Origin of the sequence: Streptomyces sp. NPDC001904, from assembly GCF_040297005.1 — a bacterium.
Lineage (GTDB): Bacteria > Actinomycetota > Actinomycetes > Streptomycetales > Streptomycetaceae > Streptomyces.
On the sequence record NZ_JBEOYI010000012.1, the window covers coordinates 57672 to 169315 of the forward strand.

Here is a 111644-nt window from a genome sequence, read left to right on the forward strand (position 1 = left end):
CCAAGCAGGTGACGTCCGGGGGCCGCACGATCCAGCTCCGGTACAGCCCGTCGTGCCGCGCCGCCTGGGGCAAGATCACCAACGCGAGCGTGGGCGACTACATCTCCGTGTCCAACTCCAGCGGTACGTACAAGGAGCGTCAGGTCGCCAGCGGCAACGACCAGCACACGGTGATGGTCAACGACGCAGGCATCACCTCGTGGGCCTGCGGCTTCCGGAGCGACAGCTCCCTGCTGAACTGCACCGGCGCCTACTGAGCACGCGCATCGGGCCGTACGGCGGCGTGCGGTTCCGGTGAGGGAAGGCGTGAGGGCTCATTCACAGGGCATGCGGGTTCTGCGCGGCTCTCACGCCCCCCGTCGAGCCGCGCTGGTGGTGGGCGGGCGGCGGCCAGGCAGGGCCGCCGCCCGCCGCGACACCTCGACGGTGGGGAAGCGGCGTCCGACCGACCGCGATCAGAAGTCGGCCACGATCTGGTGTGCGTAACGATCGTCCGGGCCGAGGTCCTGGACCGCTCGATGGGCCTCTTGGGTCCGATTCGTCTCGCACAGCAACCGGACGAGGGCATATAGGGCGCCACGATCACCGCCTTCGGCGCGGTTGCGCAACGGCCCCTCCATCCCCCGCTCGCGAAGCGATCGGTTGAGTGCCCGACCTGCATGGACGTCCGTGAGAGCGAGCTCCGTGAGTTCCGGGAACCGTTCCGCACGGGCGAGCAGTTTCATGTGCCACAGATGGCTGTCGTGCCTGGAGGGTTCGGTGGAGAAGCACTCGGCGTGGGCGCTCGCCAACGCGATGGCCGCGTCCCAGTCCTGGCGCCGCTCCGCTGCCTCGGCCTGCTCGAACCATCCCATGGGTTCAGTATCGCGGAGCACCGCCGAGTCGGAGTGCGATGCCCGAGTCAGGTCAGGCGCCACACCTGGTTGGGCTGGGTGCCACCGCCGCCGTAGCAGCTCCAGATCTGGATCCGGGTACCGGCGGCCGTGCCGCGTTCCACCGCGTCGAGGCAGGCGCCGGAGTTGGTGTTGACGATCGTGCCGTTGGCGTTCACCTGCCATTTCTGGGCGCCGAGACCGTTGCAGGACCAGAGTTGGACGACAGTGCCGTTGGCGGTACGGCCGCCGGACACGTCGAGGCACTTGCCCGTAGCGGGGTTGACGAGCGCCTCGCCCTGCCGGACCCAGCGCTGCGCCCCGGCCCCGTTGCAGTCCCAGAGCTGCACGATCGTGCCGTCGGCGGAGGCCCCGTTCTTCACGTCGAGGCAGCGGTTGCTGGCCTGGCCGACGAGGGTGCCGCCGGTGGGCGGCGGTGTGCCGCCGCCGTCGGTGGTGAAGGAGAAGTCGTCGACCGCGAGTCCCTGGCCGCCCACCCACGGCTCGAAGCCGAACTGGACACTGGTCAGGTACCAGGACCGGTCGACGTAACCGCGGCCGGCCGCGTCGTCGGTGAAGTCCTTGATGTGGACGTCGAGGGAGGTGACGTTCTGCTGGCGCACGTAGGACACGACGCTCCAGGAGATCCCTCCGTTGGACAGACGGCCCTGCCACACGTCGTAGGCCGCGCCGCCGATCTGGGCGGTACCGACCTTGGACCCGGCCGGCTGCGGTGGCCCGGCGTGCGCGCCCCAGATCATGATCTCGGCGCCGTTGTTCTGCCCCGCGGGGTTCGGCGACGAGTCGAGCCAGATGTCGTACGCCGCGTCCCAGGAGCCGCCCGCCGTGCGGTAGGCGGCGGTACTGCGCGGGTCACGGAACGCGCTGACCTGGAGCGGAAGACCGCTGTTGGTGGAGCAGTTGCCGTAGTGGCAGCCCGCGTAGACGGACGGGTAGGCGGCGGGGGCGCCGTTCGTGGGGACGTTGTGGCTCGCGGTGCTGACGCTGAAGCCGGTGCCCGTCACGGTGAGGCACTGCACAGTGTCGTCGCCCCATTCGTTGTTCTGGACGATGTATTTGCCACCGGCTATGGACGTGCTGCCGAACTTGTCGCACAGCTGCGTGTCGGCCTGCGCCCGGGGTGCGGAAGCCAGCGACACGACGGCCGTGAGCAGCAGGGCCATGAGCGCGAAGAACACCATGGGCCGGCGCAGGAGGGCGGGCGACGAGGTGGGAAAAGAGCAAGTGGTCATACGGGACGCCTCTTTTCGGGGACGGAGGCAAGGCCGGGGAGAGGCGGCGCGCTTCCGGCCCGGAAGCGCGCCGCGCGGGGTTCAGCTCGTACGGCAGACCAGGGCCGGCGTGCCCGCGCCGCCCGGTGCCGCTCCGAACCCGAACGACGTCGACGCACCGGCCGCGAGCGAGCCGTTGTGATCGGCGTTGCGGGCCGTGACGGCCTTGCCCACCTGTGTGAAGGAGGCGTTCCACATGCCGCTGATGGTCTGGTTGCCGGGCCAGGACCAGGTCACCTCCCACGACGTGGCCGCCGTGGTCCCGGTGTTGGTGACGGTGACATCGGCGTTGAAGCCGCTGCCCCAGTCGCTGCTCACCTTGTACGAGGCTGTGCACCCGGAGGACCCGCCGCCCGAACCCGGCGTCGTCGCGGCGACCGAGGCGGAGGCCGGAGAGGTGTTGCCTGCCGCGTCGCGCGCCCGGACCGTGTAGTCGTAGCGCGTGCCGGCGGTGAGGCCGGTGTCGGTGAAGGACGTGCCGGACACCGAGCCGACCTTGCCGGTGCCCCGGTAGACGTCGTAGCCGGCGACGGCGGTGTTGTCGGTGGACTCCGTCCACGACAGGGAGACGCTGGACGAGGTCGTGCCGGTGACCTTGAGACCGCCCGGTGTGGAGGGCGCGGTGGTGTCCCCACCGCCCCCGCCGCCCCCGCCGAAGGCCGGCGCCTTGATGGAGGCCAGGTAGCCGTCCTTCACGGTGTCCACGGTCTGCCAGTCGTCCTTGAGGATGCCGCCGGTGTCACCCGAGTCGGGGTTCCACGACCAGAAGGTCCACTGGAAGCCGTCCGCGCCGTAGGTCCTGGTGGGCCGCACGTAGTCGACGAGGGCCGCGAGCCATTTCTGGTCGACGGTCGACTGGAGGGTGGTGCCGAACTCTCCGAGCCACACGGGCGCGATGTTCTGCTTGAAGATGTATCCCCAGTTCTTGTCCCAGATGGCGGGCATGTTCGCGGGGAACGACGGGTCGCTGAACCACGGTTGCTGCGCGACGCTCGTGGCGTAGTCGTGGGCCGAGTACACGAGACGGTTCGCCACGCTGAGCCGGACCGGCGCCTTGGCCACCCCGGACAGATTGCCGCCCCACCAGTTCGACTGGCCGTCGACCGTCTGCACGCCCTCGACGAGGATGAGCAGCTGCGGGTTGACCGAGAGCACGGCGTTGCCGGCCCGCTCGGCGGCGAGCCGCCAGTCGACGCTCGCGTCGCCGCATCCCCAGCAGGCCGGATCGTGCGGCTCGTTGTGCAGGTCGATGCCGACCACCGCCGTGTTGCCGAGGTAACGGGCGGCCAGGGCCTTCAGGTTCGTGATCCAGGTGGTCTCGGGGACCGACGCGGTGTACCAGAGAGCCGACTGCGACGAGGAGTCGGGCCGGTGCCGGTCCAGGACGATCTTGAGACCGATCGATCCGGCGTAGTCGACGATCTTGTCCATGACCTGCAAGGACGTGAGGTCCTTGAGGTCGGTGTTGAGACCGTTGGAGTACGTGATGCCATTGGGGACGGTGTTCTTGAAGATGTCGTCGCTGTAGGGCATGCGGATCGTGTTGTACCCGAGCGACTTCATCTGGTCCATCATCGACTTGTAGTCGCGGGACCAGAGTCCGTGGGGAACGTAGTTGGCGGTCTCGAACCCGAACCAGTTGACGCCGGCCATGCGGACCGGCTGATTCTGCGCGTCCAGGATCTGGCGGCCGCTGGTGTGCCAGTAGCCGGCGCCCGCGGCGGGTGCTGCCGCGGCCTTGGCGGGCGCCGCCTGGGCCGGCAGGGCCGCGAAGGGGACGAGGGCGATCACGGCCGTGGTGACCAGCGTGATCAGCGCTTTTCTGAGCCGGTGCAGAGGTGGGGGGCTCATGGTGGGGGGTCCTCTCGGTGAGGGAAACGAGCGGTGGGAGCGCTCCCAAATGACGCGCGACGGCACGTACGCATGCAGAGAAGACAGCGGGGCGGTGAAGGCGTCCGGCGGTGACCGACTCCTCGAACCGCGCGGAGTGTCCCGCCCCGTACGGCCCGCTCATCGAAGCCCGGACCGGACTCATGGAAGCCACTGGACATGCATGCGTCAATACTTTGCGCACCGATCGAGTCGCCCGCAGTGAACTTTCGCTCGCGTGCGCCCGGCCTCGCAGCGCACACCGGCCACCGCCGGACGGGCCGTCCGGAAAGCGAGGGGCACCGCATGAGGGCCGCCGGACCTGCACGGACCGTGCCCCACAATCCGCCCGCGGCACGGGTGTTGACAGCGGCGACCCGGCGCAGCAATCTTTGGGAGCGCTCCCAACAACGATGCCCTGTCCTCCGCCTCCCCAAGTGCGGCCGGCATCGCCAAGGTGTCACGTCGGCGAAACGCCGGTCACGACCGGACCCGCCGTGACGCCCTCGCACCACACCACCGCCCCACTGGCACACCCCTGCGCAGCGCGGCACCACCAAGCGCCCTGCGCCGGTCAGGCTGCTCCGACGTCCGGCTCTCCTCCCGGCGACCGGGTCGCCGATTGGGCCCGGGAACCCCTCCGGCGCCCCCCGCTCGCCGTCAGTTCCTCGTACGTGCTCCGCCAGCCGTTCTCCGTCACCCACGGGAGAGAACCATGCGCTTACGCAGACCTGTTTCCTCCGCGCGTCCCCGCTCCGCGAGAAGGCGCACCGCCGTTCTCGCCTCGGGCGCGCTCGTCGGCGCCCTGTCGCTGGCCGCGCTGCCGCACAGCGCCTCCGCCGCGGCCAAACTCGACAACCCCTACGTCGGGGCCAAGGCCTACGTGAACCCCGACTGGTCCGCCAAGGCCGCGGCCGAGCCCGGCGGCGCGACCGTCGCGAAGCAGCCGACCTTCGTGTGGCTCGACCGGATCGCCGCGATCCAGGGCAACGCGGAGGCCCGCGGCCTCAAGGCGCACCTCGACGCCGCCAAGGCGCAGGGTGCCAACCTCGTCCAGCTGGTCATCTACGACCTGCCGGGACGCGACTGCGCCGCGCTGGCCTCGAACGGCGAGCTGGGCGCCGACGACCTGGCCAGGTACCAGTCCGACTACATCGACCCGATCGCCGCGATCCTCGCCGACCCCGCGTACGCGAGCCTGCGCATCGTCAACCTCATCGAGCCGGACTCGCTGCCGAACCTCGTCACCAACGCCGGCGGCACCGCGGGCTCCACGCCCCAGTGCGCCACGATGAAGGCGAACGGCAACTACGAGAAGGGCGTCGGGTACGCCCTGCACAAGCTGGGCACGCTGCCCAACGCCTACAACTACATCGACGCGGGCCACCACGCGTGGCTCGGCTGGGACAGCAACCTCGTCCCGACCGCGCAGGAGTTCAAGAAGGCCGCCACCACCAACGGCGCGACCCTGAGCGACGTGACGGGCTTCATCGTCAACACCGCCAACTACTCCGCGACCAAGGAGCCGTACGTCAAGGTCACGGACACCGTGAACGGCCAGACGGTGCGCCAGTCCAAGTGGATCGACTGGAACCAGTACGACGACGAGACCTCGTACGCGCAGGGGATGCGCTCCGCGCTGGTCGCGCAGGGCTTCGACAGCGGGATCGGCATGCTCATCGACACCGCGCGCAACGGCTGGGGCGGCGCCGCGCGGCCGACCGGTCCGGGCCCGACGACCAGCGTCGACGCGTATGTGGACGGCGGACGTGTCGACCGGCGCATCCACGCCGGCAACTGGTGCAACCAGAGCGGCGCCGGCATCGGCGAACGCCCGGCCACCGCTCCCGACACCGGGATCGACGCCTACGTGTGGGCCAAGCCGCCGGGCGAGTCGGACGGCGCCAGCAAGCCTGTCGACAACGACGAGGGCAAGGGCTTCGACCGGATGTGCGATCCCACGTACACCGGCAATGCCCGGAACGGCAACAGCCTGACCGGCGCGCTGCCCGACTCGCCGCTGGCGGGCCACTGGTTCTCCGCCGGGTTCCGTCAGCTGGTCGCCAACGCCTATCCGCCGTTGTCCGGAGGCGGTGGCGGCGGTGACACGCAGGCCCCGACCGTGCCGGGCGGTCTGACGGTCGGCACGACGACCAGTGACAGCGTCGCCCTGTCGTGGACCGCGTCGACGGACAACACGGCCGTCACCGGATACGACGTCTACCGGGACGGCGCCAAGGTGGGCACTGCCACCGGCACGTCGTACACCGACAAGGGGCTCTCCGCGTCGACGAGTTACGCGTACACGGTCAGGGCGAAGGACGCGGCCGGGAACGTGTCGGCGGCGTCCGCAGGGGTGACCGCGGTGACCAAGGCGTCCGGGGGAGGCGGTGGCTCCTCGGGCCTCAAGGCGCAGTACAAGAACAACGACTCCTCGGCCACGGACAACCAGGTCAAGCCCGGGCTGCGCCTGGTCAACGGCGGTACGGCGGCCGTCGACCTGTCCAAGGTCACCGTCCGCTACTGGTTCACCGGTGAGTCCTCGTCGGCCGGGTACCAGACCTTCTGCGACTGGGCGCAGCTGGGCTGCTCCACGGTGAAGCTGTCCACGGGGGCGGTCTCGCCGCCCAGGACGGGAGCCGACCACTTCATCGAGGTCGGCTTCGGCAGCGGCTCACTGGCGGCGGGCGCGGACACCGGTGACCTTCAGCTGCGGCTCGCCAAGTCCGACTGGTCGAACTTCAACGAGGCCGACGACTTCAGCCGCGGCACCGCCACCTCGTACGCCGACGCGCCCAAGGTGACGGTCTATGTCGGAGGCTCCCTCGTGTGGGGCACAGAGCCGTAGACCGCCTGAACCTCACGTGAAGTCACCCTCACCGGGCCGCTGTTCGCGGAACTGCGCCCGGTGAGGGTGCCCGGGTCAGGCGGACTCGCGGACCACCAGCTCCGTGGGGAGGATCAGCGGCGTCGGAGTGTCCTCGTTGATGGCACGCAGGAGCATGCGGGTCATCTCACGGCCCAGCGCCTCGATCGGCTGGCGGACCGTCGTCAGGGTCGGGGTCGTGTGCTGGGCGGTGACGATGTCGTTGAAGCCGACGACGGCCACGTCGTCGGGGACCGTGCGACCCGCCGCGCGCAGTGCTTCCAGGGCGCCCGCCGCCATCGCGTCCGAGGCCACGAACACCGCGTCGAGGTCCCCGTGCCGGTCAAGCAGTTCGTTCATCGCACGGGCGCCGCTCTCCTGGGAGAAGTCGCCGTGGGCCACCCGCCGCCCGTCGAGTCCGGCCAGGGCCAGCGCCTCGCGGTGGCCCAAGTAGCGTGCGACGCCGACCTGTTGGTCCTGGGGGCCGGTGATGGTGGCGATGCGCTCGCGGCCCGTCGAGATCAGGTACTCGACCGCACTGCGAGCGCCGCCCCGGTTGTCCGCGTCCACGTAGAACCGCGGCGCCCGCTCCAGCGGCTGCCCGCCGTACACCACCGGCACCTTCCCGGCCTCGGCCACCTTCACCAGCGGGTCGTTCTCGCGCAGCGCCAGCAGCATCACGCCGTCGGCGCCCCGCGACTGCAGCACCCGCTCCAGGCGCTCCCGCCCACGCTCGGTCGCCGCGAGGATCAGCATGAGGTGCAGATCGGTGTCCTCCATGACCGTGTTCACCCCGGCGATGACCTCGGCGAAGAACTGGTTGGCGAACAGTGCCGGGTCGTCGCTGGAGATCGCGAGGACGACCGCGCCGCGCCGGGCGCTGGCCAGGGAGCGGGCGGCGACGCTCGGTACATAGCCGAGGTCGTCGATGGCCTGTTCCACGGCCCGCCGGGCCTTGGCGCTGACGTGCTGGCGGTTGTTGAGGACACGGGAGACGGTGCCGCGGGAGACGCCTGCCCGTTCGGCGACCTCGTCGAGAGTGGGCTGGCGTCCGGTCATGCGTGCGGCTCCTGGTTGCGGCGGCTGTGGCTGTCACTGTAGAGCGCGGGTGTCAGACCGCGGGGGCGGGGAGTGCCGAGGCGCGGGCGGCGTGCAGCAGGTCCGCGTACCAGCGCGCGCTGTCCTTGAGGGTGCGGGCCTGTGTCGCGTAGTCGACGTGGACCAGGCCGAAGCGGTGCCGGTAGCCGAACGACCACTCGAAGTTGTCCAGCAGGGACCAGGCGAAGTAGCCGCGCAGGTCGACGCCGTCGGCGACGGCGTCCGCGCACGCCCCGATGTGGTCGCGCAGGTAGGCGAGCCGGGTCGGATCGTGCACGTCCTCGTCGATCGCGGCGCCGTTCTCGGTCACGTACAGCGCGAGCCCGGGATGATCGGTGTGCAGCCGGCGCAGCAGGGCGCGCAGTCCGGACGCGTCGATCTCCCATCCCATCGCCGTCCGCGCGCGCCCGCCGTCCACGGCGACCGTGTGCGGTGCGCCGACGTACGCGGACGCGCGGGGCTCTGCGCTGTGCGCGACGTGCAGGGGGGAGTAGTAGTTGATGCCGAGGAAGGCCGGTGGCCGGCCCCCGATGACGTCCGGGTCCGTGTCGTGCACGTGGGTGAGGTCGAAGGAGTCCGCGAGGTCGGCGACGACGTCCGCCGGGTACGTGCCGCGCAGCAGCGGGTCCAGGAAGAGGCGGTTCTGCAGACCGTCGATACGCCGTGCGGCGTCGACGTCGGCGGGAGCGGCGGACGCGGCGCGCACGTCGGTGAGGTTGAGGGTGATGCCGACCGAGGCGTCGTCGGGGAGCGCCCGGGAGGCGAGGCCGTGGGCGAGGAGCAGGTGGTGGGCGGCGCGCAGCGCGGCCTGTGGCTCCCGGCGGCCGGGGGCGTGCCGCCCGGTGGCGTAGCCGAGGAACGCCGAGCACCACGGCTCGTTCAGGGTGGTCCAGTGCGGGACGCGGTCCCCCAGCACCTCGTGCACGGCGGCCGCGAAATCGGCGAACCGTTCGGCGGTGTCGCGCCGGGGCCAGCCTCCGGCGTCCTCCAGGGGCTGCGGAAGGTCCCAGTGGTACAGCGTCGGCCACGGGGTGATGCCGCGCTCCAGGAGGTCGTCGACCAGCCGCTCGTAGAAGTCGAGGCCCTTGGTGTTGACCGGGCCCTTGCCGGTGGGCTGGACGCGGGGCCAGGCGATCGAGAAGCGGTAGGCGCCCAGGTTCAGCCGCGCCATCAGGTCGACGTCGGTGCGGTGGCGGCGGTAGTGGTCGGCGGCGACCGCCCCCGTGTCGCCGTTGTCGATCGCTCCCTGTCTGGCGCAGAAGGTGTCCCAGATGGAGGGGCCGCGGCCGTCCGCGTCCACCGACCCCTCGATCTGATAGCTGGAGGTCGCCGCGCCCCAGACGAACGAGGCGGGAAAACGGTCGGCGAGTTCCTCCGTGGAGTCCACGGACGCCGGGACTTCGGAAACCAGCGGGGTGCTCATGCCTTGACGGCTCCTTCCATGATGCCGCCGATGATCTGGCGCCCCGAGATGACGAAGACGACGAGCAGCGGGACGATGGCGACCAGGGCCCCGGTGAACATCAGGGAGTAGTCGGTGTAGTAACTGGTGGAGAGCTGGTTGAGGGCGAACTGCACGGTGGGGTTGTCCTGTTCGAGGACCGCGAGCGGCCACAGGAACTCGTTCCAGGCGCCCATGAACGTGAACAGCGCGAGCACGCCGGCTCCCGGGCGCAGCGCGGGCAGGACCACGGTCCAGTAGATGCGGAAGGTGTGCGCGCCGTCGACGCGGGCCGCCTCGATCAGCTCGTCGGGCACGGTCTGCTCGGTGTACTGGCGCATCAGGAAGACGCCGAACGCCGAGACGAGGAACGGCACGATGACGGCCTGCAGCTGGTTCACCCAGCCGAACTTCACCATGATCATGTACAGCGGGATGATGCCCATCTGGACCGGCACCATCATCGTGCCCAGGATGCAGACCAGCAGGACGTCGCGGCCCTTGAAGCGCAGCTTGGCGAAGGCGAAGCCGGCCAGGGTGCTGAAGAAGACCACGGAGACGGTCACCGTCAGGGACGCGATCGCCGAATTGAGCAGCGCCTTCGCGAAGTGGGCGCCGTCGGCGGCGAACAACCGGCTGATGTTGTCGGCGAGTTGACCGCCGGGCAGCAGCGGGGGAGGCCAGTCGCCGACCACGTCGCTGCCCCGGGTGGCGACGACGAGCAGCCAGTAGAGCGGGAACGCGGAGAGGAGGATCGCGGCGATCAGCGTGACGTAGGCGAGCGGGGAGTTCTTGCGCACGGTTACTTCGTCCTCCGCACGATGAGGAAGTTGACCACGGTCAGCACGATGATGATCAGGAAGATCATCCAGGCCACGGCGGAGCCGTATCCGTAGTCGAAGTTCCTGAAGGCCTTCTCGAACATGAACATGGACATGGTCTGGAACTGGCGCAGACTGCCGCCGGAGATCGCGTTCGACCCCTGGGCGAAGATCAGCGGCTCGGTGAAGAGCTGGAGACCCGCGATGGTCGACGAGATCACGGTGAAGATCACGGCGGGCCGGATCATCGGCACGGTGATGGCGAAGAGCTGCCGTACGCGGCCGGCGCCGTCGATCGACGCGGCCTCGTACAGCTCCTTCGGCACGGCCTGCATCGCGGCGAGATAGATCAGCGAGTTGTAGCCGGTCCAGCGCCAGTCGACCATCGTGGAGATCGCCGCCCACGACGACCAGCGTTCCGCGCGCCAGTCGACCGGGCCGATCCCGACGAGGTGCAGCAGGCCGTTGGCCATGCCCGCGTCGCGGTCGAAGAGCTGGCTGAAGACGATGCCGACGGCGGCGACGGACGTGACGATCGGCAGCAGGATGCCCAGGCGCAGGAACGTCATGCCGCGCAGCTGCTGGTTGAGCATGCTCGCCACCACCAGCGCGAGCAGGAGTTGCGGCACGGTCGCCATCACGAGCATGCCGACCGTGTTGACCAGGGCGTTCCAGAAGTCCGGGTCGCCGAACAGCTTGCTGTAGTTGTCCAGCCCTACGAAGTCGCCCTTCATCCCCATCTTCCACTCGTGCAGGGAGACCCACGCGGTGTAGAGGAGCGGATAGAGGCCGAAGACGGCGAAGAGGACGAAGAACGGGGCGATGAAGAGGTACGGGGTGCCGCGCGCGGCCAGCCGGGCGAGCGGGCGGGGCCGGGGACTGGGCATGGTCGGTGGTGCGGGTGCTCGGAGCGAGGTGCGGCCGGCGTGCGGAAGCCGGGTGGTTGTGGTCACGGCGGATCCTTGGGTGGCGGGGGAGTGGGCGGGCCTGCGGGGCCGGGAAGTCCGGGCGCCCCGGCGGCGATCGGGCGGCGGGGCCGGGAGGACCGGGCCCCGGGCCGCGACGCCGCCGAGGGGTGCCCGGCCCGTGGCGGCGGTCGGGCGACAGGCCCCGTGGGCGCGGCGGCGACGCTGTGCCGCGGCGGCGGGGCTCAGTCCTCCAGGCGCTTCGCCTCCGACACGGCCTTCTTCCACGCCGCGGCGTCGGACAGCTTGTGCTGCTCGATCGCGGTCAGCGAGTTGCTGACGGCGTCGTTGATGGGGTTGTTCTGCGGGCCGAGGTAGACCGGCCGCAGCGCCTTGACGCTGTCGCCGAAGATCCGGCCGACCGGTGCGTCGGAGAAGTACGGGTCCCGGTACGAGCGCACGTCGTCGCTGTCGATGGCCGCGAGCGCGGACGGGAAGTTGCCCTTCGCCTTGAACGCGGCCGTCTGCCCCTTCGCGCTGGTCAGGAACTTCGCCAGCTCCGCCGCCTGCTCAGGGTGCTTGCTCTGCCGGGGCACCGCGAGGAAGGACCCGCCGCGCACCGCGCCGTTGCCCGGCACCCGGGCCACGTCCCACTTGCCCGCGCCCGCGTCGCCGGCCTGCTTCTTGATGGTGCCGAGCATCCACGACGGGCAGGGGATCGTCGCGAACGTGCCCTTCTTGAAGCCTGCGTTCCACTGCGGGCTCCACGCGGCGATGTTCCCCGACAGGCCCGCGTCGATCATCTCGACCGTCTTGTCCCAGGCCGTCCGCACGGCCGGGTTGGAGTCGATGACGAGCTTGTTGTCCTTGGTGTAGTACGTGTGGTCGCTCTGCTGCATCAGCATGTTCTGGTAGATCGAGCCGGCCGAGTCGAAGAAGTGCGCTCCCGTCCTGGCCGCCGTGAACTTCTTCCCCACGGAGAGATAGCCGTCCCAGTCCTGCCACAGCGCGCCGACCTTCTCGCGGTCGGTGGGCAGACCGGCCTTCTTGAACAGGTCCTTGCGGTAGCACATGCCCTGCGCGCCGACGTCGGTGCCGAGGCCCACGAGGGTCTTGCCGTCCGGGGTGAGGGCCTGGTGCCACTTCCAGTCGAGGTAGTTCTTCCGCAGCGGTGCGGCGCCGTGGTCGAGCAGGTTCACGAAGGCGTCCGGCTGCTGCATGAACTGCGTGAGGATGCCCTCCTCCAGGGCCACGACGTCGCCCGCGCCCTGGCCACTGGCCATCCACTGCTGCAACTTCGGCGCGTAGTCGCCCAGTTGGGAGATGTTCTCCTCGCGGATCTCGATGTCCGGGTGCGCGGCCTCGTACTGCTTGTACAGGTCCTCGTAGCCGAACTGGCTGAACGTCTTGACCACCAGGACGGTCTTGCCCGAACCGCTGGTCCCGTCGTCGCTGCCGCAGGCGCTCAACAGCGCCATCGACGCACCGATCGCGACGGCCGCCGCGAGCCGCCGACGTCCCGTCAGGGGGCGTGCCCGACCCTCGGTCCGGCGCTGTATCTGTCCCATAATGTTCCTCTGTTTTGGGAGCGGTAAAGGGGCGGAGATGGACGCTCCGACCCCAAGAAGTCTCTCTGATCTGCTATTTGACGCCATAGCAACGACCGATCCTGTACCGCCTGTGCCAAAAATTGGGAGCGGTAACAGTCCGGGACTGTAGAGCCAGACTCCTGTGACGGGGAAGTGTCCTGGGCAAAAAAATCTGACGGCGCCCGATCCGTTGACATCGCCGCGGGCCGCCCTCACGATCGGCGCTGACGCCACAGCGGACCGGCCCTCCGACGACTGGACGAGCGACGGAAGAGACCGGAATGCGCCCCCGAACGCTTCTGCATGCCCTGGTGCTGCCCACCGTGCTGCTGGTCACCGCACCCGCGGTGCACGCGGCCCCCGACCCGCAACAGCCCTACGAGCGCGTCCTGAACGGCACGTTCGACCAGGCGAAGACCCCGTGGTGGAGCAGCGGCTCCACGCCCTCCCGGATCGACGGCGGCAAGCTGTGTGCCGACGTGCCGGCCGGAACGGCCAACCCGTGGGACTCGATGATCGCGCAGGACAGCATCCCGCTGGAGGCCGACCAGCCGTACACCCTGCGCTTCACGGCCTCGGCGACCACCACGACCACCATCCGCGCCGTACTCCAGCTCGGGGTACCGCCGCGCACCACCACCTTCAACAAGACGCTCACCCTCACCCCCGAGCCGCAGACCTTCACCGTCTCCGGCACGTCGAAGTCGGCCGACCTGCACGGCCAGCTCTCCTTCCAACAGGGCGGCGCCGCGAAGGCGTTCACGCTGTGCATGGACGACGTGTCGCTGACCGGCGGATCCGTCGCCCCCGGCGCGGGCCGCGACTTCGGCAGCCCCGTCCACGTCAACCAGGTCGGGTACGAAAGACGCGGGCCCAAGAAGGCGTCCGTCGTCGAGCCCGGCGACCGGCCGGTCGACTGGAGCCTGCGCGCGGCCGACGGCACGGTCGTGCGCACCGGCCGCACCCGCGTCCAGGGCGACGACGACGCCTCCGGCCAGCACGTCCACATCGCCGACTTCTCCGGCTACACCACGAACGGCACCGGCTACACCCTCGCCGTCGGCGACCACGTCAGCGAGCCGTTCGACATCGCCGACAACCCGTACACCGGCCTGCGCCGCGACGCGCTCGGCTACTTCTACCTCGCCCGCAGCGGCACCCCGATCGAGGCGACGTACGTGGGCGACGCCTACGCGCGCCCGGCCGGCCACCTCGGCGTCGCCCCGAACAAGGGCGACACGGACGTGCCCTGCCTGCCCGGCGCCTGCTCCTACCGCCAGGACGTGCGCGGCGGCTGGTACGACGCCGGTGACCAGGGCAAGTACGTCGTCAACGGCGGGCTCGCGGCCTGGCAGCTGATGGACTCCTACGAGCGCTCACGGCGGCAGGGCGACACCGTCGGCGCCTCCGACGGACTGCTCTCCGTACCGGAGAACGCCAACAAGGTGCCGGACGTCCTCGACGAGTCCCGGTGGGAGGTCGAGTTCCTGCTGCGCATGCAGATCCCGCAGGGGCAGCCGCTCGCCGGCATGGCCCTGCACAAGGTGCACGACCTGGCCTGGACGGCGCTGCCGACCCAGCCCGACAAGGACTCCCAGCCCCGCTACCTGCACCCGCCGACGACCGCGGCCACCCTGAACCTGGCGGCGGCCGCGGCCCAGGCCGCCCGCGTCTGGGCCCCGTACGACAAGGAGTTCGCCGCCCGCTGCCTGCAAGCGGCCCGGACCGCCTTCGACGCCGCGCTCGCCCACCCCGACCTGTACGCGCCGGACGCCAACGGCTCGGGCGGCGGCGACTACGACGACACCCAGGTCTCCGACGAGTTCTCCTGGGCCGCGACCGAGCTCTACGCCACCACCCATGACCACCGGTACCTCGCCCGCATCACCGCGAAGGCCACCACCGACGGCTTCTCCTGGCAGGACACCAGCGCGCTCAGCGACCTCACCGTCGCCCGCATGCCCGAGAGCTTCCCGCTGAAGCTGTCGCTGGCCGCGAGCGCCCGCATCGTCAAGATCGCCGAGACGTTCGTCCGGGACCAGCGGTCCCAGGGCTACCCGAACCCGAACAAGCCCGCCGACGGCACCTACGTCTGGGGCTCCAACAGCGTCACCGCCAACAACGCCGTGATCATGGCCACCGCCTACGACCTCACCCGGCTGCCGCGCTACCGGGACGGCGTTCTGGAGGCGATGGACTACCTCCTCGGCCGCAACGCCCTCGACCAGTCCTACGTCACCGGCTACGGCGAGCGGGCCAGCCACAACCAGCACACCCGCATCTGGGCCCACCAGATCGACCCGGCCCTGCCGGACCCGCCGAAGGGCTCCCTGGCCGGCGGGCCCAACTCGACGCTCACGGACCCGGTCGCCCAGCAGAACCTCGTCGGCTGCGCGCCCGCGACCTGCTACATCGACGACGTCTACTCGTACGGCACCGACGAGATCGCCATCAACTGGAACTCGGCCCTCGCCTGGGTCGCGACCTTCGCCGCCGCCCGCTGACGGCGGCTCCCCCCACCGGGCCCTCCTCCCACAAGGGGGCCCTCCCGCAGCACACAGGAAGGTGACGCAATGACGCGTACCCGCAGGACCTTCAGCAGGATCGCCACGGCCGCCGTGGCGGTGACCGCCTGCGCCCTCGCCACGGCCCAGCCCGCCGCGGCCGACCCGCTGTCCGACACGAACGGCTTCTACGTCAACACCGCCTCGAACCCCGCCACATGGGTCGCGGCACACCCCACCGACGCCCGCGCGGCCGCCATCCGCACCCAGATCGCGGAACAGCCGATCGCCGCCTGGTTCACCACCGGATCCACCGGTTCGCAGGTCGCGAGTTACGTCGGGAAGGCGGCAAGTCACGGTCAACTGCCCGTGCTCGTCGCCTACAACATCCCCGGCCGTGACGCCTGCGGCGGCCAATCCGGGGGCGGCGCCGGGAGCGTCGCCGCGTACAAGACGTGGATCTCCACGTTCGCGGCGGCCATCGCGGACCGTCCGGCCGTCGTCGTCATCGAGCCGGACGCGCTCGGCGACTTCGACTGCATGAGCGACGCCCAGATCCAGGACCGCCTGGGCATGCTCACGTACGCGACCCAGATGCTGAAGGCGAAGGCGCCCGACACCTGGGCCTACCTCGACGCGGGCAACGCGGGCTGGACCGACGCCGCGACCATGGCCGGACGGCTCAAGGGCGCGGGGATCGCCAACGTACGCGGCTTCGCCGTCAACGTCTCCAACTACTACTCGACCAGCGCCTCGACGACCTACGCGAACGGGGTGAACGCGGCACTCGGCGGCGGCTCGCACTTCGTGGTCGACACCAGCCGCAACGGAAACGGGAAGCTGGCCGGCGAGTGGTGCAACCCGGCCGGACGCAAGCTCGGCACCCGCCCGCAGGAAGGAGGCGGCGGCGACATGCTGCTCTGGGTCAAGACGCCGGGCAACTCGGACGGCCAGTGCGGCATCGCTCCCGACGTCCCGGCCGGAACCTTCAGCCCGGACCTGGCCACGCGCCTGATCAACGGCACCTGACAGGACGGATCGACGGGTGGGCCCGCCCGCACCGGGCCCACCCCGTCGGGCTCAGCCGTGCGGTCGTGTCAGGGGGTGACGACGGGGAAGGCCGTGTCGGGCCTGGTGACGTAGGAGAGGAGTCGAGCGAGGAGCGACGCGTCGCCGTCCGTGGTGATGCCGTCGAGGCCCTTTCCGGCGAGGACGCCGAGGAGTTGGGGCTTGGTGAGGGTGAGGGTGAGCCCCGCCTCGGTCCTGGGAGCGGTCACCGTGCGGTGGGTGAGGGCGCCGTTGTGGAGGGTGAGGCGGTGGCGGCGGTCCTCGTCGGTGAGGACGAGGTCGACGGTGAGGTCGTCGGCCCAGGCGCGGGGGCCGTCGATGCGGATGGCGATCGAGTCCAGGACCATGTCGGTCGTCAGGGCCATCGCCATCTCGGGGTTGGTGGTGTCCAGGGTGATGGCGTTGACGCCGTGGCGCAGCTCCATCGCCGAGGTGAGGTAGAAGTTGCGCCAGGTGCCGTTCTCCGAGCCCTGGCCGAGCCGGTCGTAGACGCCGGCCAGGGTCTGCTTCGCGTCCGTGTTGTCGGGGGCCGCGAAGACGACGTGGTTGAGGAGGGTGGCGGCGAAGCGCAGGTCGCCCGCGTCGACGTACTCGCGGGCCTTGGCCAGGGCCTGGTCGGGGCCGCCGAGGGCGTCGACGTAGCGCTTGGCGAGTTCGACGGGCGGGTGTTCCCACAGGTGGGCGACGTTGCCGTCGAACCAGCCCAGGTAGCGCTGGTAGATCGCCTTGATGTTGTGGTTGACCGAGCCGTAGTAGCCGCGGGCGTGCCAGGAGTTCTCCAGGGCCGGGGGCAGCTGCATCTGTTCGGCGATCTCCGGGCCGGTCAGACCGTCGTTGAGCAGGCGCAGGGTCTGGTCGTGGAGGTAGGCGTACAGGTCGCGCTGGGTGGAGAGGAACGTGACGACGTTGTCGCGGCCCCAGGTGGGCCAGTGGTGGGAGGCGAACGCGACGTCGTAGCCGTCGCCGAAGTACTCGATGGCCTCGTCCAGGTAGCGGGCCCAGATGCGGGAGTCGCGGACGACGGCGCCGCGCAGGGTCAGGATGTTGTGCAGGTTGTGCGTGGCGTTCTCCGCCAGGCACAGGGCGCGCTTGTCCGGGAAGAGGAAGTTCATCTCGGCCGGGGCCTCGGTGCCGGGGGTGAGCTGGAAGACGATGCGGACGCCGTCGACCGTCTCCTCCTGCCCGGTGCGGGTGATGTCGAGGGTGGGCGGGATGAGGCTGATCGTGCCGTTCGAGGTGGTCATGCCCAGGCCGGCGCTGATCTGGCCGTCGGCCGATTTGGGCAGCCGGTCGCCGTACATGAAGATCGCGCGGCGGGTCATGGCGTTGCCGGCGTAGACGTTCTCGCTGACCGCGTGCTCCAGGAAGCCTTCGGGGGCCAGGATCGGCACGCCGTCCTCGGCGCCGCGGGGCAGGACGCCGCGCGAGCCGCCGAAGTGATCGCCGTGGGAGTGGGTGTAGATGAGGCCGGTGACGGGGCGCTCGCCGCGGTGCTGCCGGTACAGGGCGAGCCCTGCGGCGGCGGTCTCGACGCTGAGGAGCGGGTCGATGACGACGACGCCGCGCTCGCCCTCGACGAGGGTCATGTTCGACAGGTCCAGGCCGCGGATCTGGTAGATGCCCTCGCACACCTCGTACAGGCCCTGGCGGGAGCAGAGCTGGGCCTGGCGCCACAGACTCGGGTTGGCCGTGTCGGGGCACTCGCCCTTGAGGAAGTCGTAGGCGTCGTTGTCGTAGACGACGCGCCCGTCCTCCGCCTTCACGACTGCCGGAGTCAGGGCGTCGATGAAGCCGCGGTCGGCGTTCTCGAAGTCGGTGGTGTCCTCGAAGGGCAGGGCGCTCATTGCTGACTCCGTTCAAAGGCCCGTTCGACGAAAGGAAACGGGATCCTTCATCTCAACATCGCCCCGGTCGAGCCGCATGTCGGCGGCTGTCACGGCTGCCGGGCGATCCATGACTCGCCCTCGGACACGGCCCGCTCCAGCGGGGCGAAGATCGCGCCGTCAGCGGGGACGACACCGCCGGGGCCGAGGTCGCGGTCGAGGCCGGTCGCCGTCAGGAGGCGCACGAGGCCGGGTTCTGCACCTGCCAGGATCAGGCGGCCGCCGTGGGCGTCGAGGTCGTGGACGTAGCGGCGGAGCACCTTGACGACGGTCGAGGACGGGACGTCGGGGACGCCGCGCATGACGAGGACCAGCACGGCGCCGCGGGCGTCGTCGGAGCTCGGGAGCATCGCCTCGATGCGGTTCATCTCGGCGAAGAAGCTCACGCCGTCGTAGTAGAGGACGGTGACCTGCCCGGGCGGGAGTTTCTCAGGGGGCTCGCCGGTGTCCCAGTCGCCGCTTTCCGGGTCGCGGGTGAGGGCGACGAGGCGGGCGCGGCGGGCGGCCTGGGCGCAGTACAGCAGCAGGGAGAGGACCGCGCCGAGGATGATCGCCTGCTGGAGCGGGAGCTGGGTGGTGGCGAGGAAGGTGAGGATCATCGCGCCCGACGACATCCAGGAGGTGCGCAGGACCAGCAGGATGTCGTGACGCTTGCCCCAGATCAGTTCGCCGCCGACGACCAGGATCAGGCCGCCGATCACCGGCATCGGAATGTGCTCGGCGAGCGAACCGCAGACCAGGACGATGAGCGCGAGCAGGATGCCGGAGAAGATGCCGGCCCAGCGGGTGCGGGCGCCGGCCGAGACCGCGACGCCGGTGCGGGACAGAGAGCCGCCCGAGGGCAGGGACTGGAAGAGCCCGCCCGTGATGTTCGCCAGGCCCTGGGCGGCGAAGTCGCCGTTGACCGAGGAACGGGAGCCGTCGGGGTTGGGGACGGACGGGCCGATGCTCGCCGCCTGGGCCAGGCCGACCAGGGCGACGGCCACGGCCCCGCCGAGCAGATGCGGCACGGCGGAGAGGTCGGGGGCGGAGAAACCGGGCAGGGCGGCAGGGATGTGCGCGATGTCGTGGACCAGTTCGACGTCCGTGCCGAGCAGGGCCACCGCGACACTGGCCACGATCATCGCGATGAGCAGGGCCACGGCTTCGAGCCGGCGGACGAGACGGGCGAGCGCCCAGACGGCGATCGTGGCGATGGCCACGAGGGCGGCGGACAGCTTCCACTGGCCGATGTGGGCGAGCCAGTCGCCCAGCTGGTAGAGGCGGTTGTGGCCCTGGGGCTTGTAGGCGGTGGCGTCCTTGAGGACGCCTGTGATGATCTGCAGGGCGATGCCGGTGGAGAAACCGGTCATCACCGCGTTCGACACGAACGACATCACCGCCCCGAGCCGCAGAGCGCCCATGAGCAGCATGACGACTCCGGCCATGACGGTCAGGGCGGCGATGTTGCCCGTGCTCTTCGGGTCAAGGCCCGCATCCGACAGCACGCTCTGCGAGGTCAGCGCGATGGCGCTGGTCAGCGTGGTGACCATCAGGACCGTGCGGGAGGTCAGTGAGCCGACGATCGCCGGGACGACGCCCGCGTACAGGCCGGCCACCGGGTTGAAGCCTGCGATGGCCGCGTAGGCCATGCCCTCGGGGATGGAGAACAGCCCGGTGACGAGGCCGGAACTGGCGTCGGACGGAGTCGGCCTGCCCAGCCGGGACCGCCCCTTGCGCGCGGCCCGGGCGAGCCGGTCTCGCCAGGTCAACACAGCAGGTCTACGCACAGGGACACGTGAGGACCAGCCTCCCCTTCATCGGCGACGGGTTCGTCGTTGCTGGACGCGGCACGTTGCTACGGCGTGCTGATGCCGAAGTGCGCGTCGAACGGTTCGAGGACGGTTCCGTAGGAGGCCAGAGCGCTCTCGTCGCCGTCTAGGGTCACGGCATCGATCTGCTGTGCGCGCTCCGGTTGCAGCAGGACCGCGGCCAGGGCCTGTTTCGGGCCGGAGACGGTCAGGGCCGCGTCCGGGTCGTGGCCCGCACGGGCGTTGAGGACGCCGTTGCGCACCCACATCGTCCATCGGTCACCGCTGTCCATGAAGGTGAAGTTGATACGGACGTCGACATCGGCGGCGCGCTCGCCGACGACGTGGACGCCGGCGAAGTCGAAGAGGAGACCGATGGGCATGGCGAGAATGGTGTCCTGGCTGCCGGTGGCGACCTCGCCCTCCGTGCGTACGCCCTCGCGCAGCTCCATGGCAGCCGTCAGGAAGATGGCCCGGTACTGGGTGTTCTCCTGCTGGTAGCCGAGCTGCTCGTAGGCGTCGGCCTGCAGATTCTTCGCCTCCGTGTCGTCGGGGTCGGCGAACACGGCGTGATGCAGGACCTGAACCGCCCACCTGTAGTCACCGGCGTCCAGGGCCGTCCGCCCCTCCTCGAGGATCCGGTCCCGCCCGATCAGTGCGACATGACGCCGGGCGTGGTCGGAGGGCAGGAGCGGAAGAATGGTGGCGGGGTCGCCGTCCCAGAAGCCGAGTTCCTTGTGGAAGACGGCGCGCACATTGTGATGCAGCCCGCCGTGGTAGTAGCGGCTGTACCACTTGCGGCCGATCGCGTCCGGAAGCTCGACCTGCTCGGCGGCCTCCAGCGGAGTCAGGCCCTGGTTGGCCAGGCGCAGCGCCTGGTCGTGGATGTACTTGTACAGGTCGCGCTGGTTCTCCAGGAACGTGACCACGTGGTCGTTGCCCCACACGGGCCAGGTGTGGGGCCCGTAGTGGACTTCCACGTCCTGGCCCCACCGCACCAAGGTCTCGTCCAGGTAGCGGGCGAAGTTGCGCGCGTCACGGGTCCGGGCGCCGCGGATGGTCTGGATGTTGTGCATCGTGTGATTGGCGTTCTCCGCGCAGGTGAGAGCCTTGATCGCCGGAATCCAGATGTGCATCTCCTCCGGCGCCTCGGTGTCGGGCGCGTACAGGAACTCGAACTCCCAGCCGCCCAGCGTCCGTGTCTCCCCGGTTCTGGTGATCGGATCGGTGGGGGAGATGTAGGAGAAGCGGGCGTTCATTCCGTCGTTGTTCGCGCCGATCCCACCCGTGATCAGTCCGCAGTCGCAGCGCGGCAGGAGCAGACCGAAGGTGTAGGCCATGCGGCGGGACATGGCGTTGCCCGTGATCACGTTCTCGCCGATGGCGTGCTTGTCGAACGACTCGATCGTGCCCGGGGCGACGATCGGCACCTTGCCGCTCTTCACGTCCGCCTCGTCGATGAGCCCCTTGACGCCGCCGTAGTGGTCGAAGTGCGTGTGGGTGTAGATGACGGCCACCACGGGCTTGTCGTTGCCGGTCTCGCGCCGGAACAGCTCCAGGCCGAGCCGTGCGTGGTCGACGCTGAGGCCGCAGTCGACGACGACCAGGCCGTCGGGGGCGTCGACGATGGTGATGTTGGCACTGAGCCGGATCTGGTAGAGCCCGTCGACGACTTTGTACAGGCCGGCCCGCTTGATGACCTGGGACTGTCGCCACAGGCTCGGGTTCACCGCATCCGGTGCGGGAGCGTCGTCGGTGACGTAGTCCAGAGCGGGGCCGTCGAAGACGACCTCGCCGTCGTCGTTGCGCAGCACGCCCTCGAAGGCGGCCATGAAGCCGCGGTCGACGTCCGCGAAATCCTGCCGGTCGTCCAGCGCGTACCGGCCCGCGGCCGCACGGTTGACCGAGGTGGTGTGCTCGGACGCGGGCTTCGGTTCGTACGCCATGTCAACCAGTCCGTTTCGTGCGAGCAGCCTCGCTGCCCGCCACTGCCGGGCAGCCCTGTCGCCCAGTCCCTCATGCAACCCGAACCTCCGCCACCCGACGGAGCCGGGCCGCGGCCGGTGCGGGTTCGGACCGGCTCGTAACATGGAGGCGTTCACGGCAAGAGCTTCAGGCGGAGGAAGCCGCGGGTGTTTTCGGTGGAGGCCCGGCAGGTCGGGCACAGCGTGGTCCTGGCGTTGCGCGGTGACTTGGACTACGACAGCGCCGCGCAGCTGCACGAAGCCCGTGAGAAGGTTCTGATGCCGGGACGGGGCGGGGGGCCGGTAGTGATCGACTGCGCTGGTCTGCTGTTCTGCGACTCCTCCGGTGTCAGCGCCTTCATCCGGCTGCACCGGCAGCTGGCCTCCCAGGAGCGGGCGCTGCGCCTGGCGTCCGTGCCGTCGAAAGTGTCCCGTCTGTTCGAGCTGACGGGTTTGGACCAGGTGTTTTCTGTGCACACGGACGTGCGCGGGGCTCTGGCCGGTGACCTGCGTGTCGTTGATGGCGCTGTTCCGGACGACCCGGACCAGCCGGATGAGGAGCGGCACGGATGACGCGGGTACCGAAGCAGCAGCCCGGCGATCCCGCTGTGGCGTCGGGTGGTGAGGTCGGGGCCGCCGACGTGGGGATGGACGAGGACCTGCGGGCGCTGTTCGGGCAGTCCACGGCCGTGTTCGCTTCGCTGTCCGGCCCTGCGCACATGGTGGAGGCCGCGAACGACGCGTTCTTCACGGCGATCGGCGGCGGGCGCACGCGGACCGGCCTGCCGCTGGGACAGCTGATGCCGGAGCTGGTCGCGCAGGGCTTTGTCACGGTGCTGGACCGCGTGTACCGCACCGGCAAGCCGTTCACCGGAAGTGATGCCCGGGTGCTGCTGGGGCACGGCGCGGCGGCTCGGGAGGCGTTCTTCGACTTCACCTACGAGCCTCGCTTCGATGTGGGCGGCAATGTCACCGGTGTGCGCCTGATCGGCGTGGAGACCACCCAGGTCAGGCAGGCCCATCGGCTGACCGCTGAACACCGGGCGCTGCTGGAGCAGATCGCCCGCCAGGCCCCACTGCCCGACGTGCTCGACGGCATGGCACGCGTCATCGAGGAGCTCGCGCCGGAAGAGGTACTGGTGTCGGTGCTGCTGGCGGACGCCGACGGACGGCACCTGCGCCACGGCGCGGCCCCGAGCCTGCCCGACTTCTACAACCGGGCCATCGACGGCATCGCCACCGGCGAGGGCGTGGGCTCGTGCGGTACCGCCGCTCACCGGCACCAGCCAGTGATCGTCACCGACATCGCCACGGACCCGTTCTGGGACGACTTCCGGGCCCTGGCCGTTCAGGCGGGCGTGGCTGCCTGCTGGTCCACTCCGATCCTGGCGCGCGACGGCGCACTGCTGGGCACCTTCGCGATGTACCACCGCGTCCCGCGCAGCCCGCAGGACGCCGACCTGGCACTCGCCCGCGTCTTCGCCGACACCGCGGCCCTGGCGATCGAGCGCCACTACGCCGAACAGGCCCGTACCACCGCCCAGGCACGCGAGCAGGCGGCCCGGGACGACCTCGCCTTCCTGCTGACGGCCAGCACCGAGCTGACCTCCGACCTGAACGACACGCAGGTCCTGTCCCGGCTGGCCGCCTCGGGCGCACCCCGCCTCGCGCCGCTGTGCGCCGTCGACGTCATCCGCAACGGGCGGGTCCACCGCATCGCCACCGCGGCTCCCACCGAAACGCAACAGAGGCTGTTGGCCTCCCACATCCCCGTCTACGACGCCGACGACGACGCCGTCGCCCGCGTCCTGGCCTCCGGGACCAGCGAGGTCGCCCGCCGCACCCCCACCGGCCCCGGCCCCTGGCACGAACTGGGCGTCACCGGCTACCTGTGCGTCCCGCTGATGGACCGCGGCACCGCCTTCGGCACCCTCACCCTGCTGTCCACCGGCGAGCACACCTTCGACGGTCACACCGTCTCCCTGGCCGAGGAACTCGCCCGGCGAGCCGCCTCCGCCGCCCGCAACGCCCGCCAGTACACCCACCGCCACGCCCTCGCCCGCGATCTGCAGGCCGGCCTTCTCCTGCCCGACCTCCCCACGGTGCCCGGCGCCGACATCGCCACCTACTACCACCCCGCCGGCGAAGGGCTGGACATCGGCGGCGACTTCTACGACCTCTTCCCCCTCGACGACGGCCGCTGGGCCTTCATGCTCGGCGACGTCTGCGGCCGCGGCGCCAAAGCCGCCACCACCACCGCCCTGGTGCGCCACACCGCCCGCGCCGTCGCCCCCCTCGTGCCCGGCCCGCACGCGGTCGTCACCGCCGTCAACCGGGCACTGATCACCCGGCCCGACAGCCACGGCACCGGCTTCGTCACCCTCATCTACGGCACCCTCACCCCCACCGGCCACGGCCTCGACCTCGACATGGTCCGGGCCGGCCACACCCTGCCCCTCCACCTCGGCAACGACGGCACGCCCCGCCCCGTCGACATGCCCGGCTCCCTGCTGGGCATCGCCGCCGACATCCACCTCACCCCCGTCCACCTGCACCTCGACCCCGGCGAGAGCCTGCTGCTCTACACCGACGGCATCTCCGAAGCCCGCGACGCCGCCGCGGAGCAGTTCGGCGAACACCGCCTCGCCCAGGCGCTGACCGGCACCCTCCACCAGCCCGGCGCCCGCCACGTCATCGACACCCTGACCAAGGCCGTCCACGCCTTCACCGGCGGACACGACATCGACGACGACCAGGCCGTCCTCGTCCTGACCGCATCGACCTGACACCTTCTCCGTACCGGCCACGCCCCGTGAGGGGGAGCAGGAGCCGCCCTGATCGCGAACCACGGTCTGAAGCGGCTCTTGCGATCAACCAGTTCTCCGGGACCAACGGCGCCTACGGGCCCGACTCCGCCATGGCCTGCATCGAGCCGCCACACCGAGCCTTGACCTGCGAGCGTCGAAGGGCTGAGAGACCCCGCAGTTCTCCGAACCGGACTGCCGTCGTGCGTATCACTCAGGTCGGCCGGGCGGTGGGCCTGAGGCCGTCCATCAGGAGATTCAGCAGACGGCCTGCCTGAGCTTCGCGCTCGGGGCGGGGAGCCACGGTGAAGATGCCGATGAGAGAGGCGGCGATGTCCTCGGCGGTGACGTCGGAGCGGAGGTCATCCGCCGCACGGCCGGCGTCGAGCATCGTGGTGATGGCGGTCAGCAGCTCGGTGCGTGTCTGCGCATGGGCGATCTCGCCCGTTTCGATCATCGCGAGCAGCGTGTCGAGCATGCCGTTCTTGGCCGCGATCCAGTCTCCGAACAAGTCCATCCAGCGTCGCAACGCCGCGGCGGGGGGCATCCGGCCGAGCAACTCGTGCGCGCCGGCCGTCAGCCGCACGACCTGGTCCCGGTACACCGCGTCGACCAGTGACTCGCGGGTCGGGAAGTGCCGGTAGAGCGTCGCGATGCCGACCCCGGCCTCGCGGGCGATCGCACGCATCGACGGCTCGGGGCCGGCCGACGCGAAGACGCGGGTCGCCACATCGAGCAGTTGGTCGCGGTTGCGGGCAGCGTCCGCCCGCGGCGCGCGTATCTGCGGCGCACTGGAAACGGAACGCGTTCCGTTTGTGTTACGGTCGTCCATGTAAACGGAGCATAGTCCGTTTCGGTGCGTTCGCAGGACGAGGAGGGCAGACGTACATGCAGGAACAGAGCAATCAGCCGTCGCCGGACCATGGCAAGGCAGTCCGGCTCGACGCATTCGGTGGGCCCGACGTCCTGGACGTCCGCGAGGTTCTCGCGCCGCAGGCCGGCCCGGGACAGATCCGTGTGCGGGTCACCGCGGCCGGTCTGAACCCGATGGACTGGTTCATGACCTCCGACGCGGACACTGCCGCCCGGTTCGGTCTGACCTTGCCGGCCGGGTTCGGAACCGACTACGCGGGAGTGGTCGACCAGGTCGGCGACGGGGTGAGCGACTTCGCGGCCGGCGACCGAGTGTTCGGAGGCGCGCTCTCCCGTGCCGTCGCTGACTTCGTGGTGGTCGATGCGGGCGGCGAGACGGCGGCGAACGAGGCCCACCACACGCCCGACGGAATCGACGACCGTATCGCCGCCACTCTCACGATCGCGGGCCGCACGGCATCCGCCGCCCTCGCCGCAATCGCCCCCGGCCCGGACGACACCGTACTGATCGGTGGCGCGGGAGGCGGGGTCGGGGTGTTCGCCGTCCAACTGGCACGGATCGCCGGAGCGCGCGTGATCGGGACCGGATCACCGTCGTCGGCCGATTACCTGCGGGAGCTCGGAGCCGAGCCGGTTGCCTACGGCGACGGCCTGGCCGACCGGGTCCGAGCCCTCGCTCCCGATGGCGTCACCGCCGCCATGGACCTCCACGGGGTGGAGACAGTGCACGTCGCACGGGAGATCGGCGTCCAGGACGACCGCATCTGTACGATCGCCGCGCAGGTCGACGGTGTGACGGCGGCCAACGGTGCCAACGCGGTTCCCGGCGCGCTGGAAGAGATCGCCCGCCTGGTGGCGGCAGGCCAACTCCACGTGCCGATCGCGGAGAGCTTCCCGGTCGAGCAGATCCGCCGCGCGGTCGAACTCCAGGCCGGTCGACATGTGCGCGGCAAGATCGTCATCGACCTCTGATGACGCTGCCGACGGATCATGGTCGATGCCACGGGCGGATCGCCCCCCCCCGCGGTGTCAGCGCCCGGGAGCGGTAGCCCCGCTCGGCCGTGGACTCGCGCCGGGGCTCGTGGTGTTGGGCTCTACGCGACTCTCGGGCATGTCCCGAGTCCCGCACGGGACACGGGACATGGAGGCGATCAGCGGGTGCCGAGTGTTCCGCCGTACTTCAGGGCGCTCGACGGTGCGGGCAGGCCGAGCTTGCGGGGGGTGACATCGTAGGAGCCGTCGGCGGAGGCCGCGGGGAGTACCCAGACGCCACCCGATCCGGCGTTCTCACCGGGTGATCCGACGGCGATGTCCGTGGCGCCGTCGTGGTCGTAGTCCCCTGTCGCGAGCGCGGCGCCGAACGCGTCGCCCGGCTCGGCGGCGCCTGGAACGCCCGGGGTGTTCTGGTGGAACGCCACCGAGTGACCCGCGCCGTTCGCGTCGACGAGCCCCTTCGGGCCGCCCAGAAGCAGCGTCGCGGCGCCCGCCCCGGCGCGCTCCCCGATGGCCTCGCCCGGCGCACCCGCGATCAGGTCGTCGCGGCCGTCACCGTTGACGTCCGCCGCGGCGAGGGCCGCTCCGAAGTGGTCGTCGATCTCGGCGACACCACGGACCCCGGGGGTGTCCTGACTGAGGGTCTGCTGGCGGTAGCCGAAGTTCCAGGGGATGCCGGCGCCGTAGTGGATGTGGATGCCGCCGCCCAGGGCGAGTTCTTCCGGGCCGCACGGGTCGTCGATGTTCTCGTCGGCGATCTCCCGGCATTCACCGAGGGCCAGGTCGTCGTGGCCGTCCCCGTCGAAGTCGCCGGTGGCCAGCGCGGAGACGCCGGCGTTGTCGGTGTTCCAGAAGTTGGCGAGCGACTTCTCCTCGGCGGACCAGCTCCACAGGCGTACGTGCGACTGGGTGAAGGGGGTCGTGGACCAGTACCCCGTGGCCAGGTCGGCGACGCCGTCGTCGCTGCCGTCCAGGTCTCCGACCGCCAGGACGGGCGCGCGTCCGCCCATGGCCCCGGTGAACACGGTGGTGGCGGGACCGCCGGCACGCTTCAGCACGACCTTGTCCGTCGCACCGATCGCGACGTCCGTTCTGCCGTCGCCGGTGAGGTCGGCCGCCGCCAGGGACTTTCCGTACGCGGCCGAGGACGAGGGGCCGTTCAGGACGGTGGCGCCGGTGCCCAGGCCGCCCCTGGCGCCGTGCAGGACGGCGACCGTGCCGGCGTCGGCGCCCGCGCCGCCGACGTCCTCACCGGGGACCCCGATGACCAGGTCCGCCCTGCCGTCGCCGTTCATGTCGGTCACGCTCACCGCGGCGCCGAACCGGTCGCCCTTCTCAGGGGTACCGGGAACACCGGGTGTCGCCTGGGTGACCCGGGTGTCGCCGCCCGTACCCAGACCCTTCGGTCCGCCCCAGACCACGTCGACGTATCCGGCCTTGGCCTTGCCGCCGACGGCGCCGTCCGGCACGCCGACGGCGAGGTCGGCGAAACCGTCGCCGTTGATGTCGCTGGTGAACGCTGTCGGGGTGGCCGCGGTCGCGGGCGCTGCGAGGGGCAGGCCGGCGGTGGCCGCGGCGGCGACCGTCACTGCTATGGCGTACGTCCGTATGCGCACGGGGGCTCCAACTCGGTTGCAGGCACAGGGCACTCCTGTGACAGCTGAGCGGGCGTCGAGGTTGTGCTGGGATTGTTCCGGGGTTCACCTCGGATTCACGGGTCGGGAGCGTTTGCCCCGTCGAGCAGTTCCCTCACGATGTCCGCGTGCCCCGCGTGCCGTCCGGTCTCTTCGACGAGATGGATGAGCATCCAGCGGAGGTTGGCCTGGCCGGAGCGGTAATCGGGGCGGCGGCCGACGTCGTCCAGGGAAGCCGTGGCCACGATCTCGTTGCTTCGGGCGCACTGGTCCTCGTACTCCGCGAGCAGCTGCTTGAGCAAGATGCCGTCGGTACGCCAGTTGGCGTCCTCGTCCGTCTCGTCGAAGGACGGGTTCTGCGTCGTGTCGCCGCCCAGGAACAGCACCTCCAGCCAGGTGTGCTCGACCCAGCGCATATGGCTGATGAGGCCGGCCATCGTCATCGCCGGTGAGGTCGGGATGACGGGGCGGTGCGCGTCTGCCTCGCTCAGACCCTCGCATTTCCATCTCAGGATCTGCCGTTGCAGATCCAGCCAGCCGGTGAGCGCGGTGCGCTCGTCGGACTGCAAGGGGGGACGTTCGAGTGAAGGTGCCATCCCTGCGGACGTTAGGGCGCCCGATCTCTGACTGTCGCCCGATTTTCGACTCAAGATCCGTCGGACAGCCCCTGGGCGACTGCGTCCGTGGCCGGCCATGCCCCGCGCCCCAATAGATCGAGGACGAGCGCGGCGATGTTCCACGCGTCGTCTTCTCCACGGTGATGGCGTCCCTCGAGCGGCAGTCCGGCGATCTGCAGGGCGCTGTCCATGCCGGGTTTCTTGCTCAGCCCATGGGCCGCGGCGAATACGGCCTTCGCGTTGGTGTGGGTGCGCTCCGTTGGATGGCCGAACGGGTAGGCCGTCCCGTCGGCCTGACACTGCCGGGCGAACTGCCGACGGTCGTACTCGCCCCAGCTTGCCCAGGGACGCTCCCCAGCCTCGAACTCCTCGGTAAGAATCCGGCAGGCCTCGGCGAACGTGACGCCCCGTTCCACCTCGGCTTGAGTCAGTCCCGTCAGCTCGGTGCAGAAGTCGCTCACCGACGACCGCGCAGGGCGGACGAGGACACGGTGCCGGGATACACGGCGTCGTGCCGGCACGTCCACGACGGTGAGACCGATCTCGATGATCTCGTTCACAGAGCCAGGCGGAGGCTGGCCGTCCCAGCAGGTGGCTTCCACATCGATGACGTTCAGCAGGACGGATTCGTGGAGCATGGGCCGAGAGTAGGGATGGGCGCCCGGTTCCGGCACTCGAATTTCTCCTGACCAGGTGCCTCTCGCGACATCCCTCGTTTCGTGATGATGATGGCGGATGCTGCGAACACACTGGCTGTGATCAGGGCTCTTCGGGCGCAGGGCGTGAAGACCGGGACTCTTCAGGGCGAGCCGGTGCAGTGCCTGACGGCGCAGGGCCAGGTGGCCTGTCGCACGGGGTACGAGCTCGAAGACGAGGACCGCCGGGACATGACGGCCTTGCAGGACTGGTTCGGTGTGGACCTCCTGGTCCGGGCGGGCGGAGGAGATCCTGGGCATTTTTGCGGGTGCCGGCTGCGTGCTGGTGGGCCCGATCGACGGTGAAGTCGGCCTAGACAGTCCATTCCATCCGGCCCACCGCGTCATCGCGGACCTGGACGTGCTCCAGTGGCTTCGCCCACGTCCCGTCCGCCTCCCGGCGGTCGAACCGCTCGTAGACCGGTCCGCCACGGCCCGTGCCGCTCGGATAGATCGCGCCAGGGCGCTCCGGTCCCACGCCGTATCCGTCAACGCGCTGCGATCGCTCACACGATCAATGATCGGAGCGCTCGTGATCGGACTCGCACGCGGGGCCCGCTACGAACCGGCTCAGCCGATAGGTGGTCGGCAGCGCCAGGCGACCGCACAGGGTGTCGATCCGGATCATCGAGCTGTCGATGCGTGCCGCCCGAAGACGGCGCAGGTGCGCGCGCAACTCTGCCTGGGTCCGAGTCTCGAAGAAGACTTCCCACCGCCCCACGTGCGGTGCAGTGCGAGCAGCAAGCCGCTGCCTCTCGGCCGCTTGTCGCCGCCTTCGTTTCCCTTGTCCTGGCATCGGCACAGAATCGCTGGCCGGCGTCAGAACGGCAAGGCAATTGGGCCGTGTACTACATCCTTCTGGCGCGGCTCAGGCCTGCCTGTGCGCCTCCACTGTCCTGCGCGGGTCCCAGCCCGGGCCCGGGATCGAGGCCAGCAGCAATTGTGTGTACGGGGTACTGGGCCGAGAGAGCACGGTGTCCGTCGCTCCGGATTCGACGATGCGCCCGTGCTGCATCACGATCAGGTCGTCGGTGACGCTGCGTACGACACCGAGGTCGTGGGTGATGAACAGGTAGGTGATGGCACTCTGTTCGCGGATGTCGGCGAGGAGGTTCAGGATCTGCGCCTGGATCGAGACGTCGAGGGCGGCGACCGCTTCGTCCAGGACGAGGATCTTGGGCCGGACTGCAAGCGCCCGGGCGATGGCGACGCGCTGGCGCTGGCCTCCTGACAGGTTGCGGGGCTTGGCGTCGGCGGCGCGTGAGCTGAGCTGTACCTGGTCGAGGAGCTCGCTGATGCGCGCGGGCCGGTCGACGCCGGGGTAGTGCAGGCGCAGTGTCTCGCCGAGCGCCTCGCGGGCGCTCAGCCGCGGGTCCAGGCTCTGCAGCGGGTCCTGGAAGACGATCTGGACCTGGCGGGCGCGGGCCAGGCGTCGGGCTCTGCCGCGAGGTGCCGTACGCGGTTGCCCGTCGACGGTGAGCGTGCCGCTGGTCGGGGCGTCCAGTCCGGTGATGACACGGGCGGTGGTGGTCTTGCCGGAGCCGGATTCGCCGACCACGCCGAGGGAGCCGCCGACGGGCACGGAGAAGGTGAGGTCGTCGACGGCGGTGAAGTCGCCGAAGCGTTTGGTGAGACCGCGTACGTCCAGTCGCGGTGGGTCCGTCTTGATCTCAGGCATGGAGGTCCAATACGGCGCTGTGGTGGCAGGCGACAGGGGAGTCGGGCGGTGTCCGGTGCCGGCAGAGCTCGGTGCGGTGGGCGCAGCGCGGTGCGAAGGCGCAGCCCGTGAGCAGGGTGTCCAGGTCGGGTGGGCCGCCGGCGATGGGTGTGAGCTGTCCGGCTTTGCGGTGCAGGCGGGGAGTGGCTTGCAGGAGGGCTGCTGTGTAGGGGTGTTGGGGGTGGGCGAGAAGACGGTCGGGGGTGGCGGTCTCGACGATGCGTCCGGCGTACATGACGCAGATGCGGTCGCTGATGGCGGCGGCGAGGTCGAGGTCGTGGGTGATGAAGAGCAGGCCCATGCGGAAGCGGTCGCGCATGTCGGCGAGGAGGGCGATGATCCCGGCCTGGGTGGTGGCGTCCAGGGCGGTGGTGGGTTCGTCGGCCAGCAGGAGTGGGGGGCCGGGCATGAGGGCTGCGGCGATGGCGACGCGCTGCAGCATGCCGCCGGACAGTTCGTGCGGGTACTGGCGCAGCACCCGTTCGGGCAGCCGGACGGCTTCGCACAGTTCGCGGGCGCGGATGGGCGGGTCGTCGGTGTAGGCGGGCCGCGCGTGTCGGGCGGACTCGATGAGGAAGTCCTCAATGCGGTGCAGGGGGTTGATGGCGGCCTGTGGGTTCTGGAAGACCATGGAGGCGCCGCGGGAGCGCAGTGCCCGCAGTTGGCCGGGGGACGCGGTGAGGACAGGGTGCCCGGCCGCGATGATGCTGCCGCTGGTCCGGGCGCCGGCGGGGATGAGTCCCAGGGCGCTGCGGGCGGTGAGTGACTTGCCCGAGCCTGATTCGCCGACGAGGGAGACGGTCTCTCCGGCTGCGACGGTGAGGGTGACGCCGGCCAGGACGGGGCGTGCCTGGCCCGGCAGTTGAAGGGTGAGCCGGTCGTACTGGAGGGCCGGGGCGCTGTCGGGGGTGGGCATGTCAGGACCTCCGGGCGACGGTGTCGGCGACGCGCTCGCTGACGACGTTGAAGGTCACCACGGTCAGGACGATGGCCAGACAGGGGATCGCGGCCGATAGGGGACTGGATTGCAGGATGGCGCTCTGGCCTTCGTTGACCATGGTTCCCCAGTCGGGTTCGAGGGGCGAGGTGCCGAGTCCGAGGTAGGACAGGGAGGCGAGATCGAGGAGGGCGTAGCCGAAGTTGACGGCGGACTGGGCCAGGACGACGGCGACGATGTTGGGCAGCAGATGGCGCAGGCACACCCACCAGCCGGAGAAGCCCTGAATCCGGTACGAGGCCAGGTACGGCTTGTTGATCTCGCTCAGGGCGAGGGAGCGGGCGAGGCGGCTGACGTACGGAATGTAGGCGACGGACAGCGCCAGAACGGGGGCCAGCAGCCCGCGACCGTAAAGAGCGACCAGCAGCATCGCCAGCAGCAGCCCGGGGAAGGCCAGCAGCAGTTCGCTGCTGCGGGACAGCAGAGTGTCGACGATGCCGCCGTGCCAGGCCGCGGTCACGCCGATCAACAGCCCCGCGGCGGTGGACAGGAGCACGACGAACAGGGGTCCTAGCAGCGAGGTGCGTGCGCCGATCAGAAGGCGGGAGAGGGTGTCGCGCCCGCTGATGTCTCCCCCCAGGAGACGGTGGACCGAAGGGTCGGTGAGGGCGGTGGAGAAGTCGATGCTGTTGGGATCGTGAGGGGCGATCCACGGGGCGAGCGCTGCGGCGAGGGTGACGACGCCGAGGAAGGCCGTACAGAGCGAGACCAATACGTTGCGGCGGGTCGTCAGGCGGCGCAGCAGCCGGTGATGCGGCAAGGAGAGGGGCGCGGGGGCGGTGCGGGTGCTCATGCGGTGCTCCTCGTGCCGAGCGTCGTGCGGGGGTCGACCAGCGGGTGGATCAGGTCGATCACGGCATTGACGCCGATGAACAGGGCGATGATGAGCAGGGAGACGGCCTGCACCACGGGGAAGTCCTTGATGGTGACGGACTTGGCGAGGAGATCGCCCAGGCCGCCGAGACCGAAGGCGTACTCGACGAGCACGGTGGAGATCACGAGGTTGGCGACGGCCAGTCCGCTCTGGGTGATGATGACGCCGAGGGCTCCGCGCAGCAGGTGGCGTCGGACGATGACGCGTTCGGGGACGCCCCGGGCGCGGGCGACGGTGGTGTGGTCCAGGGCGGCCTGTTCGATGATGCTGGCCCGCGTGACGCTGGAGATGACGCCGATGAACGGCAGCGCGAGCGCGATGGCGGGCAGTACCAAGTGCCACAGGGTGTCGAGCGCGCCGTCGCCTGCTCCCAGTGTCGGAAACCAGCCGAGCCGTACGGAGAAGACGGACAGCAGTGCGATGGCGGCGACGAACGAGGGGGTGGCGACCGCGGCGGAGGTCGCGACGCCGACCGCCGTGTCGACGGGGCCCCGGCGCACCGCGCCGAGCGTGCCCAGGGTGACGCCCACGACGACGACCAGCACCGTGGAGAGGGCCAGGAGTTCGAGGGTGACGGGGAGGCGGGAGGCGATGAGGGACGTCACGTCGGATCGGTACTGGATGGAGATGCCCAGGTCGCCGTGGAGGGTGCCGCTCAACCAGTGCGCGTACTGGGCGAAGAAGGGGTCGCCCAGGTGGTAGCGCTCACGGATCGCGGCGAGCGCTTCGGGGCTCGCGGCGCGACCGCCGAGCAGGAAGGTCTCGGGGCGGCCCGGGGCGATCTGTACCGAGGCGAAGATGAGGAAGGAGGCGATGAGGAGGGTCGCGAGGAGTTCGGCCACGCGCCGGGTCAAGAAGCGGATCATGGCCGCGTCCTTCGTGGTGCCGCACCGATGTCCGCGGCCCAGGGGTAGTAGAGATAGGAGATGGTGGTGGGGGCGCCGGTGATCCTCTTGTTCAGGAAGAGGCTGTTGGGCAGGGCGGCGACGGGGATGACCGGCAGGTCGCGGTCGGCCAACTGTTCCAGTCGTGCGGCGAGTTGGCGGCGCGTGGTCAGGGAGTACTGTGCGCTCGCCGCGTCGGAGAGTCGGTCGTAGGCGGGCGAGGAGAACCCGCCGTAGTTCTCGAACTCGCCGCTGCGCATGTTGGTGTAGAAGCCGAGCGGGTCGTTGAGGGACAGGTAGTAGGTGTAGGGGAACAGGTCGATGCCCTTGCGGGCCTGCGCGTCGCTGAACAAGGCGGTGAACGCGTCGGGAGCGATGGTCTTCAGGTCGACCTTCAGGCCGATGCGGGTCCCGGCGTCCTGCACTGCGGTGGCGAGCTGGGAGACGTCGGGGCCGATGGGGCTGGTCGCGATGGTGATCTTCTTGCCCGACGCGCCGGCCTCTCGGATCAGGTGCCGTGCGGCGTCGAGGTCGCGGCGGGTGGAGGGCCGGTCGTGATTGCGTGCGGCGCGGTCGGCCGCGGGCATCCCGTTCCATGTCTCGTCGGTGACCAGGGAAGAACTCGGAGTGGCGGAGTTGTGCATGGCGACGCGGGCGAAACCGGCGCGGTCCAGGGCCAGGGAAAGCGCCTTTCGTACGCGTACGTCGCGAAGGGTGCCCGTGAGGTGGGTGAGAGCGAGATTGATGGTGGTGAGACCCTCGCCGAAATAGACCGTTCCTTCGTCGCTGGCCCCCAGGCGCTCCAGGGACTCCGGCGGAGGGGCGTACGTGCCGTCGACCTCTCCGGTGAGCAGGGCGTTGGTGCGGGCGCTGGCGTCGGGAAGGAAGAAGAAGGTGACGGACGTGTTCCTGGCCGGCCGGCCCCAGTAGCCGTCGAAGCGAGTGAGTTTGATGGAGCTGCCGCGAGACCAGCGGGAGAGCGTATAGGGGCCGGTGCAGTCGAGGGTGCCGTCGGCCGTGCCGAAGCGGTTCTTCTCGGCGCGCATGGTGGCCGCGCTGGCGACCGTTCCCGCGCTGTTGGCCATGGCCTGGGGGAAGAGGGCGTCGGGTGCCTTGAGCCGGACGGTGATCTGCAGCGGTCCGCTCTTGCGGATCGAGCGGACGTTCTTGAAGTCCTCGGCCCAGTAGGACCCGGTCTTCGGGTCCATGTGGCGGCGCAGGGAGTACACGGCGTCCTCGGCGGTCAGGGTGCCGCCGTGCTGGAAGCGTACGTGGCTGCGCAGGTCGTAGACCCAGGTGAGTGGATCGGGGTGGCTGGCCTTGCGGGCCAGTCCCGGTTCCGTGCGCAACGAGGGCGTGAGGCGCATCAGGCTCTCGCAGACATTGGCCAGGACGGTGTTCTGCGGGTAGTCGAAGGCGTAGACGTAGTCCAGGACTGGTGGTTCGGCATACAGCGCCCAGCGGATGCCGTCGGTGTCCGCGCGGGCGGGCGGGGTGGAGGCGGACAAGGCGGGAGGAGAGCCGAAGGGCTGCGGACGGCCGCAGCCGGCGAGCAGCAGGATGGCCGTGAGCAGCGCGCCACTGCGCAGCAAGCGCGCTTGCCGCAGGTGGCGCAGGAGTTGATGCATGGGAGCTCCAGCGTGCAGGGTGGGACCGGCCGGGCCGGGCCTGCCGGGGGAGGGGCGGGGGCACCCACTTCCTATGTGGAAACCCCCGCCCCGCGCGGGGGCGTCAGGCGTCGACGGGGCGGGAGAGATCGCCGTACAGCTCGGGGCGGCGGGTGGAGATCAGGCCGAACTCGAGCCAGTCGCGCCGCTGGTCCAGGTCGAGGTCGGCCACGAGGACGGCGGGGCGATCGCGCGGGCCGCGCAGGATGACGCGGCCGTACGGGTCGGAGATGAAGGACGCTCCGTAGAAGGTGGAAGGGCCTTCCCGGCCGGTGCGGTTGGGCACGACCATGAACAGAGCGTTGGACAGCCCGTTGGCGCTGATGGCGTGCTCCCACATCGGGCGGGTGTCGAACTCGGGCATCTGCGGTTCGGAGCCGATCGCGGTGGGATGCAGCAGAATGTCCGCGCCGCGCAGGGCGTAGGTGCGGGCCAGTTCGGGGAACCATTCGTCCCAGCAGGTCGGGAACCCGAACCGGGCGCCTTCGATCCGGGCGATGGGGAAGTCGCTGTCGCCGGGACGGAAGCACAGGTCTTCGCGGTAGCCGGGGAACGCCGGGATGTGGTTCTTGCGGGTACGGGTGACCACCTGTCCGTCCGGCCCCGTGCACACCGCGGTGTTGTAGCCCAGGCCGCCGTCGGCCGCCCGCTCGTAGAGCGAGGCGGAGACATGGATGCCCAGCTCGGCCGACAGCTGTGAGATCAGCCGCACGGTGGGGCCGGACTCGACGTCCTCCTCCCACTGCTTGGCGCCCTGGGCCATGGGATCGTCGGTGTTGCAGAAGTACGGCGAGCGAGTCAGCTCCGGCAGGGCGACCAGGCGCGCGCCCTGTGCGGCGGCGCTGCGCACGCCGCTGCGCAGGGCCTCGTCGTGCGCGGCGGCATCAGGGTCCCACTTCATCTGGACCAGGCCGACGCGCAGCAGACCGCGGTCGGCGTCCAGAGTGCGGCCGGGGGATCCGAGAGGCGTTCCCAACGAGGTGAGCAGGTCATGGTGCACGGTGGTCAGCGCCTCTCGGTGGGGATCTGCTGGGTGATGCAGTGCACGCCGCCGCCGCCGAACGCGAGGGTGGGCGTCGGCACGGGGACGATCTTGCGCTCGGGCATGGCCTTGGCCAGCAGTTCCGCGGCTTCGGCGTCCTGCGGCTGTCCGGCGACCGGCAGCACACATCCGCCGTTGGGCAGATAGAAGTTGAGGTAGCCCACCTCGACGCGCTCGCCGTCCGCGTCGCCGTACGCGGTCTGGGACAGCGTCACGATGTCGAGCGCGCGGCCCCGCGCGTCGCGGGTGGCTTCCAGCACGGCGAGGTTGGCGCGCATTCGGGCGTAGTCGGGGTGACGCGCGTCGTCGGGCAGGCTCACCACGACGCGGCCGGGCGCGATGAAGGCGGCGACGCCGTCGACGTGTCCGTCGGTCTCGGTGTCCTCCAGGCCTCCGTAGGGAAGCCAGATCACCTTCTCGATGCCCAGCGTGCGGGCCAGTTCGGCCTCGATGGCTGCGCGATCGGCGCGCGGGTTGCGGTTGGGGTGGAGCAGGCACTGCTCGGTGGTGATGAGGGTGCCTTCGCCGTCGACGGTGATGGCCCCGCCTTCGAGAACCAGGCCCGAGTGCACCCGCTCGATGCCCAGCCGGTCCAGGACGAGGGCGGCGAGCCTGTCGTCGCTGTCGTACGGCCAGTGCTTGCTGCCCCAGGCGTTGAAGCGGAAGTCCACACCGAGGCGGCGGCCGCTGTCGTCGTGGACGAAGATCGGGCCGCTGTCGCGGGTCCATGAGTCGTCGAGCGGCAGCTCCACGACCTCGATGTCGTGGGCCGTCGCACGGTCGGTGAAGTGCAGGCGCACTGCCGCGGCCGTTCCCGGTGCCGTCACCATCAGCACGGGCTCGAACTCCGCGACGGCTCGGGCCACGGCCGCGTACTCGCTCTGCGCGGCGGCCAGCTGCCCGCCCCACAGTTCACTGCGGTAGGGCCAAGCCATCAGGCAGCCCTCGTGCCGAGCCCACTCCGCCGGCATGCGCACGCTTCGTACAGCCTGTGCACACATGGCGCACTCCTCTCACGGGCCACCGCGGGTGGCCGAAAACCAGTAGATGCGCCTCAGAATGAACCCTGACTGAAATTTCAGTCAAGAGGGTGGAGGTGATCGGATCCGACGCATGGTGGGCGAGAATGGCTGCGGAGAACCGTCAGGGAGGAAACCTCGAGTGTCAGATCGCCAGCGCACCATTCTCGAAGCGGCTGTACGGACCATCGCCCGCTCGGGTGTTCGCGGCCTGCGCGTGGAGGAGGTCGCCGCCGAAGCCGGCGTCTCCACCTCGCTGCTCTACTACCATTTCAAGGACCGGGCCGGTCTCGTGCGCCGCACCCTTGAGTTCGTCAACGACCGCGCGGGCGACTCGGCCGACCCCGCGGCCGCCGGGGACCAGAGCCCCCGCGGCATACTCGAGCACCAGCTCCTGATGGAGATCCAGGATTCCCCCACCGTGCGCGAGGATTCCACCGCCTGGGGCGAGCTGCGGGCCGCCGCGGTCTTCGAGCCGGATCTGCAGCCGACCCTCGCGCACTCCACGCAGGTGTGGGTCGAGGAGATCGCGGAGTCCATCAAGGCGTCCCAGCTCACCGGGCAGGCCCGCCGTGACGCCGACCCGCACGCCGCGGCGGAGCGCCTGACCTCGCTGGTCGAAGGACTCAGCGAGCGCTGGCTCAGCGGCTCGCTCGCCCAGGACCGTGCCGTCGTCCTGCTGCGCGGCGCCATCGAGATGGAGCTCGGGCCGACGCCGACGGAGCCCTGACCTTCCGGCGCGCCGCACGGAAGGTCACGAACTGCTGGCCGACCGTCCGGCTGTGGCCTATCGTGGAAACTGACTAAAATTTCAGTCAGGAGATGGATGATGCAGATGTCGAGACGCCGAACCCTCCAGGCGGCCTTTGCCGCCGTACTCGGAGCCACGGGGGCAGCGGCTTGCACGAAGAGCGACAGCAGCAGCGCTCTGGCCTCCACGCCACCCCGTACACGGCTGCCGAAGGAGGGCGACTGGCGCATGCCCGAGGAGTCGCATCCGCACGAGCTCACTTACATGGCATGGCCCACCCGCGACATCTGGAAGTCGGACACCGCCGACGTGCGCGACGACATCGCGGGGATCGCACGAGCCATCGCTGCTTTCGAGCCCGTGACGCTCCTGGCCAACGAACAGGACGTGAAGGCGGCGCGGCGCGCGTGCGGCACGGGGGTCGACATCCTGCCTGTCCCGGTGGACGACCTGTGGATGCGCGACACCGGCCCCAACTTCGTCCTCGGCGCATCAGACGTCGCAGGCATCGACCTCAACTTCAACGGATGGGGCGGCAAGCAGAAGCACGACCGTGACGGACGGGTGGCCCAAGAGATCCTCCACAGTGAGCGGATCGCCAGGATCCAGGCGCCGATCACCGGCGAGGGCGGCGGCATCGAAATCGACGGCCAAGGCACCCTGCTGGCAACAGAGAGCTGCTGGGTCAACGACAACCGCAACCCGGGAAAGTCACGTGGGGACATCGAAGACGCGATGAAGTCCCTGTACGGCGTCACCAAGGTGATCTGGGTCGACGGGGTGAAGGGACACGACATCACCGACTACCACATCGACGCGCTGGCCCGCTTCAGCGAGCCAGGCCTCGTCGTCATGAGCACCCCGCCCGAGGATGCCCCCGAAGACGTATGGACGAAGGCTTATGACCAGGCCCACAGCGTTCTGAAGAAGGCACGCGACGCCCGCGGCAAGAGCCTGGAGATCGTCGAGCTGCCGGAGCCGGCCGACCTGCGCGGTCACAGCGAGGACTTCCTCGCGAGCTACGTGAACTACTACGTGTGCAACGGCGGAGTCGTCATGCCCCGCTTCGGCGACGCACGCGCGGACAAGGACGCCCTGTCCATCGTGCAGGACCTGTACCCGGGCCGCGAAGTGGTCCAGGTCTCGGTCGACACCCTCGGCGAAGGCGGAGGAGGCATCCACTGCTCCACCCAGCAGCTGCCGAAAGCGCCGTGACATCGCCTGGCACATCCCCGTGCTGGTCATGGGATCGGTGTGCCTGTCCGCCGCACGGGTTGGTCCTTGGGTCGACGCAATGTGTTGGGACCCAGGCCTCGCGCAGGCCGTGCGGACCACTGTGGAGTCGACCGCGACCAGCCAGTCCGCATCCGCTTCCCGCTCGGCCTGGACCGCAGCGAGCATGCGGGTGACCGTGCCATCCAGCGCCCACCTTCGGAAACGTGTGTTCAACGACTGCCACGGCCCGAACCGGGCGGGAACATCCCGCCAGCGGCACCCGCACGGATCTTCCACACAATCCCGTTCAGCATCATCCGGTCGTCTGCACGAGGGCGACCGAACGATGCTGCCGGAAGGAACGGGCGTAACAACTCCCATTCCTCAGCAGCCAGTTCATAGCGGCGACTCACAAGACTCATCATCCGCACCACCACTTTGAAGACAGGCCCTAGGCCGGTACTACGGCCCGGCGGGGCGGGCGCGATCATGGGGTGCGTACGACCCGATCGTAGAACAGGGAATCTCATGACTCTGCAGGAAGGCCAGCGGGTCAAGCTGGCCGCCGATCTCCGTCTGACCGACCCGATCGAGGTGTCCGGAGCGGTCATCGGCATCCTTTCCCTTGCCTCCGACGCTGAGGGGACGGTGGAAGAAGTCGTCGAGCATGTCCGGGAGGAGGCCGATGTCCGTGAGTACGAGCGGCTCAAGTCGTTGCTCGACTCCTTCGGTGACGGCATGCCCCCGGAGAGCAAGAGGCAGCTGGAGCGGGAGGTCGGCGCCCTGCACCCGGCGTGGGTCGCGTTCCAGGAACAGGGGCCGTTGGTGACGGTGCAGGTCCGCTTCGACAACGGGCTCATCCTGAGTGCGTCACCGCAGGACCTCTACGTTCCCGTGTGAGGGCGGTGGCGAGGGGGCGCGTTCTCGCTGAACGGCATCCAGCGAGCGGCTCACGCACGCCGCAGGGCCTCCTGGCATTGGAGGTGGAGGCCCGTTTCGGGCTGGCGCGGGCAGCATCCAGTGAGCAGTCCGTACCTCTTACCATCCACGGCTGTTTCGACTGCTCTGACTGTGAATCAAGTTCTCCGTCGACAAGGTGACGTCACCGGGAGCCGAGGCGGTTGATGTCCTCGCTGTTGAGCACGCGGGGGCCCGTCCCCTTCCGGCCGACGACGGCGATCATCGCGCGTCCGAGGTGTTCGGTCGTCGTGGTGTGTCGCGGGGCGAGGCGGTGCAGGACGGGGTAGGCCCAGGACGTGAGCCGGTACAGCGCCCGGTAACTGGCCGTCCGGGACTTGGCGCCGTGGCGCGGCTGGATGTAGCCGGGGCGGAACATGTAGGCGTGGAAGTCCATCGCAAGGAGCGCGTTCTCCGTACGACCCTTGACCCGGGCCCACATCGCGCGCCCCTTTTCCGTGCTGTCGGTTCCCTCGCCCGAGACGTAGACGAAGGTCAGGGCGGGGTTGTCGGCGGCCGCCGCTCGGGCTGCGGCCAGTGTGCTGTCGAACGTGATGCGCGTGTACTCCGCTTCGTCGCGTCCGGCCGCCGAAGCGCCCAGGCAGTAGAAGCAGGCGTCCAGGCCCGTCAACTCGTCCTGGATCGAACGGAAGTCGGTGAAGTCGGTGTGCAGGACTTCGCGGATCTTCGGGTGGGTGAGGTTCAGGGGGCTGCGTACGACCAGCAGGACGTCGCTGATGCTGTCGTCGAGCAGGCAGGCGCGCAGGACGCCCTGTCCGACCATGCCGGACGCGCCGAAGATGACCACTCGCATGTCTGCTCCAGGGAGTTGGGCGGGGGAGGGTGCGCGGGTCAGGGACGCGCGCGGGTGAGGGCCCCGGCGATGAGGGTCGTCAGGTTCTCCTGCAGGGCGGGGGCGAAGTCCATCCGGTGCGTGGCCAGGGACGGGTCGTCCTCGTAGGCGGCGAGCATCGCGGCTGAGGGGCGGGCATGGGTCCACACCGCCCCGGCCGCCATGATCATCTGGCCCGCCAGCAGTTCCGCGTACTCGCCGACTTCGGGCAGGTGGGTGCGGGCCAGGGCGGCGAGGGCGGTGACGTTGCCGAGGGCGGCCCTCTTGTAGCGGGCGGCGACCTCGGGCGAGACGTTGTGTTCCAGGACGCCGGCCTGTGCGCTGAGCAGGTCGCACAGGATCCGCCGGTCGGCGAGGGTGCGGGTGAGGGTGGCCGCGAACTGCTCGCCCCGGCCGGTGACAGGTGCGGCGGCGTCGAGGGCCGCGTCCAGTTGCTCGGGCAGCTCGGCGTTCCACTGCTTCCAGGCGCGGTCGAGGAGTTCCAGCAGGATCGCTTCGCGCGACTCGAAGTAGCGCAGCACGTTCGACTTGGCCAGGCCGACCCGGCGGCTCAGCTCGTTGAGGCTGACCGCGCTCACGGACATCTCGTCGAGCATCGCGGCCGTGGTGTCGAGGATCGCCTGTCGCCGCACCTCGCGCTGCTCCTCGCTGCGCGCACGCTGGAAAGTCGTCATGCGCCCACTTTACAGACTCCCGGTCTTTTGACATCAGACCGCCGGTCCCTTACGTTGGAAGCACGTAATAGACCGGCGGTCTGAAAAGGCTCGTCGGTGCCAGCCGCCCTGCGGGACCGCCCGCTGCAGGCCGAAAGCGAGATGTGCCATGACGTCGTACGACAAGCTCTTCATCGGTGGCCACTGGGTCACCCCGGTCGGCTCGGAGGTCATCGAGGTCCACTCCCCGCACGACCGGTCGCCGGTGGGTACCGTCCCGCACGCGACCCCGGCGGACGTGGACGCGGCGGTGGCCGCCGCCCGGCAGGCGTTCGACCACGGTCCGTGGCCGCGGCTGACCCCCGAGGAGCGGCAGCGGAAGGTGGCGCGCTTCCAGGAGCTGTACAGCGCCCGCGCCGCCGAGATGGCCGCCCTGATCACCGCGGAGAACGGCTCGCCGATCGCGGTGACCACGGGCCTGAACGTGCACGGCCTCCCGGAGCAGACCGCCGCCTATCTCCGCGCGGCCGAGAACCTGCAGTGGGAGGAGCGTCTCGCGTCCGGTGCGCTGCTGCGCCGCGAAGCGGTCGGCGTGGTCGCCGCCGTCATCCCCTGGAACGCGCCGCACCAGTCGGCCCTGGTCAAGATGGTGCCCGCGCTGCTGGCCGGCTGCACCGTCGTGCTGAAGGCATCGCCGGAGACGGCGATCGACGCCCTGGCGCTCGCGGAAGTGTTCGCCGAGGCCGGATTCCCCGAGGGTGTCGTGTCCGTGCTGCCCGCAGGCCGTGAGACCAGCGAACACCTCGTCGCCCACCCGGGTGTCGACAAGGTCGCCTTCACCGGGTCGACCGCGGCCGGCCGCAAGATCGCCGCCCTGGCGGGTGGGCAGCTCAAGCGCATCAGCCTGGAACTGGGCGGCAAGTCCGCCGCGATCGTCCTGGAGGACGCCGACCTCCCCGCCGTCGCCGAGGGGCTGAAGTACCACTCCCTGGGCAACAACGCGGAGAACTGCCAGGCCCACACCCGGATCCTGGCCCCGCGCAGCCGGTACGAGGAGGTCGTGGAGGCGGTCAAGACGATGATGGAGTCGCTGACGGTGGGCGACCCGTCCGACCGGGCGACCTTCATCGGCCCGATGGTCCGCGCCGACCAGCAGCAGCGGGTGCGCTCGTACGTCGAACTCGGCGTCGCCGAGGGCGCCCGTCTGGTGACCGGCGGGCCGCAGGTGCCCGAGGGCCTTGAGGGCGGCTTCTACGTCACCCCGACGCTCTTCGCCGACGTCGACAACTCGATGCGCATCGCCCGCGAGGAGATATTCGGCCCGGTCCTGGTCGTGATCCCCTTCGACGACGAGGACGACGCGGTCCGTATCGCGAACGACTCCGAGTACGGCCTGGGCGGTGGCGTCTGGTCCGCCGACTCCGAGCGTGCCCTTGCCGTCGCCCGTCGCGTACGCACCGGTCTGATGCTCGTCAACGGCGCCACGCCCGCACTCGACGGCCCCTTCGGCGGTTTCAAGGCCAGCGGCCTGGGCCGCGAGTTCGGGGCTGTCGGCCTCAACCAGTACATCGAGTACAAGACCATCGCCGTCTGACCGCGCCCTGCGCCCTCAAGTGCCGGGGCCGCGAAGCCCCCTCCGCCTTCCCTCCCGACCGAGGAGACGTCATGACCCTGTTCTCCACCCTCGTCGCCCGCCCGCTGGCGCGAGCCGTGCAAGCCGGTCCGGCCCCCGAGGTGCAGGCCGCGGTGACCTTCCCGGAGATCCCCGGCCGCACCAAGACCCTCACCGTCCCCACCCCGCAGGGCGATGCCGAGGCCACGGTGTACTACCCGCCCCAGGACCTGGACGCCACGCCCCCGGTCCACGTCAACTTCCATGGTGGCGGCTTCGTCATGGGCCACTACGAGATGGACGACGCGATGTGCCGCTGCCTCGCGGCCCACGCACCGGCCGTCGTCGTCAACGTCGACTACCTCCTCGCCCGCAACACCCCTTCCCCGCCCCGCCCAAGCAGGCGTACCAGGTGGTGCGTCGGGTCGCCGCGCACGGGGCCGAGCACGGCTGGGACGGCAGCCGGCTCGGCGTCGGCGGACAGAGCGCCGGAGGCGGCCTGGCCGCCGCGGCCGCCCGCCAGGCATGGGAGAACGGCGGTCCCCGTATCGGCCTGCAGGTCCTCAACTACGCCCCGTTCGACCTGGTCGACCGCAAGAAGCGGGCCAGGACCGCCAGGCCCGTCGTACGGCCGGCCGTCGTCCCGATCCTCCAGGGCGCCTACCTGCCCAGGGCGGCCGACCGCACCGACCCGCTCGCTTCACCCGTGCACGGCACCAACGCCGACCACCTCGACGGGATCGCCCCGGCCCTCGTCATCACCTGCGAACTCGACCTGCTGCGCGATGAAGGCGTGCGCTACGCGGGCAAGCTCCGTGCCGCGAATGCGCTCCTGGAACACCGGGAGTTCAAGGGCCTCGACCACGCCTTCAACCTGCTGACCGAGGAAACCGGCCGTACCCGCGAGATGTACGACCTCATCGCGCACCACATCGCCGAGATCCCGGCACTCTGACCTCTCCCACAGCCTCGGGTCTCCGCCGAGCCGGAGACCCGCTCCCTCCCCCACAGAAATGAGCACCGTCATGTCCAAGGTCTGGTTCGTCACCGGAAGCTCCCGCGGCCTGGGCCGCGCCCTCGTCGAAGCCGCGCTGCAGGCCGGTGACCAGGTGGTCGCCACGGCCCGCAAGCCCGCCCAACTCGACGACCTGGTCGGCCGGTACGGCCCGCGCATCCTGCCGCTCGCACTCGACGTCACCGACAACGACCAGGTACAGCAGGCCGTTCAGGAGGCCGTCAAGACCTTCGGCCGCCTGGACGTCGTGGTCAACAACGCCGGTTACGGCGACGTCGCCTCCGTCGAGGACGTCACCCTGAACGACTTCCGCGCCCAGATCGACACCAACTTCTACGGTGTCGTCCAGGTGACCAAGGCGGTCCTGCCCGTCCTGCGCGAGCAGGGCTCGGGGCACGTCTTCCAGGTGTCCTCGCTCGGCGGGCGGATCGGCTCGCCCGGCCTGGCCGCCTACCAGAGCGCGAAGTGGGCCGTGGGCGGGTTCTCCACCGTCCTCGCCCAGGAGGTCGCCCCGCTGGGCATCAAGGTCACCGTCCTCGAACCGGGCGGCATGCGCACCGACTGGGCCGGCTCGTCCATGACGATCCCGCCGGTCAGCGCTCCGTACCAGCCGACCGTCGGCGCGTTCGCCGACATGATCCGCAACCCGGACCCCGAGATCGCGGCCGCCATGGCCGCACAGGTGGCCGACCCCGCCAGGGTCGCGGAGATCGTGCGTGACCTCGCCGGACGCGAGGACGCCCCGCTCCGCCTCCTGCTCGGCCGGGACGCCGTGCAGTACGCGCAGGCCGCGGCCGAGGGCCTGGCCGGCGCCGATACGGAATGGCGCGCCCTCTCGGAGTCCGCCTCCGATCCGGCCGCCGCCTGATCCGGAAGCCTGCCGGACCCGACGCCTCCGTCACGTCTCGGCGGCGGCGGGTACGGCGGCCACCGGGGAGCGCGGCCCGCCGAGGGGCGGGGTCTCAGGCCGCCGGAAGCGTGGCGGACAACTGCTGCTTGATCTGACGGGAGAGATCATCGGCGAGGATCTCGGGCAGACCGGCCTCGATGCCGCGCAGGGCCTGGGCGGCGACCTGGGAGGGATCGGATTTCTGGTCGGCGGGGATGTGCGCGGCCATGTCGGTGGCCATGTAGCCGACGTGGAGTGAGGAGACGGTGATGCCTCGGGGGGCGAGTTCCTCTCGTACGGCATCGGTCTGTGCCCAGGCCGCCGCCTTCGAGGCCGCGTATGAGCCGAGACCCGCCGGGTGCAGCCAGGAAAGGACGGACAGGACGTTGAGGACGGCACCGCCGCCGTTGTGCTCGATGACCGGAGCGAAGGCCCGGGTCACGGCGAGAGGGCCGAAGAAGTTGGTCTCCATCTCGCGGCGCACCGCGTCCAGGTCGCCCGTGAGCAGCCGGGCGCCGGTCGACAGGCCGGCGTTGTTCACGAGCAGGGTCGCGTCGGACACGGTGGAGGCCGCCGCGCTGACCGATTCCGCGTCGGTCACGTCGAGGCGCAGCGGGCGCACACCCGGCAGATCCACCGTCTCGGGCCGGCGGGCCGCCGCGTAGACCGTGGCTCCGCGCTCCACGAGCTGGGCGGCCAGGTGTCGGCCGAGCCCCCGGTTGGCTCCGGTGACCACAGCGACAGCGTTCTTCAGTTCCATGTCGGCTCCTCGTGACGTCCTGAGCACTTTAGATTACGCTCATCATCTAAAGGTGACCCTAGAATAGATTGCGACCGACATTCAAATGGGAGGTGCCCGATGGGCCGCGTTTCGCGGGAGCAGGCCGAGGAGAACCGCCGACGGGTCGTGGAGACCGCCTCCCGGCTGTTCCGGGAGCAGGGCACCCACGTCAGCGTCGCTGAACTGATGAAGGCGTCCGGCCTGACGCACGGCGGCTTCTACAAGCAGTTCGCCTCCAAGGAGGCCCTCGTCGACGAGGCCACCGCCCACGCCTTCGGTCAACTCACCCAGAGCCATCGAGATGTGTCCCCGCACGGCGCGGACGAACCGGACGCCACGCGCCGTGCCTTCATCGACACCTACCTCTCCGTCGCCCACCGCGACGACGCTGCCGACGGCTGCCCCGTTGCCGGGCTCGCCACCGACATCGCCCGCGGCGGTGACGAGGGTGGCGAGGCCCGCCGTGTCTACACCGCGGGCGTGCGCGCCTTCGCCGACCGGCTGACCACCGACGACCAGGACGGCATCACGTCCCTGTGCACCCTGCTCGGCGCACTCGTCCTTGCCCGCGCGACCAAGGGCGACCCGCTCTCCGAGGAGATCCTCGCCACGGCGCGGGCGGCCCTGACCGAGGACCTGGCCTGACGCCTTGCCTGGTGTCGGCCCTGCTCGCGGAGATACCGGCGGGGTCGGTTTCCCGCCGGTATCCGCGCAGCGATCTCGCGGCCGAATCAACTCGTCCAGGGCCCGGGCGTGGTTCACCGCCCCTTGCTGGAGTTCGGTGATCGCTAGGCCACCGTCAGCACGATCTTGCCTTGGATGTGGCCCTGCGCGGCTCGCGTGTGTGCGTCGACCGCTTCGGACAGTGGGTAGACACTGTCCACCCCGACCTTGAGTTCGCCCTCGTCGAACAGGCGCCTGATCTCGGCGAGCTGGGGGCCGTTGGAACGTACCTGGATGTTCGAGACGGTGATGTCCAGACGCGCCGTCTCTTCCGGGTCGTACTGGGCGAAGAAGACCGGAAGCATGGTGCCTCCCCGCTTGAGCACGGTCAGGAAGCGTGAGCTGTCCGGGCCGCCGACGGCGTCGATCACCAGATCGACACCGCGGACCACGTCCGCGGCCTGCGTCGTGGTGTAGTCGATGAACTCATCGGCGCCGAGCTTGCGCAGGAACTGCTCGTGTCGGCTTGAGGCCACCGCGATGACGTGCGCCCCCTTCCATTTCGCCAATTGCACCGCGAAGTGGCCCACTCCACCGGCGGCTCCGTTGACCAGCACGGTCATCCCTGGCGTGATCGGCACCGGCCGATGCACCTGGCCGGTGAAGGGAGACGGCACGTCGTGGCCGAGATCAATCAGGTACTGCCAGGCCGTAAGCGCGGCCATAGGCACCCCAGCGGCCTGCGCGTGGTCGATGGCGGTCGGCTTGTGAGCCAGGTCAGAGGCCGGCGCGGCCACGTACTGGGCGTACGTCCGGCCGTCGAATCCGGGGAACCGCAGCATGCCGAAGACCTCGTCACCGACGGCGAACCCCCGTACGTCCGGAGCGACCGCCTGGACCACGCCTGACATGTCCGTTCCGGGGATCAGGGGGAACTCCAGCGTCGGCCTCATCTCGGCCGGCATGACCTTCATCCCCTCACGCAGGTACCAGTCCGGTGGGTTGATGCCCGCCGCGTGCACCCGGACGAGCACCTCGCCCGGGCCGATCTCGGGAACCGGCACCTCGTCGTACCGCAGAACGTCCGGGCCGCCCGCTTCGTGGATCTGGATCGCCTTCATCGCGCCTGTCGCTTTCTCGGGAAACATTGCTCCTCCAGTCAAAGTCCGGCACGGCACGGCCGTCCAAGACCGGTTCGGCAACCCGCTCATTCCGAAACGGCATGACGCGTAGCCTGCAAGGATGAACGATCCCGGACAGGACCTGGACCTGCGGCTCGTGCGCTACTTCACCGTGGTGGCGGCGCACCAGCACTTCGGCCGGGCCGCCGCCGACCTGCACGTGGCCCAGCCTGCGCTGAGCCGTCAGATCCAACGGCTCGAGAAATATCTCGGCACGCGACTGCTGGACCGTACGTCCCAGGGCACCCGGCTCACTCCGGCCGGCCGGACGTTTCTTCCCCGAGCCCAGGACCTGCTGCAGGCCGCCCGCCAGGCCGAGCTGGCCGTGCGGGAAGAAGCCCAGACCGAACGAATCGCCATCGGCTACGTCGAAGACCTGGTGATCACCGACGCCGTACAGGAGCTGCGTCGCCGTTACCCCCATGCCGAGATCTCCACCCGGCATCTGGACTGCCGCGACGTCGGCGCACTGTCCGACAAGCGCGTCGACGCCCTGATCGCGAGGGCCCCGCTGCCGCTCGTCGCCGACGACGTGTTCACCACCCCGCTGTACGAGGAGCCCCGGATGCTCGTGGTCCCGCGCGGCCATCCGCTGGCCGACCGCGCGTCGGTGACCGCGGAAGAACTGGCCGACGAGGAGGCGGCGCCGTGCGCGTTCGAAACCGCGGACTGGGCTTCCTACCGGATTCTCGGGGCCGGCGTGCCGCCGATCGAGAGCTACGAGGACAAACTCGAACTCGTCGCGAGTGGCAGGGCCATCGCCGTGCTACCGGTCGGCGACCGGCGTAGCTCACTGCGTCCCCACCTTGTCACCGTCCCGGTCGAGGGCGCTCCTCCCAGCCGGATCGTCCTGGTCAGTCGCAAGGGCGACCCGAATCCGATGATCAGGAGTCTCCGGCTGGCTGCCGAGGCCGTCCTGACCGCCCCGGCGTCCTGACCGGGGCCAGGTCCCACGGTCTGCCCGCCTGCGCAGCGCGGAACACCGTCATGCCGGAGGCCCCGGTAGACCTACTGCCCATGGCCATGGACCGGACGGCGTTCTGCTGCCGAGCATCGGTTGCGCCATGACAGATGGCGCAGCTCTGGGCAGTGAGGTCTTACTTGAGACAAGTCGCCTGCTGCTCAGACCTTGGCGGGCAGCCTAGGCAGCCGTCCAGCATGAGTTGTGGACCGAACGTGATCCACGAGTGCCCCCCCCGCACCGTCGGATCGACGCTGACGGACACCCCACGATCGCGGAACTCGAGGATTCGATCCGCAACAACCAGATGTGGTCGAGCGGTTTGCTGGCGATCGAGCGGATGGCCTCTCGTGATGTCATCGGCTATTGCGGGCTGATCGACGGCGGACGAGGACCGGCAGGGGAGCCGGGGCTGGCATTCGAGCTGCTACGTCGAGTTTGGTGTCAGGGATATGCGACCGAGGCTTCTTTGGCGGTCATCGAATGGGCGAGGTCGTGTGGGTACGCACGTCTGTGGGCCACGGTCTGGGACTGGAACACCGCTTCTCGACGTGTGCTGGCCAAGGTCGGATTCACTGAGACCGGGCGGGAAGTGGACACGGTGCACGGAACCAACTTGATCACCACGCGACAGCTCTGACACGTCCCCTGTCGGCCTTGCGGGCGACTCCGTCCACCATCGATCCGGCCCGTCGGCCGCTCGTTGAGTCACATTCTGACGGTTGGTGGGCGGTACCTGACGGTTCTCGCACCTGCCGGGGCCATCCATCAGGTGTACCGACGTACATCGACGCCGCCGTCGCCCAGCTCCGTGCCGAGGGCCACGAGATCCGCGATGAGGACATCGCGCGCCTGTTCCCGCTCAAGCACAAGAACCTCATGGTGCCGCGCTTGCCGTGGTCCCCGGCACCCCGCGATGATCAGGGCCTGGACGCTGGTCTGCATACGTCTTCTCCGCCCTGATCCATGTCATCCTTGCGACGGGTGTGACCGCCGGCCCGTCAGGCCTACCATCGAGGCGGACCGACGATTCGGGACGAGGACGCGTCCATCGTCGGCGAACGGGGGAATCATGCTTGTCGCCATCGTGCTCATAGTCAGCGGACTGCTGGTCATCGCCGCACTGCTCCTGGTCCTGCTCCGCCGCAGCAGCGAGGGCGTACGCGGTCATGCAGAGAACGCCGCACAGCTGCGCGGCCAGTCGGACGGTTGGTCCGACGCCAACGCGTTCCGTCAGAAGTCCGGGCCCCAGTGACACCCGGCTTCTGGCGGAGCGTGGCGAGCGCCGTCGTCCCAGCAAACGTACGCATGTGACGGCCGGAGACCGGCAACAGGGGGAACCGCTCCTCAACGCGTCGATGACGCCGGTCTTTCAGTGTGCGACGGGGCGGTGAGCTTGGGATGGGGTTCATCCGGCGTGCAGGGTGCAGCGGGCACGGCTGATCAGCTCCTGTGCGTCGGCGCCGTAGACGGCTGATTCCCGCAGGGTGCGCCAGATGCGCAGGTGCAGGGCGATGGCGTCGGCGTCGTCGATCCAGCGTTCTGCGTGCCAGGTCTCCACCATGACGAGCCGCTCGTCGTGGACCCAGAACGGCACAGTCGGAGGAATCTTCAGCGTCGCGGCAGGGGGGATCACGCCGAGGTCTGTGGTGTCCAGCCCGATCAGGGCCATCAAGCGCAGCGTCCAGGTGTGCAGGCGCGCGTCGCCGAAATGGTTCATCCCTGCAGGATCGATCGCGGACGTTGCGGTGCTGTCGGTGGACGTGAGCATCGCGATAGTGCAGGTCGACGCGGAAGGCACTGCGAACGGTGCCGCTTGCCCGGCCTGCGAGGAACTCCGAGTGCACCCGCCGCGTCTTCGTCGAGCAGATACCCCGCCTGACCCGTCGGCGCGGTCAGGAGAAGCAGCTCCGGCAGGTCACCCGGTATCCTCCGGAGCCGGAGCAGTGGGCGCACCCCGGAGCGCACCTGGCCCGGCCGCGGCCCACTGCTTCGTGGACCTGAGTTCCGGGAAGATGCGGGGTATGTCGGAGGACAGGCGGCTCGTAGGCCTGAGTACAGGCAGCGGCTACGCCCTGGAACGCGCCCGCATCACTTGCCGCCAAGCGTGCGAGGTGCGGGACGCCGCCCGCGAGCTGCGGCATACCGCACGCGAGTTGCAGCGAGAGGCTCGTGCGCTCATCGAGCAGAGCCGGTCTCTGGCGCGGGAAGGGGAGGGCCGAGCTCGTACGCTGAGACAGGCAGTCTCAAGCGGAGAGTCCTCTGCGCGATAGCCGCGCGTATCACTGCGTTCGTCGGATCAGCATCGCAGACCGAAGGCTGCGTGAGTGCGAGGTCATGAGGCCGGTGGCAGGCGAAGGGCGAGCAGGGCGGTGTCGTCGCCGGCCCAGCCGTTGTGGTGGGTTTCGAGGATGCCGGTCGGGCGGCCGATGGTGGCTTCGGCGTCCATCTGGTGGTTGTTGGCCAGGGCCCGGGCGAAGAGCCACGGCAAAGACGCCGCCCACTGGCGGGCGATGTTCGACCAACCATGGCCCGGATCGCGAGCCGGTTCAGGTGAGCGGAGCCGCGTGCCACGGCCCGCGCCTTCTTGCTCGGGCTACTGACCGGCATCGAGCTGGCAGCTGGCCGAACAGGCTGGCGACGCTCGACCCGGGCGCTCAATTTCCCCTGTGTCCAACCGGACAGCCAGCACCACCCGCACTCCACGTACCCATGCCTTGAGCACCGACGAACTCGCCGGCAGCGAAACACCAGCCGCCACCTCACACACCCGACGGGCAGCACCAAGATCTAACTTTGACGACCTCACACACGCCCCAAGAACGACACCACAGGGCACGCAACCACACGCCCGCCCATCCGCAAAGCAGAAACAGCGAACCAGCCACGCCCGCAACAGAAATGGGGCAGGACCGAAGTCTCCCCTCAATGCGATCAGAAGGTGGCACACGCCATCTACGTCGCCCGCACTTTGATCAGCCGATACTGCGCCGGAGATCACGTTCGCGGTGATGTGCTTCGACCTCAGTCACCATGAGGGGGCATGACTGTTGGCAGGATCGCGCGGTTCGGCCGACAAAAGTCGGCATCGGGTCAGCATCAGTCCGACCAAAGCTGGCTGCGGCTGACGGAACTTGCGACTCGTAGGTGCAGGAAAAGGTGCCGTGAGAAGCGTTAGTGATCGTGTTTGAGGGAAGCCGGGTGAGTCGGCTTCGCCGCTCTCCCGATTTCCCGCCGGTCACGCCGAGGACAGTCCGCTCAGCGCACTCGACCCCGGGGCTTGAGCGGCACAGGCGGTAGCTCGGGCGCATCCAACCGCCCCCCGTCGTACCCCTTGACCTCCCCAAACCGCGACCCACTCATCCAGTCCTCCCGAGCCTGAGTGATGTCGTCCTGCGACCTGCCGATGAAGTTCCACCACATCACCAGCTCCTCCTCGAACGGCTCCCCGCCCAGCAGCATCAGGCCCGCGTCCGACGCGGCTCGTACCGGGAGGTCGGTGCGGCCGCAGCCCAGGTAGAGCATCGAGCCGGGGAGGAGGGGGACGCCGTCGACGTGGGTCTCGCCCGACATCGACAGGACGGCGTACTCGAAGTCCGGCTCCAGGGGGACGCGGACGTCGGCGCCGTCGGAGAGGGACAGGTCGGCGCCGACGAGCGGGGTGTACGTCGTTCCGGGGGAGACCGAACCGTCGAGGGAGCCCAGGATCACGGTCGCCGTGAGGCCGGGGGCCGTCGCCGTCGGGAGGACCGCGTGGTGCTCGAAGCGCGGGTCCGTGTGGCGGTGGGCGTCGGGGAGCGCGACCCACAGCTGGGCGCCGTGCAGGAAGCGGGCGTGGGCGGCAGGGGACTCCTCCGAGTGGGAGATCGCTCGGCCGGACGTCATCAGACCCAGCTCGCGGGGGCGGATCGTCTGCAGGCTGCCGGTCGAGTCGCGGTGCAGCACCTCGCCCTCGTGCAGCCACGAGACGGTCTGCAGGCCCATGTGCGGGTGCGGCGGAACCTGCATGCCGGGCTCGTCGGCGATGTCGTCCGGCCCGTAGTGGTCGACGAACGCCCAGGCCCCGACCATGCGGCGGCCCAGGTTCGGCAGCAGTCGACGTACCTCGGTGGACCCGCCCAGCTTCACGTGTCGTGGGCTGAGGAGTTCGCGCACCGGTTCCGCGACGACGAAGCCGCGGCCGCCGCACACCGAGGGAACCGCCTCGCGATCAAGATTGCTCATGTCCGACAACCTAGCCCCGCTCCCGTTCCGCGTCAGTCGGGCGGCGGGAAACCGCCCCTCCGGACGCCGCATGGCCCGTACGGGCCATCCCAGCGCGCCGACCGACGCCCGGGCCACTGGAATGGTCGAGTGCCCTTCGTGATCGCAGTGCCGGCGGCGAGCGCGGTGTCCGACGCGCCGCCGGACGACTGTCTCGCCCGCAACGACTGGATCTGCGGCGCGTACCTGACCACGCGCCGCCACATCCTCGTGGACGCCGTGCTCCAGCATCTGCAGATCACCGTCGTCGCCGTCGCGATCGCGCTGGTCATCGCCGTGCCGCTGGCCGTCGTCGCCCGCCGCTGGGGCTGGGCCGCCGGGCCCGTGCTCGCCCTGACGACCGTGCTGTACACGATCCCGTCGCTGGCCATGTTCTCGCTGCTGCTGCCCGCCTACGGGCTGTCCGCGACGCTCGTCGTCGCCGGGCTCGTCCTGTACTCCCTGACCCTGCTCGTGCGGAACATCCTCGCCGGGCTCCGGGCCGTCCCCGAGGAGACCCGGCAGGCCGCCCGGGGCATGGGATACGGACCCGTCCGACTGCTGCTCACCGTCGAACTGCCGCTCGCGCTGCCCGCGGCCCTGGCCGGACTGCGCATCGCCACCGTGTCGGCCGTGTCCCTGGTGACCGTCGGCGCCATCGTCGGGTACGGCGGGCTCGGGAACCTCATCTACTCCGGGATGAACACGTACTTCAAGGCGCAGGTGCTGACCGCGTCCGTGCTGTGCGTCGTCATCGCGATCGTCGCCGACCTGCTGCTGCTCTGGATCGGACGGCTGCTCACCCCCTGGACGAGGGCGGGATCCGCGTGAAGACCCTCACCGACGCCTGGAACTGGCTCGCCGACCCGTCCCACTGGTCGGGCGACGACGGCATCTGGCACCGGCTCCAGCAGCATCTGGTGCTCACCCTCGTGTGTCTGGTCGTGAGCTGTCTCATCGCCCTGCCCGTCGCGCTCGTCCTCGGGCACCTCGGCAGGGGCGGGGCGCTCGCCGTCAACATCTCCAACGTGGGGCGGGCCGTGCCCACGTTCGCCGTGCTGGTGCTGCTCCTGCTCACCCCGCTCGGACAGTACGGGGAGGGACCGACCGTCGTCGCCCTCGTCCTGTTCGCCGTACCGCCGCTGCTCACCAACGCCTACGTGGGCATGCGCGGCGTGGACCGAGGGGTCGTACGGGCCGCGCGGGGCATGGGCATGACCGGGCCGCAGATGCTGTGGAAGGTGGAGGTTCCCCTCGCCCTGCCGATGATCATGAACGGGGTACGGATCGCCGCGGTGCAGCTCGTCGCCACCGCGACCATCGCCGCCCTCGCGGGCGGCGGGGGACTCGGGCGGATCATCACCGCCGGGTTCAACCTCGCCAGCACCCCGCAGGTGGTGGCCGGCGCGGTGCTCGTCGCCGGGTTCGCGCTGATCGTCGAGGGACTCTTCGAGGTCGCCGAACGGCTCGCTCCGGCCTGGACGCGGGGGAGGGCCGGATGAGGCGGCTACGGTCGTGGTGCGTGGCGCTGGTGCTGGGCGTGCTGCTGCTCGCCGGGTGCGGCGGCGGGCCCTCCCTGGAGAACCAGGGCGAGGTGACCGCGCCGCCGGGCGACAGCCGTCATCTTGTGATCGGGTCGGCCGGGTTCACCGAGAGCGACCTGCTGGCCAACATGTACGCGCTCCTGCTGAAGAACGCCGGATACGGGACCGAGATCCTGTCCGTCGCCAACCGCGAGCTGTACGAACCCGCCCTCGAATCGGGGCAGATCGACGTCGTCCCGGAGTACGCCGCGACTTTCGCCGACTGGCTCAACGCCAAGACCCACGGCGCAGACGCGAAGCCGGTCGGCTCGCCCGACCTCGACGCCACGATGAAGGCCCTGCGCACCCTTGCCGCACCCCGCGGCCTCACGGTCCTCGACCCCGGCCGGGCCGTCGACCAGAACGCCTTCGCCGTCACCGCCGCATACGCGAAGAAGCACGACCTCAAGACGCTCAGCGATCTCGGCGCCTCCGGGCTCGGGGTGCGGCTCGCCGCCGGGGACGAGTGCGTGCAACGCCCGTACTGCGAGCCGGGCCTGAAGAGCGTCTACGGCATCGACATCACCGGCATCGACCCCAAGGGCGTCGGCACCACGCAGTCCAAGCAGGCCGTGCAGAACGGGCAGGACCAGATGGTGCTGATCACCAGCACCGACGCCACGCTCACCGACTTCGGGCTGGTCATCCTCGACGACGACAAGCACCTCCAGAACGCCGACTACATCGTGCCCGTCGTCAACCGGTCCCGGGCGGGCAGCGACAAGGTCGCCACGGCGCTCGGCGCCCTCAACTCCGTGCTCACGACCGACGACCTGGCCTCCCTCAACCAGCAGGTCGACAGCTGGCGGCGGCTGCCCGAAGACGTCGCGCGCACGTACCTGGAAGACAAGGGACTGTTGAAGTAGACCGGTACCGGACGGGTGTGCGGTGACCGGATCGGGGAATCCGGAACGGCCGGCCGCCCCACCTTGAGCACCGGAAACGGGGGACACCGATGAACCGAGTCGTTGTCGTCGGCGCGGGCGTGCTCGGCGCCTGTGTCACGTACCACCTCGCCCGCGAGGGCGCCCATGTCGTACTCGTCGAGCAGGCGCCGGAGCCCGCGGCCGGGACGTCCGGCGCCACGTTCGCCGCCGACGTCACCCACCTCAAGACCCCGTACGCGTACTACCGGCTGAACCGGCAGGGATCCGAGGGCCATCTGCGGCTCGCCGAGGAGATCGGCGGGCCCGGCTGGCGCCATCCGGTGCCGCTCGTGCAGTGGGCGGACGACGAGGAAGGCCAGCGGGCTCTGCGCGAGAGGGCGGCGCGCGCCCGGGAGTGGGGTCACGACTGCCACCTCGCGCCCGCTTCCGCGCTGCGCGATCTCGCCCCCGCCGTCGACCCGGCCGCCTGCCCCGCCGACGAGATCGTCGTGCACGGCGGCGGCGCCTGGTACGACGCGCCCCGGTTCGTGCGCGCGCTCCTCGACGCCGCCGCGCGCCGGGGCAGCGTCGAGACGCACTACGGGGCGCCGGTGACGGGCCTGACGCGGGACGGGGAGCGGATCACCGGGGCGCGGGCGGGGGCACGCACCTGGCACGCCGACGCCGTCGTCAACTGCGCGGGCCCCGCCGCCGATCGCATCGCCGCCCTGGCCGGGGTGGGGCTGCCTCTGCGCCGCGTTCCGGGCCTGATCACGACGAGCGGACCACTGCCCGGGCGGCCGCTCACCGCGATCCTCTCCGTCCCCGGTCTCGACCTGCGGCCCACCGCCGACGGCGGGGTGCTCGCGCTGTCCTGGGAGGTCGACGCGCGGCTGCGGGGCGCCGTCGACGGCCTCCCGGAGGAACTCCACCGGCGCGCCGACGAGATCGTCCCCGGAGTCGCGGGCGCGCGGATCGCCACCGCCCGGATCGGGGTCAGACCCGTACCCCTCGACGGTCTTCCCCTGGTGGGCACGGCGCCCGGGGCGCCCGGTCTGTACCACCTGGTGTCGCACAGCGGTGTCACGTTGGCCCCCGTTCTCGGCCGGCTCGCCGCACGGGAGATCACCGGTGGAGGACCGGCACCGGAGCTGGCCGCCCACCGGCCCGACCGGGTGATCGCCGACACCGTGCACGACGAGAACCTGATCGCCATGAACCGGCGCGGCGCCCGCCCTGCGGCACTCCACGGAAGCAAGGCTCAAGTTGAAGTTTAGGGTGAGAGTTACCCCGGGAAAGTCCGAAAGGATCACGCGTCCGCGACCGAGTCGAACGTCACCTCGTCCCGCCCGATCCCCTGCGCGTCGGCGTCGACCGACCGGCGCAGCGCCTCGTGCAGCTTCGCCGGGGTCAGCACCCCGAGGAAGCGGGAGCCGTCGAGGACCGCGACCCAGCCGGCGTCGTGCTGGAGCATCACGCCGAACGCCTGCTTGAGCGGGGCGCCGACCGGAACCCAGGCGTTCATCCGGTGCGCGAGATCGGCGACCCGGCCGTCCTGCCCGGCGAGCGCCGCCTCGTCGAGCCCGACCCAGCCGTGCAGATCGCCCTCGGCGTCCAGGACGACCGCCCAGCGGGCGCCCGACTCCCGCATCCGGGCGGCCGCCCCATCCGCGGACTCGTCGAGCCGGGCCACCGCCGGCTGCTCCAGGTCGTCCGGCTCGATCCGGGTCACCGACAGCCGCTTCAGACCGCGGTCCGCGCCGACGAACTCGGCGACGTACGGCGTCGCGGGCGTGCCCAGGACCGCGCCCGGGGTGTCGAACTGCTCGATGCGCCCCTGTCCGTACACCGCGATCCGGTCGCCGAGCCGGACCGCCTCCTCGATGTCGTGCGTGACGAGGAGGACCGTCTTGCGCACCGCTGCCTGCATCCGCAGGAACTCGTCCTGCAACTGCTCGCGCACGACCGGGTCGACCGCGCCGAACGGCTCGTCCATGAGGAGGACCGGCGGATCCGCCGCGAGCGCGCGGGCGACGCCCACGCGCTGCCGCTGGCCACCGGAGAGCTGTTCCGGATAGCGGCCGCCGAACGTCGACGGGTCCAGGCCCACCAGGTCGAGCAGTTCGGCGGCGCGCGCCCTCGCCCTGGCCTTCTTCCAGCCGATCAGGGCGGGCACGGTCGCCGTGTTGTCGAGGATCGTGCGGTGCGGGAAGAGGCCGACCTGCTGGATGACGTAGCCGATGCGGCGGCGCAGCTTCACCGGGTCGACCGACGCGATGTCCTCGCCGTCGACGTAGATCCGCCCCGACGTCGGCTCGATGAGCCGGTTGACCATCATCATCGTCGTGGTCTTGCCGCAGCCGGACGGCCCGACGAGCGTGACCAGTTCGCCCTCGGCGACCTCGAAGGAGAGGCCGTCCACCGCCGTGGTGCCGTCCGCGTACCGCTTGGTGACCTGATCGAACCGGATCATGCAGTCACGCTAACCGCGCCGCTCAGTCCCCGCTCACCAGGACGACCTCCAGGGTGCGCGGTCCGTGCACCCCTTCGACCCGGTCCAGCTCGATGTCGCTGGTCGCGGACGGTCCCGAGATCCAGGTCAGCGGACGCGCCGGGTCGAGCCGTTCGAGGGCCTGCGGGACGGCGGACACGACCTGGTCCGGTACCCGGACGACCACGATGTGGTGGTCCGGGACGAGACTGATCCGGCGCCGGCCCTGGTCGGGGGAGGCGTCGAGGACGAGGGTGCCCGTCTCGGCGACGGCCACCGCGCAGCCGGTGACCACGCTCTCGACCCGGTCGAGTTCCGCGGCGGTGGCGACCGCCCGGTCGTGGACGCGCGTCGGGTCGGCTGCCGACATCCACTCCTCGGGCAGTCCCGGCGGGACGAGCACGGTCTGCGAACCGCGTGCGGCGAGCAGCCGCGCGATCAGGTTCGGCAGCTCCCCGTCGGCGCACCGGTGCACGATCGCCCGGTAGTCCGCGAGGTTCTCCGCGAGCAGGTCCACCGTCTGCTCCACGGTCCGTTCGCCGTGCTCGCGCCGATAGCCGCGGTCGATGTCGGTGTCGTACGAGACGGGCGGCGCGACGGGGCCGCCCAGGGCCCGCCGGACCCGGCCGAGGATCACGTCCCTGCTGCTCACTTGCCGCTGTCCTTTCCGCCGTCGGTCCGCTGCCACCAGTCGCGGAAGGACTCCGGGGGGATCTCGGGGAGATCCCGGGTCGCCGTCCAGGCGCGTCCCGGGCCCGGGAGCGTACGGGGATGGAAGCGGCGGGTGCGTGACGCCAGGCGCTGCCCGGTGGCGAGGGCGGCCGGGTGGGTGAAGGCCCAGCGGGCGGCGCGCATCGCGGCGCGCTCCGCCGCGTGTCCCTTGGCGGGCTTGAGGGTGACCTTCACTCCGCGTCGGGTCACCTCGCCGCCCTCCACGACCCGCTCGCGCAGATGGACGAGGACCTCCGGGATGTCGATGGCGACGGGGCAGACCTCGTAGCAGGCACCGCACAGCGAGGACGCGTACGGCAGTGACGCGTCGATGGCGCTCGCGGTGCCACGCAGTTGCGGGCTGAGGATCGCACCGATGGGGCCGGGGTAGACGGAGCCGTAGGCGTGACCGCCCGCCCGCTCGTAGACCGGGCAGACGTTGAGGCAGGCGGAGCAGCGGATGCAGCGCAGCGCCTGGCGGCCGACCTCGTCGGCGAGGGTGTCGGTGCGGCCGTTGTCGATCAGGACCAGATGGAAGGTCTGCGGGCCGTCGCCGTCGGTGGTGCCCGTCCACATCGACGTGTACGGGTTCATCCGCTCGGCCGTCGAGGAGCGGGGCAGCGTCTGGAGGAAGACCTCCAGGTCGCGCCAAGTGGGCACGATCTTCTCGATGCCGACGACCGAGATCAGGGTCTCGGGCAGGGTCAGGCACATCCGGCCGTTGCCCTCGGACTCGACCACGACCAGGGTGCCGGTCTCGGCGACCATGAAGTTGGCGCCCGAGATGCCGACCTTGGCGCGCAGGAACTTCTCCCGCAGGTGCAGCCGGGCGGCCTCGGCGAGTTCGGCCGGGGTGTCGGTGAGTCCGTCGGGGGCGGGGCGGCCCCAGCGGCCCATCTCCTGGGCGAAGATGTCCCGGATCTCGCCGCGGTTGCGGTGGATGGCCGGCACCAGGATGTGCGAGGGACGGTCGTCGCCCAGCTGCACGATCAGCTCGGCGAGATCGGTCTCGTAGGCGTGGATGCCCTCGGCCTCCAGGTGTTCGTTGAGCCCGATCTCCTGGGTGGCCATCGACTTGACCTTGACGACCTCCGACTCGCCGGTGTCCCGCACGAGACGGGTGACGATGCGGTTGGCCTCGTCGGCGTCGGCGGCCCAGTGGACGGTGCCGCCCGCCGCCGTGACCGACTCCTCCAACTGGACCAGATAGTGCTCCAGATGGCGCAGCGTGTGGTCCTTGATCTGCTTGCCGGCCTCCCGCAGCAGCGCCCAGTCGTCGAGTTCGGCGACGGCTCGGGCCCGCTTGTCGCGGATGGTGTGGGTGGCGTGCCGCAGATTGGCGCGCAGGGTGGTGTTCCGTACGGCGTCGTGCGCGGCCTTCGGGAAGGCGGGCATGCCGAGATACGTGCCGCTCATGACAGGGGGGCCTCCTCCGTGCTCGCCAGGATCTCCGCGATGTGCACCGGCCGCATGCCCACCTTCAGGCGCGACATCGTGCCGCCGATGTGCAGGAGGCACGAGTTGTCGGCGGCGCAGAGCGTGTCGGCGCCGGTGGACTCCGCGTTGCGGACCTTGTCGGTGCCCATCGCCGCCGACACGTCGGAGTTCTTCACGGCGAAAGTGCCGCCGAAGCCGCAGCACTCCTCGGCTCCGGGCAGCTCCACCAGCTCAAGTCCCTTGACCGCCCTGAGGAGTTGGGTGGGGCGGTCGCCGAGACCGAGGGAGCGCAGGCCGTGACAGGTCGGGTGGTACGTCACCTTGTGCGGGTAGAAGGCGCCGACATCGGTGACGCCCAGCACGTCCACCAGGAACTCGGTCAGCTCGTACGTCTTCGGGATCACCGGCGCCAGCGTCGCCGCGAGCCGGTCGCCGCGGCCCTCGGCACGCGCCCGTTCCCCCATGCGGGGGTACAGCTCGCGCACCATCGCCGCGCACGAACCGGACGGCGTGATGATTGCGTCGTAATCACCGGAGGCGATCCCCGGCCCGAAGACATCGGAGTAATGACGGGCCAGCGGCTCGGCCTCGCGGCGGTATCCGGTGTTGTAGTGCGGCTGTCCGCAGCAGGTCTGGGCGGCCGGGAAGTCCACCTCCACGCCCAGTCTGGTCAGCAGTTTCACCACGGCACGGCCCGTGTCCGGGTAGAGCGTGTCGTTGACGCAGGTCAGGAAGAGCGCGACACGCATCGTGGCCCCTTCGGTTGTCGGTGCGGCTCGATCATCGGATGGGTACAGCGGATGCGTGCAGCGTACGTGGTCGGCGGTCCCGGGTCACGAGGTGGTGACCCGGACGTGGGCGGCCGTCCACGCCGCCCGGTCGCCGCGCGGCTCGTACCGGGTCAACGGCTGGGTGGAGGCGAGCAGTTGCCGCATCGCGGCGAGATCGCCCACGACGCCGTCGGCGCGCGCCTGCACGAGGACGTTGCCGAGCGCGGCCGCCTCCGCGGGACCCGCCACCACGGGCAGGCCGCAGGCGTCGGCCGTCAACTGGCACAGCAGCGCGTTGCGGGCCCCGCCGCCGACGATGTGCACGACGTCGACCTCGCGGTCCGCCAGCCGGGCCGCGTCCAGGACGGCCCGGCGGTGGGCGAGGGCGAGCGAGTCGAGGATGCAGCGGGTCGTCTCGGCGCGGGTGCGCGGCTCGGGCTGACCGCTCGCACGGCAGGCGGCGGCGATCCGGCCGGGCATCCCGCCCGGCGCCAGGAAGTCGCTGTGACCGGCGTCCACGACGGAGCGCAGCGGCTCGGCCCGCGCCGCGGCGTCCAGGAGAGCGGTCACGTCCGTTTCCCGCCAGTCGCGTTGGCACTCCTGGAGCAGCCACAGGCCCATGATGTTGCGCAGATAGCGGACCGTGCCGTCGATGCCGAGCTCGTTGGTGAAGTTCGCCGCGCGGCTCTCCTCGAAGCGGACGGGCGCGGGCAGTTCGAGGCCCGCGAGGGACCACGTCCCGGTGCAGATGTAGGCGAAGCGCGGTGTGGTGGCCGGCACCGCCACCACCGCCGACGCCGTGTCGTGGGAGGCGACCGCCGTCACCGGGACCGGACCGGTCAGGCCGGTCTCCTCCAGGACGTGCGGCAGGAGTTCACCGGCCGGATCGCCGGGACGGCGCAGGGGCGGGAAGAGCCCGAGGTCGATGCCCGCGCGGGCCGCTGTGCGGTGCGCCCAGTCCCCGGTGCCCGGGTCGATGAGCTGGGTGGTGGAGGCGTTGGTGAGCTCCGTGCCCGCCCGGCCGGTGAGCCAGTACGTGAGGAGGTCCGGGATCATCAACAGCTGTTCGGCCGAACGGAGTTGGACGGAGTCGCGGGCCGCCGTGAGCTGGTACAGGGTGTTGAACGGCGCGTACTGGATGCCCGTGGCCGCGTACAGCTCGGACTGCGGGACCGCCGCCCACACCTGCTCCGCGACGCCGTCCGTGCGGGTGTCGCGGTAGTGGAACGGATTGCCGAGAAGTCGCCCGTCGGCGTCGAGCAGGCCGTAGTCGACGGCCCAGCTGTCGATGCCGAGGGAGCGGACCGGGCCCGCCGCGCGCAGCCCGTCGAGGACACCCGCGTACAGGGCGAGGATGTCCCACTGGAGGGCGTCTCCGGTGCGGACCGGTCGGTTCGGGAAGCGGTGGGACTCCGTCAGGGTGAGCGTGTCGGGGGTGACCCGGGCGGTCATGACTCGGCCGCTCGATGCGCCCAGGTCTATTGCGGCGTAGGGGAGTTCGGGCATGCGTGGGCTCCGGAGAGGTGCTGGGGACGTGCTCGTGTGCGGGTGCGTCGTGGTTGCGCGCAGTTCCCCGCGCCCCTGACGGGGCCCGTTCGGGTCAGCGCAGGAAGGCCGCCGCCACACCCGCGTCCACCGGGACGTGCAGCCCCGTGGTGTGCGTGAGGTCCCCGCCGGTGAGGGCGAACACGGCGTTCGCGACGTGCTCGGGGAGGACCTCGCGCTTGAGCAGGGTGCGCTGGGCGTAGAACTCGCCCAGCTTCTCCTCCTCGATCCCGTACGTCGCCGCGCGCTGCGCGCCCCAGCCGCCCGCGAAGATGCCCGAGCCGCGCACCACTCCGTCCGGGTTGACGCCGTTGACGCGGATGCCGTCCCTGCCCAACTCGGCCGCCAGAAGCCTGACCTGGTGGGCCTGGTCGGCCTTGGTGGCGGAGTAGGCGATGTTGTTGGGGCCCGCGAAGACCGCGTTCTTGGAGGCGATGTAGACGATGTCTCCGCCCATGCCCTGGGCCTTCATCACGCGCGCCGCCTCGCGGGAGACGAGGAAGGAGCCGCGGGCCATGATGTCGTGCTGGAGGTCCCAGTCCTTGGCGGTGGTCTCGAGCAGCGGCTTGGAGATCGAGATGCCGGCGTTGTTGACGACGAGGTCGACACCGCCGAAGGCGAGCGCGGCCGCCTTGAACGCCTCGGTGATCTGCTCCTCCGACGTGACGTCCACCGTCACCGCGATCGCCTGGTCCGTGCCGCCGAGTTCACCGGCGACCGCCGCCGCGCCCTCGGCGTTCAGATCGGCCACCACGACACAGGCGCCCTCGGCCGCCAGGCGCTGGGCGATGGCCCGGCCGATGCCGCTGCCCGCGCCCGTCACCAGCGCCACGCGGGTCGCGAGCGGCTTGGGCCGGGGCATCCGCCGGAGCTTGGCCTCCTCCAGGGACCAGTACTCGATGCGGAACTTCTCCGACTCGTCGATCGGCGCGTACGTGGAGACCGCCTCGGCGCCCCGCATCACGTTGACGGCGTTGAGGTAGAACTCGCCCGCCACGCGCGCCGTCTGCTTGTCCTTGCCGAAGGAGAACATGCCGACGCCGGGGACGAGGACGATCGCCGGGTCGGCGCCGCGCATCGCGGGGGAGTCGGGGCTCGCGTGTCGCTCGTAGTAGGCGGCGTACTCCTCGCGGTAGGCGGCGTGCAGCTCCCTCAACCGGGCTTCCACCGCGTCGGATCCGGCCGTCGGCGGCAGGTCGAGGACCAGCGGGCGGACCTTCGTGCGCAGGAAGTGGTCCGGGCAGGACGTGCCGAGCGCCGCCAGGCGCGGGTGCTCGGCACGGGCGAGGAAGTCGAGGACGGCCTCGGAGTCGTCGAAGTGGCCGACCTGGGGGCGGTCCGTGGAGGCGAGGCCGCGGATCAGCGGGGCGAGCGCGGCGGCCCGCTCGCGCCGTCCGGCCGGGTCGAGCGGCGCGTACCCGTCGAGGACCGGGCCGAACGGCTCCGCCGTGCCGTGCTCGGCGAGGAACGTCTCCGCGGTACGGATGATGAACAGCGAGTTCGCCTCGCACTCCGCGGCCGTGTCGCCCCACGCGGTGATGCCGTGCCCGCCGAGGACACAGCCGACGGCCTGCGGGTTGGCGGCCTTGACGGCGGCGATGTCCAGGCCGAGCTGGAAGCCGGGCCGCCGCCACGGCACCCACACCACCTTGTCGCCGAAGCACCGGGCGGTCAGCTTCTCGCCGTCGGCCGCGCAGGCAAGGGCGATCCCGGAGTCGGGGTGCAGGTGATCGACGTGGGCGGCGTCCACCAGACCGTGCATGGCCGTGTCGATGGAGGGCGCCGCGCCGCCCTTGCCGTGCAGGCAGTAGTCGAACGCGGCGACCATCTCGTCCTCGCGCTCCACTCCCGGATACACCTCGGTCAGCGCCCGCAGCCGGTCGATGCGGAGCGCGGCGAGACCGGACGCGGTGAGCGTGCCCAGGTCGCCGCCCGAGCCCTTCACCCACATCAGCTCGACGTCGCCGCCGGTCACCGGGTCGGGGGCGAGCGCCTTCGCGGACGTGTTGCCGCCGGCGTAGTTGGTGTTGCGGGGATCGGCGCCGAGCCGGTTGGAGCGCTCCAGCAGAGCGGCGACCTCGGGGTGCACAGCCATGAAAAGTCCTAGGGAAGAAGGGGGGACGGGTGCCAGCGGGGACGGGGCCGGGCGGGGCTCAGGCGCCCCAGCCCGCCTGCTCGCCGCCCACCCGCTCGGCCACGATCCGCTCCTGCCACCCCGAGGCCGCGTACCCGGCGACCGGGTCCGGGCGCAGGCCCCGCTCCTCGCGCCACTCGGCGAGCAGCGGCCGCACGTCGGTGTTGTAGGCGTCCATCAGCACGGCGTTGGCGGCCAGCACGTCACCCGTGGCCTGCGCCGCGCCCAGCGCCTCGCGGTCGACGAGCAGCGCCTTCGCCGTCGCCTCCTGCACGTTCATCACGGAGCGGATGACCGCCGGGATCTTCGCCTCGATGTTGTGGCACTGGTCGAGCATGAACGCCACGTTCGTGACCGGGTCGAAGCCGCCGTTCCTGGCGACCTCGTACAGGATCCGGAAGAGCTGGAACGGGTCGGCGGCGCCCACCATCAGGTCGTCGTCGGCGTAGAAGCGGGAGTTGAAGTCGAAGCCGCCGAGCTTCTTCTCGCGCAGCAGCAGCGCGACGATGAACTCGATGTTGGTGCCGGGCGCGTGGTGGCCGGTGTCCACGACCACCTGCGCCTTGTCGCCGAGCTTCATGCATTGCAGGTAGGAGGTGCCCCAGTCCGGTACGTCCGTCGTGTAGAAGGCCGGCTCGAAGAACTTGTACTCCAGGAGCAGTCGCTGGTCGTCGCCGAGCCGCTCGTAGACCGCCGCCAGCGATTCGGCGAGGCGGTCCTGGCGGGCCACGATGTCGTCCTGGCCCGGGTAGTTGGTGCCGTCGGCGAACCACAGCTTCAGGTCCTTCGAACCCGTCGCGTCCATGATGTCGACGCAGGCCAGCAGGTGCTCGACCGCCTTGCGGCGGATCCTGGGGTCGGGGTGGCAGACGCTGCCCAGCTTGTAGTCGTCGTCCTGGAAGGTGTTGGAGTTGACCGCACCCAGTTCCAGGCCGCGCTCCTTCGCGTACGCGCCGAGCGCCGCGTAGTCGTCGACGGTGTCCCAGGGGATGTGCAGCGCGACCTTCGGGGCGATGCCGGTGAACTCGTGCACCTTCGCCGCGTCGTCCAGCTTCTCCCGGGGCGTGCGCGGCACGCCGGCCTGGGCGAACACCTTGAACCGGGTGCCGGAGTTGCCGTAGCCCCAGGACGGTGTCTCGATCCGCTGGTCGGCGAGTGCGGCCTTCACGGCAGCGATGTCAGGCATGTCCACCTCTGAGTGCGCGGGTTGCCGCATGCCCCCGGTCGGAGCGGGCACGGGCGAGGAGCGGGAAAACGTGAACCTTGATGCGTGAATCGATTCACTTCGGTGGGGAAGTTAACCCCGGGGATGGCGCCCGTCAAGAGGTCGCGCATGAGCTCAACTGCGTTACGTAATCGTGTCGCACGTCGTGCGATCCCTCTGGCGCGGACCCCTTGACCTCTTCGGCGAGGCGGGGCTAGCTTCCGGGCAACTTCACTGAAACATTTCACGCCGGATGGTCGAGGCGTCCGTCGGACGCCCTCGGCCATCGCTCGTGCGGACGGCACGGCACCGGCCCGCCCCCCTCTCGCAGACCCACGGAGACATGTCATGACGCATCCCGAACCGGAGAAGACTCCGGTCCTCGCGCTGGAGGAGGTGAGCAAGTCCTTCGGCGCCGTGCGGGCCCTGCGCGGCGTCAGCCTGCGCCTGTACCCCGGCGAGGCGCACGCCCTGGCCGGAGAGAACGGCGCGGGCAAGTCGACGCTGATCAAGACCCTGGCCGGGGTGCACCGGCCCGACACCGGGAGGGTGTTGCTCGACGGCGCGCCGGTGGAGTTCCACGGCCCCGCCGACGCCCGGGACGCCGGCGTCGCCGTCATCTACCAGGAGCCGACGCTCTTCCCCGACCTGTCGATCGCCGAGAACATCTTCATGGGGCGCCAGCCGCGCCGCTCCCTCGGCCGCGTCGACCACCGCGCGGTGAACGACGCGACGGCCGCGCTCTTCAAGCGGCTCGGCGTCGAACTCGACCCGGACCAGCCGGCCCGCGGCCTGTCCATCGCCGACCAGCAGCTCGTCGAGATCGCCAAGGCGCTCTCCTTCGACGCCCGGGTCCTGATCATGGACGAGCCGACCGCCGCCCTCACCGGCAGCGAGGTCGCCCGCCTCTTCGGCGTCGTTCGGACCCTGCGCGAGCAGGGCGCCGCCGTGCTCTTCATCTCGCACCGCCTGGAGGAGATCTTCGAGCTGTGCCAGCGGGTCACCACCCTGCGCGACGGCGCCTGGGTGAGCAGCGAGCCGCTCGACGGGCTCACCGAGGACGACCTCGTGCGCCGCATGGTCGGCCGCGACCTCGACGAGCTCTACCCCAAGCAGGACACCGAACTCGGCGACGTGGCGCTGAGCGTGCGCCGGCTGACCCGCGAGGGCGTCTTCACCGACATCTCCTTCGAGGTGCGCCGCGGCGAGATCGTCGGCCTCGCCGGGCTCGTCGGCGCCGGGCGCAGCGAGGTGGCCCGCGCCGTCTTCGGCGTCGACCGCTTCGACGGCGGCGAGGTCGAGGTGCTCGGCAAGCGGCTCAAGCCCGGTGCGCCGAGTCTCGCGATGCACGCGGGCCTCGCCCTCGTCCCCGAGGACCGGCGCGCCCAGGGCCTGGTGATGGACATGTCCATCGAGCGCAACATCGGGCTGACCGGGTTCGCCGCCACCAGCCGGGCGGGCCTGATGAACCGGAAGGCCGAGCGCAGCCGCTCGCTCGACTGGGCGGTCAGGCTCCAGGTGAAGTACGCGCGGCTCGCCGACGTCGTCGGCACCCTGTCCGGCGGCAACCAGCAGAAGGTCGTGCTCGCCAAGTGGCTGGCCACCGGACCGCAGGTGCTCATCGTGGACGAGCCGACGCGCGGCATCGACGTCGGCACCAAGGCCGAGGTGCACCGGCTGCTGTCCTCGCTCGCCGCCGAAGGCGTCGCCGTGCTGATGATCTCCTCGGACCTGCCGGAGGTGCTCGGCATGGCCGACCGCGTGCTCGTCATGCACGAAGGGCGGCTCGCCGCCGAGCTCTCACGGGCCGAGGCCAGCGAGGAGTCCGTCATGGCCGCCGCGACGGGGAGGGCCGCGTGATGTTCGCCGGATCGCCGTCGGGGGTCGTCCGTTCGTCGTGGCCGAGCGCGCCCCGCGGCGCAGCCGCTGAACGACGCAGCCCCGCGCCCCTGAGGGAGATGTTCGCATCGTGACCATGACAGCGCAGCCCGTACGCGAGGACGCCGTGCCCGAGCCCACCGCCGGGCGGCGGCTCATCGACAAGGTGTTCAAGGCCCGCGAGCTGGCCGTGGCCGGCGTGCTCGTGGTGATGCTGCTCGCCACCGAGGTCTCCAACACCGAGTTCCTGTCCGAACAGGGCGTCAAGGACCTGCTCCTGAACGCCACCATCCTCGTCCTCGTCGCCACCGGCCAGGCCGTCGTCGTCCTCACCCGCAACGTCGACCTGTCCGTCGGATCGGTGCTCGGCATCTCCGCCTTCGCCGCAGGGAACTACCTCCAGGGCGGCGGCAGCTCCCTGATCGCCGTGGTCTACGCCGTCGTCATCGGCGCCGTGTTCGGCGTCCTGAACGGCGCACTGGTCAGCCTAGGCAAGGTGCCCGCCCTCGTCGTCACCCTCGGCACGCTCTACGTCGTGCGGGGCATCGACTCCATCTGGGTCGGCTCCGAGCAGATCGTCGCCGCCGACCTGCCGAACGGCTTCGTCGACTTCGGCCACGACGGCCTGTGGGTCGTGCCCTACCTGGCGCTGCTCGCCCTCGCCGTGCTGCTCTGCGTCGGCTACTACCTGCGCAGTTTCCGCAGCGGCCGGGAGATGTACGCGCTCGGCTCGAGCCCCGAGGCCGCGACCCTGGCAGGCATCCCCGTCCGCAAGCGCATCATGACCGCCTACATCCTGTGCGGCGCGCTCGCCGGACTCGCCGGCGCCCTGTACCTGGCCCGCTTCGGCAACGTCGACTCCGGCACCGGCAACGGCTACGAACTCACCGTCGTCAGCGCCGTCGTGGTCGGCGGCGTCGCCTTCACCGGCGGCTCCGGCACCGTCTACGGCGCGGCCCTCGGCGCCCTGCTGCTGACCTCGATCAACAGCGTGCTGCCCGCCATCGGCGTCAGCTCCGTCTGGGTCACCGCCATCAACGGCGTCCTGCTGCTGCTCGCCATCGCCGTCGACCGGATCCTGGCCCTGCGCGTCGCCGCCGTGCTCCGCAAGCAGGCCGCACAGATGAGGAGCGCCCGCCATGCCTGACTCCATCAAGGCCGCATCCCCGAAAGGCCTGGTGCGCTGGGACACCGCCGTCGGCGCCCTGCTGATCGTGCTGCTGCTCTGCTCGTTCTCGTTCGTCGACAACTTCGGCAACGCGCTCAACGTGTCGTTCCTGATCGGCAACACCCTGCCGATCGCCCTGATCGCCCTGCCCATGACGATGCTCGTCATCTCCGGCGAGGTCGACCTGTCGGTCGGCTCCACCGCCGGTCTTTCCGGCGCCGTCATGGGCGCCCTGTGGAACAACGGCATGGCCATCGAGACGATCATCCCGCTCTGCCTGCTGCTCGGTGTCGTCTGCGGCCTGGTCAACGGCCTGCTCGTGACCCGCCTCGGGCTGCCGTCCCTCGCCGTCACCATCGGCACCATGGCCGCCTACCGGGGGATCGCGCAGATCGTCCTCGGCTCGGACTCGGTCACCGACTTCCCCTCGCAGTACCTGGACTTCGGCGCGGGCCGGTTCGGCGACACGTTCGTCCCGTACGCGGCCCTGCCGTTCGTGATCCTGCTCGCCGTCGCCGTCGTCGTGCTGCACGCCACCCGCGTGGGCCGCTCGCTGTTCGCGATCGGCGCCAACGAGGAGGCCGCCCGGTTCGCCGGCGTCCGCGTCAAGCGCCTCAAGCTGTCCATGTTCGTCACGACCGGCCTGCTGTCCGCCCTCACCGGCGTGTTCTGGGCCCTGCACTACGCCAGCGCCCGCTACGACAACGCCACCGGCCTCGAACTGTCCGTCATCGCCGCCGTGCTCCTCGGCGGCATCGACTTCGACGGCGGCAAGGGCACCCTGGGCGGCGCCGTCGCCGGTGTGTTCCTGCTCGGCTCGCTGCAGAACGTGATGAGCCTGCTCAACGTCTCCGCGCAGTCCCAGATCGTCGTCACCGGCGTCCTGCTCGTGATCTCGGTGCTCGCCCCGCGCGTCGGCCGCCAGGTCGCCCAGTCCAGGGCACGCCGCAGGACCGCCGCCGCGCTACCACCGGCGCCCACCGCCACCTGACACGCGGCCCTCGTACGTCGCACACAAGTCCCGTTCCCACCACCGCTAAGGAACCCTCATGTCCGTCACCGCCCGAACCCGCCGGCTCACCGCCGCGCTCGCCGTCACCACCGCCCTCGTCGTCGGCGCCACCGCGTGCGGCGGCACCACCAAGGACGACGCGAACAAGGAGGCGGCGAAGTCCAACGCCGCGGGCAAGGCCGACCCGAACGCGGCCACCAAGAAGGGCCTCACGGTCGCCTTCCTGCCCAAGCAGGTCAACAACCCGTACTTCACCACCTCCGACAACGGCGGCAAGAAGGCGCTCCAGGAACTGGGCTCGACGTACAAGGAGGTCGGCACCAGCAGCGGTACCGACACCTCGGGACAGGTCTCCTACGTCAACACCCTCACCCAGCAGCAGGTCGACGGCATCGCCGTGTCGGCGCAGGACCCGGGCGCCCTGTGCACCGCCCTGAAGCAGGCGATGAAGAACGGCGTCAGCGTCGTCACGTACGACTCCGACACCAAGGCCGACTGCCGCAACGTGTTCGTCTCGCAGGCCTCCGCCGAGGACCTCGGCCGCACCCAGGTCCAGCAGATCGCGAAGCAGATCGGCAACAAGGGCGAGATCGCGATCCTCTCGGCGGCCCAGACGGCCACCAACCAGAACACGTGGATCGACTACATGAAGGACGAGCTGAAGAAGCCCGAGTACAAGGACATCAAGCTCGTCACGACCGCCTACGGCGACGACGACGCCCAGAAGTCGTTCCAGCAGACGCAGGGCCTGCTCCAGGAGCACCCCAAGCTGAAGGGGATCATCTCCCCGACCACCGTCGGCATCAAGGCCGCCGCCCAGTACCTGTCCGGCTCCAAGTACAAGGGCAAGGTCAAGCTCACCGGCCTCGGCACCCCCAACGACATGAGGGCCTACGTCAAGAACGGCACCGTCGACGCGTTCGAGCTGTGGGACCCGGCCAAGCTGGGCGCGCTCGCCGCGCACACCGCCGTCGCCCTGGAGTCCGGCCGGATCACCGGCAAGGAGGGCGAGACGTACAAGGCCGGTGACATGGGCGAGTTCACCATCGGCAAGGACGGTGTCGTCAGCCTCGGCAAGCCGACCGTCTTCGACAAGGCGAACATCGACGACTTCAAGTTCTGAGCGGCGAAGGGAACACGACGGACATGCAGCGCGTCTGCTTCCTGCTCAAGGTCAGGGCCGACCGCGTCGACGCCTACCGCGCCCGCCACGAGGACGTGTGGCGGGAGATGCGGGAGGCACTGACCGCGACCGGCTGGCACAACTACTCGCTCTTCCTGCGCGAGGACGGCCTGCTCGTCGGCTACCTGGAGACGGAGAACTTCGAGGCGGCGCGGGCCGCCATGGACGCCACCGACGTCAACGCCCGCTGGCAGGCCGAGATGGGCTCCTTCTTCGAGGAGCTCGACGGGCAGGCGCCGGACGCCGCGATGCGGCCGCTCACCGAGGTCTTCCACCTTGCCTGAGCGGCCGGGTCGCCGGTCCACGGCCGGCATCAAGGACGTGGCGCGCGTCGCGGGAGTCTCCGTGGGCACCGTCTCCAACGTCCTCAACCAGCCGCACCGGGTCTCCGAGACGACCCGCCGCCACGTCCAGCAGGTCATCGCCCGCCTCGGCTACGTCCGCAGCGAGTACGCCCGTCAGCTGCGCGCGGGCCGCAGCCGCATGATGGGGCTGCTCGTGCTCGACATGGGCAACCCGTTCTTCGTCGACGTCGCGCGCGGTGCCGAGCGCGCCGCGCGCGACGCGGGCCTCGGCGTCATGGTCTGCAACAGCGGCCAGGACCCGGCGGAGGAGGGCGAGTACCTCTCCCTCTTCGCCGAGCAGCGGGTGCGGGGCGCGCTCGTCACCCCGGCCGACCCCAGCGGCAGCACCCTGCGCGACTTCCGGCGCCACGGCATTCCGTACGTGGTCGTGGACCGGGTCGCCGGCGACGAGGAGGGCTGCTCGGTCGCCGTCGACGACGTGTCGGGCGGCGCCCTCGCGCTGCGCCATCTGGTCGCGGGCGGTCATCGTTCCCTCGCGTTCGTGAGCGGGCCGCCGCACCTGCGCCAGGTGCAGGACCGCAGGGCGGGCGCCCACAAGGCGCTCGCCGAGGCGGGACTGCCGGACACGCTGCTGCGCGAACTGCCCACCGAACGGCTCGACGTGGCGGCGGGACGCGACGCGGGCGCCCGCCTCCTCGGCCTGGCCCCCCGTCCGACCGCCGTGTTCTGCGCGAACGACCTCCTTGCGCTCGGCGTGCTCCAGGCGCTGTACGCGGCCGGGGTGCGGGTCCCCGAGGACGTGTCCATCGTGGGCTACGACGACATCGAGTTCGCGGCGGCGGCCACGGTCCCGCTCACCTCGGTCCGCCGGCCCGCGCTCACCCTGGGCGCGATCGCCGCCGAACTGCTGCTCCAGGAGACGGGCGAGCGAGCTGCGGCCCACCGGCATCAACATGTCGTACTGCGACCGGAGCTGGTGGTCCGCGGGTCGAGCAGGGCCCGACCGTGAACGCGGCGGGGGCCGGACGGCGCGTCCGGCCCCCGCGTCCGTCAGCGGACCGTGCTGGTCAGCCGGTACCGCCCCGACGGCAGCCGGAAGGTGGCCGTCCCGTCCGCGAACCCCTCGAACCGCACCCCGGCGACGGAGCCGAGCGGGGTGCGCCCCTCCCGTACCGCGTTCGCCGACAGCGCCGGCAGCGCCAGCGTCGCCTCGGTGCCGGCGGGCACCGTCGCCTCGTACGTCAGCGTCCCGTCGGCCGCCAGCGACCACGCGCTCGTGATCTCGCCGTACGGCGACAGGTGCCGTCCCGAGACCCGGGTGATGCCACCGGTCGGGTCCAGGTGCGGCTGCAGCCGGAACCGGCGGAATCCGGGATGCTCGGGATCCCCGGCGATGCCCGCCATGGACGTGTACATCCACTCCATGATCGCGCCGTACGAGTAGTGGTTGAAGGAGTTCATCTCGACCGGCCCGAACCCGTCCTCCTCGGAGTACGAGTTCCAGCGCTCCCAGATCGTCGTGGCGCCGTTCTTCACCGAGTACAGCCACGACGGCATCGCGTCCTGGTGCAGCAGTTCGTACGCGAGGTCGGCGCGGCCCTCGTCGGTGAGGACCGGCGCGATGACGTTCGAGCCGAGGAAGCCGACGGAGAGGGTGTTCTCCGCGTACTCCACGCGCGCGCTGTCCGGGTGGGCCGCCTTGTACGCGGCGTCGTTCCCGATGTTGTCCGCCAGCAGGCCGACCAGGGAGCGGCGCTGGGCCTCGGTGTCGTAGAAGCCGAGCTTCAGGACCCACAGCAGCGCGGACTGGCTGTTGTCCTCCGGGTCACCGCCCATGGGCGGCTTGCCGCCGATGCTCGACTTCACGGTGATCGTGTCACCGTCGACCTGGACGTACTTCGCGAGGAACGCCTTGCGGATGCCGGCGAAGAGGCCGTCGTACGCCTTGGCCTCGCTGTCGCGTCCGGTGGCCCGGCCCATCTGTGCCATCAGACGCACGCTGTACGCGTAGTAGACGTCGCTCATCAACTGCGTGCCGGTGTTCTGGAACGCCAGCCAGTCGGCGAAGATCGCGCCCTGTCCCGCGTAGGTGTCGCCGCCCTTCTGCCGAATCCAGTCGATGTAGTGGGCCATCGCGTCCCAGCTGCGGTCGATGATCGTGGTGTCGCCGCTCATCTGCCACACCGTCCACGGCACGATGACCCCGCAGTCGGCCCAACCGCTGCACGGGGAGGCCGCGTTGTACCGGTTGCCGGGAGCCACCGCCGTGAACTGGGCGCCGTCGACGCCGTAGATCTTCTGCGACTCGATGAGGATCGACTCGAAGTGGCTGAGGAACGGCACCGCGTCACGGGTGTTGTACAGCCCGGTGTGCGAGAAGACCTGGGTGTCACCGGTCCAGCCGAGCCGTTCGTCGCGCTGCGGGCAGTCGGTCGGCACCCACAGATAGTTGCCGCGCTGACCCCAACGGACGTTGCTGATCAGCTGGTTGATGTCGTCGTCGTCCGTGCTGAGGTCTCCGGTGTCGTGCAGCGACGACGTGCCGACCCTGCCGACGAGCCCGGAGAACGTGACCTCGGTGTCGGCCGTGGTCACCTCCACGGACACGAAGCGGAAGCCGTAGAAGGCGAGCGAGTCCTCATGCGTCTCGCCGCCGTCGGCCCCCTTGAGGACGTAGGTGCTGGTGGACTTCGCGGAGCGCAGGTTGGCGCGGTAGAGCGAGCCTGCCGGGCCGTCCGCGCCCGCACTGTCGTCGTTGAGCATCTCGCCCGTCTTGACGACGAGTTGGGCCCCGGCCGGTCCCTTCACGGAGTAGCGGGGGACACCCACGAGGTTCTGGCCGAGGTCGAACACGGCCGTGTCGCCCGTGCGCAGGGTGACGGGTCCGGGTTCCTTCGTCGTCGAGCGGTCCGGGTCGGGGACGATCTCGCCCTTGCCGTTGGCGCTGGACGACTCGCCCGTCACCTTGTTGTAGACCGTGACGGATCGTGGTGTGCGGTCCCACGCGTCCATCAGCCGGGCGGTCTCACCGGGATAGGCGACCAGCTTCGCGTCGGGGAACTTCGTCCCGTAGCCGACCTGTTCGACGTCCGCCCACGCTCCCGCGTCGAAGCCGCCGTCCGCCCAGCCGTCGAGTTCCCGGCGGGCGTCGTAGGTCTGGCCGTCGTAGATGTCGTCGGCGCGGTAGGGGCCGGTGTCGGTGGCCTTCCAGCCGCCGCCCTCCTTCGTGACGAGCGACTGCGTGGAACCGTCGGTGTAGCGGACGAGCAGCTTGGCCTTGAGGGCGAGCGGATTGCCGTCCTTGGAGTAGTACGTACTGCCCTCGGATATCCGGGCGTTGTACCAGCCGTTGCCGAGCACCGCGCCCAGCGTCACTCTGCCGCCGCCGTCCGCGACCAGGCCCGTGACGTCGTACGTCATGTAGTTCACGGTCATGTCGTAGTTGGTCCAGCCGGGCGTGAGGAGCTCGGTGGCGCGGCCGCCGTCCTGCGGCACGGTGACGCGCTCGCCGTTGACGTACGCCGCGTAGACGCCCAGCGCCGACACGTAGAGGCGGGCGTCGCGGACCTTCTTGCGCGCGGTGAGCGGTGTCTCGGCGCGCAGCAGCGGCGCGCCCGCCGAGTTCGGGGCCTTGCCCTTCATGCCGATCCACTGCGCGCCGTCCCACTGGGTGACGCCGTCGCTGCTCAGCAGGCCCGTCTCGAACCAGGACGCGGCCGAGGTGCCGACCGGGCGGCCCTTGCCGTCCCAGGCGGTCACCGCCCAGAAGTACCGGGTGGACGGCTTCAGTCGGGGTCCGTCGTAGGCGACGGCGACCGAGTCGGCCGATGTCACGCGGCCGCTGTCCCAGACGTCACCGCGCCCGGCGGCGAGCTTTGCCGCGGAGGACGACACCTGGATCCGGTAGGCGCCCTGCGCCAGACCGCGCCGGTGCGAGCCGAGCCGCCAGCCGAAGCGCGGTCGGGTGGCGTCCGTGCCGAGCGGGTCGACGCGGTGCTCGACGGTCAGCCCGGTCACGGCGCCGTCGTCGGCCGAGGCCGCGGGTGCCGCCTGCGCGGGGGAGGCGGAGGTGAAGGTGCCGGCCGCGGCCACGACGGGCACGGCGCCCGCGGTCGCGGCCAGAACGGTCCTGCGTCGGATGTCGCTGCTCATCTGTGAGGTTTCCCTTCGACGGTGAAGGTGCTCGGGGATGGTGGGGGAGCGCCGATTGAACGGTTTCAAACGATTCAATGCGGGGTGGAGGAACCTACGGGTCCCTGTGGCCGCTGACAAGAGGTGTGCAGCAAAGACGGCTGAGTCGCGAGCGCCACGAAACGATTCAAAGGGTCGGAATCGGAGTGCTGCCGTCCGTCCGGCGGACCGAACGCGGGACGGGCCACCCCACGTAGACTCGCCGTGCCGCACCCGTTCACCTGGAGGATCACACCCGATGGCACAGTCCGTGGGGATCAAGGACGTCGCCCGTGTCGCCGGGGTGTCCGTGGGCACCGTCTCGAATGTGATCAACCGTCCGGAGACCGTGGCCGAGGAGACCCGCGCCCGCGTCCTGTCGGCCATCGACCGGCTCGGCTACGTCCGCAGCGAGTCGGCCCGTCAACTGCGCGCGGGGCGCAGCCGGATCATGGGGCTGCTCGTCCTCGACATGGGCAACCCGTTCTTCGTCGACGTGGCGCGCGGCGCCGAGCGGGCCGCGCGCGAGGCCGGGCTCGGCGTCATGGTGTGCAACAGCGCGCAGAGCCCCACCGAGGAGGCCGAGTACCTCTCCCTCTTCGCCGAGCAGCGGGTGCGCGGTGTGCTGCTCACCCCGGCCGAGGCGACCGGCCGCACCGTCGAGCAGTTCCGGCGGCACGACATCCCCTTCGTGCTCGTCGACCGGGTCGCCGAGGGCGCCACCGAGTGCTCCGTCTCCGTCGACGACGTCAACGGCGGCGCGCTCGCCGTCCGCCACCTCGTCGGCGCCGGCCACCGCCGGATCGCCTACGTGAGCGGTCCGCCCGCCCTGAACCAGGTCAAGGACCGGCGCCAGGGCGCCCTGCGCGCCCTCGACGAGGCCGGGCTGCCCGCCACCGCCCTGCACGAACTGCCCACGGAACGCCTCGACGTCGCCGCCGGACGCGACGCGGGCGCCCGCCTCCTCGGCCTCGCCGACCGCCCCACCGCGGTCTTCTGCGCCAACGACCTCCTCGCCCTCGGTGTCCTGCAGTCCCTGTACGCGGCCGGGGTGCGGGTCCCCGAGGACATCGCGATCGTGGGCTACGACGACATCGAGTTCGCGGCGGCCGCCGCGGTGCCGCTCACCTCGGTGCGGCAGCCGGCCGTCACCATGGGCGCGCTCGCCGCCGAACTGCTCCTCGAGGAGATCGAAGCGGCCGACCGGCCGGACGGCGGGCACGAGCACCGTCGCGTCGTGCTCCAGCCGGAACTCGTCGTGCGCGGCTCCAGCCTGGGCCCGCGCTGACCGTGCCCGGCGCCGTGTGCTGAACTGGTCCGCAGATCCGGAATGTCCGCACTCCGGACACCCGTACCGCCCTGCGCACAGGAGCCGAATTGAGCGCCGCCCGCTACCGCCAGCCCGGAGTCGTCCTCACCGACCATCGCTTCACCGTCCCGCTGGACCACGACAGCCCCGACGGCGAGCGCATCGAGCTGTACGCGCGCGAGGCCGTCGCCGCCGGGCGTGAGGACGACACGCTGCCCTGGCTCGTCTATCTCCAGGGCGGCCCCGGCTTCGGCGCCAACCGGTTCTCCGGGCAGGAGGCGTGGCTGGGCCGCGCCCTCCGGGACTACCGGGTGCTCCTGCTCGACCAGCGCGGCACCGGTGCCTCCACGCCCGCGAACCGCCAGACGCTCCCGCTGCGCGGCGACGCCGAACAGCAGGCCGCCTACCTCACCCGGTTCCGCGCCGACTCGATCGTCCGCGACTGCGAGGCCGTCCGCCCCCAGGTGACCGGCGGCGCGCCGTGGACCGTCCTCGGCCAGAGCTTCGGCGGTTTCTGCGCCACGCACTACCTCTCCGCCGCGCCCGAGGGGCTGGACGCCGCACTGATCACCGGCGGGCTGCCCACCCTGGACGGCCACGCCGACGATGTCTACCGTGCCGCCTACCCGCGCATCGAGCGCAAGGTCCGCGCGCACTACGCCCGCTATCCGATGGACGTGGAGCGGGCCCGCGAGATCGGCACGCACATCGCCGAGCGGCGGCCGGTGCTGCCCAACGGCTACACCCTCACCCTCGAGGCCTTCCAGTCCCTCGGCATCTGGCTCGGCGGCGGAGACGGCAGCGACCGCCTGCACTATCTGCTGGAGGACGCGTTCGTCCGCACCCCCGCAGGCCGCGAACTGTCCGACTCCTTCCGGGAACAGGTCGCCGGCGCCCTGTCGTACGCCGCCCATCCGCTGTACGCCCTGCTCCACGAGGCCATCTACGCGCAGGGCGGCCGGGCCACCGACTGGGCCGCCGAGCGGGTCCGCGCGGAGTTCCCGCAGTTCGACGGCGAGCGGGCGCTCGCCTCGGGCGGGCCGCTCTACTTCACCGGGGAGTCCATCCACCCCTGGCAGTTCGACTGCGATCCGGCGCTGCGGCCGCTGCGGGACGTCGCGGCCGCGCTCGCCGCCCGGACCGAGTGGACGCCGCTGTACGATCCGGCGCGGCTCGCCGCCAATGAGGTGCCGGTGGCTGCCGCCGTGTACCACGACGACATGTACGTGGACACGGAGCATACGCTCGGGACGGCTCGTGCCGTGCGGGGGCTGCGGCCCTGGGTGACCAACGAGTTCGAGCACGACGGTCTGCGCGCCGGGGGGCCGCGGGTTCTCGACCGGTTGCTGGGGATGGTGCGCGGGGAGGTCTGACCCGTCGTCCGTCCGCGGCTCGCGTCGCCCCCTGAAGGCATGCGCTGCGCGCAGCCTTCCCCGATGAGATGCCGCACGAAGTGCGCATCTCAGGGGCGCGGGGAACTGCGCGAGCAACCACGGCGAAAGCCGCGGGCGAAGTACCAGCTGGGGGCGCGGGCCATTTCCACCGGAGCCGCGCCCGACCGGCACCCCGGCCCCACAACGCACCGGCACGGGAGCGGAGGCGACTATCGTGGCGGGATGGCACCCGAGTTGATCCGTATCGTCTCCCGCTCATCGCCCATGGCTCTCGCCCAGGTGGAGCGCGTCCGCGCCGAACTCGCCGCACTCCATCCGGACCTCCGCACCGAGGTCGTCCCCGTCACGACCAGCGGTGACAAGTGGATGGGCGACCTGGCGCAGCTCGGCGGGAAGGGCGCCTTCACCAAGGAGGTCGACCAGGCGCTGCTCGACGGCCGTGCCGACCTCGCCGTGCACTGCCTGAAGGACATCCCGGCGGACCGCCCGCTGCCGGAGGGGTGCACGTTCGGCGCGTACCTGAAGCGCGACGACGTCCGGGACGCGCTGATCGACCCGGCCGGCCGCAGGCTCGACGAACTCCCGGAGGGCACGCGGGTCGGCACCTCGTCCGTCCGCCGTGTCGCCCAACTCGCCGCGAGCCACCCGCATCTGGAGTGCGTCCCGATGCGGGGCAACGCCAACCGGCGCCTGGAGAAGATGGCGGCGGGAGACGCGGACGTGCTGCTCCTCGCGCTCTCCGGCCTCGAACGGATCGGGCGCCTGGACGTGGTCACCGACGTCCTCTCGCCCGAGGCGATGTGCCCGCCGATCGGCGCCGGGATCCTCGCCCTGCAGTGCCGCGCCGACGACGAGGGCACGCTGGACGCCGTCAGCGGCCTCGGGCACCACGACACCTGGCGGGAGGCGAGCGCCGAGCGGATGTTCCTGCACGTCCTCCAGGGCCACTGCAACTCGCCCGTGGCCGGATACGCGCGCTCGGAGCGCAACGGCGATCTGTCCCTGCGGGCGTGCGTGTTCACGCCCGACGGCAAGCGAGTGCTCAACGCCCAGGAGTGGGCGGGCCCCCTGGACCCCACGACGCTCGGCATGTCGGTCGCGGTCGCACTGCTGCGCCAGGGCGCCCGCGAACTGATCGACGGCATCCCGCACTAGGATTTCAGCCGGTGGGCCGCGCCGCCGACGGGAGTCTCTGCGCGGCCAGGACCGCCAGGCACACCAGCCCCGCGAGCACCGTCAGCGCCGTACCCATCGACGCCACGAAGTCCCCGCCCGCCAGCAGCGTCGTCGCCGTCGCCACCCCGAGCGTCGGGCCGATGTTCATCGCCGTCTGCTGCAGACCACCCGCCACCCCGGCGTCCACCCGCCGGGCCCGGCGTACCAGGACCTCGGTCGCGGTGACCATGACCGTGCCGAACCCGGCGCCCATGGCGAACGCGCACGCCGCGACGGCCCATGCGCCCGCCCCGGTGTCGAGGCGGCCGAAACCGAAGACACCGGCCGCCAGCAGCAGCAATCCGCAGGACGTCGTGGGCCGCGCCCCGTAGCGGCGCAGCAGCACCGCGCCGAGCGGCGCCGCGAGCACCATGCACAGTGCGGTGGGCAGCATCCGCAGGGCCGTGCCCAGCGCGTCGAGCCCGAGGACGTCCTGAAGGAAGTACGTCGCCGTGAACAGCGTGCCGAACAGCGCCGCCGACGCGGACAGCAGCACGCCGAGCGCGGCGGCCACCACCGGGGAGGCCAGCAGGGCGGGGGAGAGGAGCGGGTCCGGGGCGCGCCGCTCGTGCCGGACGAAGGCCACCGTGGCCGCGCAGGTCCCGGCCAGAGCCCCCGTCGGCACCGCAGTCCAGCCCGCTCCGGGCAGGGTGACCAGCACCGTCACCAGGCAGGCGAGGGCCGCGCCCAGCAGGAGCGTGCCGCCCGCGTCGAGTCCGGCCCCGCGCCGCTCGACGGGCGCCTCCTCGTCCCGTACGCCCAGCACGAGCAGTGCGATCGCCACGGCCGGCACCACACCCAGGAAGAACACCGAGCGCCAGCCCAGATGGGCCGTGAGCACCCCGCCGACCAGCGGGCCCGCGGCCGCCGCGACGCCGATGGCGCTGGTGCGCAGGGCGATCGGCATGGCCAGCTCGTCCGGCGGATACGCGGCGCGCAGCATGCCGAGCGTCGCCGGCTGCAACAGCGCCCCGCAGGCACCCTGGAGGACGCGCAGCGCGATCACCGCGCCGATGCCGGGCGCGCACCCGATGCCCGCCGAGGCCGCCGCGAACCCGAGCATCCCGTACCCGAAGAGCCGCCGGTGCCCGTACCGGTCGCCGAGCCGCCCGGCGAGGACGAGCAGACTCGCCACCGCGATCAGATAGCCCGTACTCGTCCACTGCACCTGAGCGAGAGAGGCACCCAGATCACGCTGGAGCGCGGGCTGGGCGATGGTCAGCACGGTGCCGTCGAGGGCCACGAGGACGGCGCCGACGACACTGCCCGCGAGGGTGACGCGGCGCGTGGTGCGGCCCTTCACCGGGGTGCCGGGCCCAGGTGTGCGTCGAGCACCGACGCCAGCAGCGGTGCCATGTCGTCGGTGCCCGCGGCCAGTTGAAGGCTGCCCCAGCCCCACAGCTGGGCGACACCGTGCAGGTTCGCCCACAACGCGGCCGCCACCACGGAGGGTTCCGCCCCCGGACGCACCTTTGCCACCAGCTCCGTCAGCAGTCCGAACAGCGGCAGGCTCGTCTCCCGCAGGCCCAGTTCGTTCGACTCCAGCAGATCGTGACGGAACATCAGCTCGTACATGCCGCGATGGTCCGCCGCGAAGGCGAGATAGCTGCCGGCCAGGACGGCGAGCCGGGCACGCGGCTCCCGTCCGGCCCCGTCCAGCGCGCGCGCCGCCTCCGCGCCGAGGTGCGTGAAGCCCCGGCGCGCGATCGCCGAGAGCAGCTCCAGGTGCGTGGGGAAGTAGCGGCGCGGCGCGCCGTGCGAGACCCCCGCGCGGCGGGCGATCTCCCGCAACGACAGGGCCGCCGCGCCCTCCGCCTCCACCAGGGCCACCCCGGTGTCGATGAGCCGGTCCCGCAGGCCGTTTCCGCTGCCGCCGATCCCCGAACTGTCCTCGCCCGTTGTCATAGACACTGTCTACTCGATTCGCGTAGACAGTGTCTACCCCCTGGTGGGTGCACGGCTCTTCAAGGTGTGAGGCAGGGCCGCTACGCTGCGCGCCGCCAGGGACGCCGACGACCGGCTGGGGGCCGCATGATCGACACGACCGACACCTCCATCCCCGACGGGGACGAGCGGCGGCTTCGCCTGGACGTCGGGAAGGACGGCATCGGGGTGCTCACGCTGTGCCGCCCGGCCAAACTGAACGCCTGGAGCTGGGAGTCGAGCCGTCAGCTCGGGGTGCTGGCCGACCGGATCCGGTTCGACGACCGGATCCGGGTCGTCCTGCTGCGCGCCGAGGGGCGTGCCTTCTGCGCGGGCATCGACGTCACCGCGCCCGGCGGCGGGATCGAGGGGGAGAGCGGATCGGCCCGCAGCCGCGGCTACTACGAAGGCATCCGATGGGCGCACGAGCGGTTCGCCGCGTTCGCGCGCCTGCCGCAGCCCGTCGTCGCGGCCGTGCGCGGGTACTGCCTCGGCTTCGGCTTCGAGCTCGCCCTCATGGCGGACGTCCGGATCGCCGCCGACGACGCCGTGTTCGCGCTGCCGGAGGCGCAGTTGGGGGTGGCGGTCGACGCGGGCGGTGATCTGCGCATCGCGCGCGAGGCCGGAGCCGGCTGGGCCAAGTTCCTCGCGCTGACCGGGCGGCGCATCGACGCGGACACCGCGTGGCGGCTGGGCCTGCTCCAACAGATCTCTTCCGGGGCCGACTTGGAGCAGGCGGCCCGCACCGTGGCGCAGGAGATCGCGGCGAACGCGCCCCTGGCCGTGCAGTCCGTCAAACGCGACATCGACGCCTACGCCGACGCGGGCCTCGACGCCGCTCTCGACCGCGTGGCGATGAGCGCGGCGCTCACGCTCACCTCCGACGACGCGACGGAGGGGTTCACCGCGAAGGCGCGGCGCAGGCCCCCGGACTTCCGGGGAGCGTGAGCCGCCCCGCGGTCAGTGCTCCCCCGATTCTGCCGGTCCTGCCGGTCCTGCCGGTCCTGCCGATCCCGCACCGGCCGGGTCGTGCGGGCCCTCAGGGTTCTCGCCGAGCTCGAACACGCTCTGCCGCAAGGCCCGGATCGCGTCGTCCAGTTCGGCCACACAGTGCAGCAGCCGGGTGCGCGCGGCCCCCTCGCCGATCATCGCCGCGGTGCCGTGCAGCTCCAGACCCGTGTCGAAGACCTTCCGCACCACGCCCTCGCGGAGCCGGGCGGCGATCCGCTCCCGCTCGCGGGCCAGCGAGAGCTCGCGCACCTCCGCCTGAAGCGCCGTGTTGGAGACGAGCGAACTGCTGATCCGGTCCCGCAGACCGTGGGTGGCGACCGCGATCAGCGCGCCGAGCGCGCTCCAGAGCACGATCCGCCGCGCGACGACGACATCGGGCGTGGCCTGGGCGACCGACGACACCGCCTGGACGACCACGACCGCGGTGACCACGCACGCCGACTCCCAGCGTCGATGGAACAGCACTGTCCAGATCAGCGGCACCAGCAGGACGAGCCCGATCCCCGACGCGGCGCCTGTCGCCAGGATCAGCTCCAGGACGGACGCCGTGCACAGCAGGGGCATCAGCACCGGGGACCAGCTCGGCAACCGCCCCCAGGGAAGCAGGAAACCCCCGGCGCACAGCGCCAGGAGCACGACGCTGCCGAGATACGCGGGCCAGGACTCCACAGCTCCGTCCGGCACCAGGACTCCGGTCGTGGCCGCGACGGAGACCAGGGCGAACGGCGCGGCGCGCGGAAGGAGATCGGGTTGCCGGAACTGCCGTCCCACGAGGGGGCCGTCGGTACCGGCCAGTGCGCGCCAGTGCGTGGCCGGAGTCTTCATGAGCGCCCCCATCGGCCGGAGTCGTCCACGGCCCCGCCGAGGGACTGAATCGCGTGACCGTACGCATGGTAGCGACACGGGCCCCGGAGCAGACAGGGAATCGGCGCCGGTCGGGGCGCCCTCCCGGAGCGGCGTGCCGTGTCCTAGGGGGTGAACGGACCCCGCCCCAACTGCTCCCGCACCGTCGTCACCGGCGCGTTCACCAGGTCGCGGCGCTGCCAGTTCGCCCCGTCCACCACCAGGGTGTGCCCGCTGATGAACCGGGCGTAGGGGGAGGCGAGGAACGTGGCCGCCCAGCCCAGTTCGCGCGGCGCGCCCACCCGCAGCGCGGGCTGGCGGGCGCCGGGGGCGTCGGACCGGTCCAGGTTCGCGCGGATCGCCGGCGTCATGTCCTCGTGCGGCATGAGCCCCGGCACCAGGCCGTTGACCTGGATGCCGTACGGGCCCCACTCCACGGCCAGCGTCTCCACCAGGTTCTTCACCCCGGCCTTCGCCGCCGCGCTGTGCGCGAAGCCGGGCCCACCGGTCCACGCGTACGACGCGCCCACGGCGAGCACCGACCCCGCGGTGCCCGCCGCCAGATGCCGACGGCCGAACTCGCGGGTCATGAAGAACGTGCCGTTGAGCGTGATGTCGACGACCGACCGCCAGCCGTTGGGGCTCAACTCCTCGGCCGGAACCGGAAAGTTGGCCGCCGCGTTGTTCACCAGGACGTCCGGGGCGCGGCCGTGCGCCGCCCACGCCGCGTCGAAGACCTCCGTGATCCGGCCCGCGTCCCGGATGTCACAGGTCGCCGCCGTCACCTTGCCCGCGCCCTCGAGCGCCGCCAGCTCCTCGCGGGCCGGCGCCAGATGCTCCCCCTTGCGGCTCGCGATCATCACGTCCGCGCCGAGGCGGGCGAACTCGGCCGCGATCGCCCGGCCGAGCCCGGTCCCGCCGCCGGTCACCAGGACCAGCCGGCCGTCGTACGTGCCCGGGGGCAGCGCCGACGCACCGAGCGGCGGAGGAGCGGGCAGTCCGGGTGCGGCAGGCGTCGTCATGCGGGCATGGATACCCGCTGCGCCGTCAACTTGCCACTGCCGTGCCGGACTTGGTGCGCGCCGCGGCCACCGCCCGCTCGCCCTCGGGCGAGAACGCCCCGGCCCGTCGCAGCGCGGCGCCCCGGGCCGCGTCGGACATCACCAGCTGGGCGTTGATGAAGGCACCCGCCCGGTACCCCGCGCTCGCCGCGTTGACGACCTGCTCGGCAGGGCCCGCCGCGTTCCCCACGGCCCACACGCCCGGCACACTCGTCTGCCCGGTCGGGTCCACGTCGACGAACGGCCCCGCGGGGGTCTCCTTCGTCGTGGCGCCCAGTGCGGACAGCAGGCCGTCGCGCGGCACCGTACGGGTGGGCACGACGAACACCTCCCGCGCGAACTCCCGGCCGCCCGCGAGCCGCACCCCGGTCAGCCGGTCGTCCGTCACCACGAGCCGGTCGACCGCGCCCACGGCCACGCTCACCCCTGCGGCGGCCAGCAGCTGCCAGTCGTCGTCCGGCAGGCCGTCGGCGTCCGTGCCGTCGAGGAAGAGCGTCACGTCGCCGGAGAGCTGGCTGAACAGCAGTGCCTGATGGATACCGGTCGCCTCCCGGTACAGCACGCCGATCGCCCGGTCCCGGACCTCCCACCCGTGGCAGAACGGGCAGTGCAGGACGTCCCTGCCCCAGCGTTCGGCGACGCCGGGCACCTCCGGCAGCTCGTCCACCAGGCCCGTCGCGATCACCAGGCGGCGCGCGTGCACCCGGCCGCCGGACGCGAGCGTCACGTCGAACTCGCCCTCTCCGTCCGGCTCCGCCGCCGTCACCCGGTCCGAGACCAGCTCCACGCCGTATCCGGTGACCTCCCGGCGTACCTCGGCCAGGAACTCCGCGGGCGGCATCCCGTCGCGGGACGGGTAGCCCTGCATGTGCGCGGCCGGCGCGTTGCGCGGCTCGCCCGCGTCGACCACCAGGACCGAGCGGCGCGAGCGACCGAGGATCAGCGCCGCCGACAGGCCCGCCGTGGCCCCGCCGACGACCACGACCTCGTACCTGTCCTTCTCGACGCCGCTCGTGCTGTTCGTGCTGTTCATGGGGCTCACCTCATCTGAGTACCGGCTGACCTCGTCGCTTTCGACGGTGCGGGATCGCTCGCCGGATTGACAAACGGCTTTGCCGAAACTGCAATGGATTCATGAACGCACACGATGACGAAGCCGACGCCGGGCCGGAAGCGAGCATGGGTGAGGTGCTGTCCGGCGTCGGGCCGCGCCTGCGCGCCCTGCGCAAGGAGCGCGGCGCCACCCTCTCCGGCCTCTCCGAGACCACGGGCATCTCCGTCAGCACGCTCTCCCGACTGGAGTCCGGGCTGCGCAAGCCGAGCCTGGAGCTGCTGCTGCCCATCGCCCGCGCCCACCAGGTCCCGCTGGACGAGCTGGTCGGCGCCCCGCCGGTCGGCGACCCCCGGGTGCGCGGCGCGAAGCCCGTCGTGCGGCACGGCCGGACGATGATCCCGCTGACCCGGCAGCCGGGCGGCCTCCAGGCCTACAAGATCATCGAGCCGAACCGGGTGACCGAACCCGACCCGCAGACCCACGAGGGCTACGAGTGGATCTACATGCTCTCCGGCAGGCTGCGGATCGTCCTGGGCGAGCACGACGTGATCCTCGGCCCCGGTGAGGCCGCCGAGTTCGACACCCGGGTGCCGCACTGGTTCGGGTCGACGGGGGAGGGGCCCGCCGAGTTCCTGAGCCTCTTCGGGCCGCAGGGTGAGCGCATGCACGTACGGGCACGGCCCGCTCGGGCCAAGGGTGACGAGTGAGCGTGGCCAGGGCATTCACAGACGGGCAAGCGACCGCTTAGTATGCAGCGGAACCCGGTTTGACGAAGCAGTCCCGTGGAGGCCCCGCATGCAGGCATGGCAAGTGCACGAGAACGGCGAGCCGAGCGAGGTGATGCGCCTGGAGGAGGTGGCGCGTCCCGAGCCCGGCGAGGGGCAGGTCCTGCTCAAGGTGCGCGCCGCCAACATCAACTTCCCGGACGCGCTGCTCTGCCGCGGCCAGTACCAGGTCAGGCCGCCGCTGCCGTTCACCCCCGGAGTGGAGATCTGCGGCGAGACCGAGGACGGCCGCCGCGTCATCGCCAACCCGGCTCTGCCGTACGGCGGCTTCGCCGAGTACGCCGTCGCCGACGCCCGCGCGCTGCTGCCCGCCCCGGACGCCCTCGACGACGCCGAGACGGCCGCGCTGCACATCGGGTACCAGACCGGCTGGTTCGGCCTGCACCAGCGCGCCCGCCTCCAGGAGGGCGAGACGCTGCTCGTGCACGCCGCCGCGGGCGGGGTCGGCAGCGCCGCCGTCCAGCTCGGCAAGGCCGCGGGCGCCCGGGTCATCGGCGTCGTCGGCGGCCCCGACAAGGCCAAGGTCGCCCAGGAGCTGGGCTGCGACGTCGTCGTCGACCGGCGCTCCGACGATGTCATCGCCGCGGTCAAGGAGGCGACCGGCGGACGCGGCGCCGACGTGATCTACGACCCCGTGGGCGGCGACGCCTACCAGCAGTCGGCGAAGACCGTCGCCTTCGAGGGCCGGATCGTCGTGGTCGGCTTCGCCTCGGGCAGCATCCCGGCCCCCGCGCTCAACCACGCGCTGGTGAAGAACTACTCGATCATGGGTCTGCACTGGGGCCTGTACGCCCAGAAGAACCCCGGGCTCATCCCGCACTGCCACGAGAAGCTCACCGAGCTGGCCGCGCGCGGCGCCATCAAGCCCCTCGTCAGCGACCGCGTCGACCTCGCCGACGCACCGTCCGCCGTGCAGCGCGTCGCGGACGGCGTCACCACCGGCCGCGTCGTCGTGGTGCCCGGTCTCCACGCCCGTACGGAAGGAGCCGCCGCATGAGCGTCGACGCCGCGCGACTGCACGCGCTGACCCAGGAGTTCCTGGCCGCGCACCCGGTCGCGACCACCCCGCGCGAGGAGTTCCTCAGCGCCCGCTTCGACGCCGGCCTCGCCTGGGTGCACTACCCGGAGGGCCTCGGCGGTCTCGACGCGCCGCGCGCCCTGCAGGCCGTCGTGGACACCGAGCTGGAGGCGGCGGGCGCCCCCGACAACGACCCCCGGCGCAACGGGATCGGGCTCGGCATGGCCGCCCCCACCATCCTGCGCTACGGCACCGAGGAGCAGAAGCAGCGGTTCCTCAAGCCGCTGTGGACCGGTGAGGAGGTGTGGTGCCAGCTGTTCAGCGAGCCCGGCGCCGGATCCGACCTCGCCGCGCTCGGTACCCGCGCCGTCCGCGAGGGCGACGACTGGGTCGTCAACGGGCAGAAGGTGTGGACGTCCGGCGCGCACAACTCCCGGTTCGCCATCCTCATCGCGCGTACCGACCCGGACGTGCCCAAGCACCGGGGCATCACGTACTTCGTGTGCGACATGACCGACCCCGGCGTCGAGGTGCGGCCGCTGCGCCAGATCACCGGCGAGGCCGAGTTCAACGAGGTCTTCCTCACCGACGTCCGGATCCCCGACGCCCACCGGCTCGGCGAGATCGGCGACGGCTGGAAGGTCGCCCAGACCACCCTCAACAACGAGCGCGTCGCCATCGGCGGCATGCGCATCCCGCGCGAGGGCGGCCTGATCGGCATCGTCGCCGACACCTGGCGCGAGCGCCCCGAACTGCGCACGCACGACCTGCACCAGCGCCTGATGACCCTGTGGGTCGAGGCCGAGGTCGCCCGGCTCACCGGCGAACGCCTGCGCCAGCAGCTCGTCGCCGGACACCCCGGGCCCGAGGGCGCCGGCATGAAGCTCGGCTTCGCCCGCCTCAACCAGCAGATCAGCGGTCTCGAGCTGGAACTCCTCGGCGAGGAGGGCCTGTTGTACGACGACTGGACGATGCGCCGCCCGGAGATCGTCGACTTCGCGGGCCGCGACGCCGGATACCGCTACCTGCGCGCCAAGGGCAACAGCATCGAGGGCGGGACGAGCGAGGTCCTGCTGAACATCGTCGCCGAGCGCGTGCTGGGCCTGCCGCCCGAGCCCCGCACCGACAAGGACGTCGCCTGGAAGGACCTCTCACGATGAGCACACAGCCCGACCTCCTCTACTCCGAGGACGAGGAAGCGCTCCGCTCGGCGGTCCGCGACCTGCTCACCGACCACTGCGCCGCCCCGGCCGTGCTCGCGCGGATCGAGAGCGACGAGCCGCACGACCGGGCCCTGTGGAAGAACCTCGCCGAGAGCATGGGGCTGGCCGGCCTTCTCGTGCCCGAGGAGCGCGGCGGACAGGGCGCCTCGCACCGGGAGGCCGCCGTCGTCCTGGAGGAGCTGGGCCGCGCCGTCGCCCCCGTCCCCTACCTGACGAGCGCCGTCATCGCCACCGAGGCGCTGCTCGCCTGCGTCGGCGCCGAGGCCGAGACCCTGCTGTCCGCGCTCGCCTCGGGCCGCACCGTCGGCGCGCTCACCGTCCCGCTGTCGGCGACGCCCGGCCGGGAGTTCAAGGACGTACGCGCCACGGACTCCACCCTGACCGGGCGGGTCACCGGGGTCGCGGACGCGGCCTTCGCCGACGTGTTCCTCGTGCCCACGTCCGCGGGCCTGTTCGCCGTGGACGCCTCGGCCGACGGGGTCACGGTCGCACCGCAGACCTCCTTCGACCCGACGCGTCCGCTGGCCGGCGTCACCTTCGAGGCCGCCGCCGGACGGCTCCTCGCCGACACCGCCGCACCCGCCGTGCGCCGCGCCCTGCGCGCCGGTGCCGGACTGCTCGCCTCGGAGCAGCTCGGCCTCTCCGACTGGCTGTTGACGGAGACCGTGCGCTACACACGCGAGCGCCACCAGTTCAACCGGCCCGTCGGCTCCTTCCAGGCGCTCAAGCACCGGCTCGCCCAGCTGTGGCTGGAATTGGTCAACGCCCGCGCAACGGCCCGCAACGCGGCCGACGCGCTCGCCACCGGCAGCGACGACACCGACGTGGCCGTCGCCGTCGCCCAGGCGTACGCGGCACCCGTCGCCGTGCACGTGGCCGAGGAGGCGCTGCAACTGCACGGTGGCATCGGCATGACCTGGGAGCACCCGATCCACCTCTACCTCAAGCGCGCCAAGTCCGACGCGATCGCGCTCGGCACCGCGGGCCGCCACCGGGAGGAACTGGCCGAACTGGTCGATCTCCGGACGCCCTGAGCGACCGCCGGATCAATCCGATGGACAGTGACGTCATGCCCGTGATCTCTTCACGGGCATGACGTCACTCATCCGCCACGTGACCATCGACTGCGCCGACCCTTACACCCTCGCCGGTTTCTGGGCCGAAGCCCTCGGGGGAGCCGTCACCGACGAGGACCAACCGGGCGACCCTGAGGCGCTGGTGGAGAGCGCGTCGGTGGGCGTCCTCTTCATCCGCGTCCCCGAGGGCAAGGCCGCGAAGAACCGCCTGCACGTAGACCTCCAGCCGCAGGACCGCACCCGGGACGAGGAGGTCGACCGGCTGCTCGCCCTGGGCGCCACCCTCCAGGGCGACCACCGCCGCCCCGACGGCACGGGCTGGGTGACCCTCCAGGACCCGGAGGGCAACGAGTTCTGCGTCGAGCGCAGCGCGGCGGAGCGGGCGACGTAGCCCGGGGTGACGCCACCCGGACCGCCCCGGATGAACCGCAGGCGGCGGTCCGGCCAACTCCCCTTCCAGGGCTGCCCATCAGTGCCACGAGCCCCGCATACTCGCCCGTGTCCCACCGGCCCACCACGGGAGGCACACATGGCACCGACCACCCGCCGCAGAGCCCTCGGCGCGCTCGCCGCCGTACTGGCCACCGGTGTCGCCGCACCGCAACTCGCCCACGCCGGCGGACGGCGGCGCGACCCGAAGCCGCTGCTCCGCGCCCACGCCCACAACGACTACGACCACCCGCGCCCGCTGTTCGACGCCCTCGACCACCGGTTCAACAGCGTCGAGGCCGACATCTACCTCGTCGACGGCGACCTCCTCGTCGCCCACGACCCCGTCGACCTCGATCCGGCCCGCACCCTCGAATCCCTCTACCTCGCCCCGCTCGCCGCCCGGGTCCGCGACCGGCACGGCTCGGTGTACCAGGGGTGGCGGCTGCCGCTCCAGCTCCTCGTCGACATCAAGACCGAGGGCGACGCGACCTACCGCGAACTCGACCGCCAACTACGCCGTCACCGTGGCCTGTTCACGACCTACGCACACGGCAAGGTGCACACGGGCCCGGTCACCGCCGTCGTCTCCGGCGACCGCGCCGCAGGCCCGGTCATCGCGGCCCAGCGCACCCGCAGCGCCTTCTACGACGGCCGTCTCGCCGACCTCGGCACCGCGGACCCCGCCTCCTTCATCCCACTCATCAGCGACAACTGGACGAACACCTTCACCTGGCTGGGCGTCGGCCCGATGCCCGCCGCCGAACGCGACAGGCTGCGCGGCATCGTCGCCGCCGCCCACGCGCGCGGACAGCGTGTCCGGTTCTGGGCCACCCCCGATGTGGCGGGACCCGAACGGGACGCCGTGTGGGGCGAGTTGATCGCCGCCGGTGTCGATCACCTGAACACCGACGACCTCGCGGGCCTCGAAGCGTTCCTCGACGCCCACGACCACTGACCCGCCCACGGTGACCGCTCCGCGGTGACCCGCAGTCAACACTCTTTCGGGGGACAGGTCGTGCCCCGCCGAACGCCCTCCGCTGCGCCACACTTGCGGCCGAAAGCCACGGTGCTGACGTGGCGGAGGAGGTTCGGCGATGTCCCTGTCCATTTCCCTCGTGGTACTGCTCCTGATCGTCGCGGTGATCATTCTGCGCAACGGCGCCATGAAGGTCCCCCACGCCCTGGTCTGCGTGCTGCTCGGGTTCCTGCTCGCCGGCACGCACGCGGCCCCCACCATCCATGACGGCATCAACGCCACCGCGGGCCTGGTCAGCAGCCTGAAACCGTGACCGGAACCCGGTGATCGTTGCGGCTTCGTGAACAACCCCCCTCCCTGCATGGACACTTCAAGCGGCGGCGCCTAGCTTCGCGGCATGCCGCTTCGCAGACAGCTCGCCCGCGCCCTCGCCGTCACGCTGACCGTGGCCGGAGTCGGCCTCGCCGGCCCGGCCGGTGCCGGGGCCGACGAGATCCCCAAGGCCCCGGGCCACCGTCTCGTCCCGCAGTACTCGGGCGCACCGGCCCAGCCGCAGGCCGTCCCCGGCCCGGCCCCGGACCAGCACCCCTACCTCGCGGCGAACGGCCGCAGCGGCATGCACGCGGACGGCTGGGGCAGCGGCACCTACCCGTGGAGCGGCCCGAACGGCAACGCCCCGCAGGTCACCAGCGAGCAGATGGCCGCGCTCGGCGGCGAGTGCGCCACCGTCACCTTCGACAAGGAGGGCCGCATCGTCACCGTGTGCGGCACCTTCACCGGCTTCCTGGTCAAGCTCCTCGATCCGCACAGCCTGGCGACCCTCGCCGAGTACAAGCTCCCGCAGCGCCCCTCCACCGTCGAGGCCATCACCACGCTCGATTTCTCCAAGATCTTCAAGGACACCTCCGGCGGCGCCTACTCCTACCTCGACGACCAGGACCGCCTCGTCCTCGCCGACTCTCGCCAGCACATCCTGCGGATCGCGCACACCCGTACGGCGGACGGCAGCTGGAAGTTCGAGGTCACCGACGACTGGGACCTGACCGGCGTCGTCCCGCACGACTGCGCGTCCTGGACGAACCTCTACCCGAGCGGCGAGTGCGACCCCGTCACCTCCGTGATGCCGGACTGGCAGGGCCGCGTGTGGTGGGTGACCCGGCAGGGCCGCGTCGGCACCGTCGACCCGGCCACGGGCACCATCAGGTCGATCCGCCTGGAGGGGGAGGAGATCCAGAACTCCTTCTCCGTGGCGAAGGACGGCGTCTCGATCGTCACCGACCACGCGCTGTACAGCTTCGGCGCGACCGCCGACGGCACCCCGAAGGCCGTGTGGCGCCAGACGTACGACCGCGGCACCGGCACCAAACCGGGCTCCGTGAACCAGGGTTCGGGCACCACCCCCGACCTGTTCGGCATCCAGGACGACTACGTCGCCATCACCGACAACGCCGACGACCGGATGAACGTCCTCGTCTACCGGCGCGACGCCGACGTCCCCGCCGACGAGCGGCTGGTCTGCAAGGTGCCGGTCTTCGGCTCCGGCGCGTCCACGACCGACAACTCCCTCATCTCGTACGGGAACAGCCTCGTCGTCGAGAACAACTACGGCTACGAGAACATCACTTCGCTCACCTTCGGGCGCAGCGTCGTCGGCGGTGTCACCCGGATCGACGTGCGCGCCGACGGCAGCGGCTGCGACACGGTGTGGGAGAGCGGCGTGCGCTCCCCGTCCACCGTGCCGAAGCTCTCCACCGCCAACGGACTGCTGTACCTCTACACCAAGGAACCCAACTCCCTCGGCGTGGACGCCTGGTACCTCACCGCCGTCGACTTCCGCACCGGCGCCACCCGGTGGAAGCGGCTCGTCGGGACCGGCGTCGCCTACGACAACAACTGGGCGCCCGTGACACTCGGCCCCGACGGCACCGCGTACGTGGGCGTGTTCAACGGGCTGGTGGCCGTACACGACAGCTGACGGCCCTCACGCCCCGGAGAGCGTACGGCTAGGCGTCGACCAGCCGGGAACGGATCAGAAAGCGTACGCCCTCCGGCGCCTCCAGCGAGAAGCCGCTGCCGCGGCCCTCGACGACATCGACGATGAGGCGGGTGTGACTCCACACGTCGTACTGGCTCTTCGACATCCAGAACGACACGGGCTCCGCCACCCCCTCCACCGTCAGCTCCTGGAGCAGCACGTCGGAGCCGCCGGTGCGGAACTCGCCCGCCGGATAGCACATCGGAGCGCTGCCGTCGCAGCAGCCGCCGGACTGGTGGAACATCAGCGGACCGTGGGCCGCGCGCAGCCGCCGCAGCAGGTCGGCGGCCGCGGACGTCAGCTCCACGCGGGGTACGTCGGTCATGGGAACGAGTATCCGCGGCAGGACGTTGCGACGACGTTGCACGCGTGAGCGCCGCGCCCGCATAGGCTCCCCGCATGGAACAGAGGGAGATCATTCTGCGGGCCATCGGTGTGCTGACCGAGACGCAGGAGATGGTACGCAGGCTCAGCGACGGAGAGGAACTGGACACCGATCTGTCCCAGTTGGGGCGCCTGGTGTCGGAGGTGTTCCCGACGGTGGAGATCCCGGCCGGGTCCACCGCGGAAGAGGCGGCGGAACTGACCATCGCCGCGCTCATGCCGGCCAGTGTGTCGCTCGTCGAGGCGTTCGCGTTCCTCTTCACCCAGCTCGCCAAGGTGCACGACGAGGGACACGGCGACGTGAACTCCACCGAGCTGCTCAGGGAGATCGCGCTGCGGATGTCCGACCCGGGGGAGACCGGGTCGGACTGAAACCGGGAGCCGAACCGCTCCGGTCGCCCGCTAGCCCTTGCTGTTCGGGTCGCGGAACCGGCCGAAGGCCTTCGTCAGCGCGCTCAGCGGTGAGCCGTCCGGCCTCGTGCCGGGCGGCGTCAACGGCAGGCTCGACGGCACGCCCTCGCTCTTGCGTGCCTCGTTCAGCGCGGACTGCGCCGCCTCGGCCGCCTCCTTGTACGCGTCACGGGACTTGGTCATCGCCTCCAGCGCCTCGGCGTAGCGGCCGACCATGTCCTGCGCGTGGTGCAGCTCCTCGTCCGGCGTCAGCAGGTGCCAGCCCTTGCGCAGCCGCGCGAGGGCCTGCTCCGCGTCCTCCGGCAGCGGCCTCGGCAGCGTCGCGAACTCGATGATCCTGGCGATGAGTTCGGACGGCTCGCTGCCGTTCAGGAAAACGTTCGACACCGCCGCGCGCTCCGGGTCGTAGCCCGGCAGTGGCGGCTGTGTCGGCAGCACGACGGCGCCGCCGCGCGGCATCCGCACGCTCAGCTCCCGCTTCAGGGCGGCGTCCGCGATCTGCGACTGCTCGGGCGAGGCCCGGTGCTCTATCACCCGGTGCCGCAGACTCGGCGGCAGGAACGGCGTGATCGGCTGCTCACCGCGCGCGTCCGGCGTCATCGCCTCGTGCACCACGACATGCGTGTACCAGCTGCGCCGCGCCCAGTCCCTGACCTGGTGCCGCAGTTCGTCCGGGTCCTTGGGCAGATGGTTCGTGGCCCGCAGCCGCAGCCCCGAGACCGTGTCGTGGTCCCAGCCGACCACGGCGCTGTCCGGCCAGAACATCGTCGCGGGGGACGGCCAGCCCAGGTCCCAGGGCCGGTCGGCCTCGGCGGCGAGCACCCAGACGATGCCGTCGCCCTCCTTGCGGCGCGCCTCCATGTCGTACGTCGTCAGCTGTGCGCGCACCGTGACGTCGTCGGCGACCCGCCACCGGGCCTCGAACTGCCGACGGGCGAGCGGGCCCGGGTCGGCGTCCTCGTCGCGCGGGTGCAGCACGGAGGAACGCGCCGCCTCGACCGGATCGAGGTCGAGGAAGTCGTCGAGCACCCCGGCCGCCTTGAGGGCGATCAGGTTGCGCCGGACGTCCTGCTCGGGCTCGTGCCCGAGATGCCGCCCTCGGGACAGCCACACGGTGTCGGGGGCGGGAGTGAAGGAAGATTTCTTCTTGGTGGTCATGAAGTCGTTCTGTGGGCGGTCGGGGCGCAGCCAGTATGGTCCGTGGACCTGCGGACGCGCTCGGTCGGGGTGGGTCGGTGTCGGGATTGTCGCGCGTGGGCGGCGAATCCGTCGGACGGTGAATGCCGGGTGTGTCGTGTTCCGCCGTACGCCGCAGCGCGCGGGCGCGGCGGCCGTTGTCTGTGCCGGTGCCCGCGCCCCCGTGGGGAGCAGGGCGCCGTCCGCCGCCGGTGATTCCCGCCCATGCCGCGATCCGCCTTCCCTCGGTCGTTCCCGTGCGCCGCGCCCGTCCGCGCGGGCGTCCGCCGTTCCTGATCCCGTAGGCTCGGCGGATGGCCAGGTACTTCGACGTCCACCCCGCGAACCCGCAGGCACGCATCATCGGAGCGGTTGCCGACGGCATCCGTGACAGTGCACTTGTCGCCTACCCCACGGACTCCTGTTATGCACTCGGCTGCCGCCTCGGCAACCGGGAAGGTGTCGACCGGATCCGCCAGATCCGGCACCTCGACGACAAGCACCACTTCACGCTCGTGTGCCAGGACTTCGCACAGCTGGGCAGATTCGTGATGATCGACAACGACGTGTTCCGTGCGATCAAGGCGGCCACGCCGGGCAGCTACACCTTCATCCTGCCCGCCACCCGCGAGGTGCCGCGGCAGCTCCAGCACCCCAAGAAGAAGACGGTGGGGGTCCGCATCCCCGACCACGTCGTCACCCAGGCGCTCCTCGCCGAGCTCGGCGAGCCGCTGCTGTCGAGCACCCTGCTGCTTCCCGGCGAGGACGAGCCGCTCACCCAGGGCTGGGAGATCAAGGAACGGCTCGACCACGTCGTGGACGCCGTCCTCGACTCCGGCGACTGCGGCACCGAGCCCACCACCGTGATCGACTTCTCGGGCGGCGAGGCCGAGGTCGTCCGGCGCGGCGCGGGAGACCCCGACCGCTTCGAGTGAGCTTCACCGCCGGAACCGCCCGTCGGCGCGTCGGGAACGGGCGGTCCGGCGTCGTCGGGAATCGGCACCGAGTGGTGAGGTTCCTAGGAACGGCTCCCGAGGGTCCCCAGGAACCGGATGTGCGGCCGCTCGCCCGGCTCCGGGACGGTCACCCGGGCACGGACCCCGTACACGTCCGCGATCAGCTCCTCGGTGAGCACCTCCTCCGGCGCGCCCGCCGAGACGACCCGTCCCTGGCGCACCACGACGACCTGCGCGCAGTACGCGGCGGCCAGATTCAGGTCGTGCAGCGCGACGACACTGGTCAGGCCGAGGCCCGTGATCAGGTCGAGCAGTTCCAGCTGGTGCTGGATGTCCAGATGGTTGGTCGGCTCGTCGAGCAGCAGCTCGCGCGGCTCCTGGGCCAGGGCGCGGGCGATCTGCACCCGCTGCCGCTCACCGCCCGACAGGGTGTGCCACAGCCGGTGCGCCTTGTCGGCCAGGCCGCTGCGCTCCAGCGCGGAGCGGACCGCGCCCTCGTCGGCCGCGGACGCCGGCGCCCACGCGCGGCGGTGCGGGATCCGTCCCAGCCGCACCACATCGGCGACGGTCAGCTCGACCTGGGTGTCGGACTGCTGCTCCACCACGGCGACCCGCCGCGCGACCGTGCGGCGCGGGACGTCCGCCAGCGGCGCGCCGTCGAGGGTGACGACACCGGAGTCCGGGGCGAGCACCCCGGCGAGCACCCGCAGCAGGGTGGATTTCCCCGAACCGTTCGGGCCGAGCAGGCCCGTCACGGTGCCGGGGCGCGGGGCGAGCTCCACCCCGTCGAGGATCAGCGCGCCGCCCGCCGACCGCGACACGCGCTCCGCGCGCAGCCCGGACGTCACCGGACGGCCCTGCGCCGGTACAGCACCAGCACGAACGCGGGCACACCGATCAAGGACGTCACCACTCCCACCGGAACCTCCTGAGGTGCCAGGACCGTACGCGCCGCCGTGTCCACCCAGACCAGGAAGACCGCGCCGGCGAGCGCCGTCACCGGCAGCAGCCGGGTGTGCCCGGGGCCGACGAGGGCGCGCGCCGCGTGCGGCAGCACCAGACCGACGAAGCCGATCGCGCCCGCCGCGCTGACCAGGACCGCGGTCAGCAGGGCCGTCACGCACAGCAGGATCAGCCGGGTGCGGGCCACCCGGACTCCCAGCGCGGCGGCCGCCTCCGGGCCGAAGGCGAACGCGTCGAGCGTGCGCCCGTACCCGAGACACACGACCAGTGCGACCACGAGGACCGCGAGACACAGCCACACCTCGGTCCAGCCGACGCCGCCGAGCGAGCCGAGCAGCCAGAAGAGCACGCCGCGCGTCGTCTCCGCGTCGGCGGCCGTCAGCACCACGACCGAGGTCAGCGCGGAGAACAGCTGCATCGCCGCCACCCCGCTGAGCACCACCCGGTCCGTCGTGCCGCCCAGGGTGTGGCTGAGCAGCAGCACCAGCGCGAACGAGACGACCGCGCCGATGAACGCCCCGCCGGACACCGACAGCGCGCCGCCGCCCACCCCGAGGACCACGACGAGCACCGCGCCCGTCGACGCCCCCGAGGACACCCCGAGCACGAACGGATCGGCGAGCGGATTGCGCAGCAGCGCCTGCAGCACGGTGCCGCACACGGCGAGCCCGGCCCCGCAGACGGCCGCGAGCAGGGCCCGCGGCAGCCGCAGGTTCCAGACGATGCCGTCGCGGATCGGCGACAGGTCCGAACTGCCCCAGCCGAGCCGCGCGCCCACCGCCGACCACACGTCGCCGACACGGATCTGCGCCGGTCCGAAGGTGATCGCCGCGGCGACTGACGCGCAGAGCGCGAACACGCCGGCCGCCCAGTACAGAGCGGACCGCAGCGTCGTCGCACTCACCGGGCGATACCGAAGTCGCCGAGCGCGGCGGCCACCTTCTCCACTCCGTCCACGGTGCGGATCGTCGGGTTCATGTCCTGTCCGCTCAAGCGCACGTACCGCTTCTCGCGCACCGCCGTCATGTTCTTCGTGACGGGGTCGGACTCCAGGAACCTGATCTTCTGCGCCGCCGACTCGGCCGACTGAGAGCGGCGCGTCAGGTCACCGATGACGAGGACGTCCGGATCGCGGTCCGCGACGGTCTCCCAGCCGATCTGCGGCCACTCCTCGTGGGTGTCGTCGAAGACGTTGCGCAACCCCAGCTCCTCGGTGATGACACCCGGGGCGCCGCAACAGCCCGCCATGTAGGGCGAGTCGGAGTTGGCGAACCAGTACAGCACGCTGACGTCCGGGGCGTCGGCCGCCGAAGCGGCCTTGTCGACGCGGGCCTTGAGCGAGGCGATGAGCTTCTCGCCGCGCTCCGCCACGTCGAAGATCCGCGCCAGGTCGCGTATCTCGCCGTAGACGGTGTCGAGGGTGAGCGCCTCGGTCCGCTCGCCGTCGCCGTCACCGCTGTTGTCCTTGCCCGCGCAGTCGCTCGGGGAGAGGTAGGTGGGGACGCCGAGTTCGGCGAACTTCCCGCGTGACGCGACGCCGCCCTTGCTGAGGGTGTAATTGAACGAGGCGGCCGCGAAGTCGGGTTCGGTGGCGAGGACCTTCTCGAAGGAGGGGTAGCGGTCGGCGAGCCGGGGCACCTTCGCGTTCGCCTTCTCAAGTCCCTTGAGCACCGGGTCCGTCCAGGTGCCGGTGCCCACCATCCGGTCGGCGAGACCGAGCGACAGCATGATCTCCGCCGCGCCCTGGTCGAGGGCGACGGCACGCCGCGGGGCGCCGTCGACGCGCACCTTCGTGCCGCAGTTGTCGACCGTGACGCCGCGCGCCGACCTCTCGTCGCCGGTGACGTCGGCCGGTCCTCCGCACCCGGCCAGGAACAGGGCGCCGGCCAACAGCGGTGCGCCGCGGCGGACATGACGGGTGAAACGAGCGGGCAGCACAGGGAATCCTCTGCGTCCAGGGCTCATACGCGGAGCCGGCCTACGGTCCACCCCCGGCCGCGGAACGCCCCCGGAGGCCGCCAGCAGGTCTTCGGACTCGGGGTCGTCCGCGCGAAGCGCCTTCCCAGACCGTGTCACCGGACCAGTGGCTGTGGCTCCGCCCGTCACCCTCACCGCTGCGCGTCAGTTCCGGCTTTCCACCGGATTCCCTGACCCGTGCACGGACAGACCGTGCAAAGGTACGACTGGCCCGGCGAAAGTACCACGGGCCCGGTGGGAGCCCTGGTGCCGGGGTTTTCGGGCATCGCCCTGGTCCGGCCGCTCCGCACCGATCAGGCGCCGAGGAACGCGGAGACCTCCGCCGCGAACTCCTCCGGCGCCTCCCGGTGGACCAGGTGCCCGACCGGGAGGGTCAGCAGCCGCCCGCCGGGAATCCGCCGCGCCAGCTCCGCGACACCGTCCTGCGGCACATGGCTGAGAGGCCCGCCCGCCACCACCAGCGTCTCGGCGGTGATCGCACCCAGCTGCTCCAGCCAGTGCGCGGGCGGGGTGTCGAGCTGCGGCCGGACCTGCACCAGCATCTCCCAGTCGAAGGACAGCTCTCCGTCCGGGCGCACCAGCGGCGGAGGTGTCCGCGGGCGGGGCAGCGGAACGTCCTCGAGCACCAGCCGCGTCACCCGCTCCGGCTCGGCCGCCGCCAGCAGATGGGCGACCACGCCGCCCATGGAGTGCGCGACGATCCGCGTCCGGTCGATGCCCAGAGCGTCCAGGAACGCGGTCACGTCGTCCCGCATCAGCTCCAGGGAGTACCGTCCCGGCCGGTCACTGTGCCCGTGCCCGCGCAGGTCCAGGGCGTGCACCCGGTGGTCGCGGGCGAACGCCGGTGCCACCGGTGCCCAGTCGGCGGCGCCCTCGCCCAGCCCGTGCAGCAGCAGGAGCGGCACGGCGTCCGGCGGTCCCGACACCTCGTAGGACAGCCTGATCCCCGCCACCCGCACCGTGCGTCGCTCCGGCATGTATCCGATGCCCCCGCCCTCGCCTTCGCACGGCCAACACGCCGACCGTGAAGATCAGTTGGTCCCGCGAGGCTACGTCATGCCGGGCGGCCGGGGGACATGGGCGACGGTCTTGGCCGCTGGCCGAGGGCCGCGGTGGACGAGCCGTTCCCGACCGTCGACGACACGGCGTGGCCGGATGCCTCCCCGGTGTCGTGACACACATCACCGAAGCGGCCCTCCGAACCCGGAATGCGTGGCCGGACCGGACGGCTGCACTGCAGGTCACATGCGTTCCAGGGGTGCAGATTTTGCCCCTGGATATACGTGAATATCCTTGAACGTTCTGGAAAAACCCGCCCGTCACACCCCGCACGTCTTCGAAAGGTTCCCCCGCACCATGCCGCTGGCCCTGTTGGCCCTGGCCGTTGTCGCGTTCGGCATCGGCACGACCGAGTTCGCCACGATGGGGCTGCTGCCCCAGATAGCCGACGGCGTCCATGTCTCCGTGCCCCACGCGGGCAACCTCGTCTCGGCGTACGCCCTCGGTGTCGTCGTCGGCGCCCCGCTGCTCACCGGCATCGGCGCACGCATCCCGCACAAGCGGCTGCTGCTGCTCCTGACCGGCCTCTTCGTCCTCGGCAACGCCGCGTCCGCGCTCGCCCCCTCCTTCGGCTCGCTCTTCGCCGCCCGCTTCGTGGCGGGCCTGCCGCACGGCGCGCTGTTCGGTGTGGGGGCCGTCGTCGCCTCCCGGCTGGTCGCCCCGGACCGGGCGGCCCGCGCCGTGTCGAAGATGTTCCTCGGACTCACCGTCGCGAACATCGTCGGCGTGCCCGCCGGCACCGCGCTGGGACAGCAGCTCGGCTGGCGCGCCGCCTACTGGGCCGTCGCCGTCATCGGTGTCGTCGCCCTCGCCGCGCTCGCCGTCTTCGTGCCGCACCAGCCGCGCGGCGAGCAGTCCGGCATCCGGCACGAGCTGCGCGCCATGGGCAACAAGCAGGTCGCGCTGGGCCTCGCCACGGCCGTCGTCGGCTTCGGCGGCTTCTTCGCCGTCTACAGCTACCTCGTCCCGATGCTGACGCACCTCACCGGCATCTCGGACTCCTCCACCACGCTGGTCCTCGCCCTGTACGGCGTCGGCATGACGGCCGGCACCCTCCTCGCGGGCCCGCTGACCGACCGTGCGCTGCGACCGACCCTGTACGGCGGGCTCGCGCTGCTCGCCGCCGCGCTGGTCACGTTCTACTTCACCGTCCACAGCACGGTGGCCGCGCTGGTGACGATCACCTTCATCGGCGCGATGGGCTCACTCATCACCACGCCGGTCCAGATGCTGCTCATGGCCAAGGCGAAGAACGCCCCCACCATGGCCGCCGCCTCCAACCACTCCGCGTTCAACCTGGCCAACGCGGGCGGCGCGTGGATCGGCGGTCTGGTCATCTCTGCGGGCTGGGGCTGGGCCGCGCCCAACCTCGCCGGAGCCGTGCTCGCCGTGGCCGGTCTGGGACTCGCGCTCGTGGCCGGTCTGACCGACCGGGGCGGCCGGAGCTCCGAGGTGGCCGCGGCCTCGCCCGGCGAGAGCGCGGAGCAGCGGCCCGCACCGGTCGAGTCCAGCTGACCCGGACCCGCGCTCAGGGGTGCAGGGTGGGCCGGTAGCTCAGCTCCTGGATGTCCCCGTCGAGGGTCCGGCTCTCGATCAGCTCCAGGTCGAAGTCCTGCGCACCCGCGAAGATCGGGGCGAGCCCGGTACGGCCCGTGATCACGGGGAAGACCGTCACCTGCACCCGGTCGACCAGACCGGCGGCCATCAGCGCCCGGTTCATCGCGAGGCTGCCGTGCGAGCGCAGCGGCACCGCCGACTCCGCCTTGAGCCGGGCGACGACATCGACGGCGTCACCCTTCTCGACGGTGGCGTCGGGCCAGTCCAGGGGAGCTTCCAGCGTCGACGACACCACCGTCGCCGGAAGGTTCCGCATCCGGGTGACCCAGGGGTCCCGCACGTCGGAGTCCTCGGTGCTCGCGGCCAGCATCTGCGCGAACAGCTTGTACGTCTTCGCCCCGAGGACCATCCGCTGGTCGGTGGCGTACTGGGCGAGCCGGTGGGCGAGCAGCTCGGGCCCCTGCTTGCCCCAGTACCCGGTCCAGTCGCCACCGGCTCCGCCGAAGCCGTCGAGGCTGGAGAAGACGTCGAAGGTGTACGTGGTGGTCATGGCGTTCCCCTTGTCCGTGGGCGTCCCGGGCGAATGCCCCGTCGGTGAGTGAGACCGTCCGGCGCGGCGGGACTCATCGCCCGGGCGGCGGCTCATTCAGGATCTCCGCCGAGCCCCGCGGGCGCAGATCGGAGAGGCCGCGCCGCACGGCCCGGCGCTCTGTGGTGCGTGCACGGGTAATTCTTCCGGCCGCCGATGGCCTCTAGGCTGGAGGAGCGTCGTCAGCACGGCTTGGGCGGGTGGAGCGCATGGCATGGTCCGTATCGGTGCCGGGCATCGAGGTGGCGGTCGCCGCGCAGCCCGAGCGGACGATCGTGCACGTCGCGGGCCGCCTCGACCAGGATGCCGTGGTCGCGCTGCGCCGGCAGCTGTCGGACCACCACCGCTGCCTGGTCCTGGACTTCAGCCGGGTGTCCTTCGTGGGGATGGCCGGAGTGGCCCTCGTCGAGGCGGTCGCCGAGCAGGTGCGGGCCGCGGGCGGTGAGCTGGAGGTCTGGGGCGTTGACGATCCCCGGCTGCGACAGATGCACGAGAGCGGCCGGCTGCGTGCCCTGTGCCGGCACGCGGGACGCGGCGCGGAGACCACCGCCCCGGCCGAGAGCCGCAACCGGCTGGTGATGCGGGAGGCGCTGGCGGCGGCCCTGCGCGTGACCGGTGCTCCGATGGGCAACGCCCAGCTCCTGGACTCCACCTCGCAGTCCCTGCGCATCACGACACAGCGGGGCTTCCACCAGCCGTTCCTGGACTTCTTCCGCCGGGTGGAGACCAGGGCGCACGGCAGCGCCTGCGGCGCGGCCGCGGAACAGCGCAGCGCCGTCTACGTGGAGGACGTCCGGGTGTCCGAGCTGTTCGTGGGCACACCGGCGGCGGAGGTTCTCAGGGACGCGGGGGTGCAGGCCGTCGCCTCGCTGCCCGTGATGACAGTGGCGGGCGACCTGGCGGGGATGCTCTCCACCCACTTCGCCCGGCCCACCGTGTGGACGCCCGAGGTGCGCCGTGAGCTGGGGTACGTGGCCGAGGCGGCCGGCCGGCTGATCCGCTGACCGGCCCGGCGACCTCAGGCCTTGCGGCGCCCGCGCGAGTGCCGGATACCCGCCTCGTACGTCTCCTGGAGCGTGTGCAGCGTCTCGTCGAAGTGCCGTGCCGCGTACGTCGCGTAGAGGATGTCGACCAGCAGCAGCTGACCCCACTTGGAGGTCACGGACTCGCCGTACAGGCCCGCCCCCTCGACGTTCGACGTGAACAGCGGCACGTCCGCGAGCCGGGCCAGCGGGCTCTTGGGGGCCGCGGTGATGGCGATGGTGGCGGCCCCGCGGTCGACGGCCAGCCGGGTCGCCTCCACGACGGCGGTGGTCTGGCCGGAGTCGCTGATCGCGATGAGGACGTCGCCGGGGGCGAGCACCGTGGCGACCATCATCTGCACGCTCTGGTCGCGGTAGTGCAGGCACTTCTTTCCGGCGCGGGTGAAGCGCATGACGCCTTCCTCGGCGGCGATGCCTGAGGCGCCCATGGAGCAGAAGACGAGGGCGTTCGCCTCGTCGAGGAGCGCGGCGGCCTCGGCCAGTGCCTCGGCGTCGACCTGCCGGGCGGTCCGGGTGAGGGCCTGCCGGCTGCTGCGCTCGATCTTGCCGATGATGGCGGGCGCGGCGTCGTCCCGGAGGATTCCCTCGTAGACGAACTCCGCCTCGCCGCCGCCCGCGGCGGTGCGGGTGGCGGCGAAGCGGGCCTCGGCGAGACCGACGCGCAGCGTGTGATAGCTCTCCAGGCCCATCTCCCGCACGAAACGGGAGACGGTCGACTCGGCGACCCCGCACGCCGAGGCGAGCTGCGTGATCGTCATGGCCTGTGCCTCGGTGGGATGGGCCACGAGGTACTCGGCGATCTGGCGCAGCGCGGACGGCAGATAGGGCAGCCGGCGGGTGATCTGGTGCAGCACATTGCCGCCACCGGGTGCCGCCGTGCCCTCTGCTGGGACTGCCATCGCTCGCTCCGCTCGTCGGTGTGGCCGGTTATCCGTCGCGGGCCCCGCTCAGGGCCTGGAGAAGATTGTCCACTGCCGCCCGGGTGGCCCGGTCGACGCTCTCCTCGGTGAACCCGCCGATGTGGGGCGTACTGACCGCCAGTGGGTGCGCGAGCAGGTCCCGGTCGGCGGGCGGCTCCACCTCGAAGACATCCGTGGCGTACCCGCCCAGGCGCCCGTCGTCGAGCGCGGCGCGCACCGCGCGCGGATCGATCAGCGAGGCGCGGGCCGTGTTGACCAGGCAGGCGCCCGGCCGGACGGCGTCGAGGAACACCGTGTCGACCAGCGGCCCGCCGGACGGCGGCGGACAGTGCAGCGTGAGCACGTCGGACTCGGCCAGCAGCCGCGGCAGCGGAGTGTCGCCCACGCCGGGCGCCGCGTCGTGGCTGAGGACCCGCATGCCCAGGGCGCGTCCCAGGGCGGCGACCCGGCTGCCGATCCGGCCGCACCCGATGACCCCGAGGGTGCGGCCCGCGAGTTCGCGGCCGCGCCTGCGCCGCCATTCACCGTGGCGCAGAGCGGCGTCCTGAGCGGGGATGGCGCGGCCCGAGGCCAGGATGAGGGCGAGGGTGAGTTCGGCGACCCCCTGGGCGTTGGCGTCGCCCGTGGTCGTCACCGTGATGCCCCGCTCGGCAGCGGCGGCCAGATCGACGGCGTCGGTGCCCACCCCGTTGCGGCTGATGACGCGCAGGCGGGGTGCCCCGGCCATGACGGCGCCGGTGATCGGCTCCACCCCGGCCAGATAGCCGACGCAGTCGGCCAGGGCCGCCCGCTGTTCGTCCGCGGTGGGCATGCGGCCCGGCGCCGGGTAGACCAGCTCGAATCCGGCGGCCTCCAGCTCCGCCAGGGCGGGGTGCCCGTCGGCGGACAGGGAGCGCGGGGTGACGGCGATCCGGGGGACGGCGGGGGCGCTCACGCGTCCTCCTGCCAGCGCGGGTTGTCGAGAACGGCGGGCTGCCCGTCGCGCTCCACGACGATCTTGCGGAACCCCTTGGTCTCGATGGTGCCGTAGTCGTGTCCGGCGTGGCCGGGGAACGCGAAGAAGGTCACGAGCGGCTCGTCGGCGCCGGTGTTGATGGACCGGTGTGCGTAGCGGGCGGGCACGTAGACCGCGGTGCCGGGCGTGAACTCCTCCCACTGCACATGCCCCTCTGGGTTCTCCATGAGCATCAGGCCGCGCCCCGACAGGCAGTAGTAGATCTCCGAGGTCTCCAGCACCTCGTGGAAGTGCCCCTTGGTCATGAAGTACTCGTCACCGACCTTGCCCGGGTAGGTGATGCTGGTGCCGTAGGCGACCTCGCCGCTGCCGTGCGGGACGCCCATGTCGAAGAACTCGTAGACGAGCGTGCCCTGTTCGGCCAGGGCGCGGGCCGCGTCGGCATCGGCGTACATGTCGGCCATGTCGGCGACGTGGCGGCGCAGCGGCCGCTTCGTGGTGGACAGACCGGTGGCGGGCGAGAAGTCGGTGACGACGGCGTCACGGGTGGCGACGGTCATGCGGATGCTCCTTGAAGTGGCGGGTACGGGGGTGGCCTACGCCTGTGCGGCGAGGGCGGACAGGCGGTCGAACTCGGGTCCCTGGGTGGGGATGTCGAGGGCGAACACCTCGGCGATCACGCGGGTCCAGCCGTGGATGAAGTACAGCCAGCCGTCCTCCACCGTGAGGTGACGCTCGACCTGCTGGGCGCGCGCCTGGTCGAGGAAGACGAGGTCGCCGCGGTAGTTGAAGTCCCAGGCGATCGCGTGCTCGGGGAAGCGGGCCGCGTCGGTCAGCGGGGAGCCGGGCCGGTCCTTGCCGAGCCCCGTGGCGTTGGCGACCACGGAGTGCGGGGCGAGGCGGGCGAGCTGGGCGTCGTTGACGTCGGGGGTGTCGGCGACGACGTACTCGACGGGGATGCTCAGACCCAGCTTCGTGTGCACGGCCCGCATCTCCTCCAGGCGGCCCGGGCGGCGGTTGGTAACGACGACGCGGCCCGGGACGTCCCCGCCGGCCAGCGCCCGCTCGTGCAGATGGAGGGTGAGCGCGAGCGCGGAGCCGCCCGCGCCGAGCAGCAGCAGGTCGCCTCCGGTGCGTCGCCAGTGATCCGGCGGGACCAGCGCGTCGAGGGAGAGCCCGCTGGTCAGCGGGTCCATGGCGTGGCCCCACAGGTGGCCGTCGCGCTTGGAGACGCTGCTGACCTCGTCGAGCAGCGCGGTCTGCGGGCCCACGGAGTCGAACAGGTCGTGGGCGGCCTTGTAGAGGTTGAGCTTGTGGGTGGTGACCAGGGCGCCCAGCGAGAGCGGGTCGTGCTTGATGAAGTCGACGACGTCGCGGTAATGCTCCGCGGTGTCGTCGAGGGGCAGGTCGATGCCCTGGATGACGGCGTCCAGACCCAGGGCGCGGGCCCAGGCCGGGAAGACTTTCATGATGGACGACTTGGTGGTGGTGACGCCGACGAAGTACATCGTCGGGCGCTGCGCGGGCGAGAGGCTGCCCATGCGGGATCTCCAGACGTGCGGGATCAACGGATGGATGAAGCAGAAGAGTGGAAGAGCGCGGGCCTCAGTGCTCGGCCCAGTCGCGGGCGCGCTCCACGGCGCGCTGCCAGCCCGCGTACAGCCGGTCGGCCTCGGCGCGGTCCAGGGCGGCGTCGAAGCGCCGGTCGAGGCGGAACATCTCCGCGAGCTCGGCCCGGTCCTTCCAGAAGCCCGTGGCGAGCCCGGCGAGGAACGCGGCGCCGCGCGCCGAGGACTCGATGACGGTGGGCCGCAGGACCGGTACGTCGATGATGTCGGCCTGCAACTGCATGAGGAAGTTGTTGACGGTGGCGCCGCCGTCGACCCGGATCTCCCGGGTCGTGATGCCCGAGTCCGCCTCCATGCAGGTGATGACGTCACGGAACTGGTAGGCGATCGACTCCAGGGCGGCCCGGATGATGTGCTTGCGGTTCACGCCCCGCGTCAGGCCGATGATCGCGCCGCGCGCGTACTGGTCCCAGTACGGCGCGGCCAGGCCGACGAACGCCGGCACCAGGTAGACCCCGTTGCTGTCGGGCACCTGACGGGCCGCGGTCTCCGTGTCCTCGGCGTCGTACACGATGCACAGCTCGTCGCGCAGCCACTGGATGGAGGCGGCGGCGACGAAGATCAGCCCTTCCAGGGCGTACTCGACCGTGCCGTCCAGGCCCCACGCGATGGTGGTGAGCATGCCGCGCTCGCTGGCCACGGGCCGGTCCCCGGTGTTGAGGACGAGGGAGGCGCCGGTGCCGTACGTGGCCTTGACGCTGCCCGCGTCGAAGCAGGCCTGACCGAACAGGGCACCCTGCTGGTCACCGACCGCCGCGGCGACCGGGATGCGGGCGCCGAGCAGGACGGACGGCTCGGTGTGCCCGTACACCTCGCTGGTGGGGCGCACCTCGGGCAGCAGCGAGCGGGGGATGTCCAGCTCGGCCAGCAGCCGCGGGTCCCAGTCCAGGCGGTGGATGTCGAACAGCATGGTCCGGGCCGCGTTGGTGTGGTCCGTGACGTGGACGCCGCCGCCGGTGAGGTTCCAGATCAGCCAGGAGTCGACGGTGCCGAAGGCGAGTTCGCCGCGCTCGGCCCGCTCCCGGGCGCCCGGGACGTGATCGAGGATCCACTTGATCTTCGTCGCGGAGAAGTAGGCGTCGATGATGAGGCCGGTGGTGGCGCGGACGTGCTCCTCCAGGCCGCGTTCCTTGAGCTGTTCGCACAAGGGGGCGGTGCGCCGGTCCTGCCAGACGATCGCGTTGTGGACGGGCTCGCCGGTGGCGCGATCCCAGACGACGACGGTCTCGCGCTGGTTGGTGATGCCGATCGCGGCGATGTCGTCGCCCGTGCAGTCGGCCTCGGCCAGGACCTGCTTGGCGACGGTGAGCTGGGTGTTCCAGATGTCGCGGGGATTGTGCTCGACCCAGCCCGGCTGCGGGTACAGCTGGGGGAACTCCTGGCTGGCGAGCCCCGCGACGTCACCCTGCTTGTCGAAGAGGATCGCGCGGATTCCGGTGGTGCCCGCGTCGAAGGCGAGCACGTAGCGAGGGGACATGGCTTCACCTGCCTTCGTCGTCGTGGCTGTCGTCGGCCCCGGAGTCGTAGCTGATCATGGCCTTCATGCCAGTGCCGGAAGCGGCGTAGGCGAAGGCGTCCTCGATCTTCTCCAGCGGGAAACTGTCGCCGATCAGCGGGGTCAGATCGACGCGTCCCCCGGCGGCCAGGGCCAGACTGCGCGCGTAGTCGCCGTTGCCGGAGCCGGTGGTGCCGGTCAGGGTCAGGCCGCGATAGTGGACCCGGTTGGTGTCGACCGGCACGGTCTGTGCGCGGCCGAGCCCCGAGAAGTAGTTGAGACGGCCGTGCGGGGCGAGCAGGGCCGCTGCCTGTTCCTGCACCTCGGCGCTGGACACACAGGTGATGACGACATCGGCGCCGCGCCCGTCGGTGTGCTCGGCGACGACGTCGGCGAGGTCCTGCTCCCGTACGTCGACGATCACGTCGGCGCCGAGCCGCGCGGCCAGTTCCAGGCGCGGGCGGCGCCGGTTGGACACGATCACCTTGCGGGCGCCCGCCACCTTGGCGAGCAGCAGATGGCAGGCGCCGATGGGACCCGCGCCGGCGATGACGACGGTGTCCTCGGGGCCGACCCGCAGGGCCTGCTGGCCGTGATAGCAGCAGGACAGGGGTTCGACGAGCGCGGCCTGCCGGTAGCCGAGGGAGCCGGGCAGCGTGAACACGTTGCCGCGTTCGATCGCGAAGCCGGGGACGTGCAGCAGTTCCTGGAAGCCGCCGTCGTAGCTGATGCCGAACGCCTCGTAGTCGGGACACATGTTGTTGTGGCCGTGGCGGCACATCGCGCAGCGCCCGCAGCCGACGTTCGGGGTGACGCTCACCCGTGCGCCGACGGCCAGGCCGCGCACGCGGGGCCCTGCGGCGACGACGTCACCGGCGAACTCGTGGCCCAGAACCCGGCGCGTCCCCGCCGGGATCTTGAAGTGGCCGTGGCGGTGGACCCGCAGGTCGGTGCCGCACACGGAGGCGGCCCGGACGCGGACGAGGATCCCGTCGTCGGACAGCTCGGGCTCGGGCACGTCCTCGACCGTCAGACGGCCCGGCTCGTGGAGGACTGCGGCCTTCACCGGATGTCACCTCCCGCCTCTGGACCGGCCGCGCGCTCGGCGCGGGCCTCGTCGGCGACGGCGAAGACGACCTTGTTGTACCAGGTGCGCCGGTGCAGCATGTCGGCGAACAGGCCCGGCGCGTCGGCGAGTCGAGGGGTGTGGCTGATCAGGGGATCCACCCGGAGGTCCTTGCCGAGGTGGCGTACGACCATGTCCCACTCGCTGTGCCCGGCCGGTGCGATCTTCGAGTTCCAGGTGCCGTACAGGCGCAGTTCGCGCCGGAGCACGGAGGAGACGAGGTCGCGCGGCAGGGCCAGGTCCCCGGAGAGGTCGCCGAGGAGCACGACCTGCCCGAGGGCGGCAGCGGCGGTGATCGCCTGCACGGCGGTGACGGGCAGACCGCAGGCCTCGACGGCGATGTCGACACCGCGCCCGCCGGTCAGCTCCCGGACCTGCTCGGCGGTGTCGCCCGCGCTCGCGTCGATCACGGGGAAGCCGAGATCCGCGAGGACGGCGCGCTTACGGGCGTCGACGTCGGCCACGTACACCTCGCTCGCCCCGAGGATCCGCAGCCACTGCGCGGCCAGCGCGCCGATCGGACCCGCGCCGATGACGAGCGCGGTGGCGTCCGCCGGCAGATCGAGCTTGAGCATGGCGTGAAGCGCGACCGCGGCGGGCTCGACCATGGCGGCGTGGGTGAGCGGGGTGTTCCGCGGCACGCGGATCAGGTTGGCCTCGGGGACGTGCATCCGTTCAGCCAGGGCTCCGTCGCGCCGGGAGCCGTAGTAGTCGTAGCCGCTGCCGAGCGCGTACTCGCCGATCCGGGTCATGGGGTCGCCGGCGTCGGGCAGCAGCGGGAAGACGGCGACCCGGTCACCGGGTGCGAACTCGCTGTCCACGGGGGCCTGCTCGACGATCGCGGAGAATTCGTGGCCGAGCACGAGGGGGTAGTGGTACGCCTTGCCGCGTCCGTACCGCAGGACGTCGGAGCCGCACACGCCGACGGCGCCGACCCGGACGAGGACCGAGCGGTCGCCGACGGGCTCCGGCTCGGACACGTCCGTGTGGACCATCTCTTCCAGGGACTTGAGGACGGCTGCTTTCATCGCCGTCACACCTCCATGCCGTAGCGGTGCGCCTTGTGCGTCGGGTACAGGGCGATCTGCGGAATGGTGACGTCGGGGGTGCGGGTGGCGACGTAGAGGGTGACCTCGGCGACGTTCGCGACGTCGATGCAGGAGGCGTGGATGCCTTCCCGCAGCTCCTTCTCGTCGAGCCAGCCGTCGGTGTAGGCGGGCAGGTCACCGTCGTACAGGCCCGTGTCGATGATCTCCGTCATCGGCGTCTTCACGTGCGAGGGGTTCACGACGGTCACGCCGATGTTCTTGTCCCGGCCCTCCAGCAGGATGTTCTTGCTGAAGCCCATCATTCCGTGCTTGGAGGCGCGGTACGGACTGTGGCCGGGGCCGGAGGCCAGCCGCGCCGACGACGAGCCCATGTTGATGACGCGGCCGCCGCTCTCCTGGCGCTCCATGACGCGGAAGGCCTCCCGGCAGCACAGGAAGACGGCGGTCAGGTTGGGGCCGATCGTCTTGTTCCACTCTTCGAGGGTGACCTCGGTGACGGGCGGCGCGAGCGAGTCGCGGCCCGCGCTGTTGACCAGCAGGTCGACACCGCCCCACTCCTCGACCGTCTCCGCGAAGAGCCGGACGACGGCCGACTCCTCGGTGACATCGGCCTCGACGGCGCGCACGGTCCCGCCCGCCTGCTCGATGGAGGCCGTCACCTGCTTGAGGCGCTCGGTGTCCTTGTCGACGAGGACCACCTTGGCCTGGTGCGCGGCGAAGATCCGCGCGACGGCCTCACCGATGCCGGAGGCGGCGCCGGTGATGATCGCCCGCTTTCCGGTGAGGGAGGAGCCGGGGGTCGGGACGTAGTCGGGCACGAACTCGGACGACGAGTTCCGCTGATTCTGATCAGTCATCACATCTCCATGGAAGGGGGCGAGTTGTCGGTGGATGTCAGGCGCCGGTGGCGCCGTCACGGGCGGCGCGGGCTGCGGCGCCGATGGCGTCGAAGTCGCCTGCGGCAAGCCGCGCGGCGGTGGCGATCCAGGTGCC

At 71.0% G+C, this 111644-nt stretch carries 102 protein-coding genes, 3 pseudogenes and 1 riboswitch (2 of these 106 cut by a window edge); of the genes and pseudogenes, 44 read left to right on the plus strand and 61 right to left on the minus strand.

Annotated elements, in window-relative coordinates; all coding sequences use genetic code 11:
* A protein-coding gene (locus tag ABT127_RS20635) for a DUF2690 domain-containing protein (protein WP_351451869.1) crosses the window boundary here: on the plus strand, nucleotides 1–257 show its 3' portion. Its footprint begins 151 nt before the window's first position; 257 of the gene's 408 nt are visible here — the last part of the coding sequence; its start codon lies off the left edge, out of view; its stop codon occupies nucleotides 255–257.
* 198 nt (nucleotides 258–455) lie between these two features.
* Here the strand turns inward: ABT127_RS20635 and ABT127_RS20640 are convergent, their stop codons facing one another.
* The 3 genes from ABT127_RS20640 to ABT127_RS20650 all read right to left on the minus strand — a co-directional run bounded on the left by ABT127_RS20640 (nucleotide 456) and on the right by ABT127_RS20650 (nucleotide 4015).
* Nucleotides 456–854: a hypothetical protein gene (locus tag ABT127_RS20640; RefSeq protein ID WP_351451872.1), complete on the minus strand. Its 399-nt coding sequence runs from the start codon at nucleotides 852–854 to the stop codon at nucleotides 456–458.
* Nucleotides 855–901: 47 nt separating this feature from the next.
* On the minus strand, nucleotides 902–2125 hold the full coding sequence (locus tag ABT127_RS20645; RefSeq protein ID WP_351451874.1) for a GH12 family glycosyl hydrolase domain-containing protein: 1224 nt from the start codon (nucleotides 2123–2125) through the stop codon (nucleotides 902–904).
* Nucleotides 2126–2206: 81 nt separating this feature from the next.
* Entirely contained in the window at nucleotides 2207–4015 is a 1809-nt protein-coding gene (locus ABT127_RS20650; protein ID WP_351451877.1) for a cellulase family glycosylhydrolase, read from the minus strand.
* A 733-nt stretch (nucleotides 4016–4748) separates the two neighbouring features.
* On the opposite strand from ABT127_RS20650, the gene ABT127_RS20655 reads away from it, so the two are divergent.
* Nucleotides 4749–6881, plus strand: coding sequence for a glycoside hydrolase family 6 protein (locus ABT127_RS20655; protein ID WP_351451879.1), 2133 nt, complete (start codon nucleotides 4749–4751; stop codon nucleotides 6879–6881).
* A 75-nt stretch (nucleotides 6882–6956) separates the two neighbouring features.
* On the opposite strand, the gene ABT127_RS20660 is transcribed toward ABT127_RS20655, so the two are convergent.
* From ABT127_RS20660 to ABT127_RS20680, 5 genes are all read right to left on the minus strand, one after another.
* Complete coding sequence (locus tag ABT127_RS20660) at nucleotides 6957–7958, minus strand: LacI family DNA-binding transcriptional regulator (RefSeq protein ID WP_351451882.1); 1002 nt, start codon at nucleotides 7956–7958, stop codon at nucleotides 6957–6959.
* A 52-nt stretch (nucleotides 7959–8010) separates the two neighbouring features.
* The gene (locus ABT127_RS20665) at nucleotides 8011–9420 is read right to left on the minus strand and encodes a GH1 family beta-glucosidase (RefSeq protein ID WP_351451884.1); all 1410 of its coding nucleotides are present in this window, start codon (nucleotides 9418–9420) and stop codon (nucleotides 8011–8013) included.
* Nucleotides 9417–10238, minus strand: a complete 822-nt coding sequence (locus ABT127_RS20670; RefSeq protein WP_351451886.1) for a carbohydrate ABC transporter permease — start codon at nucleotides 10236–10238, stop codon at nucleotides 9417–9419. Before ABT127_RS20670 ends, ABT127_RS20665 begins: the two co-directional genes overlap by 4 nt.
* Before the next feature lie 2 nt (nucleotides 10239–10240).
* Nucleotides 10241–11212: a carbohydrate ABC transporter permease gene (locus tag ABT127_RS20675; RefSeq protein WP_351451889.1), complete on the minus strand. Its 972-nt coding sequence runs from the start codon at nucleotides 11210–11212 to the stop codon at nucleotides 10241–10243.
* 197 nt (nucleotides 11213–11409) lie between these two features.
* On the minus strand, nucleotides 11410–12732 hold the full coding sequence (locus tag ABT127_RS20680) for an ABC transporter substrate-binding protein (RefSeq protein ID WP_351451891.1): 1323 nt from the start codon (nucleotides 12730–12732) through the stop codon (nucleotides 11410–11412).
* A gap of 302 nt (nucleotides 12733–13034) precedes the next feature.
* Between ABT127_RS20680 and ABT127_RS20685 the strand changes: the two genes are divergently transcribed.
* Nucleotides 13035–15257 (plus strand): glycoside hydrolase family 9 protein, encoded by a 2223-nt coding sequence (locus tag ABT127_RS20685; RefSeq protein ID WP_351451894.1) that lies wholly within the window; start codon nucleotides 13035–13037, stop codon nucleotides 15255–15257.
* Nucleotides 15258–15326: 69 nt separating this feature from the next.
* A complete protein-coding gene (locus ABT127_RS20690) occupies nucleotides 15327–16286 on the plus strand; it encodes a glycoside hydrolase family 6 protein (protein WP_351451896.1) in 960 nt (319 codons plus the stop codon).
* A gap of 68 nt (nucleotides 16287–16354) precedes the next feature.
* Here ABT127_RS20690 and ABT127_RS20695 read toward each other — a convergent pair whose 3' ends face one another.
* The 3 genes from ABT127_RS20695 to ABT127_RS20705 all read right to left on the minus strand — a co-directional run bounded on the left by ABT127_RS20695 (nucleotide 16355) and on the right by ABT127_RS20705 (nucleotide 21944).
* Nucleotides 16355–18169: an alkyl/aryl-sulfatase gene (locus tag ABT127_RS20695; RefSeq protein WP_351451899.1), complete on the minus strand. Its 1815-nt coding sequence runs from the start codon at nucleotides 18167–18169 to the stop codon at nucleotides 16355–16357.
* 89 nt (nucleotides 18170–18258) lie between these two features.
* Nucleotides 18259–19959: a SulP family inorganic anion transporter gene (locus ABT127_RS20700; RefSeq protein WP_351451902.1), complete on the minus strand. Its 1701-nt coding sequence runs from the start codon at nucleotides 19957–19959 to the stop codon at nucleotides 18259–18261.
* Nucleotides 19960–20045: 86 nt separating this feature from the next.
* On the minus strand, nucleotides 20046–21944 hold the full coding sequence (locus ABT127_RS20705) for an alkyl/aryl-sulfatase (RefSeq protein ID WP_351451904.1): 1899 nt from the start codon (nucleotides 21942–21944) through the stop codon (nucleotides 20046–20048).
* A 186-nt stretch (nucleotides 21945–22130) separates the two neighbouring features.
* On the opposite strand from ABT127_RS20705, the gene ABT127_RS20710 reads away from it, so the two are divergent.
* Together ABT127_RS20710 and ABT127_RS20715 are read left to right on the plus strand one after the other, a co-directional pair.
* Nucleotides 22131–22535: an STAS domain-containing protein gene (locus tag ABT127_RS20710; RefSeq protein ID WP_351451906.1), complete on the plus strand. Its 405-nt coding sequence runs from the start codon at nucleotides 22131–22133 to the stop codon at nucleotides 22533–22535.
* A complete protein-coding gene (locus ABT127_RS20715; protein ID WP_351451909.1) occupies nucleotides 22532–24748 on the plus strand; it encodes a SpoIIE family protein phosphatase in 2217 nt (738 codons plus the stop codon). Before ABT127_RS20710 ends, ABT127_RS20715 begins: the two co-directional genes overlap by 4 nt.
* A 232-nt stretch (nucleotides 24749–24980) precedes the next feature.
* On the opposite strand, the gene ABT127_RS20720 is transcribed toward ABT127_RS20715, so the two are convergent.
* Nucleotides 24981–25598 carry a TetR/AcrR family transcriptional regulator gene (locus ABT127_RS20720; protein ID WP_351451911.1) on the minus strand — a complete coding sequence of 206 codons (618 nt, stop codon included), beginning with the start codon at nucleotides 25596–25598 and terminating at the stop codon, nucleotides 24981–24983.
* A 56-nt stretch (nucleotides 25599–25654) separates the two neighbouring features.
* Here ABT127_RS20720 and ABT127_RS20725 point away from each other — a divergent pair, with 56 nt between their 5' ends.
* A complete protein-coding gene (locus ABT127_RS20725; RefSeq protein ID WP_351451913.1) occupies nucleotides 25655–26611 on the plus strand; it encodes an NADP-dependent oxidoreductase in 957 nt (318 codons plus the stop codon).
* 179 nt (nucleotides 26612–26790) lie between these two features.
* Here ABT127_RS20725 and ABT127_RS20730 read toward each other — a convergent pair whose 3' ends face one another.
* From ABT127_RS20730 to ABT127_RS20740, 3 genes are all read right to left on the minus strand, one after another.
* Nucleotides 26791–28248, minus strand: a complete 1458-nt coding sequence (locus tag ABT127_RS20730) for an FG-GAP and VCBS repeat-containing protein (protein WP_351451915.1) — start codon at nucleotides 28246–28248, stop codon at nucleotides 26791–26793.
* Between the two features lie 95 nt (nucleotides 28249–28343).
* Nucleotides 28344–28862: a DinB family protein gene (locus ABT127_RS20735; RefSeq protein WP_351451918.1), complete on the minus strand. Its 519-nt coding sequence runs from the start codon at nucleotides 28860–28862 to the stop codon at nucleotides 28344–28346.
* 50 nt (nucleotides 28863–28912) lie between these two features.
* Nucleotides 28913–29521 carry a 3'-5' exonuclease gene (locus ABT127_RS20740; RefSeq protein WP_351451921.1) on the minus strand — a complete coding sequence of 203 codons (609 nt, stop codon included), beginning with the start codon at nucleotides 29519–29521 and terminating at the stop codon, nucleotides 28913–28915.
* Between the two features lie 90 nt (nucleotides 29522–29611).
* Between ABT127_RS20740 and ABT127_RS39345 the strand changes: the two genes are divergently transcribed.
* Entirely contained in the window at nucleotides 29612–29884 is a 273-nt protein-coding gene (locus ABT127_RS39345; protein ID WP_502971752.1) for a nucleotidyltransferase domain-containing protein, read from the plus strand.
* 10 nt (nucleotides 29885–29894) lie between these two features.
* Here the strand turns inward: ABT127_RS39345 and ABT127_RS20745 are convergent.
* From ABT127_RS20745 to ABT127_RS20780, 8 genes and pseudogenes are all read right to left on the minus strand, one after another.
* Nucleotides 29895–30060, minus strand: a pseudogene (locus ABT127_RS20745) (transposase); the annotation flags it as partial.
* 386 nt (nucleotides 30061–30446) lie between these two features.
* Nucleotides 30447–31256, minus strand: a complete 810-nt coding sequence (locus ABT127_RS20750; protein WP_351451923.1) for an ABC transporter ATP-binding protein — start codon at nucleotides 31254–31256, stop codon at nucleotides 30447–30449.
* Nucleotides 31249–32211 (minus strand): ABC transporter ATP-binding protein, encoded by a 963-nt coding sequence (locus ABT127_RS20755; RefSeq protein WP_351451926.1) that lies wholly within the window; start codon nucleotides 32209–32211, stop codon nucleotides 31249–31251. Before ABT127_RS20755 ends, ABT127_RS20750 begins: the two co-directional genes overlap by 8 nt.
* 1 nt (nucleotide 32212) lies before the next feature.
* A complete protein-coding gene (locus ABT127_RS20760) occupies nucleotides 32213–33085 on the minus strand; it encodes an ABC transporter permease (RefSeq protein ID WP_351451929.1) in 873 nt (290 codons plus the stop codon).
* Nucleotides 33082–34032: an ABC transporter permease gene (locus tag ABT127_RS20765; RefSeq protein WP_351451932.1), complete on the minus strand. Its 951-nt coding sequence runs from the start codon at nucleotides 34030–34032 to the stop codon at nucleotides 33082–33084. Before ABT127_RS20765 ends, ABT127_RS20760 begins: the two co-directional genes overlap by 4 nt.
* A complete protein-coding gene (locus ABT127_RS20770) occupies nucleotides 34029–35678 on the minus strand; it encodes an ABC transporter substrate-binding protein (RefSeq protein ID WP_351451935.1) in 1650 nt (549 codons plus the stop codon). The genes ABT127_RS20765 and ABT127_RS20770 overlap by 4 nt, the downstream gene beginning before the upstream one ends.
* Nucleotides 35679–35781: 103 nt before the next feature.
* The gene (locus tag ABT127_RS20775) at nucleotides 35782–36717 is read right to left on the minus strand and encodes a nitrilase-related carbon-nitrogen hydrolase (protein ID WP_351451937.1); all 936 of its coding nucleotides are present in this window, start codon (nucleotides 36715–36717) and stop codon (nucleotides 35782–35784) included.
* A 5-nt stretch (nucleotides 36718–36722) separates the two neighbouring features.
* Nucleotides 36723–37760 carry an agmatine deiminase family protein gene (locus ABT127_RS20780; protein ID WP_351451939.1) on the minus strand — a complete coding sequence of 346 codons (1038 nt, stop codon included), beginning with the start codon at nucleotides 37758–37760 and terminating at the stop codon, nucleotides 36723–36725.
* Nucleotides 37761–37920: 160 nt separating this feature from the next.
* Here ABT127_RS20780 and ABT127_RS20785 point away from each other — a divergent pair, with 160 nt between their 5' ends.
* Both ABT127_RS20785 and ABT127_RS20790 read left to right on the plus strand, forming a co-directional pair.
* Nucleotides 37921–38508, plus strand: a complete 588-nt coding sequence (locus tag ABT127_RS20785; RefSeq protein WP_351451941.1) for a TetR/AcrR family transcriptional regulator — start codon at nucleotides 37921–37923, stop codon at nucleotides 38506–38508.
* Nucleotides 38509–38604: 96 nt separating this feature from the next.
* Nucleotides 38605–39744 carry an agmatine deiminase family protein gene (locus ABT127_RS20790; RefSeq protein WP_351451943.1) on the plus strand — a complete coding sequence of 380 codons (1140 nt, stop codon included), beginning with the start codon at nucleotides 38605–38607 and terminating at the stop codon, nucleotides 39742–39744.
* A gap of 195 nt (nucleotides 39745–39939) precedes the next feature.
* On the opposite strand, the pseudogene ABT127_RS39350 reads toward ABT127_RS20790, so the two are convergent.
* A pseudogene (locus ABT127_RS39350) lies at nucleotides 39940–40125 on the minus strand (transposase); the annotation flags it as partial.
* Between the two features lie 147 nt (nucleotides 40126–40272).
* Here ABT127_RS39350 and ABT127_RS20800 point away from each other — a divergent pair.
* Entirely contained in the window at nucleotides 40273–40644 is a 372-nt protein-coding gene (locus tag ABT127_RS20800) for a hypothetical protein (protein ID WP_351451946.1), read from the plus strand.
* A 202-nt stretch (nucleotides 40645–40846) separates the two neighbouring features.
* Here the strand turns inward: ABT127_RS20800 and ABT127_RS20805 are convergent, their stop codons facing one another.
* Nucleotides 40847–41515, minus strand: coding sequence for an NAD(P)H-binding protein (locus ABT127_RS20805; protein ID WP_351451949.1), 669 nt, complete (start codon nucleotides 41513–41515; stop codon nucleotides 40847–40849).
* Between the two features lie 38 nt (nucleotides 41516–41553).
* The gene (locus ABT127_RS20810) at nucleotides 41554–42228 is read right to left on the minus strand and encodes a TetR/AcrR family transcriptional regulator (RefSeq protein WP_351451951.1); all 675 of its coding nucleotides are present in this window, start codon (nucleotides 42226–42228) and stop codon (nucleotides 41554–41556) included.
* 148 nt (nucleotides 42229–42376) lie between these two features.
* Between ABT127_RS20810 and ABT127_RS20815 the strand changes: the two genes are divergently transcribed.
* From ABT127_RS20815 to ABT127_RS20825, 3 genes and pseudogenes are all read left to right on the plus strand, one after another.
* A complete protein-coding gene (locus ABT127_RS20815) occupies nucleotides 42377–43801 on the plus strand; it encodes an aldehyde dehydrogenase (protein ID WP_351451954.1) in 1425 nt (474 codons plus the stop codon).
* Nucleotides 43802–44127: 326 nt separating this feature from the next.
* A pseudogene (locus tag ABT127_RS20820) lies at nucleotides 44128–44774 on the plus strand (alpha/beta hydrolase fold domain-containing protein).
* A 70-nt stretch (nucleotides 44775–44844) separates the two neighbouring features.
* Nucleotides 44845–45702: an SDR family NAD(P)-dependent oxidoreductase gene (locus ABT127_RS20825; RefSeq protein ID WP_351451957.1), complete on the plus strand. Its 858-nt coding sequence runs from the start codon at nucleotides 44845–44847 to the stop codon at nucleotides 45700–45702.
* Nucleotides 45703–45796: 94 nt separating this feature from the next.
* Here ABT127_RS20825 and ABT127_RS20830 read toward each other — a convergent pair whose 3' ends face one another.
* Complete coding sequence (locus ABT127_RS20830; protein WP_351451958.1) at nucleotides 45797–46483, minus strand: SDR family oxidoreductase; 687 nt, start codon at nucleotides 46481–46483, stop codon at nucleotides 45797–45799.
* Between the two features lie 99 nt (nucleotides 46484–46582).
* Between ABT127_RS20830 and ABT127_RS20835 the strand changes: the two genes are divergently transcribed.
* Nucleotides 46583–47149 carry a TetR/AcrR family transcriptional regulator gene (locus ABT127_RS20835; RefSeq protein WP_351451960.1) on the plus strand — a complete coding sequence of 189 codons (567 nt, stop codon included), beginning with the start codon at nucleotides 46583–46585 and terminating at the stop codon, nucleotides 47147–47149.
* 143 nt (nucleotides 47150–47292) lie between these two features.
* On the opposite strand, the gene ABT127_RS20840 is transcribed toward ABT127_RS20835, so the two are convergent.
* On the minus strand, nucleotides 47293–48288 hold the full coding sequence (locus tag ABT127_RS20840; protein ID WP_351452235.1) for an NADP-dependent oxidoreductase: 996 nt from the start codon (nucleotides 48286–48288) through the stop codon (nucleotides 47293–47295).
* A gap of 121 nt (nucleotides 48289–48409) precedes the next feature.
* Between ABT127_RS20840 and ABT127_RS20845 the strand changes: the two genes are divergently transcribed.
* Both ABT127_RS20845 and ABT127_RS20850 read left to right on the plus strand, forming a co-directional pair.
* Complete coding sequence (locus ABT127_RS20845) at nucleotides 48410–49285, plus strand: LysR family transcriptional regulator (RefSeq protein ID WP_351451962.1); 876 nt, start codon at nucleotides 48410–48412, stop codon at nucleotides 49283–49285.
* Nucleotides 49286–49535: 250 nt separating this feature from the next.
* Nucleotides 49536–49949, plus strand: coding sequence for a GNAT family N-acetyltransferase (locus tag ABT127_RS20850; RefSeq protein ID WP_351451965.1), 414 nt, complete (start codon nucleotides 49536–49538; stop codon nucleotides 49947–49949).
* 128 nt (nucleotides 49950–50077) lie between these two features.
* Here ABT127_RS20850 and ABT127_RS20855 read toward each other — a convergent pair whose 3' ends face one another.
* Nucleotides 50078–50254 (minus strand): hypothetical protein, encoded by a 177-nt coding sequence (locus ABT127_RS20855; protein WP_351451967.1) that lies wholly within the window; start codon nucleotides 50252–50254, stop codon nucleotides 50078–50080.
* Nucleotides 50255–50381: 127 nt separating this feature from the next.
* Here ABT127_RS20855 and ABT127_RS20860 point away from each other — a divergent pair, with 127 nt between their 5' ends.
* Entirely contained in the window at nucleotides 50382–50564 is a 183-nt protein-coding gene (locus ABT127_RS20860; RefSeq protein WP_351451969.1) for a hypothetical protein, read from the plus strand.
* Between the two features lie 153 nt (nucleotides 50565–50717).
* Here ABT127_RS20860 and ABT127_RS20865 read toward each other — a convergent pair whose 3' ends face one another.
* The 3 genes from ABT127_RS20865 to ABT127_RS20875 all read right to left on the minus strand — a co-directional run bounded on the left by ABT127_RS20865 (nucleotide 50718) and on the right by ABT127_RS20875 (nucleotide 53533).
* Nucleotides 50718–51080 carry a Scr1 family TA system antitoxin-like transcriptional regulator gene (locus tag ABT127_RS20865; protein ID WP_351451971.1) on the minus strand — a complete coding sequence of 121 codons (363 nt, stop codon included), beginning with the start codon at nucleotides 51078–51080 and terminating at the stop codon, nucleotides 50718–50720.
* 564 nt (nucleotides 51081–51644) lie between these two features.
* Complete coding sequence (locus ABT127_RS20870; RefSeq protein ID WP_351451974.1) at nucleotides 51645–51800, minus strand: hypothetical protein; 156 nt, start codon at nucleotides 51798–51800, stop codon at nucleotides 51645–51647.
* Nucleotides 51801–52567: 767 nt separating this feature from the next.
* Complete coding sequence (locus ABT127_RS20875; RefSeq protein ID WP_351451976.1) at nucleotides 52568–53533, minus strand: pirin family protein; 966 nt, start codon at nucleotides 53531–53533, stop codon at nucleotides 52568–52570.
* Between the two features lie 165 nt (nucleotides 53534–53698).
* On the opposite strand from ABT127_RS20875, the gene ABT127_RS20880 reads away from it, so the two are divergent.
* The 4 genes from ABT127_RS20880 to ABT127_RS20895 all read left to right on the plus strand — a co-directional run bounded on the left by ABT127_RS20880 (nucleotide 53699) and on the right by ABT127_RS20895 (nucleotide 57277).
* Nucleotides 53699–54382, plus strand: coding sequence for an ABC transporter permease (locus ABT127_RS20880; protein WP_351452237.1), 684 nt, complete (start codon nucleotides 53699–53701; stop codon nucleotides 54380–54382).
* Nucleotides 54379–55053 carry an ABC transporter permease gene (locus tag ABT127_RS20885; protein WP_351451978.1) on the plus strand — a complete coding sequence of 225 codons (675 nt, stop codon included), beginning with the start codon at nucleotides 54379–54381 and terminating at the stop codon, nucleotides 55051–55053. The genes ABT127_RS20880 and ABT127_RS20885 overlap by 4 nt, the downstream gene beginning before the upstream one ends.
* Nucleotides 55050–56000: an ABC transporter substrate-binding protein gene (locus ABT127_RS20890; RefSeq protein ID WP_351451981.1), complete on the plus strand. Its 951-nt coding sequence runs from the start codon at nucleotides 55050–55052 to the stop codon at nucleotides 55998–56000. The genes ABT127_RS20885 and ABT127_RS20890 overlap by 4 nt, the downstream gene beginning before the upstream one ends.
* 89 nt (nucleotides 56001–56089) lie before the next feature.
* The gene (locus tag ABT127_RS20895) at nucleotides 56090–57277 is read left to right on the plus strand and encodes an NAD(P)/FAD-dependent oxidoreductase (protein WP_351451984.1); all 1188 of its coding nucleotides are present in this window, start codon (nucleotides 56090–56092) and stop codon (nucleotides 57275–57277) included.
* Between the two features lie 32 nt (nucleotides 57278–57309).
* Here ABT127_RS20895 and ABT127_RS20900 read toward each other — a convergent pair whose 3' ends face one another.
* The 7 genes from ABT127_RS20900 to rhaI all read right to left on the minus strand — a co-directional run bounded on the left by ABT127_RS20900 (nucleotide 57310) and on the right by rhaI (nucleotide 66274).
* The gene (locus ABT127_RS20900) at nucleotides 57310–58473 is read right to left on the minus strand and encodes an ABC transporter ATP-binding protein (protein WP_351451987.1); all 1164 of its coding nucleotides are present in this window, start codon (nucleotides 58471–58473) and stop codon (nucleotides 57310–57312) included.
* 22 nt (nucleotides 58474–58495) lie between these two features.
* On the minus strand, nucleotides 58496–59143 hold the full coding sequence (locus ABT127_RS20905; RefSeq protein ID WP_351451990.1) for a LutC/YkgG family protein: 648 nt from the start codon (nucleotides 59141–59143) through the stop codon (nucleotides 58496–58498).
* Complete coding sequence (locus tag ABT127_RS20910) at nucleotides 59140–60618, minus strand: lactate utilization protein B (protein ID WP_351451992.1); 1479 nt, start codon at nucleotides 60616–60618, stop codon at nucleotides 59140–59142. Before ABT127_RS20910 ends, ABT127_RS20905 begins: the two co-directional genes overlap by 4 nt.
* Complete coding sequence (locus ABT127_RS20915; protein WP_351451995.1) at nucleotides 60615–61388, minus strand: (Fe-S)-binding protein; 774 nt, start codon at nucleotides 61386–61388, stop codon at nucleotides 60615–60617. The genes ABT127_RS20910 and ABT127_RS20915 overlap by 4 nt, the downstream gene beginning before the upstream one ends.
* Before the next feature lie 84 nt (nucleotides 61389–61472).
* The gene (locus ABT127_RS20920; RefSeq protein ID WP_351451998.1) at nucleotides 61473–62915 is read right to left on the minus strand and encodes a rhamnulokinase; all 1443 of its coding nucleotides are present in this window, start codon (nucleotides 62913–62915) and stop codon (nucleotides 61473–61475) included.
* Between the two features lie 94 nt (nucleotides 62916–63009).
* Nucleotides 63010–65049 (minus strand): bifunctional aldolase/short-chain dehydrogenase, encoded by a 2040-nt coding sequence (locus ABT127_RS20925; protein ID WP_351452001.1) that lies wholly within the window; start codon nucleotides 65047–65049, stop codon nucleotides 63010–63012.
* Nucleotides 65050–65107: 58 nt separating this feature from the next.
* On the minus strand, nucleotides 65108–66274 hold the full coding sequence (gene rhaI / locus ABT127_RS20930) for an L-rhamnose isomerase (RefSeq protein ID WP_351452004.1): 1167 nt from the start codon (nucleotides 66272–66274) through the stop codon (nucleotides 65108–65110).
* Nucleotides 66275–66640: 366 nt separating this feature from the next.
* Here rhaI and ABT127_RS20935 point away from each other — a divergent pair, with 366 nt between their 5' ends.
* The 6 genes from ABT127_RS20935 (at nucleotide 66641) to ABT127_RS20960 (ending at nucleotide 72847) form a co-directional block, all read left to right on the plus strand.
* A complete protein-coding gene (locus tag ABT127_RS20935) occupies nucleotides 66641–68152 on the plus strand; it encodes a sugar ABC transporter ATP-binding protein (RefSeq protein WP_351452007.1) in 1512 nt (503 codons plus the stop codon).
* A 109-nt stretch (nucleotides 68153–68261) separates the two neighbouring features.
* Entirely contained in the window at nucleotides 68262–69317 is a 1056-nt protein-coding gene (locus ABT127_RS20940; RefSeq protein WP_502971748.1) for an ABC transporter permease, read from the plus strand.
* Nucleotides 69310–70329 (plus strand): ABC transporter permease, encoded by a 1020-nt coding sequence (locus ABT127_RS20945; RefSeq protein ID WP_351452009.1) that lies wholly within the window; start codon nucleotides 69310–69312, stop codon nucleotides 70327–70329. The genes ABT127_RS20940 and ABT127_RS20945 overlap by 8 nt, the downstream gene beginning before the upstream one ends.
* 58 nt (nucleotides 70330–70387) lie before the next feature.
* Nucleotides 70388–71473: a rhamnose ABC transporter substrate-binding protein gene (rhaS, locus tag ABT127_RS20950; protein WP_351452012.1), complete on the plus strand. Its 1086-nt coding sequence runs from the start codon at nucleotides 70388–70390 to the stop codon at nucleotides 71471–71473.
* 23 nt (nucleotides 71474–71496) lie between these two features.
* Nucleotides 71497–71817 carry an L-rhamnose mutarotase gene (locus ABT127_RS20955; protein ID WP_351452014.1) on the plus strand — a complete coding sequence of 107 codons (321 nt, stop codon included), beginning with the start codon at nucleotides 71497–71499 and terminating at the stop codon, nucleotides 71815–71817.
* Nucleotides 71810–72847, plus strand: coding sequence for a LacI family DNA-binding transcriptional regulator (locus tag ABT127_RS20960; RefSeq protein WP_351452017.1), 1038 nt, complete (start codon nucleotides 71810–71812; stop codon nucleotides 72845–72847). The genes ABT127_RS20955 and ABT127_RS20960 overlap by 8 nt, the downstream gene beginning before the upstream one ends.
* Nucleotides 72848–72888: 41 nt before the next feature.
* Here the strand turns inward: ABT127_RS20960 and ABT127_RS20965 are convergent, their stop codons facing one another.
* Entirely contained in the window at nucleotides 72889–75990 is a 3102-nt protein-coding gene (locus ABT127_RS20965; RefSeq protein ID WP_351452020.1) for a family 78 glycoside hydrolase catalytic domain, read from the minus strand.
* A gap of 277 nt (nucleotides 75991–76267) precedes the next feature.
* Here ABT127_RS20965 and ABT127_RS20970 point away from each other — a divergent pair, with 277 nt between their 5' ends.
* From ABT127_RS20970 to hemC, 3 genes are all read left to right on the plus strand, one after another.
* Nucleotides 76268–77296, plus strand: coding sequence for a LacI family DNA-binding transcriptional regulator (locus ABT127_RS20970; protein ID WP_351452023.1), 1029 nt, complete (start codon nucleotides 76268–76270; stop codon nucleotides 77294–77296).
* An 89-nt stretch (nucleotides 77297–77385) separates the two neighbouring features.
* The gene (locus ABT127_RS20975) at nucleotides 77386–78690 is read left to right on the plus strand and encodes an alpha/beta fold hydrolase (protein ID WP_351452026.1); all 1305 of its coding nucleotides are present in this window, start codon (nucleotides 77386–77388) and stop codon (nucleotides 78688–78690) included.
* 243 nt (nucleotides 78691–78933) lie between these two features.
* Nucleotides 78934–79866: a hydroxymethylbilane synthase gene (gene hemC / locus ABT127_RS20980; protein WP_351452029.1), complete on the plus strand. Its 933-nt coding sequence runs from the start codon at nucleotides 78934–78936 to the stop codon at nucleotides 79864–79866.
* A gap of 4 nt (nucleotides 79867–79870) precedes the next feature.
* On the opposite strand, the gene ABT127_RS20985 is transcribed toward hemC, so the two are convergent.
* Both ABT127_RS20985 and ABT127_RS20990 read right to left on the minus strand, forming a co-directional pair.
* Entirely contained in the window at nucleotides 79871–81229 is a 1359-nt protein-coding gene (locus ABT127_RS20985) for an MFS transporter (protein WP_351452031.1), read from the minus strand.
* Nucleotides 81226–81831, minus strand: a complete 606-nt coding sequence (locus tag ABT127_RS20990) for a TetR/AcrR family transcriptional regulator (RefSeq protein ID WP_351452034.1) — start codon at nucleotides 81829–81831, stop codon at nucleotides 81226–81228. The genes ABT127_RS20985 and ABT127_RS20990 overlap by 4 nt, the downstream gene beginning before the upstream one ends.
* Nucleotides 81832–81957: 126 nt before the next feature.
* On the opposite strand from ABT127_RS20990, the gene ABT127_RS20995 reads away from it, so the two are divergent.
* Nucleotides 81958–82797 carry an enoyl-CoA hydratase/isomerase family protein gene (locus ABT127_RS20995; RefSeq protein WP_351452037.1) on the plus strand — a complete coding sequence of 280 codons (840 nt, stop codon included), beginning with the start codon at nucleotides 81958–81960 and terminating at the stop codon, nucleotides 82795–82797.
* Nucleotides 82798–82809: 12 nt separating this feature from the next.
* On the opposite strand, the gene ABT127_RS21000 is transcribed toward ABT127_RS20995, so the two are convergent.
* From ABT127_RS21000 to ABT127_RS21010, 3 genes are all read right to left on the minus strand, one after another.
* Nucleotides 82810–83685, minus strand: a complete 876-nt coding sequence (locus ABT127_RS21000) for a sensor histidine kinase (RefSeq protein ID WP_351452040.1) — start codon at nucleotides 83683–83685, stop codon at nucleotides 82810–82812.
* 143 nt (nucleotides 83686–83828) lie between these two features.
* Nucleotides 83829–84725: an SDR family oxidoreductase gene (locus ABT127_RS21005; RefSeq protein ID WP_351452043.1), complete on the minus strand. Its 897-nt coding sequence runs from the start codon at nucleotides 84723–84725 to the stop codon at nucleotides 83829–83831.
* Nucleotides 84726–84750: 25 nt separating this feature from the next.
* Nucleotides 84751–85797: an NAD(P)/FAD-dependent oxidoreductase gene (locus ABT127_RS21010; RefSeq protein WP_351452046.1), complete on the minus strand. Its 1047-nt coding sequence runs from the start codon at nucleotides 85795–85797 to the stop codon at nucleotides 84751–84753.
* A 101-nt stretch (nucleotides 85798–85898) separates the two neighbouring features.
* Here ABT127_RS21010 and ABT127_RS21015 point away from each other — a divergent pair, with 101 nt between their 5' ends.
* From ABT127_RS21015 to ABT127_RS21050, 8 genes are all read left to right on the plus strand, one after another.
* Complete coding sequence (locus tag ABT127_RS21015) at nucleotides 85899–86525, plus strand: helix-turn-helix domain-containing protein (RefSeq protein WP_351452049.1); 627 nt, start codon at nucleotides 85899–85901, stop codon at nucleotides 86523–86525.
* Between the two features lie 88 nt (nucleotides 86526–86613).
* On the plus strand, nucleotides 86614–87600 hold the full coding sequence (locus tag ABT127_RS21020) for an NADPH:quinone oxidoreductase family protein (protein WP_351452051.1): 987 nt from the start codon (nucleotides 86614–86616) through the stop codon (nucleotides 87598–87600).
* On the plus strand, nucleotides 87597–88781 hold the full coding sequence (locus tag ABT127_RS21025) for an acyl-CoA dehydrogenase family protein (RefSeq protein WP_351452054.1): 1185 nt from the start codon (nucleotides 87597–87599) through the stop codon (nucleotides 88779–88781). The genes ABT127_RS21020 and ABT127_RS21025 overlap by 4 nt, the downstream gene beginning before the upstream one ends.
* Nucleotides 88778–89878, plus strand: a complete 1101-nt coding sequence (locus tag ABT127_RS21030) for an acyl-CoA dehydrogenase family protein (RefSeq protein ID WP_351452057.1) — start codon at nucleotides 88778–88780, stop codon at nucleotides 89876–89878. The genes ABT127_RS21025 and ABT127_RS21030 overlap by 4 nt, the downstream gene beginning before the upstream one ends.
* A 58-nt stretch (nucleotides 89879–89936) precedes the next feature.
* Entirely contained in the window at nucleotides 89937–90311 is a 375-nt protein-coding gene (locus ABT127_RS21035) for a VOC family protein (protein ID WP_351452059.1), read from the plus strand.
* 138 nt (nucleotides 90312–90449) lie between these two features.
* Nucleotides 90450–91307, plus strand: coding sequence for a phosphatidylinositol-specific phospholipase C/glycerophosphodiester phosphodiesterase family protein (locus ABT127_RS21040; RefSeq protein WP_351452061.1), 858 nt, complete (start codon nucleotides 90450–90452; stop codon nucleotides 91305–91307).
* A 139-nt stretch (nucleotides 91308–91446) separates the two neighbouring features.
* Nucleotides 91447–91641 carry a hypothetical protein gene (locus ABT127_RS21045; protein WP_351452064.1) on the plus strand — a complete coding sequence of 65 codons (195 nt, stop codon included), beginning with the start codon at nucleotides 91447–91449 and terminating at the stop codon, nucleotides 91639–91641.
* A gap of 84 nt (nucleotides 91642–91725) precedes the next feature.
* The gene (locus ABT127_RS21050; protein WP_351452067.1) at nucleotides 91726–93303 is read left to right on the plus strand and encodes a hypothetical protein; all 1578 of its coding nucleotides are present in this window, start codon (nucleotides 91726–91728) and stop codon (nucleotides 93301–93303) included.
* Nucleotides 93304–93331: 28 nt separating this feature from the next.
* On the opposite strand, the gene ABT127_RS21055 is transcribed toward ABT127_RS21050, so the two are convergent.
* The gene (locus tag ABT127_RS21055; protein ID WP_351452070.1) at nucleotides 93332–93688 is read right to left on the minus strand and encodes a DUF779 domain-containing protein; all 357 of its coding nucleotides are present in this window, start codon (nucleotides 93686–93688) and stop codon (nucleotides 93332–93334) included.
* A gap of 74 nt (nucleotides 93689–93762) precedes the next feature.
* On the opposite strand from ABT127_RS21055, the gene ABT127_RS21060 reads away from it, so the two are divergent.
* Entirely contained in the window at nucleotides 93763–94119 is a 357-nt protein-coding gene (locus ABT127_RS21060; RefSeq protein ID WP_351452073.1) for a hypothetical protein, read from the plus strand.
* Between the two features lie 30 nt (nucleotides 94120–94149).
* On the opposite strand, the gene ABT127_RS21065 is transcribed toward ABT127_RS21060, so the two are convergent.
* The gene (locus tag ABT127_RS21065) at nucleotides 94150–95316 is read right to left on the minus strand and encodes a hypothetical protein (protein ID WP_351452076.1); all 1167 of its coding nucleotides are present in this window, start codon (nucleotides 95314–95316) and stop codon (nucleotides 94150–94152) included.
* Nucleotides 95317–95648: 332 nt separating this feature from the next.
* Here ABT127_RS21065 and ABT127_RS21070 point away from each other — a divergent pair, with 332 nt between their 5' ends.
* On the plus strand, nucleotides 95649–96269 hold the full coding sequence (locus tag ABT127_RS21070; RefSeq protein ID WP_351452079.1) for an L-threonylcarbamoyladenylate synthase: 621 nt from the start codon (nucleotides 95649–95651) through the stop codon (nucleotides 96267–96269).
* Between the two features lie 83 nt (nucleotides 96270–96352).
* Here the strand turns inward: ABT127_RS21070 and ABT127_RS21075 are convergent, their stop codons facing one another.
* The 4 genes from ABT127_RS21075 to ABT127_RS21090 all read right to left on the minus strand — a co-directional run bounded on the left by ABT127_RS21075 (nucleotide 96353) and on the right by ABT127_RS21090 (nucleotide 100207).
* Nucleotides 96353–97138, minus strand: coding sequence for an ABC transporter ATP-binding protein (locus tag ABT127_RS21075; protein ID WP_351452082.1), 786 nt, complete (start codon nucleotides 97136–97138; stop codon nucleotides 96353–96355).
* Nucleotides 97135–98157 carry a FecCD family ABC transporter permease gene (locus ABT127_RS21080; RefSeq protein WP_502971749.1) on the minus strand — a complete coding sequence of 341 codons (1023 nt, stop codon included), beginning with the start codon at nucleotides 98155–98157 and terminating at the stop codon, nucleotides 97135–97137. Before ABT127_RS21080 ends, ABT127_RS21075 begins: the two co-directional genes overlap by 4 nt.
* Entirely contained in the window at nucleotides 98154–99218 is a 1065-nt protein-coding gene (locus tag ABT127_RS21085; protein WP_502971750.1) for an ABC transporter substrate-binding protein, read from the minus strand. The genes ABT127_RS21080 and ABT127_RS21085 overlap by 4 nt, the downstream gene beginning before the upstream one ends.
* Nucleotides 99219–99270: 52 nt before the next feature.
* Nucleotides 99271–99441: riboswitch (cobalamin riboswitch) on the minus strand.
* A gap of 82 nt (nucleotides 99442–99523) precedes the next feature.
* Nucleotides 99524–100207 carry an alpha/beta fold hydrolase gene (locus ABT127_RS21090; RefSeq protein ID WP_351452085.1) on the minus strand — a complete coding sequence of 228 codons (684 nt, stop codon included), beginning with the start codon at nucleotides 100205–100207 and terminating at the stop codon, nucleotides 99524–99526.
* A gap of 379 nt (nucleotides 100208–100586) precedes the next feature.
* Between ABT127_RS21090 and ABT127_RS21095 the strand changes: the two genes are divergently transcribed.
* Nucleotides 100587–101804 (plus strand): MFS transporter, encoded by a 1218-nt coding sequence (locus ABT127_RS21095; protein WP_351452088.1) that lies wholly within the window; start codon nucleotides 100587–100589, stop codon nucleotides 101802–101804.
* A 13-nt stretch (nucleotides 101805–101817) separates the two neighbouring features.
* Here ABT127_RS21095 and ABT127_RS21100 read toward each other — a convergent pair whose 3' ends face one another.
* Nucleotides 101818–102396: a dihydrofolate reductase family protein gene (locus tag ABT127_RS21100; RefSeq protein ID WP_351452091.1), complete on the minus strand. Its 579-nt coding sequence runs from the start codon at nucleotides 102394–102396 to the stop codon at nucleotides 101818–101820.
* A 248-nt stretch (nucleotides 102397–102644) separates the two neighbouring features.
* Between ABT127_RS21100 and ABT127_RS21105 the strand changes: the two genes are divergently transcribed.
* The gene (locus ABT127_RS21105; protein WP_351452093.1) at nucleotides 102645–103439 is read left to right on the plus strand and encodes an STAS domain-containing protein; all 795 of its coding nucleotides are present in this window, start codon (nucleotides 102645–102647) and stop codon (nucleotides 103437–103439) included.
* Nucleotides 103440–103453: 14 nt separating this feature from the next.
* Here the strand turns inward: ABT127_RS21105 and ABT127_RS21110 are convergent, their stop codons facing one another.
* The 9 genes from ABT127_RS21110 to eda form a co-directional block, all read right to left on the minus strand.
* Nucleotides 103454–104377 (minus strand): MurR/RpiR family transcriptional regulator, encoded by a 924-nt coding sequence (locus tag ABT127_RS21110; RefSeq protein WP_351452096.1) that lies wholly within the window; start codon nucleotides 104375–104377, stop codon nucleotides 103454–103456.
* 28 nt (nucleotides 104378–104405) lie between these two features.
* Nucleotides 104406–105332 (minus strand): NAD(P)-dependent oxidoreductase, encoded by a 927-nt coding sequence (locus tag ABT127_RS21115; RefSeq protein WP_351452099.1) that lies wholly within the window; start codon nucleotides 105330–105332, stop codon nucleotides 104406–104408.
* Entirely contained in the window at nucleotides 105329–105913 is a 585-nt protein-coding gene (locus ABT127_RS21120) for a glucose-6-phosphate isomerase family protein (RefSeq protein ID WP_351452102.1), read from the minus strand. The genes ABT127_RS21115 and ABT127_RS21120 overlap by 4 nt, the downstream gene beginning before the upstream one ends.
* A gap of 36 nt (nucleotides 105914–105949) precedes the next feature.
* The gene (locus ABT127_RS21125; protein WP_351452103.1) at nucleotides 105950–106894 is read right to left on the minus strand and encodes a shikimate dehydrogenase; all 945 of its coding nucleotides are present in this window, start codon (nucleotides 106892–106894) and stop codon (nucleotides 105950–105952) included.
* Between the two features lie 64 nt (nucleotides 106895–106958).
* Nucleotides 106959–108458 (minus strand): glycerol kinase GlpK, encoded by a 1500-nt coding sequence (gene glpK / locus ABT127_RS21130; RefSeq protein ID WP_351452106.1) that lies wholly within the window; start codon nucleotides 108456–108458, stop codon nucleotides 106959–106961.
* 4 nt (nucleotides 108459–108462) lie between these two features.
* On the minus strand, nucleotides 108463–109542 hold the full coding sequence (locus ABT127_RS21135; RefSeq protein ID WP_351452109.1) for a zinc-dependent dehydrogenase: 1080 nt from the start codon (nucleotides 109540–109542) through the stop codon (nucleotides 108463–108465).
* Nucleotides 109539–110630, minus strand: a complete 1092-nt coding sequence (locus tag ABT127_RS21140; RefSeq protein ID WP_351452112.1) for a galactitol-1-phosphate 5-dehydrogenase — start codon at nucleotides 110628–110630, stop codon at nucleotides 109539–109541. Before ABT127_RS21140 ends, ABT127_RS21135 begins: the two co-directional genes overlap by 4 nt.
* A gap of 5 nt (nucleotides 110631–110635) precedes the next feature.
* Nucleotides 110636–111508, minus strand: coding sequence for an SDR family oxidoreductase (locus tag ABT127_RS21145; protein WP_351452115.1), 873 nt, complete (start codon nucleotides 111506–111508; stop codon nucleotides 110636–110638).
* A 37-nt stretch (nucleotides 111509–111545) separates the two neighbouring features.
* Nucleotides 111546–111644: the 3' end of a bifunctional 4-hydroxy-2-oxoglutarate aldolase/2-dehydro-3-deoxy-phosphogluconate aldolase gene (eda, locus tag ABT127_RS21150; protein ID WP_351452118.1), read on the minus strand. The gene runs 537 nt beyond the window's last position; 99 of the gene's 636 nt are visible here — the last part of the coding sequence; its start codon lies beyond the right edge, outside the window; it ends in the stop codon at nucleotides 111546–111548.

What these genes read in the sequence shown, in the direction of transcription:
- ABT127_RS20640 (WP_351451872.1), bottom strand. Translation starts at nt 854, where the DNA reads ATGGGATGGTTCGAGCAGGCCGAGGCAGCGGAGCGGCGCCAGGACTGG.
- ABT127_RS20645 (WP_351451874.1), bottom strand. Translation starts at nt 2,125, where the DNA reads ATGACCACTTGCTCTTTTCCCACCTCGTCGCCCGCCCTCCTGCGCCGG.
- ABT127_RS20650 (WP_351451877.1), bottom strand. Translation starts at nt 4,015, where the DNA reads ATGAGCCCCCCACCTCTGCACCGGCTCAGAAAAGCGCTGATCACGCTG.
- ABT127_RS20655 (WP_351451879.1), top strand. Translation starts at nt 4,749, where the DNA reads ATGCGCTTACGCAGACCTGTTTCCTCCGCGCGTCCCCGCTCCGCGAGA.
- ABT127_RS20660 (WP_351451882.1), bottom strand. Translation starts at nt 7,958, where the DNA reads ATGACCGGACGCCAGCCCACTCTCGACGAGGTCGCCGAACGGGCAGGC.
- ABT127_RS20665 (WP_351451884.1), bottom strand. Translation starts at nt 9,420, where the DNA reads ATGAGCACCCCGCTGGTTTCCGAAGTCCCGGCGTCCGTGGACTCCACG.
- ABT127_RS20680 (WP_351451891.1), bottom strand. Translation starts at nt 12,732, where the DNA reads ATGGGACAGATACAGCGCCGGACCGAGGGTCGGGCACGCCCCCTGACG.
- ABT127_RS20685 (WP_351451894.1), top strand. Translation starts at nt 13,035, where the DNA reads ATGCGCCCCCGAACGCTTCTGCATGCCCTGGTGCTGCCCACCGTGCTG.
- ABT127_RS20690 (WP_351451896.1), top strand. Translation starts at nt 15,327, where the DNA reads ATGACGCGTACCCGCAGGACCTTCAGCAGGATCGCCACGGCCGCCGTG.
- ABT127_RS20695 (WP_351451899.1), bottom strand. Translation starts at nt 18,169, where the DNA reads ATGAGCGCCCTGCCCTTCGAGGACACCACCGACTTCGAGAACGCCGAC.
- ABT127_RS20705 (WP_351451904.1), bottom strand. Translation starts at nt 21,944, where the DNA reads ATGGCGTACGAACCGAAGCCCGCGTCCGAGCACACCACCTCGGTCAAC.
- ABT127_RS20715 (WP_351451909.1), top strand. Translation starts at nt 22,532, where the DNA reads ATGACGCGGGTACCGAAGCAGCAGCCCGGCGATCCCGCTGTGGCGTCG.
- ABT127_RS20720 (WP_351451911.1), bottom strand. Translation starts at nt 25,598, where the DNA reads ATGGACGACCGTAACACAAACGGAACGCGTTCCGTTTCCAGTGCGCCG.
- ABT127_RS20725 (WP_351451913.1), top strand. Translation starts at nt 25,655, where the DNA reads ATGCAGGAACAGAGCAATCAGCCGTCGCCGGACCATGGCAAGGCAGTC.
- ABT127_RS20735 (WP_351451918.1), bottom strand. Translation starts at nt 28,862, where the DNA reads ATGGCACCTTCACTCGAACGTCCCCCCTTGCAGTCCGACGAGCGCACC.
- ABT127_RS20740 (WP_351451921.1), bottom strand. Translation starts at nt 29,521, where the DNA reads ATGCTCCACGAATCCGTCCTGCTGAACGTCATCGATGTGGAAGCCACC.
- ABT127_RS39345 (WP_502971752.1), top strand. Translation starts at nt 29,612, where the DNA reads ATGGCGGATGCTGCGAACACACTGGCTGTGATCAGGGCTCTTCGGGCG.
- ABT127_RS20750 (WP_351451923.1), bottom strand. Translation starts at nt 31,256, where the DNA reads ATGCCTGAGATCAAGACGGACCCACCGCGACTGGACGTACGCGGTCTC.
- ABT127_RS20755 (WP_351451926.1), bottom strand. Translation starts at nt 32,211, where the DNA reads ATGCCCACCCCCGACAGCGCCCCGGCCCTCCAGTACGACCGGCTCACC.
- ABT127_RS20760 (WP_351451929.1), bottom strand. Translation starts at nt 33,085, where the DNA reads ATGAGCACCCGCACCGCCCCCGCGCCCCTCTCCTTGCCGCATCACCGG.
- ABT127_RS20765 (WP_351451932.1), bottom strand. Translation starts at nt 34,032, where the DNA reads ATGATCCGCTTCTTGACCCGGCGCGTGGCCGAACTCCTCGCGACCCTC.
- ABT127_RS20770 (WP_351451935.1), bottom strand. Translation starts at nt 35,678, where the DNA reads ATGCATCAACTCCTGCGCCACCTGCGGCAAGCGCGCTTGCTGCGCAGT.
- ABT127_RS20780 (WP_351451939.1), bottom strand. Translation starts at nt 37,760, where the DNA reads ATGTGTGCACAGGCTGTACGAAGCGTGCGCATGCCGGCGGAGTGGGCT.
- ABT127_RS20790 (WP_351451943.1), top strand. Translation starts at nt 38,605, where the DNA reads ATGATGCAGATGTCGAGACGCCGAACCCTCCAGGCGGCCTTTGCCGCC.
- ABT127_RS20800 (WP_351451946.1), top strand. Translation starts at nt 40,273, where the DNA reads ATGACTCTGCAGGAAGGCCAGCGGGTCAAGCTGGCCGCCGATCTCCGT.
- ABT127_RS20805 (WP_351451949.1), bottom strand. Translation starts at nt 41,515, where the DNA reads ATGCGAGTGGTCATCTTCGGCGCGTCCGGCATGGTCGGACAGGGCGTC.
- ABT127_RS20810 (WP_351451951.1), bottom strand. Translation starts at nt 42,228, where the DNA reads ATGACGACTTTCCAGCGTGCGCGCAGCGAGGAGCAGCGCGAGGTGCGG.
- ABT127_RS20815 (WP_351451954.1), top strand. Translation starts at nt 42,377, where the DNA reads ATGACGTCGTACGACAAGCTCTTCATCGGTGGCCACTGGGTCACCCCG.
- ABT127_RS20825 (WP_351451957.1), top strand. Translation starts at nt 44,845, where the DNA reads ATGTCCAAGGTCTGGTTCGTCACCGGAAGCTCCCGCGGCCTGGGCCGC.
- ABT127_RS20830 (WP_351451958.1), bottom strand. Translation starts at nt 46,483, where the DNA reads ATGGAACTGAAGAACGCTGTCGCTGTGGTCACCGGAGCCAACCGGGGG.
- ABT127_RS20835 (WP_351451960.1), top strand. Translation starts at nt 46,583, where the DNA reads ATGGGCCGCGTTTCGCGGGAGCAGGCCGAGGAGAACCGCCGACGGGTC.
- ABT127_RS20840 (WP_351452235.1), bottom strand. Translation starts at nt 48,288, where the DNA reads ATGAAGGCGATCCAGATCCACGAAGCGGGCGGCCCGGACGTTCTGCGG.
- ABT127_RS20845 (WP_351451962.1), top strand. Translation starts at nt 48,410, where the DNA reads ATGAACGATCCCGGACAGGACCTGGACCTGCGGCTCGTGCGCTACTTC.
- ABT127_RS20855 (WP_351451967.1), bottom strand. Translation starts at nt 50,254, where the DNA reads ATGCAGACCAGCGTCCAGGCCCTGATCATCGCGGGGTGCCGGGGACCA.
- ABT127_RS20860 (WP_351451969.1), top strand. Translation starts at nt 50,382, where the DNA reads ATGCTTGTCGCCATCGTGCTCATAGTCAGCGGACTGCTGGTCATCGCC.
- ABT127_RS20865 (WP_351451971.1), bottom strand. Translation starts at nt 51,080, where the DNA reads ATGCTCACGTCCACCGACAGCACCGCAACGTCCGCGATCGATCCTGCA.
- ABT127_RS20875 (WP_351451976.1), bottom strand. Translation starts at nt 53,533, where the DNA reads ATGAGCAATCTTGATCGCGAGGCGGTTCCCTCGGTGTGCGGCGGCCGC.
- ABT127_RS20890 (WP_351451981.1), top strand. Translation starts at nt 55,050, where the DNA reads ATGAGGCGGCTACGGTCGTGGTGCGTGGCGCTGGTGCTGGGCGTGCTG.
- ABT127_RS20895 (WP_351451984.1), top strand. Translation starts at nt 56,090, where the DNA reads ATGAACCGAGTCGTTGTCGTCGGCGCGGGCGTGCTCGGCGCCTGTGTC.
- ABT127_RS20900 (WP_351451987.1), bottom strand. Translation starts at nt 58,473, where the DNA reads ATGATCCGGTTCGATCAGGTCACCAAGCGGTACGCGGACGGCACCACG.
- ABT127_RS20910 (WP_351451992.1), bottom strand. Translation starts at nt 60,618, where the DNA reads ATGAGCGGCACGTATCTCGGCATGCCCGCCTTCCCGAAGGCCGCGCAC.
- ABT127_RS20915 (WP_351451995.1), bottom strand. Translation starts at nt 61,388, where the DNA reads ATGCGTGTCGCGCTCTTCCTGACCTGCGTCAACGACACGCTCTACCCG.
- ABT127_RS20920 (WP_351451998.1), bottom strand. Translation starts at nt 62,915, where the DNA reads ATGCCCGAACTCCCCTACGCCGCAATAGACCTGGGCGCATCGAGCGGC.
- ABT127_RS20925 (WP_351452001.1), bottom strand. Translation starts at nt 65,049, where the DNA reads ATGGCTGTGCACCCCGAGGTCGCCGCTCTGCTGGAGCGCTCCAACCGG.
- rhaI (WP_351452004.1), bottom strand. Translation starts at nt 66,274, where the DNA reads ATGCCTGACATCGCTGCCGTGAAGGCCGCACTCGCCGACCAGCGGATC.
- ABT127_RS20935 (WP_351452007.1), top strand. Translation starts at nt 66,641, where the DNA reads ATGACGCATCCCGAACCGGAGAAGACTCCGGTCCTCGCGCTGGAGGAG.
- ABT127_RS20945 (WP_351452009.1), top strand. Translation starts at nt 69,310, where the DNA reads ATGCCTGACTCCATCAAGGCCGCATCCCCGAAAGGCCTGGTGCGCTGG.
- rhaS (WP_351452012.1), top strand. Translation starts at nt 70,388, where the DNA reads ATGTCCGTCACCGCCCGAACCCGCCGGCTCACCGCCGCGCTCGCCGTC.
- ABT127_RS20955 (WP_351452014.1), top strand. Translation starts at nt 71,497, where the DNA reads ATGCAGCGCGTCTGCTTCCTGCTCAAGGTCAGGGCCGACCGCGTCGAC.
- ABT127_RS20965 (WP_351452020.1), bottom strand. Translation starts at nt 75,990, where the DNA reads ATGAGCAGCGACATCCGACGCAGGACCGTTCTGGCCGCGACCGCGGGC.
- ABT127_RS20970 (WP_351452023.1), top strand. Translation starts at nt 76,268, where the DNA reads ATGGCACAGTCCGTGGGGATCAAGGACGTCGCCCGTGTCGCCGGGGTG.
- hemC (WP_351452029.1), top strand. Translation starts at nt 78,934, where the DNA reads ATGGCACCCGAGTTGATCCGTATCGTCTCCCGCTCATCGCCCATGGCT.
- ABT127_RS20990 (WP_351452034.1), bottom strand. Translation starts at nt 81,831, where the DNA reads ATGACAACGGGCGAGGACAGTTCGGGGATCGGCGGCAGCGGAAACGGC.
- ABT127_RS20995 (WP_351452037.1), top strand. Translation starts at nt 81,958, where the DNA reads ATGATCGACACGACCGACACCTCCATCCCCGACGGGGACGAGCGGCGG.
- ABT127_RS21000 (WP_351452040.1), bottom strand. Translation starts at nt 83,685, where the DNA reads ATGAAGACTCCGGCCACGCACTGGCGCGCACTGGCCGGTACCGACGGC.
- ABT127_RS21005 (WP_351452043.1), bottom strand. Translation starts at nt 84,725, where the DNA reads ATGACGACGCCTGCCGCACCCGGACTGCCCGCTCCTCCGCCGCTCGGT.
- ABT127_RS21010 (WP_351452046.1), bottom strand. Translation starts at nt 85,797, where the DNA reads ATGAACAGCACGAACAGCACGAGCGGCGTCGAGAAGGACAGGTACGAG.
- ABT127_RS21015 (WP_351452049.1), top strand. Translation starts at nt 85,899, where the DNA reads ATGAACGCACACGATGACGAAGCCGACGCCGGGCCGGAAGCGAGCATG.
- ABT127_RS21020 (WP_351452051.1), top strand. Translation starts at nt 86,614, where the DNA reads ATGCAGGCATGGCAAGTGCACGAGAACGGCGAGCCGAGCGAGGTGATG.
- ABT127_RS21025 (WP_351452054.1), top strand. Translation starts at nt 87,597, where the DNA reads ATGAGCGTCGACGCCGCGCGACTGCACGCGCTGACCCAGGAGTTCCTG.
- ABT127_RS21030 (WP_351452057.1), top strand. Translation starts at nt 88,778, where the DNA reads ATGAGCACACAGCCCGACCTCCTCTACTCCGAGGACGAGGAAGCGCTC.
- ABT127_RS21035 (WP_351452059.1), top strand. Translation starts at nt 89,937, where the DNA reads ATGACGTCACTCATCCGCCACGTGACCATCGACTGCGCCGACCCTTAC.
- ABT127_RS21040 (WP_351452061.1), top strand. Translation starts at nt 90,450, where the DNA reads ATGGCACCGACCACCCGCCGCAGAGCCCTCGGCGCGCTCGCCGCCGTA.
- ABT127_RS21045 (WP_351452064.1), top strand. Translation starts at nt 91,447, where the DNA reads ATGTCCCTGTCCATTTCCCTCGTGGTACTGCTCCTGATCGTCGCGGTG.
- ABT127_RS21050 (WP_351452067.1), top strand. Translation starts at nt 91,726, where the DNA reads ATGCCGCTTCGCAGACAGCTCGCCCGCGCCCTCGCCGTCACGCTGACC.
- ABT127_RS21055 (WP_351452070.1), bottom strand. Translation starts at nt 93,688, where the DNA reads ATGACCGACGTACCCCGCGTGGAGCTGACGTCCGCGGCCGCCGACCTG.
- ABT127_RS21060 (WP_351452073.1), top strand. Translation starts at nt 93,763, where the DNA reads ATGGAACAGAGGGAGATCATTCTGCGGGCCATCGGTGTGCTGACCGAG.
- ABT127_RS21065 (WP_351452076.1), bottom strand. Translation starts at nt 95,316, where the DNA reads ATGACCACCAAGAAGAAATCTTCCTTCACTCCCGCCCCCGACACCGTG.
- ABT127_RS21070 (WP_351452079.1), top strand. Translation starts at nt 95,649, where the DNA reads ATGGCCAGGTACTTCGACGTCCACCCCGCGAACCCGCAGGCACGCATC.
- ABT127_RS21085 (WP_502971750.1), bottom strand. Translation starts at nt 99,218, where the DNA reads ATGAGCCCTGGACGCAGAGGATTCCCTGTGCTGCCCGCTCGTTTCACC.
- ABT127_RS21090 (WP_351452085.1), bottom strand. Translation starts at nt 100,207, where the DNA reads ATGCCGGAGCGACGCACGGTGCGGGTGGCGGGGATCAGGCTGTCCTAC.
- ABT127_RS21095 (WP_351452088.1), top strand. Translation starts at nt 100,587, where the DNA reads ATGCCGCTGGCCCTGTTGGCCCTGGCCGTTGTCGCGTTCGGCATCGGC.
- ABT127_RS21100 (WP_351452091.1), bottom strand. Translation starts at nt 102,396, where the DNA reads ATGACCACCACGTACACCTTCGACGTCTTCTCCAGCCTCGACGGCTTC.
- ABT127_RS21105 (WP_351452093.1), top strand. Translation starts at nt 102,645, where the DNA reads ATGGCATGGTCCGTATCGGTGCCGGGCATCGAGGTGGCGGTCGCCGCG.
- ABT127_RS21110 (WP_351452096.1), bottom strand. Translation starts at nt 104,377, where the DNA reads ATGGCAGTCCCAGCAGAGGGCACGGCGGCACCCGGTGGCGGCAATGTG.
- ABT127_RS21120 (WP_351452102.1), bottom strand. Translation starts at nt 105,913, where the DNA reads ATGACCGTCGCCACCCGTGACGCCGTCGTCACCGACTTCTCGCCCGCC.
- ABT127_RS21125 (WP_351452103.1), bottom strand. Translation starts at nt 106,894, where the DNA reads ATGGGCAGCCTCTCGCCCGCGCAGCGCCCGACGATGTACTTCGTCGGC.
- glpK (WP_351452106.1), bottom strand. Translation starts at nt 108,458, where the DNA reads ATGTCCCCTCGCTACGTGCTCGCCTTCGACGCGGGCACCACCGGAATC.
- ABT127_RS21140 (WP_351452112.1), bottom strand. Translation starts at nt 110,630, where the DNA reads ATGAAAGCAGCCGTCCTCAAGTCCCTGGAAGAGATGGTCCACACGGAC.
- ABT127_RS21145 (WP_351452115.1), bottom strand. Translation starts at nt 111,508, where the DNA reads ATGACTGATCAGAATCAGCGGAACTCGTCGTCCGAGTTCGTGCCCGAC.